We start from the raw sequence: 115,343 nt of genomic DNA, 5'->3' as shown, positions 1-115,343 counted from the left end.
TTCTGCGGACGTAGCCTCCCGGCTTTCCGATCGCGTCAAGATCATTGCCAACCACTCCGTAGGCGTCGACCACTGCGATCTTGCAGCGCTCAAAGCGCGTGGGATTGTCGTCACCAACACGCCCGACGTTCTCTCGCAAGCGACGGCTGAAATCGCCACTTTGCTGATGCTGGCCGCGGCACGGCGCGCAGGAGAAGGCGACCGGCTCGTGCGTTCCGGGCAATGGACGAGCTGGAGCCCGTCCTTCATGGTCGGAACCCAACTTACCGGCAAACGACTTGGGATCGTTGGCATGGGCCGCGTCGGACTTGCCTTTGCGCACATGGTCAAAGGCTTCGACATGGAGCTTCACTACTACAATCGGCGTCGTCTGCCGCCGGAAAAGGAAATGAATGGCGTCTATCATGAAACAGTCGAACAGCTGTTAGGACACTGCGACGTCGTTTCCCTTCACTGCCCCGCGAGTCCCGCAACGCTCAACCTGATGAACAGCGCACGGCTCTCGCTGCTGCCGGACGGCGCCATTCTCGTCAACACGGCCCGTGGTAGCCTTGTCAATGAGGCGGCCCTCATTGATGCATTGAAATCAGGGAAACTGGCAGCAGCTGGTCTCGATGTTTTTCAACGCGAGCCCGGAGGCAATCCAGAGCTGTCGAAACTCGACAACGTTTTCATGTTACCGCACATCGGCAGCGCGACGCGCGAAACGCGAGATGCGATGGGCTTTCGCGCCCTGGACAATCTGGATGCCTTTTTCTCAGGTCATGAGCCAAGTGACCGGCTTGTGTAACTCAGCTTAGTTAGCCAGTCGTAGTTCAACCCTTCGATCCAGCTGGTACAGGTCCTCTCGGGAGAAGTTCGAACGGTCGACACCGGTAAATGGCTCCGTTTTACCCTTCGGCAAAAGTAGCAATTCGCCCGTGAACCCACCGGCGCGGAGATAGTTCTCCACGGTTTTGAGTCTGTCCATAGAGAGCTCCATGTTCAGTTCGGGCGTCCCGCGTTCGTCGGCGTGACCCGAGAGCGTCACCGTGTCCAGTTTGCGGCGCTTGAGATACTCGAGCAGCAAATCGGCCGCCTTCTCACCATCGTGTGTGAATATCGCCTCGCGGTAGACGAACTGGATCGGAATTGGAATCTTCTTGTCTTCAGCGACGAGTGGCGTGCGCCCTGGCTGTTCGTCCGACATTGCTGCGAGCTTCATGACTTCGTCCGCGTCCGTTGCAGCTGAGGCAACAGATCCCGCATCTGCCGGCCCGGTTTCCGCTTGTTCGGCAGCCGAAGTATCGACACCTGCTGGTTCACGTTTTGGGCCGTTCTCGCTTTGGCGCGCATCATCGACGAGCCGTTGGAGATCGCTCAGCATCTTTTCGTTGACGTCGCGCGCGTTCTGACCGGGTTTTGACGTGCCCGGTGATTGCTTCGACGCGTCCGCGTTAGATGACGCGTCATCAACGGCCGCCATCCGCGCGGAGGAGTTTCCGTCAGCGGAAGTGGATGTCTCTGCCGGGGCCTCTCCGACTTCCAAGCTAAGTTTTGGATCGTTGCTCGCGAGCTTGCGTTCCGTAATTAGAACCCACTCACCATTGTCATCGACCTTCGCCGTGCCAACCAACTCACCGTCAGCAAGCACGCGAACAAATTGGCGGGGCTTACCCTGACCGGCAAAAACAGAAACGCCATCAGGTTGTATCCGCGCAATATCAAAGGCCAATCCGTCGGCTAACTTTCCTGCGCGCGGTGTTGAGTCGCCCTGTGCAGAAGCGCGCGAGGAAGGATCGACGGCCGCGACCTTCTCCGCTTCGGTCTTTGCTCTGGACGTAGTCTGAGAAGTCTTGGTCGACGCTGCCGGTGTTGGCGTCGCCGCAGAGGCGGCCGCAACCGTTTCCTTGGTGTTTGCCGGAGCCGAGGTGCCGGCGTTGTCGGTGAATCTCAGGTTATTCAGGTCATAGTAGCCTTGCTGGACGAGTACCGCGGCGCCGACCGCGGTCGCCAACAGCAAAACCACCACAACAACTACGAGCCTCTTCATAACACAACCCTGCACCTACCTGCGGATACGCACGCGTACCCATTGCTTTGCGAGATCGGGGAGACCTCGCCATAACAGGCCGCGCTGCCCCGTGGGGCCTATGCCCCCAGCGCTGACCCGTGGGCTTTAATAGGTGAATATGCCGTTGCTTGGTGCAACGCAATCATTGCCTATAAATTTGGGAAACATTCCGGGGTGCCACAGCGTGCGTTTGTGGCTTCTAGTCCACGCTCTCCGCACAGCGGCCAAGCGTTGCCGCTTCCATTTCAGGATCGGGAGAGATTTTCACGCAGCCTTTTAGCGTACACAGGCTCCAAGGTGCAGTCGCGCCTGACGCAGCCAAGTGGAGCTCCTTGATCGGAGCCAAGGGCGGCTTGTAGTGCCACCACCCTTTTGACAATACGGCACCTTCGGGCGGTTCCATTCCTGCACCGGAGCCCTTGACTCTGGCTTCGACGATTTCAAGACCACGCGGCGTTAGCTTCCAATCTTCTTCCCAGGCGATCCGCTCGACGGAATGTGTCCACGCGAGAGTGAACGCGCTGGCGGCGATCACGGTGAGCTTTCCACTCGCGAGCAGGCAAAGGCTCAACCTGATCCTCCCGGTTCAACGGATGTGTGGCCGGATGTCCTGCGCCAGTGCAAAAAGATGACCACAGCTGCAAGCGCAAAACCGACTTCATCAGTCACGGGAAGCGCCGCGATCATTGTGACGGCTGCTGCTGCTGCCAATATGCGTTCGAGAGCGGACATGCTCCCGCGCAGATAGCCAATGATGGCCGCGCCCCATAGGCCGACGGCAAGCACGGTCTTGCCGACAATGTAGGCGACAGCGGCGGGATAGCCGATGGCTTCGGCAAGCGGCCCACCGTCTTGCAGCATTAGTGCCGGGGTGTAGACCGCGATGAAGGGAATGACAAAGCCGGCGGCGGCGATCTTCACGGCTTCAATCGAGATCCTGAGACCGGACTCCCGCGCAATTGGAGCGGCTGCAAAACAGGCCAGCGCAACGGGAGGCGTCAAGTCAGCCAGAATACCGAAATAGAAAACGAACATATGACTGACGATCAGTGGCACGCCTAATTCCAGAAGCGCCGGACCGGCGAGCGATGAAGTGATGATGTAGTTTGGGATCGTGGGGATACCCATCCCTAAGATGATGCATGTGATCATCGTAAGCAGGAGCGAGAGGAACAGGTTGTGCTCCCCAACTGACACGATAAAGCCACCGAACGTTGTTGCGGCCCCCGTCAATGTCATCGTGCCGATGATGATACCGACGATCGCGCAGGCAACGCCGACGGACAGTGCCGTTTTTGCCCCTTCAGCAAGTCCGATCACAATGTCGCTGAGGGTTTCGCGACCACCTTTAGTTAGGAAGTTCCAAGCGATGAGCAGCGCGATGGCCGCGCCAACGATTTGCAAACCGTATTCAAGAAAGAGTGCCGCGATAATTCCCAAGCCGATCCAAAAGATCGAACGGATTACGATATTTGGAAGCCCTAGAGCGACCGAACTGCCAAGTATCAGCAATAGCGTCAGAACTAAGCCAACCGTTCCGGAATAAAGCGGCGTGTAGCCGGAAAAAAGCAAGTAGACGAGCGCGGCGAGCGGCAGGATTAGATACCACTGCTGTTTGATCGCATCGAGCGCTGATGGCACTTCGTGATCACCCAAGCCCATCAGGCCGCGCTTGCCAGCTTCCAGGTGCACCATCCAGAAGGCGGACGCGAAGTACAAGACGGCAGGGACAATTGCGGCTTTGACGACCTCCGCGTATGCGACGCCTAAAGTTTCAGCCATGATGAACGCGACGGCGCCCATAACTGGAGGCATGATCTGCCCGCCCATGGAAGCTGTCGCTTCGACCCCACCCGCGAAAGCCGCCTTGTAGCCAAAGCGTTTCATCAGGGGAATCGTGAACTGGCCTGTCGTTACGACGTTGGCCACGCCGGAGCCTGAGATCGTTCCCATAAGGCCAGACGAGAATACCGCGACTTTGGCGGGGCCCCCTCGACTGCGTCCGAACAGGCCCATCGACACATCGGTGAACAGCTGGATCATCCCTGCGCGCTCAAGAAATGCGCCAAACAGGATGAACAGAAAGATATATGTCGAGGAAACGAAGACCGGAATGCCATAAATGCCCTCGGTCCCGAAGGCCATGTGGTCGATCACCTGTGTGAGATCGTAGCCGCGATGATTGAGCGGCGCGGGCAGATATTGTCCAAACAAACAATAAAGAAGGAACAACCCCGCAAGGATAGGTAACGCCGGCCCCATGACGACAATGGTCGCGAGGAACACGACGGCCAGCGAGATGATGCCGACAATTAAGTCGATGTTGTTGGGATCGCCGGCGCGCAGGAGAAGGGGCTCGTATTCCCACCACTGGTAGATGGCGACTGCGAAGCCCGCGAGCCCGAGAAGCCATGCCAGACCCGTCAGCGGCCATTTTACCCGCGTAAGCGCGGCTCCTAACGGGAGCGACAGAAGTACGAGAAAGCCAACGTGGAAGCTGCGTACGAGTTGGCTCGGCAGATCAACAACGTGAGCGGCGGTCGCCAACTGGAAAAGTGAAAAGGCGACAGCGATAGCAAATAGCAGCCAGCCCACGGGGCCATGGGGAAAGGTATGGCTCAACGCTTCGCGCGGACCGGAGGCCGGGGACGCGGGGCTGGCGACACCTGCGGTATCGCGAGGCACGTGGCTGCTCACGCTCGTAACCCTCCAAGGTTTCCTGGCGGAGATCATTCAAGCAAAATGACCGACGCCCGCACAGTGGCGGGCGTCGGCAAATATTATCAGGGCAGCAAACCCTTTTCCTTATAGTAGCGCTCCGCGCCAGGGTGTAACGGCACGGGAACTCCCTTTGTTGCAGTGTCGAGCTTGATTGCGGCCGCAGCCTTATGCGCTGCGACCATGTCGGGAAGATTTTCGAAGAGCTGCTTTGTCATCTGGTAGGCAATTTCGTCGCTGACGCCGGAATGGGTCACCAGAATATTGCGAACTGCCAGGGTGGGGACGGCTTCCGTCTGGCCATCATAGGTGCCTGCCGGAATTTCCGCCGCAACATAAGGTGCTCCCAGTTTTTCAGCAACTTCTGCTGGGACCGCCACCATCTGAATAGGAACGGACGCAGCCAAATCGCGGATCGAGGCAACGCCCAGGCCCGCCGACTGCAAGGTCGCATCGAGCTGGCGGTTTTTAATCAGCTCAACGGACTCGGAAAATGGCAGGTATTCCGTCTTACCGAGATCATCATAGCTCATGTTCAGAGCGCCAAAGATTGCGCGTGCATTGAGTTCGGTCCCGGATTTTGGCGCGCCGACTGAAAGACCTTTACCCTTGAGGTCCTGGAACGATTTTACGCCGCTATCTTTAGAAGCAACGATCTGGATGTAGTTCGGGTAGATCGCCGCAATGGCGCGCAGCTTATCAAGCTTTTGAGGAAAGCCGGCCTCAGCATTGCCTTCCCAGGCCAACTTGACGGAGTCACCCAGGGCAAATCCGATCTCTCCGCGTCCCTTCTGCAGAAGGTTCAGGTTTTCGACGGATGCTTTCGTCGATTGAACCTGGGTGCGTACATCAGGAATCTTCTCGCCGTAGATCTTGGATAGTGCAACGCCCAAAGGATAATAGACGCCGCTTGTGCCTCCGGTAAGAACGTTAATAAACGTCTCCGCGCGCGCGGAGACGGCGGTTGAGGCTGCGAACAGTATTGCAGTTAGTGCGCACGTAGCTGTGCGACCCACCCTAAAACACATACGTATTCCTCCAACATCGTTCGTAATCGTTTTGCTTGTCCGCGCCGATTGAAGTGGCTTCTCTGGCCGCAACCGATGACGAACAGACGTCAGTTTGCCGACGTGAGCGGAAATTGCAATTGAACCTTGCGCCCAAACGCCCTTCAATTGTGACGTGCGGTGCTCCAGAAGGATCTCAAGATGCTCGAGCCGGATACCAAGAAGTCCAATCAGGAACAAACAACCCCGTTCCAATGGGCTGATCCCCTGTTGATCGAGGGTGCCCTGGAGGACGAAGAACGGGCAGTTCAGGATAGTGCCCGGGCGTTTGCACAAGACAAGCTGATGCCGCGGGTTCTGGATGACAACCGGAACGAGAATTTCGACCGCAGCGTCATGGCGGAGATGGGGGCAATGGGGTTGCTCGGCCCCACCATCCCCGAAACCTACGGTGGCGCCGGCGTTAACTCTGTCTGTTATGGGCTCATCGCCCGGGAAATCGAGCGGGTCGATAGCGGCTACCGTTCGGCCATGAGCGTGCAGTCCAGCCTCGTCATGTATCCGATTTATGCCTACGGCTCTGAGGCGCAGCGCCAAGCTTATCTGCCGGGCCTAGCAAAAGGTGAGATCGTCGGGTGCTTCGGGCTGACCGAGCCGGACCATGGCTCGGATGCTGGCGGGATGCGCACACGGGCGCGGGCGGTCAGCGGCGGGTATGAACTCTCCGGCGCGAAAATGTGGATCACCAATTCGCCACTCGCGGACATCTTCATCGTATGGGCGAAGACGGATGATGGCTCAATCGCGGGCTTCATCCTCGAGCGGGGTATGGCCGGGCTGACGTCTCCCAAGATCGAGGGAAAGTTTTCATTGCGCGCGTCGGCGACGGGCGAGATCGTCATGGATGGCGTCTTCGTGCCCGAAGCCAACATCCTTCCGAATGTGCGCGGATTAAAGGGCCCGTTTGGCTGCCTCAACAACGCCCGCTTTGGCATTGCCTGGGGCACTTTGGGCGCTGCTGAATTCTGCTGGCACGCTGCACGGCAATATACGCTCGACCGGCAACAATTTGGACGTCCTCTAGCGGCCAATCAGCTGATCCAAAAGAAGTTGGCGGACATGCAGACGGAGATCACGCTGGGGCTGACGGCCTGCCTCCATGCCGCACGTCTCAAGGATCAGGGGCGCCTCGCGCCGGAAGCTGTATCACTTCTGAAGCGCAACAACTGCGGCAAAGCGCTTGATATCGCTCGTACGGCGCGAGACATGCATGGCGGTAATGGCATTGCGGATGAGTTTCATGTGATCCGTCACGTCTTGAACCTTGAAGCGGTGAACACGTACGAAGGCACGCACGATATCCATGCGCTCATTCTTGGGCGTGCTCAAACCGGGATCCAGGCGTTTGGGTGAACTCATATACTCATCGTCAAAGTTCTGCCTTCCTAGGGGATGGAATTAATCAGCACTCGGTTCATGTCTGCAATTATCCGTCTAACGAGAGAAGAAGACATAGCGGCCCTCCCGGCCATTGAACGTTCATCGGGAGAGGCCTTTCGCGTGATCCCCGGTCTTGCCTGGATCGCCGATGACAATGGGCAATCCCCCGAGGAGCATCTGCATTTCCTCTGGAGTGGCACCTCATGGGTCGCTACTGATGAACAAAATCGTCTTCTCGGGTTCCTCAATGCGGAAGTGTACGGACAGGAGTTCCATATCTGGCAGCTCGCCGTGCGGCATCACCATCAGAGACGGGGGTGCGGAACGGCGTTGATCCGAGAAGTCATTGCCAGTGCAAAGGCGAGAAAACTGTTTGCTATAACGCTTACGACTTTCCGCAACGTCCCATGGAACATGCCCTTCTATCAATCATTAGGCTTCCAAACTCTTCGAGTTGATCAACTCGATGACCGCCTCATCGCGCTATTGCGAAAGGAAGTCGAGCACGGTCTTCCTGAGACGAAACGTTGTGCGATGCGCCTAGTCTTGGGCCACCCGCCCGTAAATGGCGACACGATTAGTTGAACCGCCTTCGTCCCATTAGTTGACCAATGTCAACGCGGCTGACGCCTCGGTTGCCGGACTGTTCATTAAATCCAGCAACACAGAGGATGTAACACCATGTGGAAACTAGCTTCTTCAACACTCGGCATCTGCGCTTTGAGCGCACTCCTTGTGGTGCCTGCACTTGCGCAGGACAATTCCGAAAACGCTCCCGAGATGGGCATGATGGGTGGGGACTGTCCCATGATGCGGATGATGGGCGGTGGCATGGGGCACGGCATGATGGGCGGCGGGATGATGGGACAAGGAATGGGCAAAGGCCAGATGGGTCAGGGCATGATGCGCGGGCACGGTATGGGGATGATGCGCGGCGCACGAATGGGCGCGATGGTCGAGGCGCGCCTTGCCTACTTGAAATTTGAACTCGGGATCACCGACGCTCAAAAGGATGCATGGGCGGCCTATGCCGACGCCGTGAGAGCACGCGTCGCCAACATGCAAGGCGTACATCAAGCCATGATGGAAACTATGCAGACCGGCAACGCGCTGAACCGCATGGACGCGCGCATCAAAGGCATGGAGACAATGCTCTCGTCCCTCAAAGAGGTGAAGCCTGCGGCAGAGAAACTTTACGCGTCTTTAAGCGACGACCAGAAGAAAGTTGCAGATCAACTTATCGGCAGAGCCTGCGGCGCCATGTAATAGGGCCCGCACTAAATGACGCCCAACTTGGCGAGCAAAGCCTTGCCAATGGGAACGCGTTTTTTCACATCATCTTTTTCGAGGATGTCCATGTTGAGCGCGAAAGTGAATATCCCATTGTCGCGCTCCACCCAGCCGACCCACCAACCAAGTTGCGGTGTCCGTGAAAACAGCCAGCCTGTTTTGCCGTAGAGTGCCGGCCCGTCTCCATTCTTCAGCCGAAGGATGTCGTGCACCGTCTTTTGCGCGCGCTCGGAGGTGTCGAGTTCGCGCTGGACCAGACGTGCAAGAAACTGGGCCTGCTCAACCGCACTGATTTTAAGCGGCCCGTCGAGCCAGAATCTATCAACCTCAGACCCTGGGTCGCCGTTACCGTAGCCGATCCTCCGGAGCCATTGGTTATAGCGCTCAAGCCCGATCCGGCGCGCCAGTTCCTGATAAACAGGAACATTCGATACGACGATGGCCTCGCGTATCGGCATATCCCGTTCCCACTGCTTGAACGGTTGCGGTTTGCCGCCGTACGGGATGACCTCGTTTTCGTCTTTCACCACTCCGGTCTCAAGCGCGATAAGACTGTTGGCGATCTTAAAGGTGGAGGCGGGAACGAAACGCGTTTGGGCGCGCTCGGCGTTCACGAGCGTCATGCGATCGGCCGACACGTCGTAAAGAACGAACGTGCCGGTCGTGCCGTGCTCTTTAAAGATGGCGGTGAGGTCATCACGTACGTTGCGCTCTGTCGCGCTAGTGGGTGTTCCAAGGCAAGCAAGACATAGGAACGCCAGCGTCGACAGCAACCGTTGCCGCACGAGTTGGCGTGTTCCGGACGGGATCATGAGAACCTCATTGAGAAGTGCTGGAAATTCGCTCGGAACAAATCATCGGCTCGCGGCGCAATTATGCCGCCTGAGTCCTCCGAATGGACATCGTAATGCTTTAGGCATCCGTTGGTTCGCTGCAGATCCGAAAATTGGAGCTTCTCTTTCATGTCGAACGCCCGTCTCTTTTCCGCGCTCGCACGCGAGGGCAGTCCGATCACCGGTGAATCGCGGGCCCTGTTTCCGTGGTGGAGCATCACGAAGACGGTGCTTGCGGCTGCGGCGCTGCGTCTTGTCGATGAGGGAAGGCTTTCTTTGGATTCCCCGTTCAAGAATCGCCGTTATACACTCCGGCACCTGCTCCAACATACCGCCGGGGTGAACACTTACGGCGGGCCTTCCTATCATGGAGCGGTTGCTGCTGGAGATCCGGTTTGGCCAGTCGAGGACCTGCTCGCTCGGCTGGATGCCGATACGTTGTTGTTTGAACCCGGTAACGGCTGGTCATACTCAAACGTCGGCTATCTCTTTGTCCGACAGTTGATTGAGGAGACGACAGGTACCCACATCGACGCGTCTCTCCGCAAGCTTGTCTTCGAGCCCATGGACTTGCAGCACACGCGGATTGCAACGACGTTGGATGATCTGGGCCTGACGCAATGGGGCAATGCCAAAGGCTACGATCCGGGATGGGTTTATCATAGCCTTCTCATCGGGCCACCCTCCGATGCAGTCTCTTTCCTTCGGCGGCTGTTCGCTCGTGGCTTTCTCTCAGCCAAATCCGCTCGCGCGATGCGCCAAGTTTATGCTCTCGGCGACGAGGTGCCCGGTCGTCCCTGGCGTAAAACCGGTTACGGCCTTGGGCTGATGATCGGTACTATGGTCAGCGGCGGACAGGTCTATGGTCACACCGGCGGCGGGCCAGGTAGCACGTCTGCCCTCTACTGCTTCGCGGATCTTCCCGACCGGCCGATCGTCGCCGTCTTTGCGCAAGGCAACGATGAAGGCATTGCAGAATACGAAGCCGAGCGGCTGGCTCTTAGCCGATAAGCGCGGCGTGACATCGGCTTGGCGACGATGTTCCTGCGGCTTTCGGAGGTTTCTTCGCAAGCCTCAATTTGCTCAGAAGGTCTTGCGGTAGCCTACGGTGACGGTACGGCCCAAACCGTTGACCGTGAGGTTGCGCACGGAGGTCGCCGTCGGATTTTCGTCATCAGTATCCAGCAGGTTCGTTGCACCGAGATAGAACTGGCCACCTTCGTAGGGGATCGCAAGGCTGGCATTCACGAGGAAGGCCGGTTCGATCGGGTAGATGTCACCCGCGATGTTGATGGGCTCTTCGCGTCCCGTCCACCATTCGCCTTCTAAGTGAAGGATCCAATCGTTCTCGAAGCGATAATCTCCGTAGATCGTGCCGCGGAAAGGCGTTGCGATGCGGTTGTTGAGCAAATGGCTATCCAGGCCGCCATCCCCATCATCGTCGTAGCGACCCTCGCGCCACGTGAACACTGTTCCGAGTGACAGGTTCTGTGTGACGGCTACCTCTCCCGCGAACTCGACACCGTAGATCATCTCCTTCTGCTGGGTGATCGTGTTGGTCGCCGGATCGAAGCTTACACCCTTTTCGCTGGTGCTGATGAAGCCGGTCAGACTGCTGCGCCATGTCGTATCGGCACCACGGATGCCAAGCTCATACGGCGTCTGCACCTCGCGGCCATCGACAAGTTCTTGCCCAGCGCTCTCGCGAATGAGATCACCACCCCAGAAAAGCAACGCACCCGGCATCAGTGCATCCAACGACGTTTCCATCGTGGCATTCACACCTCCGCGCTGCGACGTCATCACCGTCTGATTGTATGGCGATGTCGGATTGTTGATGTCGCCGGAGTAGTACACGATGAAGTTATAGGTCGGGTCGAATTTCGCCATGTAGCAAATCCGTGACAACGGATTTCAGAGCCGGGCTTGCGCTGCGCATGATGCCACCGGTCAGATGGGCTAACTGCCTGTTTGATTTGTGTAATATTGCACCCCCACGCGACGTCTAGCTTGAGCGCAACCATGTCTCGACGTCGTCTGATGTCAGAATGTGGACGCCGATGCCTTGCAGCTCGGCTAAGCCTCTTTCGTAAAGTTCGGACATCGCGTCGGCTATGACGCAGAGCCGGTAATCACGATTGCTCGCGTCGTAAATGCTTGCGCGCGGACAGTTGGGAAAATTGCATCCCGCGAACGCAAGTGTCGTCACGTCGAGATCATCCAGAACCGCTTTGAGCATCGTGTCATGGAACGCGCTCCATCGCGGCTTATAGAGAATCCATTCGTTCGGGCCGATGCTTTGGAGGCGTCCCGCGAGGAGCGTATCGGCATCAAGTTGTATAGCATCGTCCGGTTTTAATGCGTCGACCAGCTCTGCGCCTTCCGTGGCCGGTCGCGCGATTACCGCTCCGCGTTGGATCAAGTGTCGGCGACACAGGTCCACATTCGAGCCGTCGGCTTTGTACAAGCGAACGACGTGGATGATTGGCCGTCCGGCTTTGCGAAACGCTTCAAGCGATTTGCGTACGGCGGGCACGATGGCAGCGGTGCCTGCGATCATTGCCGGCGCACCCTCAAGTGTAAAATCGTTTTGAAGGTCGATCGTGATGAGCGCAGAAGCGGCAGGCTCAGGCGTTGTGTAAGGATCGGACATGGGTCGGCACTCCAGAGCTGGAAACGGCTCTGGGAGTGGCACTGTTTGGCTTCGATCGTCTGGAATGAAATCGACTACGCCGGTTCAGAGGAACGCGGATCTATAAGCAGCGGGTGTCGTTCCATACGCCCTTACAAATGAGCGGCCCAAATGGCTTTGATCGGCAAACGCCGCATCATATGCCGCGTCGACGGGAGCCTCTCCAGATCTCAAGCACTTTCTCGCTACCGTCAGCCGGTGCGCCAGCCGATAGGCGGCAGGGGTTATGCCGACGTTACTTCTGAATGCGCGAATGAAACCGTCGGTCGAATATTCTAGCTGGCTAGCGAGATCCGCGATCCTTGCGTCTGTGCCGGCAACGAGGTCGCGCATAGCCATCCATGTTTCATCGTGCTCATTGGGTGTGTCGCGAATTTTCAATGAACCGATTGCATCCAGAATGTCTTCCGGTTTGCGGGCATTGGGACTGCGGATCAGTTGAGGTCGTGCGCGCACGCATACCGCCGCATGGTCCGCGGGCAAATAAACGTTTGTGACGGATGATCTTGCACTTGCCGAAGATGCGTGTGGCATTCCCGCGGGTAGCATTAGGATCACGCCTTCGCAAACGTGGAACACCTCTGCCGGTGTTGAAAACCTGCGCCATCCCCGCCTCACGGAGACAAGCTGCACTTCGTTATGAAAGTGAGGGACAAGCGAACGGGCGGCGGTCGCCTGCAGACAACCGATCTCCACCGAAGTGTCCGGTTGCCAACGCGAATATTTCCATCGGGGTGCCATATGTCCCGCGAAGCTCATAGATCCCTTGCGAGACTAATACTAAGGCGTCCCGAAGGGCGTGCGCAATTGGCTCGAACACCTCTTTCCTTCCGCACTTCCTGAATGAGATACTTCCATTCGCCCAGCGCAATGAGGATCGGGATAAGACTTGGCTCGCGCCCTTTTAGCCCGTAGGGAAGCGTATGCGTATTGCCCCTCACCGCATCAGGTGAAACCCACGGAGCCTTCGATGTCTCAGGAAGCTGAATGGATTGATCAGTTCGCGGGGCTTAAGCGTCTGCCGCCAGATGTGGTCGATATCCTGATGCGTAACAGCGCCGTGGTCTCACTCCCGTCCGGCAGTCGCATCTATGGGCCGGGTCAGGCTCCTAAGAGTTACCTGCTTTTGCTGGATGGTAGCGTGCGCGTCCAGCAGGTCTCGGAAACCGGCCGGGAAATCGTACTTTATCGTGTCTCTGCGGGCGAGAGCTGCGCGCTCACAACTGCCTGCCTCATGGGGTATGAAGACTATCCAGCCGAGGCGATCGCGGAAACGGATATTCATGCCGTTGCCATTCCGCGCACCACATTTGAAGAGCTTATCGCCCGTTCGCACGAGTTTCGGCGCTTCGTTTTCACAGCCTTTAGTACGCGCGTGACAAACCTCTTCCGGATCATCGAAGAGATCGCATTTTCGCGCATGGACATTCGTCTCGCTCATAAGATTCTGGAATTGTCCCACGGCGCGGACGATGTCACGAGTACGCAGCAGCAGATCGCCTCGGAGCTTGGAACGGCGCGCGAGGTCGTTAGCCGGATATTTGCCGAGTTTCAGCGTCGAGGCTGGCTTGTGGTGACGCGAGGGCACATCAAAATCAACAATCGCCCCGCACTCGAACGACTCGCATCTGAGCACTAGTCAGACCTGCCAATTCCCTCACTCCGGCTTTGTGACTTAGTCACATACTTCCGCTTACGCTCCAACTAGCTTGACCTCCATCAAAGAAAAATGGAGGCGACCATGAAATGTAATGTGGGTGGCATCGACCGGGCCATACGCGCTCTTGTGGGCGTCGTTCTAATCAGCCTTGTGTTCGTCGGGCCGCAAACACCATGGGGATGGGTCGGTCTTTTACCGCTTGCAACAGCCATCATAGGCTGGTGCCCGCCTTATACCCTGCTCGGTATCAACACCTGCCAGCCGCGGGCATCGAAGGAAGGAGGTAAGACGTGATGCGCTTATTCTTCTTGCCGGGTGACTTGATCTGCGACGCGTTCGGTGTGCCGGCTGAGAGTGATCATCGCCAGGTGCTACGTAGCTTCTTCAACATGATGATCTGGGGCGCGTTGACCGTCGGCGTTGCCCTAAAGGTCGCTTTGTAAGTCCAGAAGAAGAGTCAAACCAAACGACATGGAGGGGTTAAATGCTTAACCTCACTGATAAGGCGTGGTCTCCCTACGTTGCTGGCGTGATCATCGGCCTTCTACAAATCCCGACCTTCCTGCTCATGTCGACGGCGCTTGGCGCGTCATCGTCCTTTGTAACGGTCGGCGCTCACATCGCCTCACTGTTCGACAGCCAAGTCTCCGATGTCAGTTATCTGGCCAAGCATTTGTGGGGCGCAAAGAACTGGTGGCAGGTTGCCGTTGTCGGCGGAATTGCCGTCGGCGCATTTCTATCGGTGCGCCTTTCCGGCGCCCGTCGGCAAACCATCTCTCCGGTGTGGGCGCGCGCAACCGGAACGTCGACGCTAAGTGCTCGCGCACCGGTCGCCTTCCTCGCCGGATTCATCATGCTGTTCGGCGCCCGCATTGCCGGCGGCTGCACGTCAGGTCACGGCATTTCGGGGATGGCGCAACTTTCCGTCGGATCGACGCTCGCCGTCGCCGCGATGTTCGCCGGTGGCATTCTGACCGCCGCCCTGTTCCGCCGTGCGTGAGCGAATTCACAAAGGAGAGATGACATGTCCGTGTTGAATGCCATTCTTATCGGATTGGCCACCGGCATTGTGTTCGGCTTCGTTTTGGAAAAGAGCCGCGTCTTTGAGCCCGGCGTCATTGTCGGTCAAATGCAGCTCAAGAATTTTCTGATGCTCAAAGTGTTCCTGTCTGCCGTGATTACAGGGCTCATTGTCCTTGCAGTCATGAACGGCATGTTCGGAGTGAAGCTCAGCCTCAAACCCTTATTGTATAAGGCCGACATGATCGGTGGGCTGATCCTTGGCATCGGCATCGCGCTTGCCGGAGCTTGTCCAGGTACGACGCTGGCCCAGATCGGTGCCGGCTACCGCGATGCAATCTTCACGCTCGTGGGTGGTATTGCCGGGGCCATCACGTACGGATATTTCGACGTCCCCATCAAGGCCTTCTTCAACGAGAAGGGTGAGAAAATCGGCTTTGATCAGCTCCTTGGCTTGCCCTTTTGGGCGACCGCAATCGGGCTCGCTGTAATTCTTGCCGGAGTGCTTTGGGCAGTCGAGCGTTGGCAGTCCTGGACTGTCGAAACAGGCACTGACTACGACGGGCTTATGGGCGGGACAGTCCAACGAGATAAGACCGCTGCTCACCTGCGTAAGATCTAAGAATAGATTCGCAGTCCCTCCGACCGAGGGATACCCGGCAAAGGCTCTTAGAGGTGGCGTTAGCCTGAACGCCGCCTCAACGCTTTTATGGATGCGCCAGAAAAACTTTGTGAAGGCCCCCTGCGGAAAGGTCTCGCCGTCGGACTTTGACGCAGGTCAAAGCAATCCAATTCCACAACAATGAACGTAGATCATTGGCACCTGCGAAACTCGGCAGAACGCATAGATCGTCCAACGATGGCTGCCGCGGATCACCTATGAACTCTCTCAGAAAAAGACCTCCGGCCGCTTCACTAAAAGCTTCACACGGAGATCATATATTTCCCGGAGGACGCGTGGTGACGCTGCCCTTTTTCTTGAGTGGTAGCGATCCAATTCGGGGCTGTGACGTTGTCTGGGATATGAAAGGATGCTGCGATGCCTAGAAAGGCTGTCGTCTCACCCATCCGTAAACATGAGAAATATGAGCACCTGATCGCGGCGACACAGGCTCTCGTCCCCCTTACCACTGCTGTGGCGCATCCGTGCGATGAGACGTCACTTCGGGGAGCTATTGACGCCGCAGAAGCCGGCATGATTGTCCCACTTTTGGTTGGCCCCGAACAGAAGATCCGTGCGGTGGCGCAATCGTGCGGTCTTGATATCAGTGGCGTGGAGCTCATCGATACTCCGCATAGCCATGCCGCTGCGGAAAGAGCGGTGGAGCTGGTTCGTGAGGGGAAGGCAGAACTCCTGATGAAGGGGAGCCTGCATTCGGACGAACTTCTCGCTGCAGTTACCAACAGAGAGAAAGGACTGCGAACTGGACGGCGGATAAGCCATGTGTTCGTCATGGACGTTCCGACACATGCGCAGACCCTGTTTATCACCGACGCGGCGGTCAACATAACGCCGGACCTGATGGCAAAACGGGATATCATACAAAATGCTATCGACCTGTTTGTCGCGCTCGGCATGGGCTCACCCAAAGTGGCCATTCTCTCCGCAGTCGAAACCGTGAACCCAAGCCTGCCGTCTACGATCGATGCGGCCGCCTTGTGCAAGATGGCGGACCGCGGCCAGATCACAGGGGGCGAACTGGACGGCCCGCTTGCCTTTGATAACGCCATCAGCCTTGAAGCCGCACGGATTAAGGGGATCAAATCCGCCGTTGCGGGACAGGCTCAAATCCTCGTTGTGCCCGATCTTGAGGCCGGGAACATGCTCGCCAAGAACCTCACCTTCCTCTCGAATGCAGACGCTGCCGGCATCGTGCTGGGCGCCCGCGTTCCGATTATCCTGACCTCACGAGCCGACAACCTGCGGACGCGTATGGCCTCCTGTGCCGTGGCCATGCTTCTTGCACATAGTCGGCGTGCACATGAGCCAATCCGAGCCTAAGCGATGAGCGAAACGATACTTGTGGTCAATGCCGGCAGTTCCAGCGTCAAGTTCCAAGTCTTTGCCGTTGGCCCGTATGACCAGCTCGAGCGGCGCATGAGAGGTCAACTCGAGGGGATCGGAACTCATCCCCGTCTGTTCGCCAGAGGGAGCGCGGGGGAGACGCTTGTCGATCAGAGATGGAGTGCTCAAGAGATCCCAGACGTGCCGACGGCGTTCGGGGAAGCTGTGTCCTTCCTGAGAGCCCATGGGAATGGCGAGTTGCCGATAGCCATCGGCCACCGTGTTGTGCACGGGGGACCTGATTTTACTGCCCCAACAATCGTGTCCGGCGAAGTGATTAAAAAGCTAGAGCCCTTTATTCCGCTTGCGCCTCTTCATCAGCCCAACAATCTTGCACCAATAAAGGTGATCCACGAGAAGCATCCGCATCTCTTGCAAGTTGCCTGTTTCGACACGTCCTTTCATCGAAAGCATCCTGCGGTTGCCGATTACTACGCCATACCTGATGAGCTTCATACGGAAGGCGTGCGCCGCTACGGCTTTCATGGCTTATCGTACGAATATATCGCGGGCCAACTTCCAGATATCGCACCAGAAATCACCAGTGGGCGTGTCATCGTTGCGCACCTGGGCAGCGGCGCTTCGATGTGCGCCATGGTTGATCGCAAGAGCATCGACAGCACGATGGGCTTTACCGCACTCGATGGCCTTCCAATGGGAACAAGGCCGGGGCAGCTCGATGCTGGTGTTGTCATCTACCTCATGCAGCAGAAGGGCATGAGCGCGGACGAGATTGAACGCTTCCTTTACAAGGATTGTGGTCTCAAGGGATTGTCCGGGATCAGCAATGATGTCCGCGATCTGCTCGCAAGTTCGGAGCCGCGCGCTAAGTTCGCGCTTGAATATTTCGTTTACCGGATCGCCACTCTCACAGGCATGTTGGCCGCGGCCATGGGTGGCATCGATGGCTTCGTGTTTACAGCCGGAATTGGCGAAAACGCAGCGCCCATTCGCGCTGCAGTCCTACAGAGACTTGCGTGGTTGGGCTTTGACCTTGACGCGGAGGCGAACGCCGCTGGTGCATCCCGCATCACCACAAAGAATTCTCCTGCTGCCTGCTTTGTGATCCCGACCAACGAGGGCCTGATGATTGCTCGGCACACGCTGAACGCTTTGCGGGCCCAGTCGATCCCTCTTCGTGAGGAGAAACTTGCATGATTGATCTTTCTTCATTGGCGCTGCTCAAGGAGAAGAAAGCTCTCGTCACGGGTATCGCCAACGAGCATTCAATTGCATGGGGCTGCGCCAAAGCTTTTCGCGCGTTCGGTGCGGACCTTGCCGTCACCTATCTCAACGACAAGACGAAGCAATATGTGACGCCGCTTGCCGAGGAGATGGAGGCCTCCATTTTCATGCCCCTCAATGTGCACAACGAAGGCGAGCTGGAAGCCGTCTTTGACGCCATCGAGAAAAAGTGGGGCAAACTCGACATCATGCTGCACTCGATTGCGTTTGCTCCTAAAGCCGACCTACAGGGCCGCGTCGTTGACTGCTCGAAGGAGGGTTTTCTTCTGGCAATGGAGCTATCGTGCTGGTCGTTCATCCGGATGGCGAAACTGGCAGAACCCTTGATGAAAGACGGCGGCAGCCTCTTCACGATGACCTACTACGGCTCTCACATGGTGGTCGAAAATTACAACATCATGGGGCCTGTGAAGGCTGCGCTGGAGTCCGCTACGCGTTACATGGCGGCGGAACTCGGGCCTAAAGGTATCAGAGTACACGCGATTTCTCCCGGTCCATTGAAGACGGGCTGCCTCTGGGATCAGCGATTTCGACAAGCTGCTCCACAAAGCGCAGATGAAAGCACCAAGTCGCAGTCTCGTTTCCATTGACGACGTCGGTGTCGCCGTAGCTTTCCTGGCAATGGACGGTGCCAAGCTCATTACAGGCGATACGCTTTATGTCGACGGTGGCTATCACATCATGGATTGATGCTCCGGTGACGGACGATCAGCATATCCAATATTGAAGGACGTACCTTGATACTTCTCGTAACGGATACGTTGCGGACGCACGACGTCCACTTTTTTAACCACGCCTTTTGATTGAATTGACAAGCGCCGATAGTGCGTAAAACTATCTTCCATCGTTTAGGCTCGCCAAGGCGTACGATCATGTTGATCGCGGAACAGCTCGGTATCATGCCTGCCTCAGTTGCCGTTCAGCGCACGTCTTTAAACAGCGGCCCCTTACGAACTTTCGGCATTTGTGGCTGTCAGACAATGCGCCCAGTGCTGTTCACACCTTCCTCCACAATCCGCATTCCCATTTGCGCTGACACAGTCGTCCTGGCGGGATTTTCCGATGACGTTGCCTGGGTCGATTAAGGAGAACGTGTTCCCTAGCATTCAGCCACGGCATCGACGCCACCGGGGGATGAGCACACCTCTAAGCATACATTTCAGTTGTTAGTTCCAAACAGTGTGAGGTCACCATGGACACGATCACGACCACCGACGGAACCAGAATTTATTTCAAGGACTGGGGTCCGCGCGATGCCCAACCCATCGTCTTTCATCACGGCTGGCCGCTCAGCGCGGACGACTGGGACGCGCAGATGATGTTCTTTCTCGCTAACGGCTATCGCGTTATCGCACATGATCGCAGAGGACATGGACGCTCGACGCAGACGTGGACGGGAAACGAGATGGATACCTACGCGGCAGATGTCATCGAGCTGGCAGACGCTCTCGACCTCAAGAACGCGGTGCACATCGGGCACTCAACGGGAGGCGGCGAAGTCGCACGCTATGTAGCCCGCTCGAAACCGGGGCGCGTTGCGAAAGCCGTGCTGATTGGCGCAGTACCTCCAATTATGTTGAAGACGGAAAATAATCCTGGCGGCCTGCCCATCGAGGTGTTCGATGGGTTTCGTGACGCTCTTGTCGCCAACCGCGCGCAATTCTTCCTCGATGTCCCTTCAGGACCGTTTTACGGCTTCAACCGCCCGGGTGCCAAAGTGAGCCAAGGGGTCATCGAGAACTGGTGGCGCCAAGGCATGATGGGTGGCGCGAAAGCCCATTACGACTGCATCAAGGCCTTTTCCGAAACGGATTTTACAGAGGATCTCCAGCAGATCGAGGTTCCGACGTTCGTCATGCACGGAGACGACGATCAAATCGTGCCTTACGCGGATTCAGCGCCGCTCTCAGCCAAGCTCTTGAAAAACGGAACCCTTAAAACCTACCCAGGCTTCCCGCACGGGATGTGCACAACGCACCCGGAAGTGATCAACCCGGACCTTCTGGCCTTCGTTCGCACGTAGCGGCAGTTGCCCCGCGGCTCTGCCGTGCGAGCCGAGCCCTCTTGGATCTGACTGCTTTATCAGGCGGTGCGCCTCTATTCCGCCGTCATATCCCGCATTGTCCTTTCTCTACCCTTTGACCGTGGTGGCATAAGCAGCGGTTACGATCGCAGCGTATGACTTTGCTATTTCTGGGTAGTCAGCATCCTGCTCGAAACTTGCGGTTAGGCGGAAGCCTTCGCACTGACCGATCGTATAAGCCAGCAGCTTGGCAAACCGATCCTCATCGAAATAGGACGTGTGGATCAGTTCCTGCCAGGTCAGGTAATCGGCAAGAACATCGGATGTGGCCTCCGGTGTTTCCGCCGCAGCCAAACTCTCAACGATATTCCTGAATTTAGGGATCGCACGTCCAATCGCGTGATCGCTCTCTCGCTCGATCCCATCTGCGATCTCGGGTGGCAGCGGCGGGAATCCTTTTGTCAGCCATACAGGCCATTCTGAGGCATCGATTGCGAGATCTTCACGAGCGTCACTTCCGTAGGCCAAAGCCTTTAATTGCGACAGTGTCATCGGGTTAAGGACATGACTGAGCCCGTGACTGACCACGCGCGCGAGGCCATTGAACGCCCAGGTCAAAAAGACTGCGCCAACGAGCAACACGGCGATACCTGCAGCAAGCAATCCGAGTTCTCCGCCCATCGACATATCCCGAAAGGCTTCGGGAGGAAGGATGAGGCTTGTCGGCAAAACGAGAAGGCCAATGAACAGAACAGCAGCGTTCTCAAAGATGTTGCTTCCGCCAGATGGATACAGCTCGTCCACCGCTGCCCCATCGATCCGCGCAAATACATGAGACGCAATGGCATCCATCATCGGCTCGGAGGTCAATGTCAGAAGACAGAGAAACGGTATGATCGCAATCGCCAGCAGGTTTAGACTTGATGCGGCGAACTCACGGGAGAAGATCTCGATGTCGAGGCTCTTGATGGCTTTCAAGCTTTGGACTGCTTCATCCTTAGCGTGCCAAAGTGAAAGCCAGCGATTGGCGTAGTGATCTGCCGCGAACCCCAGCAAGCCGCGGTTGAACCGCAATGAGCGACGAGATTCCATGTAGCGGAGGATGGCATAGAACACGGTGATTGGGCCGCCAAACGTCAATGCGGCCAGCGCCCACAGCATCGGCTCTCGGTCGTCGGCCCCGACAAAGACAGAGAGAATGCCGAGGATCAGGAACGTCAGCAGTGTGAGATAAATGGCTTTGCCGAAGATCCCGAGCCGCGAGAACAGGAAGCGCTGGCGTTCCGTTTTGATAAAGGGGGTGCCAACGGTGATCCATCGCTGCATGCCGCTGAGCGGCTCGCGTTGTTTTGCACTATGCAGGAGCGCCGCGCTGATTACAGAACCTCCGTGGCTGTGACCGACAACGACGAATGGCTCTCCCGCTGTTTCCAGCGCCGTCAGCTTTTCCATAAGTTGCTTGCCTGCCGCGCGCCGCGACGTCTCACTATTGAGACCGTCCCACACGCAGGGCTCGATTTTGAGCGTACCGTCGTCCCCCTCGACGCTGTTCTGCAATTGGGTTGTGAACCTGCTGCCGCGCTGCCACCACTTTGTGCCCTCCAGCGGCCCACTGGCGAACGTGCCGTGGACGGTGACGATGGTTGCCATACGCTTTTTCTCCCCCGTACTTAAAACTTACCGGCACGTGCTCTAGCACCCCTCGCAAATGCCGCTTGTCTTCGATAGCGCGCCAAAGGGCAGACGCCAACGGCCCGCTTCGTCAAAATCCGGCTTTGGGCGGTAGGAGGTTCTATCGTCACGCAGCGAACAAAATTGTCGACCTCTCAGACAAGCCCCGCATGCGAGTAACCGGCCCTCTCTGTGCGGGGGGCTCACATGACATGATCATCACAGGGTCGCGAGGTGTGTAACCCTTCCAGCTTCTATAGCGAAGTTAAGAACGTGTAGGCGGGAACCGCCACACGTCAGATAAAAAGGAGATGATCATGAGACGTATCCTCACTTCGCTTGTCGTCGCGCTCGCACTGGCGGCCGGCGTCTCTGCTGCGCAAGCAGACCCCATCACCGTGCACGGCTATCTCGGCACCAACTACGGCGGCAAGTAAGCTCACCAATCCATGGCGCGACATGGCCGTAGGGGAAATCTACTCTACGGCCATGTGCGTTGAGCCCTGACGGACGGCGTTCGTGACGTTTCTTTCACACCTTGGAGGCTGGCCAATATAAGGACCAAATGACCACTTTAGGGGGGTGACCTACGATCGAAGGTGATGACTACCGATGAGAAGATGAACCCCTTTCTCAGATCGTTGATTCGCCTTCGAACGGGACTCCAGCAATTGAAGCTTGGCGTTTTATGGCATTGATGAGTTCATCGAAGCTCACTTGAAGCGCGGCGGAAGGCGTCAGCATAAGAACAATCTGCTCTCCAGGTTGCCCCGCTCTAACGCCTCTGATCCAATTGGCCAGCTTCAACTGAATGGGGCCGGGCATCCAATCCATCTTCTCAGCATCCAGGAAGAAAATAACCCCACCCAACTTTCTGGAAACTCTCGTTTCCTTGATCCTCAGAATTGCTTGCCATGGGACCGTCGTACGCCCCCAGGATGCATCGCGTATGCCACTGTCACTTATTGTGATCGCTGGCGCCGGCTGCACGATTTTCAGAACCGCGCGGATCAATTTGAAAGCGTAGATCGGGATTGCCAGGACCACCACGTAATACAGCCATTGTGGAAACGAGGGGTCCTTCTCAATAAGGACGACGCTTACGGCTCCTGCCACCAGCAGCGCACTGATGATGATGGTGCGCCATATGATACGGTTGTCGTAGGCGAAGTGTATCGGATTCATTTTCCCCCCTTTATCGGTTGCCAATTTTCTGACCCTCATACGCAAGGGCGAGGTTGCAGCAAAGCTTTCTTCATCGATCACGCTAGTGGAGACCGAACGTCTATCGTCTCCATCCGCAATTTGTATGGAGCAAAAGGACCAATCAGTGACAGCGGAGAACGCTGCGCGCGCGGCAGCATCGGGCGGAGAGTACCAGATGGCACGAGCATCCGCCCACGCAGCGTCGCGGTCGGTGTAATCAAGTACCGTCCGTCAGCCGCGCGAGTGACAGGCCAGTTTCGAAAATACTCAAAGTGGTTGCTAGATGGGACTGATATTGCGCAACCCTGCTGCGAAATCCAGAATGGCCAGCTTATTTTGAGATCAAGAAGAGACGCTGCATAGTCCCCAATGCTGACTGAACCACCTGGACATCTGGCGCATCATCAGCCCGCTAGCCGCGTGCACCGGCAGGATGTTGCACGACCTCTCTCGCGTGAAAGCGAAGTCGCTACGCGCTAGAAGCGCGGTGGTCGGGGGTGCCGTCATCGGTATTACTCACTCTGTCCGGTGGACAGCAACGCGTGCGATGTATTCTGAGGTGCGGGGCTCACTTGCCCCGCTACAGAAGTCCTGTCGATTGCAGCTCGATTGACTGCCGCGATCGCTGCGTGTTCAGAAGGCAAAAGTTGTCACAACTTCGGCTTCGTCCTTTGGCGGCTGCGAGCGACCCGACATTGCCAGGGGATGATAGGACAAACCATGCTCCTGCATGAAGCCCTGCACCTGACTTTGGCTCCAGGACGCCAGCGGATCAATCCGGATCAGCCGGCCTTCCTGCACTACACGCGGGCCTGGCGTGTCAGGATACGGGCAATGGTATGCCGCGCGAATCCAGCAGTCGAAACCCGCAAGCGCCTCGTTCAGGTGGGCAATCATGTAGGCCCTGGTATGAGCATCCGGGTCCTCCGCCCACAGCCCTTCACTGTGATCGCAGTCACCGGGCAACACCCCATGGTCCTCGGCAGGTTCGCGGATGTCGCGCAAGCCAAGCTCACTGACAAGCTTGGCGAAATATTCCCGGCTTTCGGGAAAGAGGTTCGGCATGTGGCAAAATACGATGGGCGTGGCCGGGTCGATCTCCGAGATCAGCTTCAGCACAACGACACTGCGAGCTCTGAGCGAGCAAGTCACCACAGTTTTTTGCGGAAATCTTTCCCTGATCAAATATCGGAGGAAAGAGGATGTATCCATCTCCGCAGTTGTTCCGAGGATGTCATCAACTTGTGTCATAGCAATCTCCCTCAGGTTTGCTCACGTCATCGGAGGCGTTTTCTGGGGGTTAGTATTGCTTTTTCTTCACTGTACGCGCGATTTTCGTCCATCGTCAAGATGTTCTAGGCTTGTAGTACTTGTGCATTTTCAACAACGGTCTCGTTTTCACCGATCATCAAAAAACCGCCGAAAAGCCGAAGTCTTGGCCCGGCCTCTCAACGCAAATGCCTCACACTTTTCTGCGGAACTCGGCGATACTCCTTCCACCCCGCTGACGGTTGCGCACCATTCGGATTTTCTCCTCTGCAGAAAGCTAAGTGCCGTTTGGTGGCGCGGCTTGACGGTCTCTTCCTCGCTCTGCGGAGCCTGCTTGTCTCACCGTCTTATCGTTTCCCTCTTTGAGGTTGCGATCAGTTGCAAGTTCCCGTTTACGCAATCCCCCTGCAGCCTTCGTTGTGCGGGTTGTAGGTGAGGGCCTCTATTTATGAGCCAGCCCGTCACGCGTCGCCCGCGACTCTTGTTTCAGTGCTGAAGCCCCGGACCGGATCAATACGATGTACATAATACGTGGGCTTCTGCCGCATATGAGGCGGGTAGCTGCCATATCGCAGAGCCGTCGCGATGCTCGGTGCCACTATTGCGGGGATGCCCTCGAGCTCACTAGAAACTGAGCGGTGAACATGGCCACTACAGACCGCAACGATCCGACCTGATCGACGCAGTAACGTGCTGAGTTCAGACATGACTTCCAAACTTTCAAAGTGAACAGGCTCAGGCCCTTCTGACACCACGAAAGGCGGGTGGTGGGCGAACACGACGATGGGCTTTGTCGCCTCTGCTGCAACTAAGCCGGCCAGATGTCTGAGCCGCTCGGGACAGAAGTCGCCCTTGTTGCCAACACTCGAGGTATCAAGAGCAAGCAGTCGTACCGGATATCTTTCGATCGCGTACTGGATGAAGTCGAGGTTCGGCGCCAGATAGCCATCCGCCGCGAACGTTTCGCGTAGCGCTGTCCTGTTATCTTTGTTTCCAGCCAGTACATACACAGGCGCACGTGCGTTAGCCAGAATGGCCGCTGCCTGAGCGTATTCGTCCTGCCGGCCGTTGTGGACGATATCGCCCGTATGCACGATTACATCTGGAAGCGGATCGAGCGCGTTGATGTCGGCGATGCTGAGCGCAAGATCCGTCGCCCGCCGATCCGCATCAGGTATATCCAGGGCAATATGGGTATCGGAGATTTGCGCGATGATCATGGTAGTGGTCTTGCCTGTCGATTGCGCGCGCGCTCAACGCGTCCCAACGGTCGCCATCGCCACATCCAGCTACACCCAATACTCATGATATGTTTGTGTCAGCAGCAATGCGTGCAGCGCGGTGATCACGCTGCACGCATTCTCAGCTACGCTGCGGTACGGCGCCTACGGCCGCTTCGGAGTCTTGTATTCGGCTTCCTTCTGGAAGGGTTCCCACACGGTCTCATAGCCAACAAACCCTTTTTCATTGGGCTGCTTTTGGCGCGTTGTCAGATAGCGCGAGTGGCCGTCGGGAACTTTAGTGATGGGTTTTGGGTCGCTCATAGGGCACCTTTTGAATTGGATACCGAAATGTTGCTCAGACAGGTCGCATAAGTGACGGATCAATGCCCTCCAGAGGCGCGTTGATCGGTCCACCTGCTTTTGCTTCTTCTTCGGTCGGCTCACGCACTGCAAGAATCTCGAGCGTAAAAACGATCTCCCTGCCGCAAAGAGGATTGTTGCCATCGACGGTCACCGTCTCATCGTCGACCTTCGTCACGATAAAACTGCGGGTCTCGCCCTTGTCGTTCTCCATAAGGATCGAGGTGCCGACTTCTCGATACTCTTCCGGAACGTTCTCAACGAGATCCGTAAATACTAAACTCTCATCGCGCGCGCCAAAAATAAGACCGCCGTCGAGCGGCACCTCGATGATTTCGCCTTCGGATCTGCCCTCCAGTTGGGCATGAACAGAAGGGGACAAAATTTCATTTTGCCCGTGAATATAGGCCAACGGGAATTCAACCATGGTGAGAACCTGACGAGTTCTCTTGTCGGACACCTTATAGGTGAGCTCTACAAACTTGCCATCGCGGATTGTGTCGTTCATGTCGAAGCCAGACTTCTCAGAATAGGGAGGCGCCGAAAATTTTGATCTTTCCGTCCTCATAGCCGAGGACGAGTCGACCAAGCCATTCACCCTCCTTTTTCGAGCTACGCTGCCGGTAGAGAACGGTCACATGCTCGCCGCGGCGGATAATACCGAGATAGTCACTGTCGGTGGTAAGGTTTCTGGCAAGTTCGCTATTGGCGAACTGATGGCCAGCCGTGACTTGGTTCATCGCACGCGCCATCGAACTGGAGAAATTCTTGACGAACTCTCCATATTTTCCTTCGTTGGAATTCGTGATGAGTTCGAGCCACAGCGGATCGGCTATGGCCTTTATTTCCTCGTCAGTTTTATCGATGATATTTGCGCGCGCATCTCCGGCGCGCGCAATGACCGGACCATCAGAAGACATCAACATCGACATGCTCGCCTAATCCTTAGTGACCAAATTGGACGTTAAACACAGTTACGCCGTCCAAAGGTCATTGTTACTTGTCCTCGACTAGGTGATAGCAGGGCGCTTTCTCCATGGTGTATTCCCCGGTTTGCGGATCGCGGCGGGAAACTGTCAGCACGTGCCAGTTCTCATCGTCCAGCTTCATGGCGTCACCGCGGTAGTAGTAGCCCGGCCAGCGGGTCTCCTTGCGGAACAAGGTATGCTGCGTGACGCATTCTGCTGCGCGGTGCCGATGTTTCAACTCCCAAGCTCGCAGCAACTCGTGAATATCCTTTGCAGCCACGCTCTCGAGATCTTCTTCCATAACCTTGAGCTTTTTAAGAGCGATATTCAGGAGCTTCTCGTTGGTCATGTAGCTGACGGTTACGCCGCCACAGTACTCGTCCATGAGCTTCTGCAAGCGTTCCAGGCCCTGCTTGGGATTGATGTAGTGGGGATTGACATCTCCTGCCACGACCGCATTGCGGAATATCTTATAGTGCTCGAGCGGTTTGTAGATCTCTTTTTTGCGGCGTTCGATTTGCGCGTCCGACACGACAATGCCCTCGGCCTTGCCGTCGTCGATATACTTGCAGGCGGCCTTTGCCGCGAGCCGGCCCTCAGTAAACGAGCCAGACGAGAACGCATGTGGCGTGCCGCCGACCGCGTCGCCGGCGCCGAACAGGCCTTCGACCGTCGTCATACGGTTGTAGCCCCAGAAATACTCGGGCGGCGAAACGTCCTCGGGACCCGAGCACCAAGCGCCCGAGCATGTCGCATGCGACCCCATAACGTAGGGCTCGGATGTAGTTAGTTCGGGGTTCTCGTTCTTGGGGTCGACGTCGGTGGAGGCCCACAGCACGGCCTGGCCGATGGTCATGCCAAGAAAGTTTTCCCAGCCAACCTCTTCGAGATGGGGATCTTGGAATGCCTGCATCGTCACCATGTGGATGGGGCCGCGGCCCGCATTCACTTCACTGATCAGAGCATGGTTGCGCAGGCAGGTCGGGATCGGCCTGTGGGTCAAGTGCGAAGCTTCCGGATCCAGATATTCCTTACCCACCCTTTCTTGCAGCTCGGGGAACCACTTGGATTCATACTCCTCGCCCAAGCCGTTCTGAGTATAGGTCTTCAGATGCAGGAAGTAGGCACCGACTGGACCATAGCCGTCCTTGAAGCGCGCCAGGACGATACGGTTCTCCATCTGTGTCATCTTTGCGCCGGCTTCGATCATGAGGCCATAGGCGGATGCGGACGACCACGGCGCGTACCAAGTACGACCCGAACCTTCGCCGACCGAACGCGGCTTGAAGATATTGGACGCACCACCTGCGCCGCAGATCACGGTCTTGGACTTGAATACGTGGTAGTTGCCGGTGCGGACGTTGAAGCCGACGGCGCCGGCAACGCGGTTTGGTTTGCTCTCATCCATCAGCAGATGGGTGAGGCAGATGCGGTTGAAGACCTTGTCCGCGGATTTCTTGGCGGCCTCGGCAACGATGGGCTTGTAGGACTCGCCATGAATCATGATCTGCCATCGACCTTCCCGCAGATAGCGCCCGGTCTTCGGGTTCTTCATGATGGGCAGGCCCCACTCCTCGAACTGATGCACCGTCGAATCGACGTGACGGGCCATATCGAACAGCAGATCCTCACGCACCAATCCCATCAGGTCGATGCGCGCGTAACGGACGTGGTCTTCCGGATTATTCTCGCCCCACCGTGTACCCATGTAGCAGTTGATGGCGTACAGGCCTTGGGCAACTGCGCCAGAGCGATCGATATTGGCCTTCTCGGCGATAACGATCTTCTTATCCTGCCCCCAGAACCTGGCCTCCCAGGCCGCGCCGCTGCCACCAAGACCTGCACCGGCGACGAGAATGTCAATGTTGTCTTCGACGATTGTTTTGTAAGCCATCAGTAGTACACGCCTTTCTTCAAGACGAGACCGGCGTCCTTGAGGGTGCGCAAACCGTCGTCATCCATGCGAATCCACTTCGGCTCGTTGTACAGGAGCTCGCTATCGCGCATGTCCCTACTGGGCGCGGGAACGTCCGCGAGTTTCGGAATATGCTTTCCCCAGGGCTTGGTAGTGATCGGCGACAGAAATTCCTTCTCAGTGCCGTTGCGGTATTTAATTTTCCAAGCGATGGTGCCGCGCTCTTCGTCGCGCTGGACTCGAACACTGTGTCCCAATGGGGCGAAGTCGGCGTACCCACGCACGTCGATCGCATTCTGCGGGCAAGCCTTGACGCAGGAGTAGCACTCCCAGCACATATTTGGCTCGATGTTATAGGCGCGACGGTAGGTCGGATCGATGTGCATGATGTCGGACGGGCAGATGTCGACGCAGTGTCCGCACCCATCACACCTTGTCATGTAGACGAAGGTTGGCATAAGTCGACTCCTTAGCTCTGATTGTTCTTTTTAATGATGCTGGGGCCTAATAGTGCCTGGGCGCTTCGCGCTTGATGCCAAGTCCCATGTTCATCGGAGCATCTCGCAACAGCTCCATGGAGTGCCGTTGCTGTTGCTTGGGGTCGTCACGGGTTATTGTCGGCAAGTTCTGGGCTGTACCATTGGCTTTCGACATGCGCTTCTCGAACGCCGCGGCGGGCTTGAAGAACATGTGTGCCAGCTTCGACCAGGGCACCGATCCGAACAGCACAGTGGAAGCGATGATGTAGAGAACCAGGAATACCGTGGTCCAAACCGCGTTCCCGGACGCCTGCATGAATGCCCACAACAGAGCGAAGGTCGTGCTGGCGACCAGCGATACGACGAACAAATCCGCTTTCATCAGGCGGAAAGGAGACTGCCCCTCGGCGGAGACGTCAGCGCGAATAAAGAACCAAAACCAGTAGCCGCCGATGCAAACCATGAGCGCACCAAGCGACCAGAGTACGGGCAGGATAGCCGGCGCCGGAGTAGCATTGGTGGGGTACGCGAACACCATGATCGCGGTGGTGATGACATAGATGATAAATCCATACATCGTCAGCAGATGTGCAATCCTGCGTTTCGAATTGCAGAACTCGCCAGAGGTCAGGACGTCGACAACTGCAGTTTTGGCGGCGATCGACAGCATGTCTCCGCCGTCGAGCTGTTTCCGCGCTTTAGTTCGGCTCGCTCGCAAATTGTCGAAAAAGTACTTGGCGCTTTTTTTGTGAATGATGTCGAAGAGCGTACCCGCCACGACGAGAAGCGCCATCAGGACGACGTATGTCTGTATGATGCTAGGCGATATGGAAGTAGAAAGATCAGCGAAGGGATTGGTGGTGAACATAGCCCGACGTTCCCCCGAAACTTGTTGCCGCCACTTGATTTTTTTATGAACTATAGTGCAACGATAGCTCTCTGTGGCCGCGTTAGTCAATCATTGGAATAAATAAAAATTCTACGTTTGACGGCAGTTGTGCACGTCGATTGTCAAAGCCTGCATTCTGTTCGAATTTTTTTCATTTCGCTTCCGCGATCTGCGGCGCAGTCCCAGCCCAAGTTGCGCACCTGAAATCATGTAAAATAGGTCAGGCTCAACATTTTGGTGTGTTTGGGAGCTGCGCCGTTTACCCGGCAAGCGTGCCTGAACGCAGAGTGCTAGGTAGGCACGCATCAGTTTACGCTGAGACTCCTGCGTAGTACTCGCTGAGGATGGCTACGACCTCTGGACGGCTGAACTCGGGTGGCACCGGCTCGCCGTTCGCCAACATCTCGCGCTGGCGCGTGCCTGACACGGACAGATGCTCTTTCGGATCGTGCGGGCAGGTTTTACCAGTCGCCATTCCGCCGCAGCGGTAGCAGTAGAACGTTACATCGATCTTGAGGGGCTGGCACAGAAGCGCGCCTTCCCACAAGTCGTCGAAGATATGCTGGGCATCGTACGGTCCGTAGTAGCTTCCCACTCCCGCGTGATCGCGTCCGACCACGAGATGAGAGCAGCCGAAATTCTGCCGAATAAGCGCGTGGATGAGTGCCTCCCTCGGTCCTGCGTAACGCATCTCGATGGGATATCCAGCCTGGATCGCAATGTTTGGTTTGAAGTAGTTATCAATCATGGCTTGGATCGCGCGCGTTCTTACCTCCGCCGGTATATCGCCCGCTTTGAGCTTCCCGAGAACCTGGTGGATGAATACCCCGTCCGTCACCTCGGCTGCGATCTTGGCCAGATGCTCGTGGCTTCGGTGCATGGGATTGCGCGTCTGGAAAGCGGCGACCTTCGTCCAGCCGCGTTCGAGGAACTCCTGTCGTGCTTCCTCAGGCCGCAGATAAAGCCCTCGATATTTTTCGGGGTATTCGCCTTCGGAAAGGGCGATGACAGGACCGCCCACGTTGACATCGCCCTGGCCCATAACCTTCTGCACGCCTGGGTGCTGGGGGTCGGTCGTGCGAAATACATGCGCGCATTCGAGATTGCGATCGATGCGATACTTCTCTCGCACCATGAGCTGGCCGAGCACCTCTCCGGTCTCGGCATCGGCCAGCGCAACCTCCTCGCCAACAGCGATACCGTCGGCGACGCTGCTGTCCAGCGAAAGCGTGATTGGGATCGGCCAAAATACGCCGCTGGTGAGCTTCATTTCTGTAACCGAAGACTTCCAGTCGTCGTGGCCCATAAAGCCGTCAAGCGGCGTGTACGCGCCCATGCCGAGCATGAAAAGGTCAGAAACTTCGCGGGATGTGAGCGGGATCTTCTTCAGTCTCCCCGCGCGTCTGAGCGCTTCAGGACGCTCGTCGACTGGCACAAGTAGAGGCTTAAGAGACTGCGCCCCGTGCGGTGGTACAAGTTTCGACATGTAATTCTCCCTCCTGTGCACCCGGCTTCGGTGAAATTGTTCTACGCCTCGAGAAATTATTAAAACCACTTACCTCGCTTACTGTACATGCCGGAAGAGAACCCGTCTGCAGAACTGTACTCGAGGGGGAGAGGCAGTCGCCGCGCTCTTCGATAGCTCCGGCCACAAGAGGACGGTCGTGAAGCGACGTCTCGCAGTACGAATAGTAGCTAGCGGCGCAACCTTTTCAGGGCGGGATAGTGCGTTTTGTCTCGTGAGTAGAAGACTGCGTGGTCTCGTGACACAGTCGCGAAATTTGCCAACAAATGCGCTGATCGCTTGGAGCAGTTTGTGAGGCAAACCTGCAATTGCATACGCCCCCAAACGCTCGAACACCTCGGGGTGCACTGGTAAGTGAGACATCAATGCGAAGCGATGGATATCGCCGTGGTCTGCATGTCGACGCGTAGCCATCCACGCAGCCAGCCGCTCCACCACAAGTGTGCTTCTTTTAATTTTGTAGGGGGCTTCAACTCTCTGATGACGTCGACGGAAAGCCGCGCCCTGAGTTCGTGCTCGGATGCCGTGACGCTTTCGAAGAAATCAGCTTTCGTCCCGTGGACCAGATATGGGCCACGGCGGTTCCACCTATTTCATTGATTTAAGGTCGGAGCGGGGAGATTTGAGCTATGCGAAGACCGGCTATGGACGAGCACCGCCTAATCATTGTTTGGAAACGACGCTTCACTTACTGATCAGTCCTAGATACGGACCGACAATCAAGAACGCGCTCGACAAGATGATCCAAAGGGATGCGAAGGTCTTCAGCCAGAGCGGGCCGAGCCAGATGGCGAAATAGCGCGCGACGAACCCGCCGATCATTGCTCCGGGAATGGCTGTAAGCGCAATGGGCCAGATAATATTATTGTTGGCGATGTGATATCCGACGCCGAAAATGACAGTGACAACGGAGATGATTACCGCGATGGCAATCGCTGAAGGCGTCGGAAATTTCCGCAAGATGAGATAGACGGCGACCAATTCGCCCACGCCGACCGAGAAAAACGCGGTTATCACACCGCCAATCGCGCCAAGCCCGAGAAGCCAATAATAGTCCAACCTTTCGGGGTGAAAACGGTAAGGCTTCACACGTTTGAATGCCCACGTAAAAATCAGAAGGACTACGCCCAGGGCAAGCGAAAACCATTTGAATGCGACCAACAGGCCCCGGCCATCAACGTTGGAAAACAGTGCAAACTGCGTCACGAGCAGGGCTGGAAGCGTCGTCGCCAGAAGGGTAAAAATGATGAAGAGAAAGCTGTGGCCGTCTATTTTTTCCCGCGGCCCTGTCTGCCCGCCACCGTAGAACCTACGGATCCATACAGAAGCACCCACCGACATTCCGAAGCACTGAATCAGGAAACTGATACCAATCGTCTTGATGGGATCGATGGCAAGCTCCATAGGGATCGCGCCCATCTCGGAGGCGCCACTCAAGGTGTTGAACGCGGGAACAAAAACAACGCCCCCGCCTGTTCCCGTGGAGCTGGCGATAATGGCGCCGAAAACGCCAATCGGCCCAAAAATCCAGATAAACTCGAAGAAACGGGCTATGTCGCCGATATTGGTCAGCAGCAGCGTAATAAAGAGAGCAACCAACGCGCCAAGATACACACGTGTCGCAAACTCGACATGGGCTTCTACGGACTGCGGGGTCTTTGCGCTTGGAACACTTGTCATAGCAACAAACTCAATCCGTTCCAGATGATCGGCTAGTGCCGCCCAAGCTCACCACCTTTGAACCGCCATCGGATCAAGAAAATCTGGATTCCACCGAGGACGGCAAAGAAAGACGGGATGAAGATGAGCAGAAATTGCGTGGTGGCGATATCGGCAGGGATACGGTCAACCAGGAACGGATCCAGGAGACCAATGTTCATGAGGCCTAGAACAATAAGAAATTCCACGATGCTAAAGAAAAACTGAAACGCAAAAGGCCAGTCATTATCCCAACGAAAACGCTGAATTTGAATGTACGCGTAATCCAGCCCAAGCCCCACCAATAAAAGCGCAGTCAGAAAGACAAACGGATCGCCGTACCGTCCAATCTCATCTAGGCCAAGATAGCTGGCATAAAGTGCGGTAATCGGAAGTCCGAGAACAACATACAAAAGTATCCTCGTCTGCCAGCGACCGGAAAGCGTTGGTATCATTTTTTCCCCGTCCTACACGCGCTCTACTCTCAATTCGTTTGTCGAATGTCACCTTCTAGGGCGTCACACCCTTGCACCACTTCAACCACTGGCTTGCAGAACGCAGCGGTCCCATCGAACTAACATCGGCCGCCCGGCTTCGTGCCAAATCATCGACGGAACGCAACGCCGAGTATTGCAGCCCAAGGAAACTATCGACAGCGGCGTACGGACCATTCAGCGTCATGACGCCAGCGGCATACGCCCGACCTGATCCATTCCGTAGGCCCTCAACCTCAAAGGTGTTCGCAACCTTCAGGCCGCTTAATCGCTGCTCAGGGCCGCGTCCGCTGGCAGGATTGCGGGCAAGGGAATAGGTATCGATCATGTCCTTGAGCACGGTGTTGGCTTCGAGATCAGCAATAAGTCCGGTGCAATCGATCACGTAATCCGCATCAAGCCGGACCTCCTCTTTGAAACCCTGACTGGACTCCAGTTTGGTCTCGATTCGACCGTCCTTCAGCTTGATGCTTTCAACGTCTCCGAAAAATGCCCGATACCAGCCGCTTTCCTTGCCCTCCCTAAGGATCGCGTCCCAATCGGCCCGGTCGGCTGTCGTCGTCCCACCCCACGTTTTTAAAAGTGCCAACCGTTCGTCGGGCGTAGCCTTTTGCAAGCGCTCGCGTAGGGTGCCGCCCCAGCAGGCTTTAGGCCAGTTGAAGGGTTGATACTCTATGTCATGAGCCGCATACCGTCGCGCCAAGTCATATTTTTTTCCCTCGGCAATACGCGAACGCATAATGTGGAGGACGCGAATGTCCTTGTTCTTGGAGCGCGCTTCATTCACCCGCTGCAAAATACGTGACGCAACGATGCCGCGACCTCGGACCAGAACTATTCCGCCATTCTTTTCCAAGTCACCATAGATGGAATCGTGTTGCTCATACGCGTTTATGACTCGCTGAGAGGTCGGATATTCGCGTTTGAATGTTTGTAGATCGTCAAGATATCGAGACGCGGGGTATCCCATCGCGATATGGATGTAGCGCGCAACAACAAACTTGTTTCGCTGACCACCATCGGCAAATTCAGACGGCACGCGATAGGCAATCGCATACCGTCCATCATCGGTTTTGCGCACCTTGATGACACGGCCTGCAGTCCAAATCTTATCCCATGAAATTCGGCGCGCTTCTTTCTCTATGGACTCAAAAACGTCACCCGCCTGCGGGGTGTAGCTCTCAGCCAACGTTGGCTCGCCAAACACCTGCATGACGTACTTGAAGCCGCTCCAATTTCTTTTCTTCAAGGCCCTCCAAGTCTCACGGCTCGCATACCCGGGAAAGCCCCAAATATTATCAGGCGTCGAGATGGAGTTGGAACGCAATCGTTCATGCCGCGGAATTTGCGAATACCGGCAAAGCCGTTCATATTTTCCATGCGGCTCCGGGTCGACACCGATCGCCCTGATCTTGCTAGCGGGGACGCCGTAACAGCGCAGATGATCAACCCAAATAAAGCTGCCAAGTCCACCACCTATCGCGGCGTACTCGACCTCATCCACGACATGGCCAGTCGCTTTGAGAGCGCCGACGGACACGGCAACTTGGGAGAACTCAGGCGGTGGAAAATCACCCTGAGACGGTGCCACGCGAACAGATGTTCGCGCAGCCTCAACCGCACTCTCACCTTGGACGACCTCCAGAACGTAGTCGCCTATTTGGACTTTTGCGCCTTTTGGCCAGATCGCCTTCGTTATCTCGATGCCTTCAAGCAATGTTCCGTTGGCGCTTTCAGCATCGGTAATCTCGATCTCATTACCCTTTAGCTCGAGACGTGCATGGAGACGAGACGCCGCCGTATCGGCGATGGCAACGTCACAATCGCTGGCGCGGCCGACTGTGACCGGAGTTGATCCATTGAAGCTCTTGCTTTGACGTGCAGGTCCATGAGGTTCACTTTTAGGATACCAAGTGACTTCAAAGCTCATGGTGGAAATTCCCAGTTTCTAAGCACGGAGCGCAGACTTGCATTGATTTTGGGGAAGACGAGTTTGTGCACAGCATCACGGCAGCGTCACACGGGTAAAACTACCTGACGCCGCCAGATAATGACCACACCAGACGCAATTACCTTCAAAAGGAAGGTCGTTGAGCAAGTGACAAGATGGGTTTCCACAGACAATCTTCTTTTGATCCCGGCCTAACACCTCAAATCGCTCACCGCCGATTTCAACAACATCAGACATGCGCGCCGTCAAAGGCATGTCGCTGACGAGACGTTTGTTCACCGTTACAGGCATCGAAGCATCGTGCCCGTACAGGTCGAAGGTTACGGCAACACCATCGAAGTGAATGCGTCCCACAACGGAATGCTGATTTGATTCCGGCGTGTCCAGCATGACTTTAAGCGCATCGTCTGTCTTTACGATAACGAGCGCATCACCCGGCTCCGCCTCCTGCTCACCACGCACCTGCAATGTAGGGCCGGTTTGTTTGATCAAAGCAGATTTGGTCTCGAGAATTTTAATTTCGTAGTTTTCAATAATAATAATATCGGCGCTGCTTATTGCCTTGTTGCGCCCCTTGACAAAGGTGCCGGAAATCGTCGTCCCGTTCGAACTGCTGTCGATATAAATCAGTCCACTTTCAGCCTCTTCTACCTTTCCGTGAACACGCGAAATCGTCACGTAGCTCGGATCAAGGCGAATACAGCTTGCACTCTGTGGTTGTTTTCCGATCTCAAAAGGCAACTCGCACGCTTGAACGGTTCTTGTGCCTCTCGATCGGTCATAAATTTCGACGTGGAGTGTCCGCCCCATGAACCCTCGCCCGCGTTGCAAAATGGATTGATACTGACATTACTAGCACCAGCTTATCAGTCCGCAAACATTCATTCATTCACGGTGAATAACGCGAAGGCGTGTACTGTCATTCCCTTGAATTGGAAATCGCATTAGGATGATATTTTATGGGGCTGAGGTGTGATTGGGTCTGCGCTACGCAATCCCATTCGGTTGCACAATCTCCGTTATGGGTAGCGACAAGGCGACGTCCGAAATGAGCAACAGACAGGCGCTGGCACACGACACGATTGTCGGCGGTGACTACAAGATCGTACGCGTACTCGGCGCCGGTGGTTTCGGGATCACCTATCTCGCACGCGACACCAAGCTCAACACCGATGTTGCTATCAAGGAATATTTCCCTGCCTCTCTCGCTTACCGCGAAGACGGCTTGACCGTCTCAACCCTCCCCAGCCAGGGTGGTGCTGACTATCAGTGGGGCTTGGAACGATTTCTGGCTGAAGCCCAAACGCTAGCGCGTCTTCGGCACCCCAATATCGTACGCGTTTCCCGGTACTTTAAAGAAAACAACACGGCCTACATGGTGCTCGGTTTTGTCGAGGGTCAAGACCTTGAAGGCTGGCTGAACAATCTTGGCCGCAAACCAACCCAAGCTGAATTAGACAAGATCGTAGGTCCGTTACTCGACGCCCTGACAACCGTTCACAAAGCTGACGTTGTCCATCGTGATATTAAACCCCAGAACATTTACATTAGGGAGAATGATGGAAGCCCCATTCTTCTCGATTTCGGGGCGGCGCGCCAAGCGCTTGGAGAGCATTCTCGCGCCACGGCTGCGTTCGTATCGCCGGGATATTCTCCCCCTGAGTCTCATTTGAATGATCCCTCCGAACAAGGGCCGTGGACTGATATTTATGGCCTCGCAGCGACTCTTTATCGAGCTCTGGTTAGCAAGCCTCCTGCACAAGTCCTAAGCCGGGTTTCTCATGACAATTACGTGCCACTGGCAGCACAACTAGATAACGCGAGCGAGTACCGCGCTGAATTTCTCAGCGGCGTAGATACCGGCATGCGCGTTAAACGCGAGGAGCGCCCCAAATCGGTCGCGGCCTGGAAGGAGCTGTTGTTCAGCGCGAATGCAGATCAGGCCACGGTGCTAAAAAGTAGTCCTGCAACGGTATTAAACACGCCGTCACGAGCGGATGCGGCCGCGACAGTTGTGCGTAGGACTCCGTCAGATAGCACCGGAGCTACTACTGTCGGCGCACCACCCTCTGGCTCCGGCAGTTCCACAAAAAAATGGGCTATCGCGGCTTCCCTCGTGCTTGTGGCAGGAATCATCTTGTACCAAGTCTACTCCAGCTTCGAGAGTTCACCAGCACCATCGCGCCAACAACTGGCGGAACGCTTCCAACAACCTAACAGCACCCCGCCGATGCCGCAGTTCGACAATGATACGAACGCTCAGCAGGCGACCGCGGCCAATTCCCTTCTTCGGATGGCAGCGTTTGCGTGGATTGCCAACGGACGACAGAATGGATTTTGGACGGGCGGGGTTAACGGCTCAAACGGTACCGGGCTCAATATCGGCTGCGGGCCGGGAACAGATCAACGACGCGACAGCTTCGTAGAACTCGATTTCATTCCCACCGGCAACAACCCCATAACCGGACGACATCAAGTCAACGTTCAAATCGGAAACTATTCCGGTGGAGCAGAGCTTGATTTTGTTCAGGAGGGTAGCGTCTCACACGGCCGCGTGCAGGCGAGCGAGACTGATCAAGATGCGGGTCAATTTCTGAACTTCTTGCATGAAGTTTTCAGTGGCCAGACGATGACCTTGCAAATCCCGGATTTCAATTATCAAGAAACGTTCAATCTCGCCGGCGCGGAAGAGGCGCTTAGACCCTGTTTCGGAGGCTCCATCCAACGCCCTTGGGAGCCACAACCTCAATCCAACGGCGTGCGTGGTGCAACAGTACGTAATGCGCAGGGCGGTCGCTTTACGGTTCGCTGCGACGCGGCAACCGGATCTCGAGGGAACGCGGTCATTGCTTTCTCCGCGCAATCTCCGGTGCAAGTCCAGTCTGGCCAGAACGGAACTGTCACGCTGGCTGTGGACAGCCAAACCGTGAACTTAAATTTCACGCTCAACAGCAAACCTGATGTGGTAAGTGGATTTTTATTCCATGTGAACCAGAGTCCAGCTGACTTACAGGCACTCAATGATTTCGTGGCTCTATTAAGTAGTGGCAATCAACTCCAGCTATCCAGCAACCAGCTTCGAATCAACGAAACCTTTTCACTGACGGGATCCAGCCGGGCATTATCAGGTTGCGGCGGGCTCTGAGCTTATGATTTCATAGCCGAGTTTCTCAAAGCCCGACCAAGTTTGCCTCGGGTGCGTAGCGTTGTGTTCCAGCTCACACCAACGGGATTGAGAATGACAAGAAATTCTCCCGACGAGGCGCAAAACACATCAGCAAAAGATCTTGGTCCAACGCTCGTGGTCTCCCGGGCTGGCGGCACTGATCAAGACACCCAGGTTCCGCTCAAAGCCGGCACGATCCTATGCGACGATTATAGGATTCAATCCGTTCTTTTGCGGGATGACGCGAGCATTACCTACGAAGCCGATGACCTTCAACTTGGGGTTCCGGTTACCATCAAGGAGTATTTTCCCTCGGATGTCGCTCAACGCGACGGGGGCACGCAAGATATCGTCTTTGAAACTCACGGCACCCCGGAACATCAGTCGGCGTTGGATCGCTTTGTGCGGGAAGCACAAACGCTGGTGCGGTTGCACCACGCCAATGTTGTTCGCGCACATCGCGTGTTTGAAGCAAACGGTTCAGCCTATATCGTCCTAGACTATGAAGACAGCAAATCTCTCCAGCAATGGTCCGACGAACTAGGACGCAAACCATCTCAGACTGAACTCGACCGCATCGTCGGCCCCGTGCTCGATGCTCTTGCTGCAATTCACGCAGCGAGCGTCCTGCACCGTGATATTTGCCCAGACAACATATTGATCCGCGCATCGGGCACGCCTGTTATCACAGGTTTCGGATCGGCACGTATCGAGGAGGGAACCCCCTCAAATGTCAAAAGCATTGTCATCGCCTCCGATTTCACTGCCCCAGAAGTCATGACGATTGATCATGCTAAGCAAGGTCCCGCCACAGATATCTACGGACTGGCCGCAACACTGTATTATCTTGTGACAGGCAAACGGCCCATCAGTGGTGGCGCGCGTCTCATCAAGGACGGTCTTACCCCCGCGTCACTATTGGCGGGATCGGGTTACAGAGAAGAATTCCTCACCGCCTTGGACGCCGCTTTGTCCGTCGCCGTGCAAGCGCGGCCACAATCAATTGCGGCGTGGGAAGGCATCCGCGGGAGAGTAGACGACGCTCCGCCGATAGTCGGCGCAACGGTCTTGCATGAGCCGGTAAATTCCGAAGCGCAACGAACCCAGCCCCGAACCGCGTTCGCCAATGTGGCGACCCAAGTCGCAACGCAGCTGGAAAAATTGCCTGACCCGGAAAACCTTGGCTCCTCCGCCGAAAAACTCTTCCAGCCCGTCGCCTTAGCGAGCGCGTTTACGGGGCTCGCGCTGTACGCGATTGGCACAGGTTTTGGAGTTGCGGCAATGTTGGAGATTCTGGCGATTGCCATGATGTTTCTTCATGGCTTCCTCCCCATGCATCACTTCTTGAACAGCGAATCCAGTCAGCCTGCGGCCATCCTGGAAAATGTGGAAACAGCGACAAAGCGTGGCGCTTGGAGCATTTGCTCCATACTTTTCCTCATGGCTGTTCTGCCTTTGCTTGCCAGCCGTTATCTGCCACAGAACCCCGATGCACCTTTTGAACTTCTGACGCTTATCGTCGGCGTGCCTGCACTGCTTATGATGATGTTTGCCTTGACGTCCACCCCGGCCAAGCCTGGCTTGCGCAGTCGCGTGTTCGGCATCTTCAACATCCTCATCATATTATATGTGCTGTTGCTCTGGGTTCTCTTCCTCGTAGCCACCACGTTGACGACAAACCAACCGTCCACGGTCGGCGCCGTGGGACAATTCAACCGGTATATTTATTTTGTAGGGCCCTTAGCGGCCGCCACTCTCGGCATCTACGTATTTCTATGCCGAATGGCTGCGAAGCAACGTTTCCGTCACGGAGCGTGGACCTAGTGGGCACCGTTAGTCATAGCATGCGCAGACATACGTTCTGTGGCGAACGCACGTTGTCGCTCGACGACAACGCACTCTCGATCTCCGGTGATGGCGAAACGCATCTTATTTCCTATCAAGATATTCAGAGCATCAAGGTTGCCTATCACGGCTTTGGTTCAAGTCGGTCGGAGTTCTTATTCGCCACGAAACACCACGGCAAACACAAGGTCACATCGCACCACTACGTAAGTCTCGGTTTGTTCGAAGACCGCAGCAGTACGTTCTACCCATTCCTGTCCGCCCTATGCGAACGCGTCGCGCGCGCCAATCCCTCAGCACGTTTTAAAGAAGGCAGCGTTCTGTATATCGTTATTGCCCTGACCGTGTTTCTGCTAACAGCGGGTGTCACTGGCGTGTTGCTCTATCAAGTTATCTTCTTCGGTTCTGAGGGAACGGACATATCCATACTTTTCGGTATTCTTGGATCAGCTACTGCCGCCTACTTATCCGCGAAAACAATCGTGACGAACCGCGTGCGCAGCTTTGATCCAATGAACGTTCCTTTCGAAGCGATGTAGCGTCACAATTTGGATCGCAACCTTGATCGAGAAACTTTTGAGAGTTGCCGCCATTGGCATGTTTGTCGTGACTGCCGGCCCGATACTGCTCGTCGGTGGCTTATTCGCGTGGAAGCTCATCTCCTCCGACGACTATGAGCGCACCTTTAACGCTCCGCACCAAGATTGGAGCATCAGGCTTGAAGAGGACTGTCTCATCGGCCCGTGCCACAAATACGGACATCTCATTGTCCCTAATGGATTTTTGTCCACTCAAACGCTGCAGTGTGAGCTTCCTCAATTAGATACCTCCCGAATTATTTTCCGCGAAATTCAAGACGTTCATTGGTCGGAGGACGACACAAAGTTCTCGTGGACATCGGCTGACCCCGCAAACGACGGCAGGCTGGACATTGCTAAGCAGTGTTACGACACCGCTGTACATGATGATAGGTCCAAGCAAATCAGCATTCGATTCCGTGAAAATTGCGTAACGGGAACCTGCGTCCGCTCCGCACGCTGGGCGAGCTGGCGTGGCGGGTTTGTTTACACGACGCCTTGCAGCGTAACGGCCACGGGGACCTCTCTAGTATTCACACTGCCTGGAGATGTGACGGGCCAGATTGACGTAGAAGTCGATGCCGGTGCGCAGACCGCCGACTGGCGAAGCACGGGCACAGGACAATCCGGTCAGATTGTTTTTGCCAAAGATTGCGATCTAAGTCTCCAAACCAAAAAACCGGTCCCTCCTTAGGACCGACGTCTTTGCAAAGTGCCCGTAAACCAATGCGGCAATTAACCCGTCATGGATATGCCCAACACACTGCGAGCGCTTGCCACGCAATCTGTAATCTGAGAAAAAAACAAACTCGACCGAAGGCGATTTTTGCTGATGTTTTTAAAACTTGTTTGCCACGTTCAACTCATTGCGGCCTTGGCGCTTGGTATATTGTTCACTACCGCGCCATCAAGCCAGGCTGGCGATGATGGAAATAGTGGCCAGAACTATTACGCGGGACTGACCTGTCAGCAGCTCTGGCATGAGCGCAACGCCATTTTTGCCCGCCACGGATATTGCTTCGAAAACCCACGCGCAATTGCTGTCTTCGGTAAAGGCTGCCAGCCCCCCTTTGGCAAGCTTCCGAGCAACCTGCAATCGGTCGTCAATGAGATCAAAGCCTGGGAAAGCAAACGCGGCTGCTGAACCGATCATGTTATCGAATGAGTTCGGTCAATACGCCTACGTTTAACAGCTCCTGCTGCGTCGGGATCAGCAGGTCTGTGCTTGGTGTTGCGACGGCGCGCCGGACGAACTCAGGATCGAAGCCTGCTTCCAGATAATAATCTGAATTTAGACTGTCGTGACGCAGTGTGAAGGCATTCATCAGTCTCGTCATCATCTCGTCCATGAGAATAACCGATGTCGCATGAAAGCCAATTTGCGCTTGCGGCGCCGCGATGCGGCGAACTCCGGCCGCAAACATAATCGTACAGGCGCTGTGACAGAAATCAGCGACCGCTGTTGTCAGCTGCAACGGACGCAGGATGTCGTTTACGCGTCGACCGGCCACAACGTCACCACCCGGACTACGTAACACTACGGTGTTGATGTCAGGATTCTGCGCAAGCGTTTGCTGAAAGTCGGCAACAATCGGCCAGACGACTTGGCCATCAAACAACAACACGTTGTCATTCACACTGAGCTGATAGAGCGGGGTGCCATCCGAGGACGTTCCAATCTCGGTCTCACTGATTTGGCTAAGACCATTGATCCACGTCACCCCAAGCGCCAGCACACCCAATACCAGAAAGATGCACACGACCCATCCGAAGATGCGCGAGATCAGCCACGCTCCGCGCTTGTTTGCTCCGCGCAACGACCGATACAGGCCAACGGCTTGCCATATGCCGAGCACCATCATGCCAAGGAATTCGATCGAAAAAGCGATACGGCGCGCGTCTGGTGCAAGGTCTGCCATAAGCGGAGCAACAACGTTCGCCGCAATCAGCACCCAAATGACATCAATAACCAGGATATTGATGAAGATTGATCGGCCCAGGCTGTATCCGCCTTGCCAATGTCGCACGAAAAGGTTCTTGGAAAATTGCGTCTGGTCCGGCACGGCGCCAGTCTTAGCAGGGTTAATTCTCGTATCGTCGCTCGTGCTCTTAGGCCGCGTTACCATCGTAGCCTGCTCGGCGACCGAGACTTCCAACGCAAATTCACAGGGCCCAACCATTAGAATTTGCCCTGGAGTCCAGGTTGTAGAGGTTATCGTATTGCCATCAAGCTGAGTACCGTTGCTGCTTTGCAGGTCAGTGACCTGCACCCTTCCCTGCGAACAGACTAGTTCTGCATGTCGCCTCGACGCTCGGTCTGAAGCAACGACGATGTCGGCCTCTGACGAACGGCCAATCACAGCCGTTGAACCATTTGTCAGTTCAAAGCGCTGCGGAGCAGCCTGCCCTGCACGTGCAATGACCGTAGCCACAGATCCAATCCTCAATACGAAAGCTCTATCGCCCTACGGCAACGTGCAGGTCTCGATCAGCAGCGTCCACATATCGTCGCCGACGAAAGAAACTTTGCCGCTGTCGCGCATCTGCCGGATGTAGTCCCGACCTGTCGCAGCTGTTGTTGCTCCATCAGCTCGAATCTGGTGCAGGCCAAGCACAAAATAGTAGTGCGCGCGTTGCTCCTCCGTCGTCAGTTTAGGCCCAATATCCTTCACCAGAGTCCGGCCCTCCTCGCCCGCGAACCACAGGAGCATCATGTAGCCGTGCGCTTGAAAATCTGGGCGTTCCGCTGTCAGAAATTGCTTGCCCGCCTTCTTAACCAGATCGCTTTCGCTCAAACTTTTGAGGCTTGGGTTTTCTTCGACGACCTGCTGAAGAATGTCACGGGTTGTACCTATCACGATGTCGTTCGCCACCGCCTTGCACGTCGGCGCAGCTTGCGCAGATGACATAAACACCGCCATGAAGAACAAAAATATCAATGACCGGACAAAAGACATCGCCGTCACCCCTGAAAATATAAAATTTTCCAGAGTATTGTGACGTGTGCCCCATAAATCAAGAAAACATCGGTGAACGGGATTAACGGACCAAGAAACGGGTTTGAATTGCAAGTGTGCGATCTATGAACCTTTAGAAGCCTAGGCAGGATAGCTGAATATCAGTATGCTTAGAGTATCGGCTGACCAAGGCGGAGAATATCTCATGATGACACAACGAATTTGCTCCCTTGTCTGCGCCATGCTGTTTGCTGCCACCGCGACAGCTGCAATTGCCTACGACGGCCTGGAGGCGGACTACGCAACCTGTACGCAAGGTGACGCCAGCACTCAAGCCGAGGCGATGGTTGGGGCATGTAGCCGCCTCATCAAGAATTCGAGTGCGGAGAATGAGCTTGTCGGAATGTTCTACGCATTGCGTGCTACGGTGAATACGGACAAGAGTGCCAACTGCCAAGACGCACGCAAAGCAATATCACTCATCAAGGACCCTGGTCTGCGCGAAAGCGCTCGAGAACTTGAGAAAATCAACTGCTGATCGAGGGTTGGCATTTTCTCAAATCTTCTTCTTGCTTAGCAGGCTTTGCGTAGACCAAGAGCCGGTAGATAGGCCATTTGACAGAACGGATCTCAATGTTCTTGCAGTACAGGATGTGGGAAATTGCACAGCCCGGGATCTGCCTCGTATCGAGCAGCGATCTCAGCTAGTGACACGCTGGAAATTTATGGCAGATCGGATGAACGCCCAAGCTTCATTCGACACCCACCAAAATACTGAATCGGCAGAACCTGCTCTGCATTTAACGCAAAACGCGTCTCAGTCAGCTCGATCTGTTCGATTCGACTGAGATGTGACGTTCGAAATAACCTTCCCTCAATCGGACGTCCGCTGCGATCACAATTCTCCGTCCGAAAAACTCCTTTGCGAGCCGTGCAGGCCGAGGGAAGGCTGACAAACGCCGAACTCGCCGTGCGGGTGAACGTTAGCGCTGCGACCTGCCACAGGCGGACACAGCGTCTGTTCGACGAGGGATTCATCACGGCGGTTCGAGCGCAGCTGGCGCCGGCAATGGTGGGCTTGGGCGCACTCGTGATGGTTGGCGTTGTGCTCGACAGGTCGACTCCTGAGAGTTTCGCGGCCTTCGAGGGAGCTGTGCTCAAGGTGAAAGACATTCTGGACTGCAGCTTGGTGGCGGGAGACTTCGACTACCTGTTGAAAGTCCGTGTGCGAGACATGGAGGACTTCAACAAACTTCATGGACAGATGCTGATCGCTCTTCCCGGTGTCAGACAAACCCGGACCTTCTTCGTCATGAAGGAGGTAAAGGAGAACGCTCTCCTGGCGTTCTGACAGCGCGTTTATCCAGAGCAGCAGCAGCATCACCTCACCAGGACCAGGCTCAATTCGAACGTCAACGGACGCTCCGACGGAGCGGCCCGGCTTCGCCTAGACCGTCGGAACGGTTCCTCCGTCGATGACGTACTCGGTGCCCGTAATTGTCGCCGCACGGTCGGAGGCAAGGAAGGCGACGAGACTTGCGATCTCAGAGGGCTTCGATGGACGGCCGATCGGAATTCCGCCGAGGGACTCCATGATGATCTTCTTGCCACCCTCGACGTCCGTTCCCGCTTCTTTTGCGAGGCGCTTCGCGAGTTCGATAGAAGATTCCGTTTCAATCCAGCCAGGCGAGACCCGAACGACCCGGACACCTTGAGGAGCGACTTCCTTGGACAAGCTTTTGCTGTAGGTGGACAGTGCAGCCTTGGCCGCGGCATAGGCGGTGGTTGCATCCGGCAGGGGAAGTTGCCGCTGAATGGAGGAGACGTGTATTACGGTTCCGCTTCCTTGTGAGATCAGGTGCGGGATAAGTAGTCGGTCTAGCCGAACGGCAGGCAACAGATTTAATTGGAGCTCCTTATTCCATTCGGTATCACTCAGCGCCGCGAAACCTCCTCCCGGAGCCGATGAGCCGCCCAGCATATGCACGATGATATCGACGCCCCCTAGCCGTTCGTGCGTAGCCTGTGCCACCAGTTCGCAGCCCTCCTTCGTGGTGAGGTCGGCGGCGACGAAAAGCTCCTCCGACATTGACTCCGGCCGAGAGCGAGCAGTCGTCAGTACCTTTGCTCCGAGTTCCCGGAAAAGGTTGACGGTCGCGGCCCCCGCTCCTTTTGTGCCGGAGGTGATAAGGGCTCGCTTTCGCTCCAGCGTAACGAACCCGGTCATGCGCCTATCTCCAGATCGACGACCCGATCGCCTTCAATCCGAAACGCGAATTTGAGCGTCGCAGGGCTTCCCGGGAATTGGCCTATCACCCTTGCGTGAACTTCGGTGACATCATTTTTCCGGTCCATATTTATCGGTTCGGCCGTGTGCTGATATTTCGCCTTTGCATGCCGCCACCACGCGACAATGGCTTTGTGGCCGGCATAAAGCTGGCCTTCATCTCTCACAACCGCATCCGGTGCGAAGGCCTGAATCAGGCTCTCGCCGTCGTGGGCTTTGTCCGCGTCGAAGTAGGCTTGGATCGCTCGAGGTAAATGCACGCCGCTGCTCCTTTCGTTCGATGACCGTCTCTGTCCCATTCAATCTAAGTGTAGACCTTCATTTCGAATAGCGGGACAAATGCGGATGAGGCATTGCGGAGAGCAGGACAATGTATCGACCTGGGCTGAACGACCTTGACGCGGTCATCGCCATTGCGCGCAGGGGCTCGTTTCGCTCCGCCGCGTTGGAACTCGGCATGTCGACGACCGCGCTGAGCAACGCTATCGCCAAGTTGGAGGCGAGCATTGGGGTTCGCCTGTTCAATCGCACGACGCGCAGCGTTTCGCTGACCGACGCCGGCCGGCTGTTCGTCGAACAGGTGAGCCCGGCGCTGCAGGCCATCCACGGCGCCATGGAAACAGTGCGCTCGCAGCAGACAACGCCCTCGGGGACGCTCCGCATCAACGCGTTCGCCACGGCGGCGCGCGAGATCCTTTCGCCACTGGTGCTCGAATATCTTCGCCGCTATCCGGAGGTACATATCGACATCGTCACGGAAGGCCGATTGATTGACATCGTGGCCGAAGGGTTCGATCTCGGCGTTCGGATGGCCGGCCTTATACCCACCGACATGATCTCGGTATCGCTGGGACGTCCACAGAGATACGCCGTCGTCGGTTCGCCGGACTATTTCGAGAGGCATGCCATACCGCGCGTTCCTCCGGACCTACTCAATCACCGTTGTATTCGTGTCCGCCTGCCCAACGGCGCCCTATATCGTTGGCAATTCGCGAAAGGCGGACAGACCGCGCAGATCGATGTCGGCGGACCGATTACTTTGGATGAGGTGGCTGTAGCGCGGACCGCGGTGCTGGAAGGCATTGGTCTCGGCTTTTTTCTGGAACAGGACGTGCGCGCCGACATAGAGGCAGGACGCCTCGTCCGTGTGTTGGAGGATTGGACGGAGCCCTTTGACGGGCTCTGCCTTTATTATCCGGGACGCCGCAATCCTTCGGCAGCCTTCAAGGCCTTCGTCGACTTGGCCCGCGAACTTAGCGCCAACTCGAGATCGTGACCGGCTCGGCTCGCACGTGCCGGGATCACTTGTTTCGCGGATCGTCTTCCGGGTTCACGTAAATCAGGTCGAATGGACCGATGGCTGTAACCTGGATGATCGTCTCCTGCTCTTCGGACCACACGTAGTGTGGGTGATCGGCGGGCAATAGCAGGAGGGAGCCTGGGCCGAGCAACTTGCCCTTTGACTTTTCAACTGTATTTCCCATGCCGCTTCCCATGGTGCCGCTAAGCACGGTCACAGATTCGAAAACGGGATGAATGTGCGGTGGCACGAGGTAATTCGGGGCATCTTCAGGCGCAGAATGAACATTCCGGGTTTCGACGGATCGCCGTACACCACCACAGTTTGCGCGCCTTTTGGGAAGGCCGGATTGTCCTCGAATTTCATGTCGGCCGGAACCAGTTCTTTTGCGGCGTGCGCAGTGTTCTCGGCGTAGGCTGGACCTGCGAGTGCGATCAGAATGGCTGCGACTAGGCGCTTATTATGTTGGCTCCTTGTTTGTTCAATTTGGGGTGATGCTTTGCGTGAGTTGAGCCGAGCAGCGGACGTTCGAGTCTTTCGGTAGGGCGTTCGACGCGCCCGCCCAACCGCCGAAGAAGGAAACCGACGAATTCCCGCACTTTTGTGCCTATGCCGGCATCTGGGATCGAACACCGCAGGACGTTCGGACGATTACGCTGCGCGTGGACGCCAGTTCGCTGGAGGTCCACGAAATCAAGGCGGTCAAATTCACGACGAGAAACAACAAGGTCCGAAGTCATCGAACGCAGCGTGTGCTCGACGAAAGCGATGACTTCTGATGAACGGCGTCGTCCCTTTTCGCTTCTGTGCGCCAGCGACCTGCGCATCGCAGTCTATGCCGCAATCGAGATAGCGGAGGAGATCGACTTCTCTCGACCGGTTCACCTCCACAAGCGGAGCTGGTCGGTGATCATTCACGAGGCCCTGACCGCAGAGAACGAAATGACTGCTATTGGGACGAACCCGCCGAAGCGGCGATGTCAGCGACCGGGCCAAAAGCTGTCGCCGCAGTTTGTTCAGCTCATTGCGAAAGCAGGCGAACTCGCACTTGGCGTTATTCGCCTGAGTTAGCAAAAGTTAATCATGGAGCTGACTTTTGACGCACGATCACGATTGAATTCGCGCAAGTTTTAAAAACGACGCTAGACTGACGCGCTCACCATATTTCCTTTAGACCGAGGGGTCGAAATGAAACGCAATATTATTTTTGTCTTGATTTCAGCGTCTGTGATTGCTCTGGCGCCAGCGGCTTGGGCGGACAAACCGACTCCAGGTTATAATTACAAGATCCCCGACAAAATCATGACTCCCGACACCGTGGAAACCCGGCTCGGCACGCTGAAGTTCTTCGATGGCATGCCGGACAAAGAGACGGTTGACACGCTCTATGACGGGCTCGATATCATCCGGGGCGTTGAAACTTTCCTGAACGGTATCCCGGCCACATCCATTGAGGGACTCCGGCTCGGGTTCATCGACGCCGGCGCAGATGCCTCCCATAAAGTTATCGTCATGGACAAGCTGCTAGATTCAGCGCCACTGTTCCTAACGGGCAATACGGATACGGTTTACGCCATGACCGCGCTCGACCTAAAGCGCGACGGCCCTACAGTGATCGAAGTCCCGCCCGGATCCGGTCCCGGCACTGTTGACGATGCCTATTTCCGCTTCGTGATTGACATGGGAATCCCCGGTCCTGATCGCGGTAAGGGCGGCAAATACCTGATCCTTCCTCCCGACTACAAGGGCGATCTCGCCCCCCCGGAGGGCGGCGCGGAAGCTGAGGTCGACGGCGAGAAATACTTCGTCGCCAAGTCCACAAGTTACGTGAACCTGCTTATTCTGCGTGGATTTCTTGTGGATGGAAAGCCCGACGCGGCCACCGCAATGTTCAAATCAGGCCTGAAGGTCTATCCGCTGGCAAAGCGCAACGCCCCGCCGCCGATGGAGTTCATCAATGGATCGGGCAAACCCTTCAACACGATTCATGCCAACAATTTTGAGTTCTACGACGAGCTTCATACGGTCATCGAGCGCGAGCCCGTCGAAATGCTTGAGCCGGAGCTGCGCGGTATTTTCGCCTCGATCGGTATCGAGAAGGGCAAGGCCTTCGCGCCCAACGCGCGCATGAAGCAGCTTCTGACCGAGGCAGTGGCAATCGGCAATGCCATGGCGCGGGCCATCGTGTTCCGGCCGAGGCTCGAGGGCTTCGCCTATTACCCTGGCAGCGCCTGGGGCACTGGCTTCGTTGGCGGCAACTACCAGTGGCTCAAGGACGGCGGTACGGGCGGACGTAATCTCGATGCCCGCACCATGTTCTTCTACCAGGCGACAGTGAATACGCCGGCGATGGTGTTGAAGATGGTCGGCAAGGGCTCCCAGTATGCCATTGCGACCGTGGATAAACATGGCGAGTATTTGGACGGCTCCAAAGCCTACAAGCTGCATATCCCGGCAAACGCGCCAGCCAAGGACTTCTGGTCTGTGGTGGTCTATGATCCCCAAACCCGCTCAGAATTGCAAACAGGCCAGCCATTCCCAAGCAAGAATAACAAGCGTGACAAGCTGATGATGAACGAGGATGGGTCCGTCGATCTCCACTTCGCGCCAGAGGCACCCAAGGGCAAGGAGTCGAACTGGATACAAACCGTTGCAGGAAAGGGATGGTACCCGATCCTTCGCCTTTACGGCCCACTTCAGCCCTGGTTTGATAAAACTTGGCGTCCCAGCGAGATCGAGCCAATTAAGTAAACGAAAAGCCGCGTTTTGACGCCCCGTGGCGTGAGGGGTGGAGGTCAGTGTTCTGCGCAGCAGAATTGTTCGCTTTGGGTCATCGGCGACAGTTCGCTGACGCTGTTGGATGTCCGGTCTTCACCTGAAACCGGACATGGATCGGCGATTGCCTCCACGCGCGATCTCGGTAACAGCGATGTCAGCAATTGGGACAAATTGCTCATCGCGTTCCTGCGCACGGTGCCCGACGCGCACCGTTCCCTTTTCCAACGCAAACCCTCGGGCGGCAACGCCGCGAGGCCGTCGGCGCACAAATGCGCTACAGTCGGACGCGACCGCCGCAACGGAGCCGACCCGTGACCCAATTCGCAACGTCCGCACCCCCGCCGCGCCCTCCCTCCCTCATCAGCGCGGCGAGCGTGTTCGCGCTGGTCGGACCTGCCACAGGGCCCTTCCTGTTCGCCCTCTTTCTCGCCATCGCCGGATTATGGAACATCGGGCCTGCCTCGCTCGTGGTGGGCGCGGGCTATTTCATCTGGTTCCTGCCGTTCTTCTACGTCCCGCTCGCAGTGCCGTTCGGGTTGACTGGCATCGCCTACGCACGCGCGGCCCGGCGCTTAGCGCGCCCGTCGCTGCTGGTGGCGCTCATCGCCGGCGCCGTCGTGTTCGTCGGCTGTATCGCCTTGCTCTATTTTGCCGGGTGGCTCACCGCCGTTGCCGGATACGAGCTGCGGAACACGGACGAGGATATTTACGCTCTGCCCACGGCCTTCTCCAATCTCGGCGTCCTCACCGGCGTAATGGCGATCGGCGTCGTCCCGTCGTGGTGGCTGACGCGCGATCGCAGCACGCGGACGATGTGGATCTGACGAGCTGCGACGCGGCGCGTTTGCGTGCTAGATGCGTTCGTCCCGCGTGCTGCCCCGCCCACCTTCTCAGCACCTCGGAAGACAGCTCGAAGCGGGGTGACGCTTCGAACGTCTGCTCCGGGTCATAAGCCCGCAAAAAGGTATCGGCGAATTCGGACGGTCTCAGCCACATAGCCGACGTGGTCGTGATGAGCTCAACCGTGCCGGCCGCACGTCGGCCGACTTCCGCTTTTGGGACCGAGCGCCTGCGCTCCCCTTCGCTGGTTGCTGAATGTCGCAATGATCCGATAGCTTCCTTCGACCGGCCGACACTAAGGGCCAAAAGCGGACGCGCCACGAGCATATTCGTCCGCATGCACGAAATCGCAGAGGCAGCCCCACTGTGGCGCGCCCAACACTATGCAACGTTGGAAGTTTCTCCCTGATTGCCAAAGCCAGGTTCCCCTGCTTAGCTTGCTCGCCTTGGGGGGACCTTCTGTGCGCAGACGCACGACCGTTAACGTGATCTTGCTGCTGGTGCTGGCTGTTCGCAGCCTGTTGCCGGCTGGGTTCATGCTGGAGGCTTCAAACGCCTCGGCAGGATCGTTCGAGATCGTTATCTGTACGAGCACAGGGGCGAAGCTCCTGACCGTCGATGCCGATGGCAAGCCGTCTAAGACAGAGCCGCAACACGACGGCAAGGGGCTTTGCCCGTTCGCTGCCTCAGGTGCTGCTGCTCTCGTATCGGCCGAGCCCCAATCCCTCGTCCACGAAGCCGAATATGCCGCCGTCACCTACACGACAGCGGTGGCACTCTTTGCCGTGAGACCCAAGCCTGGGGCAGCATCCGCCAGGGGGCCGCCGTCCTCTGCGTTGATCTGATTCAAACTCCTAATCAGTGACCGTGCGTCGCGTTCCCCGAGTGGAAGTGCGCCCGTCGCTCGCTTCAGACTCAATGCGGATTCTTGCCATGTACGTTTTACACTGGCCCCCCATCTCGGCGCGGCCTAATCCTGTTTCCATTCGCGCAGATGTGTTCGGGGTCGTATTCGTTTTCACGCTCTTAGCGGCGGCCTTGCCGTCGCACGCGCAGCAGAACACAGTCGAACTCCCCCCCGTGACTGTCGTCACAACGACGCCCAAGGCTAAAGTTAAGCCCAAGGCCACAACAGCGAAACAAGCTGCACCCTCGATCATGCCGCAGCAGGCAGCAATTGGAGTTCCGGACAATGCAGGTCCGCCGGCTCCTGACACACGCGCCGGCAGCCTCACCGTTCCAGATACCGCCGAAGCAACCGTGGATATCAACCTCACACCCGGCGGCGTCGAGGTCGTGCCCGATACTCAATTCAAGAGCACGCCCGCAAATACGATCAAGGACGCTCTCGGCTGGGTGCCTGGCGTCACTATCCAGCAGAAGTGGGGCCCCGACGCCCGCGTATCGATCCGAGGTTCGGGGCTGACGCGGAACTACGGCAATCGCGGAATTAACGCCTTCATCGACGGCATCCCGATCAACACTTCTGATGGACTGTTCGATCTCTTCGAGGTCGATCCATCGGCCTATCGTTACGTCGAGGTGTTCAAGGGCGCGAATGCCTTGCGCTTCGGTGCCAACTCTCTTGGCGGCGCGATCAACTTCGTGACGCCCACAGGTTATGATTCCGATCTGTTTGGCGTGCGTGTCGACGTCGGCAGCTTCGGGTTCGTGAAGTCCGCCGTAAACTCCGGTGGCGTGTCAGGTCCAGTTGACTATTTCATCAACGTCTCGGCCTACCGCGAGGACGGGTACCGCGAGCATAGTAATCAGGACATGGTGCGCATCAATGCCAACCTTGGCTATCGCCTGTCGGAGAATGCCGAGACGCGCTTTTATGTGAATGCCAATACCTGGGACGGGGAGTTGCCCGGCGAGGTGACGAAGGAGGCAGCGCTGAAATCTCCGAAGGCAGCCAATCCCGAATGGCTACGCTTGGATCAGCAGCGCAACATCGATTCAGTTCGCATCGCGAACAAGACAACGCTGCGCCTTGATGGCACCATGCTGGAGTTCGGTGTTTTCACGCATCAGCGTCACGTGGATCATCCGATCTACGAGTACCTTGATTACGACGTTTCCGATTATGGGGGGTTCTTCCGAGCGACTGATGATCGGATGGTCGGAAGTTTCCGTAACCGTTTCATCATCGGCGCCAACATTCTCAACGGTACCACCGACTACTATCAGTACGTGAACGAGGGGGGTTCGAAAGGTGCGCTGACGACATCTCAAGTATGGGATGCCGAAAACTATTCGGCATACGCCGAGAACAGCTTTTACATATTGCCGAACGTTGCGCTCATTGCCGGGACGCAGTTCATGCATGCCGTCCGGGAGCAGCGAGATCGCTTCTTCGATGATCCTGTCTGGGACACCCAACCCGACGACTCCGGCCGTCGCGAGTTTGATCTGTGGAGCCCGAAATTCGGCGTGCTATGGGATGTCGATCCGGGATGGCAGATATTCGCAAACATCTCGCGAAGTGCCGAAGTGCCAACCTTCGATGTGAACTCGTTCACATCGCCGGCGAACTCGAACGTCGATGCTCAGAGGGCGACAACCTACGAGATTGGCACGCGCGGCCGCAGGCCCGACTTTACGTGGGACCTCGCGCTCTATCGCGCCGAGCTTCGAGACGAGTTGCAGTGTCTGACTACGGCCGCGTGGGCTCCCTGCACCGTTGTCAATGCCGATCGTACAGTGCACCAAGGCATCGAAGCTGGTTTTGGACTAGCCTTTCTCAGGTCGACGTTCGACCTGGAAGATCGCCTCTGGCTTAACGTCGCCTACACCTACAACGATTTCTTTTTCGACAACGACGCGGTGTGGGGCAACAATCGTCTGCCCGGTGTGCCGCCCCACTATCTCCGCGCTGAGGTGCTCTATAAACATCCGAGTGGCTTCTATGCCGGTCCGAACGTTGAATGGATGCCGCAGGAGTTCTATGCGGACAATGCGAACAGCGTGGATGTCGATCCTTACGCACTCTTGAACTTCCGGGTGGGATTTGAGCAAGACAAGGGCTGGTCAGGCTACCTCGAAGGCCGCAACCTCACCGACGAGCGCTACATCGCAACGACGATCACTGCCGGAACCGCCACAGCCGCATCAGAGCTGTTCAACCCAGGCCTCGGCCTCGCGGTCTACGGCGGCATTCAATACAAATGGTGAAAACAATGCGGACTTTGTCTTTCACGCTCGGCTTTCGATTTTCCACGACGCTGTGTGTATACGCGTATATGGCGTTCTTGTGCGCCATCCAATCTCCCGCCCGCGCCGTCAATGACGCGAATGAGATCCGTGCGCTCATCGGCGCGACCTGGGACAAGCCGGACAGCAAGGTCGAGATCGGCCCAGTGGTCATTTCAGGCTCCTATGCCGTCGCGAGCTGGACCCAGGGCGCTCACGGTGGACGTGCGCTTATGCGGCGCGGTGACAAAGGCTGGTCCGTCATGCTTTGCAGTGGCGATCCGCTCAAGGAATCCCGGTGGCTGGCGGAGGCTGGAGTTCCTTTGAGCGACGCCGAGCGGATCGCCAAAGATCTTGCTTCGGCCGAGGCGCTGATCCCTGCCGATCGGCGCGAAAAATTCTCACTCTTTGAGGGGGTGGTTTCAATGACTGGCGGACATCATTCTCCCTAACTCAAGTTCTCCTTCGGGTCAGACTCGACAGGCGTTAACCGTCACGCGGAAGATCTGGTCCGAAACCGGTCGTGATATCAGCAAGTAAGGTCCTCCAAAGTGCATACTCGTCTGTCTCTTAAACAAGGAGACAGATCATGGAAGACGCCACCACTATCCCCACCGTGGTTGAACCAGCTGCTAAGCCGAGCCGCGTGCCCTGGAACAGCCTCATCACGGGATTCGTCCTCGACGAGAGACTTTTCCGAGACGGAAGCCGCAGCAGCGACTTGGACTTCATCCTGGTTCATCTCGACTTCCATCCTTTGCTCAGCCGGCTACACGGTGATGCTAGTATGGAAGATCTGAATTGGTCTGCGATACGGTGAGAATTGACTGCCTAGGAGCTATATTCCCCCCGCCTGTCGGCTACGTCGGTATTGAGTAAGCCAGTCCTTGATGGTTTCGTCGGGCAGATGGCGGGGTTCAGCGTCTGAAGGTAAAACCACTAGAAACACGCGGAGGAAGCGGTGAAATCGACCGGATCGATCGATTGGAGGCGGCTCGCCAGTTACTTCGCGCCATATGTCGGCGATGATGAAAACAAGATCCTTATCCTGAGGTCTGCCGAGTGCCCCGCGTCTTACCGTGATGTCCTCTAATGTCGTTTCAATGCGTTCAAAATCGTCAATCCAGCTGTCTAGCTCGTCCAGCTTGTCCTCCACGCTACTCAGCAAACGTGCCTCCCTTACCTCTTCCAAAACCCCTTTTAGTTGCAATGCGTGATGACGGAGAAGCGGCAAGAGTTTTATGCCGGCCTTCCGTCTTTGCTGCCAGTAGTGATGGATATCGCCGCCTGCGTATCGGCGCGCGGCCACCCACACGGCGAGCCGCTCCAACAACAGCGTGATTCTCGTAATTTTGTAGGGGGCGCTCTGCTTGTTCAACTCTCTGATGACGTCGACCGAAAGCCGTGCCCTGAGTTCGTGCTCGGATGCCGTGACGCTTTCGAAGAAATCAGCTTTCGTCCCGTGGACCAGATATGGGCCACGGCGGTTCCACCTATTTCATTGATTTAATGGTCGGAGCGGGGAGATTTGAACTCCCGACCCCCAGTCCCCCAGACTGGTGCGCTAACCAGGCTGCGCTACGCTCCGTATTCAGCTGTTCGTAAGCGAGGTATTTGACCTCGGATCAGCTTGTGTCGCTAATTTCACGTTGAGCATATCAGGCGAGTGAAGTCTTCAAAAACGCTTGTTAGGGGAAACAAGCAACTGCCTTGTGCGAACGCTCACCGCGCCTGCCCACACGGTTCGATAACCGTGCCATGGGCTGGCTAAAATAGCGAGAGCGACTGCTAGCGCGAAACGGTTCGGCTTTCAAGGTTGTTCGACGCGTCCAGCGCGATTTGAGGCGACAAAAAAGAGGCCGCCTGAGTTGGAGCTTCGTTCTGAAGCTCAACCAACGGCGGCCTAACCCTATATCGTCGCAGAGACAATGCGGGGGTGCGACGCATCTTTTTCTGGTTAAAGGAGGTTAACCGGGATAGGGGTGCGCCTCTTGCAAGCACATTCAATCTAGCTGCGCCCGTGGATTTCCAGCGATGGGATATCTTCCCGATATGTCGGGAACTTCCTCACGATTTTGAGCCAAGAGATTTGGTTAGCTGCATTTACCGTGTGCGGTTTTCTACCGATATCCTAATAAGATCGGCGGTGCGATCGAGACCTAATTTTTCTTTCAGGCGGCTACAGGCATTCGCGACCGTCTTGTAGGCAATTCCAAACGTGCTCGCGATCTCCGACAAGCTCTTACCTTCGCCAAGCAGACGAAGAATTTCAGTTTCCCGGTTCGTTAGCTGTTGCATGGGATCGGTTTGATCGATGGCCGTAAAGGCTAGCTCCTTGGCCAGCTCCTGCTCGACGTATTTCTCCCCCGCCGCAACCTTCTTGATGGCTGTCACGAGTTCATCGATGGATGCACTCTTGCTCACGTAGGCCGAAGCGCCCGCGCGCAATGCCCGCATGGCGTAATGCGGGTCGGAATACATCGAGAACATGACGACCGCCGCCGAATGCCCCTCAGCCTTGATCCTCTGAAGCAACTCCAATCCGCTGCTACCACCGAGATTGATGTCGAGAACAACGACGTCAGGTTCCTCCGTGCGCAGAACGGCAAGGGCGTCAGCCGACGTTTCGGCTTCGAAAGTCACAACATCCGGAATTTGAGAAATAAGGCGCGTCACACCCTGCCGAACGACGGCATGATCATCGACGATGAGAACCTTCATACCGATGTTCCTGCTTCCATGCTTTTGCTATCTGACAGATACTCGGCGCCGTCGAGCGGCAAAATTGCTTTGACGCGTACACCATGCTCATCTTTGCGATCGATGACCTCAAGTGTCCCTCCGAGCAAGGCTGCACGTTCCTGCATTCCTATGATGCCATAACCGCTCGTCAATGTTGGCGCTAGTCCTATACCGTCGTCAATGATCTCAACACTGAGCAAATTTCCCGATTCAATGTCTATCGAAATATCTATCCCACGGGGGCTCGCGTGACGGATGGCATTTGCAATCCCTTCCCGGACAATATTTTGAATTGCCGCGTCCATCCGCACCCCGAAACTGCGCGGTGGAACATTCACGCTAAAGGCGATGTCGGGGTGACGTTTTTTCCAGAAGGCGACAAGATTCTCGATGGAGTTTGCCAGCCCCAGCGCGTGTAGTCCTGAGGGTCTCAGTTGCCCGAGGATGCCCTTGACGTTGCGCTTCATCTTCAGGACCGCATCGAGAATAGCCGCCGCACGTTTCTCCACATCCGGATCCCTGCTTGTCTCTTCCTGCTGTCGCAAAGCGGTTGCATCAACGTCGACTGACAAAAGCAGCGGGCTCATTTCGTCATGAAGAGCTCGCGCCAATTCTGCGCGCTCTTCTTCCTGGACGGTTTCAAGTTGTTCGCGCAGCCGCCTGTTGCGGTGCTCCATCTCGCTTAGTCGTTCGCTCATAGCGTTGAAGCCACTGCCCAGTTCGACCAATTCGCGCGGCCCGCCGATATCGACCCGACGGTCATAGCGACCAGCGCCGATTTCGGCGAACGCGCCTGTGAGATCATTGAGCGGCCGTAATGCCCGGCCCAGGGCAACCCATAAAATCAGAAGCACGACGCCGCAGAACGCAGTCAAGATCAACAGGTACAGCTTCGCGTCGCTCCAGACCTCCGCCACTTCGTTGTGAGAATCTGTTTCAAGAACGACGGTTCCGAATTTATGAAAGGCGTCTGGCAATTCGAGACGCACTACTTTGGGTTTGCCCGCGAGAAGCTCATAAAGCCATTCGGGGACGGCAGCTGATGGCGGCTGCAGAATTGACTGCCGGATAACGACGTTATCTGGATCGCGCAACGACGCTCGCAAATGCCGGTCATCGTCGAAATCAGCGACAGTCAGTTCAAGCCGACGTCGTGTGGCGGAAATCTCATCGACATCGTCAAGAGCATTGTGAGCAATGCGGCTCCCCACGACTATCGCTGCGCGCATCTCCGCTTCAATCCTCTGGACAGCATGCCAGTAGATTAAAACACCGCCCAAAATTAACGTGACGATCAATGCAAGCGTGATCGTACGGATTAGTTGAAGGCTTAGCGACTTCGGCGTTGGTGCTTGTTTAGCCATCCAAAGGAGTTTGGTCCAACCATGCGCGGAACTGTGTCAGTCCGCACACCTTAGTCTATCAGCGGCCCAAAGTGTGAATGGCTAATTTGTCGAAACCGTTTTGAGTGCCTTCAAGCTTGACGCCGTGCGCGGCGCGCCGGGGCCGGCTTTGCGGCATTCTCATTTGCGCTCTCTGGCGACTGGCTTAGCAGGGCGCGGCAGGCTTTTAACTCTGCGATGGCCTGTTCAACGGCTTTCGCGGCACCGGGTGGCATCGCGATAGGTTCAATGCCCCGCGCCTTACCGGCAGACGTCGCGACTTTAGCGGTAGCCGATCCGCGCGCAGCCACGCGCCCTTTCGCAGTTTTCCCGCGCGGCACAGTTTCATCTGACTTTATCGCAGTTCCTTCGGGCGCGGCCTTTACGGCATCGACCCCCTTCTCGCGCAAGATCTTCTGCACGCCTTTAATTGTGTAGGCCTCAGCATGAAGCAAATGGCGAATTCCACTAAGAAGCTCAAGATCTTCGGGACGATAGTAGCGTCGTCCACCACCACGCTTCATCGGCTTGATCTGGGGAAACTTCAATTCCCAGAAGCGGAGCACGTGCTTCGGCACATCGAGTTCATCCGATACTTCACTGATGGTACGGAATGCCTGTGCGGTCTTGCTCATTGTCTTACCCCGCTTGTTGGGTCAATCCACCGGGATTGCCCTAAGCTAAGGAGTTGCGATTTCCGTCAATTCGCTCGCTGATACGTCGTTAGCGGCTCTTGGCGCGTGAACTGGCCCTCATTTCACGCCGACGTCATGTAGCTTCAGAATCCGCCGCCTGTATGGCTTCAATCGGCGCGAACCCAGACACAAATCATGCAACCCCTTTACTCAATGTAGTGAAGGAATTTTCGCCCAATATTAATAAGACGGATATGGCTGGCTTGCGCTTTTGCACTGCTGAGCAGTGTCAATTGTCCAGTCAGCAAGGGTGTGTGTCTTTACGGAAACGCCCGGCTAGGTTGCCGTTTGGCTCTTTATGTGACTAGCGTACGGACGTCGCGTAAGCAGGTATCTGCGCGTTTTCATAAGAAAAGCCCGGATCTCATGCCATCCGGGCTTTAACAAGCTCGCAAATGCTTCGGGTTACTCCGCCGCGCGGCGCCGCCCCTTTTGACCGCCATTGATACGGTCCTTCATGATATTGCTGGGCCGGAATATCAAAACTCTACGCGGGGTGATCGGGACTTCTTCACCCGTCTTTGGGTTCCGCCCGACCCGTTCGCCTTTCTGGCGAATTCCAAAAGATCCAAACGATGATAATTTTACTGGCTCACCATCAGCCAAACAATTCGAGATCTCGCTCAGAACAAGTTCAACAAGTTCCTGAGATTCGTTTCTAGGTAAACCTACATTGCGCACAACGGCTTCCGCCAGATCGGCGCGCGTCAATGTCTTACCTCCCATACTGTCCTGCCTCCCCACTGCAACGGAGATTAATAATGCTAGTGGGGTTGTCAGCATCGGTCAACGAGATACTGTAACAAGCCGCTGAAATTGCGGACGATTTCTTGTTCCCCGGCGAGATATGGCAAATGGCGTGTTAGCAAAGCCACAGAATGCTTTAGCGCAGGGCGTGCTACCAGCGCACGAGGATGGCGCCCCAAGTGAAGCCACCGCCCATGGCTTCCAGCAATACAAGCTTGTTTTCTCCGAGCAAATGGTGCTCGAAGGCATGGTTCAGAGCTAGGGGTATCGATGCTGCTGATGTGTTGCCATGGCGATCGAGGGTCATGACGATCCTCTCAGGTGGAACGTTTAGCTTCTTGGCAATGCCATCCAAGATTCGCTTGTTGGCCTGATGCGGAACGAACAAATCAATTTCGTCGCTCGCATAGCCAGCCTGCAGAAGTGTCTCTTCGATTACTCCAGATATTTTCTGGATCGCGTGTCGAAATACTTCGCGGCCGTTCATACGCAAATGGCCAACCGTGCCCGTGGAGCCCGGCCCGCCATCGACGTAGAGAAGATCCTCAAACCGGCCATCGGAGCGGATGCGCGTTGAGAGGATACCGCGATCATTGCGATCACCGTGCTGTGGCAGAGCTTCAAGCACGACGGCTCCGGCTCCATCGCCAAATAAAACGCAGGTGCTTCGGTCTTCCCAATCGAGAATACGAGAGAATGTCTCCGCGCCAATAACCAGCGCGCGGCGGGATTGACCTGCCTTGAGGAAATTGTCTGCAATACTCATGGCATAAATGAAGCCAGAGCAGACGGCCTGAACGTCAAAAGCGGCGCCCTTGGTGATGCCCAGCGCGGCCTGTATGCGTACCGCTGTCGAGGGAAACGTGCGATCCGGCGTCGCGGTGGCACAAATCACGAGATCGATGTCGACGGGATCGATTGCGGAGCGCACGAGAGCCTGGCGCGCGGCTGCCAATCCCAAATCGGACGTTGTCTCGTCTTTCGCTGCGATGTGGCGCTGACGTATTCCTGAGCGTTCGACGATCCATTCGTCGCTGGTATCAATACGTTCGGCGAGTTCAGCGTTGGTCACTACGCGGCTCGGGACATAGGCACCGACGCCACGGACGATCGACCGGATTACTGCCACAGGATTCCTCTACGCCTTATTGTTGGGGCACGTGCCGCTCGTCTCAGCGACTGCGCAAACGTCTTTCCGCACCGTGCCTGATTGTTTCCCTTTATCCGGCAATGGACTCACCAATTCTACGGTGAAATGCCTCAAGGTCAGCGGCCAGTCGTTCGATCAAGCCGCTCCCCGCCATCTCGTAGCCAAGATCGATGGCGCTGGCAAAGCCCAGTGCATCGGTCCCTCCATGACTCTTGATGGTGATGCCGTTCAGCCCGAGGAAGGTTCCGCCGTTAACTCTGCGGGGATCCATTCGCTCGCGCAAAATTTTAAAGCCGCCTCTCGCAAGTAGCGCGCCGAGGCGGGAAGTCCAAGTCCGACGCATCGCATCACGGAGATATTGGCCCATCTGACGCGCCGTACCTTCTGCCGTCTTCAGCGCGATATTTCCGGCAAACCCCTCCACGACGACAATATCGACGATACCCTGGCCGATCTGATCGCCTTCTACAAAGCCATGGTAGCGGAAAGGCAGCCCTTCCGTCTCCTTAAGCCAAGCATGAGCTTTCTTAACCTCGTCCATTCCTTTGACCTCCTCAACACCGACGTTGAGCAGGCCGACGCTGGGGCGTTCAATCTGGAACAGAGCGCGCGCCATAGCTGCGCCCATGACGGCAAAATCAGAAAGTTGGCGCGCATCCGCTCCGATGTTCGCTCCGACGTCCAGCACAATGCATTCGGATTTCACGGTCGGCCATAATGCCGCAATCGCCGGGCGTTCAATCGCTGCCATCGGTCTGAGAATGAGCTTGGACATCGCCATAAGCGCGCCTGTATTCCCTGCAGACACGACGACGTGAGCCTCACCGTTGGCCACTGCGTCGATCGACAGCCACATGCTTGAGCCTTTACCGCGGCGCAGGGCCTGGCTCGGCTTGTCGTGCATCGCAACCACGGAATCCGTATGGACTACCCGCGAACGCGCAGCCAGATCCGGATAGCTTCTTAGTTGCTCCTTGATCGCGGCTTGATCGCCAAACAGCACGAAATCCAAGGCTGGATAGCGGATAAGCGACTGCGCCGCGCCGGAGACTACAACGCTTGGCCCGTGATCGCCGCCCATGGCGTCGAGCGCTATCGTACGTGGCGCTTGCATGGCCGGAATGTCGCCTCGTTTGTCGTATCGTCAGCCCGTCAGGATGGCGAGCGTTACCTCTGAAGTGCCGGGCACCAATAATTGTTGCCCTGAGACGCCGGAACATACGCCTTTGCAGTCGGGAAACAACCGATTTTTGGTGTTATGAGCCGTCTCACGCGTGCAACTCAACGTTGTCTGGAGCTTATTCACCGCACCTCAATGCCTATAACATTTAGGATTTCTTCTTCAATTCGGCGAGAGCAGCAAACGGCCCTGTCGCGATTTCTCGCGCCGATGCCACATCGGACCATTGTGCGTCTTCGCGCCGCGGATAAGGATCAAGCCCTGTCGATATGACCTCAAAGACGATGCGGCCGACATTGATCCAACCGTTTTCGATCGGCTCTAGATCATCGATGCTCAGCACTTCTTGTTCATCTTCCCGGCTCTCTGGAAGAAGGTCCGACGGGATAAACGCGCAATCCAGCGTTTCGTCCTGGCTTGCGCGCACCGGCTCAAGAGACACGATGCAGCTCTGGATCACGCCGACCGTAACGTGACCGGTCAACTCATAACGATCGCGATTCTTGGCTTTGATCTGATAGGTTGCCGAGAGGTTCTCACAGGAAACGATCGAGAGGCTTGCCGCAATCTCCGCGCACTCCTCCGGCGTGGCCTTCCGCGTTACACGTAACCCGTTGGCGGGAATTTCATTCAGCCTATGTCGCCAGTCTGCCAGGGCCGTCACGAAAGTTCCTTTCTCTCCACGAAGCCGTTCGGGTCCGGCAATTTCAATATGCCGGCAAGCATATCCTCCGGATCGATCTCTTTCAGAACCCGCGCGGCTTCCAGAACATATGCTGCGAGCTCTTGTGCGCGAAACTCAGGTGTCGGCTCCGCGCAAATGAACTCAGACAGCGCCACGGCCAGTGCGTCCTGACCGAGACCACTCGCTTCGCGATATCTTTGCGCGCGCCCGTACAGCCCGGCGGCCGCCCCTTTGACCCTCTTAGGGACGGTCATATCGCCGACGCCGAGTTCGCGCATACAGTCATCCATGTCAGTCACGAAGCGTTCTATGAGGATCCGTGACCATCGCGTGTCGCCCGGAAAAGCCTCCCGCAACTTCTCCAGCACCAAAAACATGTGCAAGACGATGAGTTCGTAGCGACCTTCAAGTGTGTCGTTGATGCCAAAGTCGACGTAAAATGCCGGTTCGCGCGCCTGCGCCACGACGGCGCCATAAAGGTTCTCTGCCTTACGCGAAGCGTCTGCTCGTTTTGCTAACCATTTCAACATGCACTCTTCTCCCCTTTCCCGGCGTGGCGAGTACGGCAAGCAGTGTATGAGGGGGGGCTGAGCATTGCGTTCATATATACGACAGGTTAAGCGGGCCCAAGGGGGCGTCCGGACGTGATTCTCTATGGCGTGGTGCGGGCGCCGTGATTTGGCAAGGGTAATAGCAGATAATGCGTATAGCTGGGCTTATTCGCCAGTCCTCTAAAGGTGCCGTCGGTATTGGCTCTATCAGGCGTGTGCGCCGCCGCACGACTGGATTGTTGCTCACCATGGCGCTACTGGGAGGTTGTGTTGCCTTAGCCGGATGCAGCCAGCAGTTACTCAAGCATGGTCAACACTTCACGGAAGGTGATCTGCAGCAGATCCAGACTGGCATGAGCAAGGATCAAGTGCGCTTGACGCTGGGCACACCGTCAACGACGACAACCGCCACTGCAACCGGCGGCGAGACTTACTATTACATTTCGAGTACGGCAACCCAGACTGCGTTCTTCAAACCGACCGAAACCGACCGAAGAGTCGTCGCCGTTTACTTCAATCCGCTCGGCTCTGTCGATCGACTTGCGCACTATGGCATGAAGGACGGCAAGGTCTTCGATTTCATCTCGCGCACGACGCCTGCCCCTGGCGGTAATGACGAAGGCCTGCTGAAGCAGCTGTTCCGCAACCTGGGCACAAAGCAAATCTTCGGCGATTAAGCGCGTCCTCTACACAGCAACTTTCGATATCCCAACGCTCAAATTCAAAGGCCCCACCAAACTGGTGGGGCCTTAGCTTTTTATCGTCCTGTAGATCACTAGCCTTAGCCGTGCGAGAGAACGGCCAGGAGCAACAGCGCAACGATGTTGGTGATCTTGATGGCGGGGTTCACGGCAGGGCCTGCCGTATCCTTGTATGGATCGCCTACGGTATCACCTGTGACGGACGCCTTATGCGCTTCGGAACCCTTCTGGTGTTTCGTTCCGTCCTTATCCACGAAACCATCCTCGAAGGACTTTTTGGCGTTGTCCCAGGCGCCGCCGCCTGACGTCATAGAAATGGCGACGAACAGGCCGGTGACGATAACGCCAAGTAGCATTGCGCCAACGGCTGAAAACGCCGCGGACTTCCCGACGGCACCGCCGCCGGCCACCAGATAGATGACGAAGAACAGGACGATTGGCGACAGCACAGGAAGCAGCGAGGGTACGATCATCTCCCTGATCGCGGCGCGCGTCAGCAAGTCGACAGCGGCGGCATAGTCGGGGCGATCCTTACCTTCCATGATGCCGGGCTTTTCGCGGAACTGGCGGCGAACTTCCTCGACGATTTGTCCGCCTGCACGTCCCACCGCAGTCATCGCGATGCCGCCGAACAGATACGGGATCAGCCCCCCCAACAGCAGACCAACAACGACGTAGGGGTTAGAGAGCGAGAAGTCCGGGGTTACGCCTTGGAAGTACTGATAGCTAGTAGATCCAGCTGCGTTGGCTTGCGAGATGAAGTACTGCAGGTCGTAGTTGTAAGCCGCAAAGAGGACCAGCGCGCCAAGGCCCGCGGAGCCGATCGCATAGCCCTTCGTTACGGCCTTGGTCGTATTGCCCACGGCATCGAGCGCGTCGGTCGAGCGGCGAACCTCTTTAGGCAAACCAGCCATTTCAGCAATGCCACCGGCGTTGTCCGTCACGGGACCGAATGCATCAAGCGCGACGACCATGCCAGCGAGGCCGAGCATCGTCGTTGTCGCGATGGCAGTGCCGAACAGTCCGGCCAGGTTGTAGGTCGTCAAGATCCCCGTCACGATGACCAGCGTGGGGAGAGCGGTTGCCTCCAAGGAGACCGCAAGACCCTGAATGACGTTAGTGCCGTGGCCTGTGACAGAGGCTTGCGAGATCGCGCGCACGGGGCGGAAACCAATACCGGTGTAGTACTCCGTGATCCAAACGATCAGTCCGGTCACGGCCAAACCCACAAGCCCGCAGAGGAAGAGGTTCATGCCCGTGATTTCGACACCCGACGTCGTCGTGCCGATCATGCCGAAGCCACTCTCTTTGTCTCCGAACACGAGATAGTTGGCTGCTGCTAGACCAGCGACAGACAAGATGGCGGTAACAATGAAGCCGCGATAGAGCGCGCCCATGATCGAGTTATTAGATCCGAGCTTCACGAAGAAGCTGCCGATCACGGACGTGACGATGCATGCTGCGCAGATTGCCAGAGGATAGACCATCATCTGGGTGAGTTCGGGCTGGCCAACAAAGAAGATCGCGGCGAGCACCATCGTCGCGACGACCGTCACGGCATAGGTTTCGAAGAGGTCCGCCGCCATACCGGCGCAGTCACCGACGTTGTCACCAACGTTATCGGCAATCGTCGCCGGGTTGCGCGGATCATCTTCCGGAATTCCAGCTTCCACTTTACCGACGAGGTCCCCCCCGACGTCAGCGCCTTTCGTGAAAATACCGCCGCCCAGTCGTGCAAAGATCGAAATCAGCGAAGCGCCGAAGCCGAGTGCAACCAGCGCATCGATCACGGTCCGGTCAGCCGTCGCAAAACCCAGTCCGCTGGTCAGGAAGAAGTAGTAGGACGCGACGCCCAACAGTGCGAGGCCAGCAACAAGCATTCCGGTCACAGCACCCGACTTAAAGGCGACGTCAAGACCCGCAGCGAGCGATTGAGATGCCGCCTGCGCGGTTCTTACGTTGGCGCGAACGGATACGTGCATGCCAATGAAGCCAGCGGCGGCCGACAAAACGGCGCCGATCAGGAAGCCAATGGCAACAAGGCCGCCCAGCAGAACCCAAGCGAGAGCGAAGATGGCGACACCAACAATGGCGATGGTCTTATATTGGCGGCTTAAATACGCCTGCGCGCCTTCACGAATTGCGCCAGCAATCTCTTGCATCCGAGCGTTGCCGGCATCCAAGGCCATCACCGACCGGATTGTGTAGATGGCGTAAACGATCGAGAGGGCACCGCAGGCGATGATCCCCCAAAGTAGTTCGTTCATGTGCTTGTCCCCTCCCGGGCGGGATTATTTCAGCTTCGGCGCGACGTTACGGCGCTCCGAACTCTTTTGTCGCACCAAACAGCGACTTAAGCGCGCAGACCATGCCAAAACCACCGATCCGTGGCAATACGGGCACAACGCATTCCATAGAAAGTCTGATGTTTTCTGCTTGTTTATTCCGCGGGCCGGACAGCACCGGATCAATCCGTTGTATCGGCTAACTCAAAGACTATCGGCCGGAGCGTGGGCATCGCTCCGGCCGATATTGCTTAGAGAAGAGAGAGAGAAACTAATACGATTTAGAACGGCTTAGCGTGGACGGCACGGAATTGCTTCCACTTCACACTTCCAACCGCCGCTTCCTTGAGAACAACCACCAGATTTCGAAATAGCATACTTATAATATGCCCAGTCTGTGCCGTACTCAAAGGCCGTGAACCCCTGCCAGTCCGAGATTGCTGCCCGCTGGGCGGCCTTCTTAGAGCTGTGGCCGGCGCTGCTGCCGTAATGCTTGTGCTCCGTGAAGCACGTCTTGCGACCAACTTTTCTCCAATCGTGAATGCTGGCCAAACCTGTATCGTCTGCCATCACATGCGACGTGGAGAACACTCCAGTAACGCACACGGCCAATGCCAGGGCCAGAAACGCTCTGAGCGACATCGAGGTCTTCCTTGTTAACGTTTGTGGACGAACGGTGGAAAAGTGACAGATTCCTGCGCTCGAAACGATAATAACTGGGTTAGCGCAGGCAATTTCCGACGGGCAGCGGCAAAACCGACACATGTAGCGGTTTTGTCTTGGGTTGCCCTTGCACCCACACACATGCGCCGGTTCGAGATATTTTGACGTTCTTCGTCATGTTTTGATCTATAGAAGCGGTTCGTCGTAGACGCGGCGCCCCGCAATCTCCAAACCTTTGATCGCGCTTTCGCCGGATTCTCCAACGGCCACGATGACCTTCATCTCGCCAGCGCGAATGGTCTTTTCCAATTCCAGCCCTTCACCCTCCGGCACGAAGTAGCTCTCTATGCCGTAGTGCATACGGATTCTGGTTGGTTGATCGGCATGCGGCCGCCAAACGTGATCGACTCGGCCCTTCAGGACGACGTCTTCCGCATTCACGCGGGCCGGCTTGGTGACGGACGCCGCGACAGGCGCCCAGCCTTGCTCGGCAGAGCGCTGTAGGGTGACGTAGAGGTTCTGATCCTCGATAGGTGTCTCTTGCAATAGCGCCCCATCGAGTTGAGCGATGGTCCGATAATTCAGGATTACATAGTCCCCCCGAAAGAGACTGCGCGGGTCAATCGGCGCGACATCGAGAAGGATTTCTCGACCATTCGCGAGGAGGTTCGTACGCTCCCAAACCATGTAGCCGAGCGCTAACGTCTGGAGCCCTGCCACGATGATTACAGCGGTCAACGGACCGATGCGGTTCAGCATCCCTATGCCCTCCCCTGGACTTGCGCACTGAGATGCAGGCGATACGCGACGTAGGCCAACGCGATTACCACGATGCCGGCGGTGAGGAAGAATACGGAGGAGCCAAGCAATGTGCCGACACTCTTGAAGTAGAGCCCCATAACCTCGATCGAGAATGCGGTGTAAGCGACCCAAAGCGCCCCGCGATTGTCCGTCCGTAGCGCAAGGATAATCGCGCCAATGAGGAGGGCGAGCGTCCCGACTGCCGTTGCGATCAGTGTGTTTGTCGTCGGATCTTCAATGAACTGTAACGCGAACAAAGCTGCATAACTGACGGCTATCGCGTACCCAAAGCTGGTGCGGGCCGGCTCTATGAGAGCCGGGATCGCGTACAAGGTCGTAATGAGAATGCCGACAGTCGCGACGGCCAAACCGATAATCAGAACAAGGCCGTGAGCATGACCCTCGTTCAGCAGATAGCCGAGCAACACGACGAAGATGGAAATGGCCAGGGCGGATACGTGCATGCCCGGATGCCACTTGTGCCATACGAAGCCGAGACTGATGAGAGCCCATGCAATAAGGAACGGCCAGTGGACGTGTTCTGTGATGGACGTTTCCCAGCCGCTCCACAGTCCGGCTAAGAGCATGGCAAGCACGAGTGAAGGGTTAGACCGCAACAAAATTCCGGCCAGAACCGCGCCCGCACACCAAAGCAGAACCGCGTCCGGTGGGCGGCCTTCGATGTGATACATCTGCGCGATAAGCATGATGGCCGCGCCAAACATGCCTACTCCGCCAAGGATAGCGGCGTGTGCAAAGGCTTCGAGATTTCGTGAAAACAACCAGCCGGCCAGTCCATAAAAACCCCAAAGGGCTGCGCCTAGCAGCCCCAGACGTGCGATCTTGGGCATTTCCTGCCAATTGGCAGCAACGAAGCTCATCGCCGCGAACCCCAGCAGGACGGCCCCCAATATCGCCAACACGGCGGGCAGCCGGAAGGCAGGGGTCTGGGCACGCAGCTCCTCTGCGATGGCCTTGGCCCCATCGGGCGTGACCCAGCCCGCCTCCTGCCAACGCTGAACGTCGGCTTCCAATTGACGACTATGGCGCCACATCACGGGAAAGATCCTCGAGGGACGGTGGGGAGGCTTGGCGTTCTTGGCATTATGATCTCCGGTCGGGTCGCCCCCGTTCAGCCCGGTCATGGTCGCGTTTTTCGGGCGTATTGGGTTTAACGCAAATGTAGCTTGGCAATTTTGTTTTTTGTGTAGAAAGCCTGTGGTGAGAGGGTGACCGACGCGGGCCCTTTGTCGCGATTGTGCGACGCCCGGCAAATGACTAGCGTGAGTTTATGAGCGACATCAAACCAATCCACATCATCGGCGGCGGGCTTGCAGGTTCGGAGGCCACTTGGCAGGCCGTTTCACGCGGCGTGCCTGTGGTTCTGCACGAGATGCGACCGGTGCGGGGCACAGACGCACATAAAGGCGACGGGTTGGCGGAACTTGTCTGTTCGAATTCATTCCGGTCCGACGAATGGCGAACCAACGCGGTTGGCCTCTTGCATGAGGAAATGCGCCGCGCCGGTTCGATAATCATGGCCGCAGCCGATGCTCACAAGTTACCGGCTGGCGGAGCGTTAGCTGTCGATCGCGATGGTTTTTCCGATGAGGTGACCAAGCGCCTTTCAACACATCCGCTCGTCAGGCTGAAACGCGAGGAGATTTCAGGTCTTCCACCAGCCGATTGGGACAGCGTCATCATCGCCACCGGCCCGCTCACCTCCCCAGCTCTGAGTGCCGTGGTCTTGGAGCTGACGGGGGAGAATGCGCTTGCCTTCTTTGACGCCATCGCTCCGATCGTTCACTTCGAGAGCATCGATCTTGACATCGCATGGCGCCAATCCCGCTACGATAAAGCAGGGCCTGGGGGAACGGGTGCTGATTACATCAATTGCCCACTCGACAAGGTGCAATATGAGGCTTTCATCGATGCGCTGATTGGCGGCGAGAAGACAGAATTCAAGGAGTGGGAAGCCAATACGCCCTACTTCGACGGCTGCCTGCCTATCGAGGTGATGGCCGAACGAGGCCGCGATACGCTGCGGTTCGGCCCAATGAAGCCCGTGGGTCTATCCAATCCGCATCGGGGCGGAGAACGTCCGCATGCTGTCGTGCAGCTCAGGCAGGACAATGCGCTCGGCTCGCTGTGGAACATGGTCGGGTTTCAGACCAAACTTAAATACGGCGCGCAGGCGGATATCTTTCGCATGATCCCAGGGCTCGGAGATGCGCAGTTTGCGCGGCTCGGAGGTTTGCATCGCAACACCTTCCTCAATTCTCCCCGACTGATTGATCCGCTTTTACGCCTCAAGGCTGATCCCAGACTGCGTTTCGCCGGCCAAATCACGGGCGTCGAGGGCTACGTTGAGAGTGCTGCCATTGGGCTGCTGGCGGGCCGCTTTGCCGCTCAGGAACGCTTGGGGCACAGCCCCCCGCGGCCCCCAGAGACGACCGCTCTGGGGGCACTGATCGGGCACATCACCGGCGGTCACCTAAGTGCCGATGACGAAGGGCGGCGATCGTTCCAGCCGATGAACATTAACTATGGCCTGTTGCCAGAAGCCACGACCTTTGAGACAACCGATGCCGATGGGCGCCGGCTCAAGGGTAAAGATAAGGGCTTTGCCAAAAAGCGAGCGGTGTCCGAGCGTGCCTTGCGGGATCTTGACGCTTGGCTTGGCCAAGAGCTTGGCGCGGCCGCCGAATAAGAACTTTTCCTCAATCACCTTTTTTGGGCCCTGTCGCGCAGGGAACAGCGCACCTTCCGTGATCGCCGCATATTCGTCTCATCGCTGGAGAGCAAGCCCGGTTGAAACCGCGCACGCCACGGAAAAAGGGACGAAGGCTATGCAGAAGTCATTCATCATCATCGGGACTGCTCTTTTCATTGCAACGAGCGCATTCTCGTCCGCGGCCACGGCTGACGGTTGCGGCAAAGGTTTTGGCGGTTACCGCGGCTTCTCGCATCACTCTTACAACCAGAGCGTCTATGCGCAGCGCAATCGGCAGTTGGCCAAGAAGCGCGCTATTGCAAAGCAGCGCGAACTTGCCCGCATCAAAGCTGAAAAGCGCCGCGTGGCTCTTGCCGCAGCGAAGGCCCGTAAAGCTAAGCTCGCAGCTGCCGCTCAGGAGCGCCGTGCAAAGCTTACCAAAGCAGCGCTCGCCCAGACAAAGGCTGAGGTAGCAAGCAAGAATACACTGGCATCAACTAGCGTCGCAGCACTGGCCGGCCTTGAACGTTCTCTTCCCACCGTTCCGGTTACGCAGGTTGCTGAAGAAGTGGCGAACACTGCCGCTCAGATCACGACTGTTGAATCTTCCCACGTCGCATTGGGATGCAAACGGTATATTGCTTCTGCTGGGCTGACCGTGAACGTTCCCTGTGAAAACTAATTTCCACTGCAAGTTTATTCCGTAGAGAAGATAAAAGCCGGTGCGGTTTTCCGCTGCCGGCTTTTTTGCGCTTGCTCGCCTCGCGGCGCTTAAAAAATTCTGCGCCGGCGGAACTGTTGCCTTCCGACTGCGTTACGGAAACTCGTCGGGGCTTTGGATTGAACAGAAAAATTCCGGAACGTCTGTGTACGCAGGCTGCAGGTCACAATGAATTGACCGCATGCGTTTTTTCATTCGCTTTCGGGCTAACGTCGGATCTTGCTGGGGAACTGCGCAAGGCAACAGCTCAGGAGAGATACAGTGAAACGTTCCCAAGGATGGCGGCTCGTCGCACTCATCGCTGCGGTGTGTGCATTCGGGACAGTCGACAAGGCTTCCGCAGCGGCCGTTCCCGCTGCTGGGCAACTCGCTTCGACCACTAACGCTATGAGAGACAACGCCCGCAGCGGTGATGTCATTCTAGTTAGACGGCGCGGCTATCGTGGACATCGCGGCTTCCGAGGCCATCGCGGATTTCATCCCCGCGCTGGACGCCACTGGCGAGGAAATCGTCGTTGGCGTGGTCATCGTCGTTGGCGCGGACGGGGATGGCGCGGGTTCTACTACTCGGCTCCCTTCATTGGCTATGGGTACTATGGTTACTCACGTTCGTGCTACCGGAATTGCCGTTGGCGCGGCAATTCCCGGTACTTCTGTCGGCGCGTCTGCCGCTAATAAAGCGTATTCAAGGTCAGCGGATTGAGTGGGCTTGAGTCGATCCCGCCGGTTTTAAGACCAACGCATAAAATCAAAGCGGATCCGTCTTCGGGTCTGCTTTGATCGTTTCCACGCATCGATAGTTTATTGTTTGCTCGCGCAAGGTCCGACACCGTTATAACGGCGCGGAGAGATCCGCCCGGTGATTGCGGCGGTGATAGCGATCAAGCACTGGTCGCGCGATTTCCAGTAGGGAATCCGCCATTGCCGCTTGCCCTTCCGCGGTTGGATGAAAGGCTCCCGAATAGGTCGATGCGAGCAGCAATTGGAACCAAGAAAAGGTATCGAATTTTAGTACTTTTTGCAGGAGCGACGGAGTGACGTGGAAATTTCCCGTCAAAAACGCGTCGTTCGGTGTACGGAACCACCTCTGTCGCGAGGCATATGAGCGATAATCCGCAGGGTTATACGGCACCCACTTGTTCTCGACTTTGCGCGGAAGGCGAAGATCGTCGGCGATAGAGAATGCGCTTTGAGTGAAGCCCGCGCAGATGCCGCGTCCGATGAATGCCGCGCGATGCCGCTGGGCAAAAGACCAGCCGTAGCGCCGCGCGCTATCTTCCATCACATGATGCAACTTATCAGCGATCCAGATACCTTCCCGGGCACGCGCACTGCTGAGAGCGAAATCGCTGACGATTTCCATCCCGGCACGTCCATCCGGACAAACAGCGCTGCCGTCACCCATCAGAGCTAATCCGGGATACGCGGTTAGAATGATGCGATCGGACTCGTCCCACGGGATATGCAAAATGTTGTGCAGGGCGCGGTTGAGGGATTTGTAGCGATCATCCAGTGCGCGCAGGGCAATAGTGGCTTCCGCCGTTCCGTAGACGCCTCCAATCCAACCGCTCAATTTTCGCAGCAACGACTCGTTGGCTAATATCGCGTTGGCCAGCAACCGCGCGAAGCCGATGTCGTTGCCCCCCACCGACAGGAAGAGCAAATCGATTTTGCGAGAAAACTGGGCATCACATTTGCGCAGAACCAGGCCGCCCTCTAGTTCTTTCAGTCGCCCGCGCATGTGGTAGGCTTCGGGAAGATCGTGAGGCTCGGCGTCATGCTTTCCGCACATGACCTCTGCTGCGGCGGAGATCTGCGATAGCTCCGGTGGATTCTCGACCCATTCATTGCCCTTGTAGCGCAAAAACAGCCCGAAGATTGTTTCGGCGCCAGAGCAGGCAAGCCCGACGTAAGTCACTGCCCGGTGAGGCTCTTCGATCGCCAATTGGAGCGCGGCTCTCGCCTGGTGCGAATACAGCGAGCGATGACAGGCCTGATCCAGCCAACGCGCATTTCCCTTAATGAAGGCTTTGTCGCCAATCTCATTCCAGTTACCGACGCGAGCCGGGAAACCAGCCAGGCTGAATTCTCCATCGCTCCCGTAGTCCGCGCTCCGCTCCCGGGAAAACTCCACGGGAATGTCTGGATTGCCATCGCCCGCCGCGAAGCTATCTCCCATACCGACAATGAACAAATCCGTGACGCTGGCGTCTGTCGTGGCGATGCGCCGTGATCCGATCTCAACTTCGATCGTCGCGCCGGCAGGATAGGGAATGGATAATTCCACGGGACGATGACACGGTGCGGTGATCGCGTCACCGCGTAAGCGGTCGCCACCATGGGGTGCGGTGAGCCACGTGCAATCCACCAAGCCGGCCTCAGGAATATTCTTGAGCGAAGCAATGATCGTGTGGCTCGTGGGCGTCGCGTAAGCCTCTTTTTTCCCGGGACAACGATAGCGATTGCGTTTTGTGTCCCAGCAAACGTCATCCACCATGGTGGCGGCCCAGCCATCTTCATGACGCGACGACAATGCGCGCTCTGCGGAAAGGACGGGCGTGCGCCGCTCGGCAGGCGACAAGGCCAACCATGTTGCGCGGTGAACCTCGGTATCACGTGGATTGCTGAAGAAGCGGAACGGATTTGCAACGCGCCACTCGATGGCGGGCAAATCGGGCATGGCTGCAGGGGGCAGCCCCGTAAAACCTTCAGGCTGCTCTATGGCAGGCAACGGCGCCTGCGTCACGTCGGGAGCGACATCAAACGTCTGCGCCTCAACAACGTGTGCCGAAAGCAAAAGAGCTGAAAGCAAAAGGAACGGATAGCGCAGTATTCGCGTTAGCAGCATGGCTCGGCGTCTACTCCGTCGGAGTTCAGTTCGATGGCAGCGCAAGCGAACCGCTGCCTGATTGCGTTGAGCGTTACAATTTCGCCCGCTGCCATGCACGCCACAGCCGCCATACGCGTGTCAGCGGCGAAATTTCGACTGGCGTTTGCAGCCAGTTGTCCTCTCTCTGCAAAGCCTGCAAATAGGGCTCGATGAGGGCAGCCGGCAAAAGAGCTGACAACAAGTCGCGGGAAAGCCTTGTATTATCAGCGCGAACATGAGCGAGTTCATCTCTGGCGATTTCTATCGCGACGTTACGCGTTCGTGCCGCCGCCAGCTTATTGTCCGCCTCTCCCAGCCGCGTAACGTCAATGTCGAGATATTCGGCTGGCAGGGGCCAACGGCCGCGGCTGATGGCGAATGGCAAATGGAGCAGGCATCGAACGGTGCCATACGCGCGCGCCGCTGCACATAACTTTGCGTCATCGGCCGGACTGAGATGCGCCCCGGTGATGCCGGTCGCTAGACGGAAGGGGCCTGTCTCCGAACGATCAACATAATGCATGAATGCTTTCGGGCCTGACACTGGGTCCGCGTAGAAGTCCTCGGTGCGCGCGTCGAAGAGATCGGCAAAAAACTTTCGCGGCAAGTTGTGGCGCCCGATGAGCTCGCCCATGGCATCAGCCAAGGGATTGCCAGTTGTGGGCCGTGTTTCGAGGTTTTCGAGCCAATCACGCCACCATTGCAGACGGATTTCACCCAGCGCCGGTTCTCGCACAATCTTCGGGATACGTTCCATCTCACCGAGAAAAGCGGCAAGTATGATGAGGTCATCGCGGTAGGACTTGGGGGCCAAAAGGGCCGCCAGGTAGCGATCTGGCGCATATGTGCGGGCTGTGTCACGAACGTGCTGCAGCAGATCACTTTCCATCCTGATATCCCTACCACCCGGTATCCAGACCGGGCATGATCTCAGGGAACCGCGATCATCGCCGCGGCAACCGCTCGACCTTCTGCTAGCAACACATTGTAGGTGCGTGCAGCCGCGCCCGTTGCCATGGGTTCCAGCGACATGCCGCTTTCAGCAAACCGAGCGCGCAACTCTGGCGTGGCGAACACCTGCGTCGGCCCCGTCCCCAGTAGAAGGATCTCTATACGTTCGGCCTCGTCAAGTACGGGCTGTAGTGTCTCTACGCTGACCGATACCGGATCGTCCACGCCCCAAGCGTAAATTCCGCTCGGCAAACAAAGCAGCGATCCTCTGTGGCTCATTTCGGCGAAGCGAAAGCCTCCACCGCCATATGCAGTTATGGCGGTGGGATAGGGATAGCGAGCCAGGTCGGTCTGCGTCATCGCGGTTCCTGCCCATCCGGCTAAGCACGCCTGCGCATGCGCCGTGGCAATCCGAGTTTACGCTTTGGCCGCAGCCGCCGCTCCTCGGCCGGCGACCGCTGTGTCCGTACCGGACCAATCGCGCTTCACACCAACCCAAACAAGGAACGGTGCCGCGATTACGATCGTCGACCACGTACCGGCCACGATGCCGAACAGCATGGCGAACGCGAAGTTATGGATGACCTCGCCACCGAACACGTAGATCGCAAAAACAGCCAGGAACGTCGACAACGACGTAATGATCGTGCGCGACAGCGTTTCGTTGACCGACAGGTTCACGAGCTGGGCGAGCGGCATCTTCTTGTACCGCCGCAAGTTTTCGCGAATGCGGTCAAATATGACCACGGTGTCGTTAATCGAATAGCCCGCCAGCGTGAGCAAGGCCGCGACCTCGTTCAACCCGAAGTCCAGATTCAGAAGACTGAAGGCTCCGAGCGTCAGAGAGATATCATGAACGGTGGCGATGATCGCAGCGACACCGAACTGCCATTCGAAGCGGAACCAAACATAAAGCAGGATCCCAATACTGGCCAAACAGACTGCGATCATACCAGCTTGTTTCAGTTCACCCGAAACACCAGGCCCCACGACTTCGACGCGTCGGATCTCAATGTTATCGCCAAGCGCCGCGCGAACTTTATCGGCCGCCGCCTGCTGGGCCTGCTCGACTGACAAATCTGCACTCGCCGCCTGCTGTTCCACACGGATCAAAGCGTCTTCCGGACGATCCAACCCCTGAATCTGGACGTCGCCCAGCCCCAGGCTAGACAACTTTCCACGCAAGTCCGCGATGTCTACGGGACCGGATTTGGATTGGATTTCGAGGAGCGAACCGCCCTTGAAGTCGATGCCGAAATTGAGCCCTTTGCTGAACAGCGAGCTCATCGCGACGAACAGCAAGAAGGCCGTGAGAATGACGAGCGGCCTGCGCAGGCGCAAGAGGTCGAACTGTCGACGGTGGGGCCAGAAATCAACGCCTTTGAACATGGTGCGTGGCGCCTCCAGATTAAAGCGGTGCAGGGATTTTGCGGGTCTTCTGGCTCGCAATCCACAGCGATACCATGAGGCGCGTGACAGTGAAGGCAGTGAACATCGTGGCCAAAATTCCGAGACACAAGGTGACGGCAAAGCCGCGAACCGGTCCGGCTCCGAGCCAGAACATAACTAGGCCCGCAATCATCGTGGTGAGGTTACTGTCGACAATGGTTCCCAACGCACGTTGGAATCCACTGTCGATCGCGGAAATTGGCTGCTTACCGTTTCGCATCTCTTCACGAATGCGCTCATAAATCAGCACGTTAGAATCGACGGCCATGCCGACGGTCAAGACGAGGCCAGCAATACCGGGAAGCGTCAACGTGGATCCGATTGTCGACATCAAGCCGACGATCAAACACAGGTTTATCGCGACCGCCAGGATCGCAAATAGCCCGAAGAGCCCATAGGCGAAAATGATGAAGCCCGAAACGGCGATACTTCCAATGATGCCCGCCAGGATTCCGGCCTCAATGGAGTCCGCGCCAAGCGAGGGGCCAACGGTCCGTTCTTCGATCACAGACAGTGTTGCCGGCAATGCGCCGGAGCGAAGCTGAATCGCCAGATTATTCGCTTGGTCCACCGTGAAACTACCGGAAATCTGACCCGTGCCGCCGAGGATCGGCTCACGAATAACCGGCGCTGACAGCACCTTCACATCGCGCTTGCCGTTGATCACACCATTGTCGAGGACGATGGCGAACGGCCGGCCAACGTGGCGAGAACTGTATTCGCCAAAGATGCGCGCCGCTCTTTGATTAAATCTGAAGGTAATGATCGGTTCGTTGGTACGGCTATCGAACCCAGGTTGTGCATCGGTCAGGTCTTCGCCGTAAACGACCGGTGTTTCCTGCACCAGGTATTCATGGTTCGGATCGTCCTGATCAGGATAGATCACATAGCCTGGAGGGACGCGCGTTTGCCGAGCCTCTTCGGCGCTCATCTGCTGATGCACGTCGTGGAAGCTCAAACGCGCTGTCTGTCCGATCAGGTCTTTCAGCTTTTTGGTATCGTCGAAACCAGGCACCTGAACGAGAATGCGATCGGTGCCCTGCCGTACGATATCGGGCTCGGTCGTGCCGATGGCGTCAATACGGCGGCGAACGACTTCGATAGCAGCTGCTGCGGCGTTCGTTGAGCGTTGGTGGATGCCCGCTTCGGTAGGGGCGACAGTAATGAAGCCATCCCCCGACTCGCTGACGGCGATATCGTTATCCGCTCCGGCAATCATGCCGCCGCCAACCGGCTGCGCCAACTTACGAAGTTGTGATAACGCCTCGTTTGTCTGCGCGGGATCGACCAATTTTACCCGAACAGCATCTGCCGTCTGCCCTAGCCCTGTGTAGCGGATCTTGGCGTCCCGCAGGATCTTGCGGACTTCGCCGCGCAGGTTATCGAGCCAGTCCTTTTTCAACTCCTTGGTGTCCATCTGCAAAAGCAGATGCGCACCGCCACGAAGATCCAAGCCCAAATTCAGCTGCTTCTTAGGCAGAAAGTCTGGCACCCAGGCCAGCGTTTCTTTGCTCAGGAAATTGGGCAGTGCGGTCAAAACGCCCGCCAAGCAAACGGCCGCGATGACGGAGATCTTCCAGCGAGAGAAGTGCATAGGGCTATGGCTTTCTACTTGCCGTGTTCTGAAGCCCTGTCCGGGCTCATGGCGATTAGGTCGATCGGCTGCGCCTAGTCCGCGGCCGGCATCCGAAAACGTAGGTCATGCCAAGTCAGCAGACGAATTCAGGCCGCGCCGCTTAAGGGAATGCGCTCAGCTCGCATCCTTCTCCTTGACCGGTTCGCCCTTATTGCGCACGTCCAGGAGTGAAGACTTGAGCACACGCACACGCATCGTCTCGTTCAACTCTACCTCGATCTCATCGACTCCGTCCGGCGCTTTGGTAACGCGCCCGATGAATCCAGCCGATGTCACAACAGTGTCACCGCGCCGCACCTTCGTAACCATTTCCTGATGCTGCTTCGCGCGCTGCTGTTGAGGGCGGATCAGCAGGAAATAAAAGATAACGATCATGAGGAGCATTGGGAAAAGAATCCCAAGGCCGCCGAATGGGTCGCTACCGCCGGCGCCCTGTGCAAGAGCGGGTGTGATGAACATGTAATATCTCGCGTTTCTGAGGGCGACGATGGCCCGATAGAGGCAAAGTCTCGAATACAGACAAGCCGACGGTGGCCCTCCCGCAAGCCCCTTATGGGTCAAGCACGATCGCCCGGTCGTCGTCGTTGAAGCGCGAATATATAGGCGCGCGGCTCGTTTGCAACCGCCCCGCACTGAGCCGAGGCGGCCTCCTCCCTTCTAAAGTGTCGCTGGCTGCGGTCTTGACGGACTGGGAAGGCTTAGCGCATGTCTCGATCAAGCCCACAAAATCACAGCGAACGCGTCGCGATCCGCAAGCGTCCGCCTGCGTTCTCAAGGACTTGCCTTATGACGAAGCTGAATGATGACGCCGCTATCCTCGAGCGGATCGCGGCAGCGTTGGAGCGATTGAGCCCTCCGCCACCTAAGGCTCCCGACTTCGATGCTGCAGATGCGTTCGTCTGGCAGTCAGAGCCGGAAGGTTTCCAGCCGGTTGCACACGTGAACCGGGTCCCCTTATCCCTGCTTAAGGGTGTCGACCGCACGGCGGAAGAGCTTCTCGCTAATACTGAACGATTTGCGCGTGGCTTACCGGCCAATAACGCTCTTTTGTGGGGCGCACGCGGCATGGGTAAGTCCTCGCTCGTGAAAGCGGCGCACGCAGAGGTCGGACTGCGGCTGAAGGCTGAGAGCAATGGTGGGACTTCGAGTGGCGCGCTCAAACTTGTCGAAATTCATCGGGAAGACATCGCAACGCTGCCTCGCTGCCTTCACCATATGAAGGCCGCCGCTGACTGCCGCTTTATCGTCTTTTGCGACGATCTCTCATTTGATCACGATGACACGTCCTACAAGTCTTTGAAGGCTGTTCTCGACGGTGGCATCGAAGGCCGCCCGGTGAACGTGATCTTTTACGCCACATCCAATCGCCGGCATCTCATGCCACGCGACATGATGGAAAATGAGCGTTCTACAGCAATCAATCCTTCTGAAGCGGTGGAAGAGAAGGTCTCCCTCTCGGACCGTTTCGGCCTTTGGCTCGGCTTCCATAATGGCTCGCAGGACCAGTATTTGGACATGGTCCGGGGGTACGCGAAATACTTCGATCTCGGCATCGAAGACAATGAATTGCGCCGCCAAGCGCTGGAGTGGAGCATGACCCGCGGAGGACGCTCAGGCCGCGTCGCATGGCAGTTCATTCAGGATCTCGCAGGCCGCCTCGGTAAGGATACCCGCGTCGAATAGCAATAAATTCATTACTTTTGACCGAAAATGGGATCGGAAAACACGAAACCGCAACTATTGTAGCGGAGTTTGCGTATTAGAGGCCCGCTTTGACTTAAAGGTTAAAAAGCGGGGGTGGTTCACGAGGAGGGTGAGGCCCATGCGGCTGGCCGTTTTGTTCGTTTCTAGTCTGGTTCTGGTGGCGGGGAGCCCTTTGGTAGATGCTCGCGAGAGCAGCTCCGTTGATCCAGCGATAGACGTTACGGTCGGTGAGCAGGACGATCTTAAGACCGCCATTCTGCGTGACATCACAGAGCGTAAGCCGCGCGCCGATGAGACGATGACCCGGTGGCTCGATGAATTGGGCACGCTTTATGCGACCGAGTTCGATGCACCTCTATGGGTCAGCTATGATGGGCTGACAGCTGCTGGAAAGTCCGTTATAGCCGAACTCAAGCGCGCCGATGAATGGGGGCTCGACCCAAATGCGTTCACCGCCAACATTCCTGTCAGCATCGCAAAGTCCTCGGAAGAGATGGCTCTCGCCGAGGTTGAGATTACCCTTGCGGCCCTGACTTACGCTGTCCAGGCACAGGGTGGCCGGCTCGATCCCACCGAATTGAGTTTGTGGTACGAGCGCGCGAAGGTGTCGGTGGACGCCGCCGCTCTCATGCGCGGCATGAAAGAGGCGAGTGATCCGGCCACGGTTCTCGTCGCGCAGCAACCTCAGCACCCGCAGTTCCTTTTGCTCCGTCAAGCCTACCTGAAACGCAAGTTTCCAGAACGTTTCGCGTCGGCTGAAGAGAAACCCACCGAGGCCGAACCGGAACCTATCAAATTCAGCTACGGTAAGCGGGTAGCGCGTGGCCAGCGGAATGAGCAAATTCCGCAATTACGTGAACGTCTCGAAGTACCGGCCGCCGATCCGGAAGATGAGGACCTGTATGATCAGGAACTTGTCGACGCCGTTACGAAGTTTATGCGAACCCAAGGCTGGCGCCGGAAGACGGTATTCGACGATAAGGTACGTAAAGCGCTCAACAATCCCAAGGACGGCGATTCAGAGGAGACGGAAACGGTTTCTCTACAGCAGATCTTGGTCAACATGGAGAAATGGCGGTGGTTGCCGCGCGATCTTGGCGAGTTGCGCATCTGGAACAATTTGCCCGCCTATACGACCGAGCTGATACGTGGAGACCAAGTCCTTTTCTCCGAGCGGATCATCGTCGGTAAGGAGAGCACTCAGACGCCCGTCTTCTCCGATAAGATGTCTCACGTCATCTTCAAGCCAGAATGGGGCGTCCCGAGTTCGATCAAGATCAAGAGCCTGCTTCCAAGCTTAGCTTCCGGCGATTACGACGTCTTGGCCCGCCGCGGCATGCGTATTCAGCATGAAGGTCGGCCAATCAGCCCGGCACGCTACAATTGGGCGAAAACCGACATTCGATCCATCCCGATTGTGATGGGCGCCGGTGCGAGCAATCCGCTCGGACGGGTGAAGTTCATGTTTCCCAACCATCATGCGGTCTACATGCACGACACGCCGGACAAGCACCTGTTCGATAACTCAAAGCGCAACTTCAGCCATGGTTGCATCCGCGTACGAGACCCCCTGCAGTTTGCTGAATTGCTCTTGCGTGAAACCGCTGGCTGGTCGCGTGATGACGTGGCCGCCCAGTTGAGCCGGGGCGCCGAAGAAAACCATCGCGTCGACCTGCCAACCCCGGTGCCGGTTCACAATGTCTACTTCACGGTGATTGCCGAGGAAGACGGCACTCTGAGTACGTTGAAAGACGTCTATGGTCACGACAAGCGGATAACCCAAGCGCTCCAAGGGAAGTCGCTATCAGCTATCGCTGCATCTGACCCAGCCCGGGCGCAGAAGCGTGAAATGGAACAGCTTGCGAAGTCGGGGGCCGCCTATGCCATGGCTCGTGAGGATTACGAGTTCTACGATTATCAAGGTTATAATAATGGCGGCGGCTACGGTGGCGGTTATTACTTGTTCTCCTCGAGCTCCGGCTCCTCTTACGGTGGTCCACCGCAAGGAGCGAAGCCAAAGAAAAAGAAGTCCGTTCACACTTGGTCTCTTAATCCGTATCAGCACGGCTTTAACAGCGACTGATCCGTCAATCCAGATGACCTGAACCCAACATGAGCGCCCGATAGTGTCTTTCACTATCGGGCGCTTACTTTTTTGAGGTGTCTTTCGTTTTCACGTTTAGTTGGGTGACGTGAACGCTTTTGGTTTTGGGTTGCTCAGAGCGAACGCATCAGCAGCAACGCACGGATCCGATCTCGGACAAAAACCTGCTTGTCCTCGAGGGTGTTTTGTTTGGTTCGTTCTGTTTTCCGAAAACTGCAAAAAAAGCAAAGGGCTCGCAGCCATCACATGCCGCAAGCCCTTTTTAAAAAGGTTCGTTTTGTGTATTAGAAGCCGCTCGCTTCCGCGACTACAACGTTTCCAAGTACGGAAGCGGATCTACCGGCTTTGAGCCCATACGCAATTCAAAGTGAAGCTGTGGCTGGTCGACTTGGCCAGTCTTGCCCGCCTTAGCGATAACCTGGCCACGCGTGACCTTATCGCCGCGCTTCACATTCATCGCATCGTTATGGGCGTACGCGGTCACCCAGCCATTGCTGTGGCGCAGCAAAATCAGGTTTCCATATCCACGCAGCTCAGATCCAGCGTAGGCGACCACGCCCTCTTCAGCCGCATGCACGTCCGTACCTGCAGGAACGGCGAGGTTCACGCCATCGTTGTGAGTTCCATCGCTACGCGGCCCGAAGTTATCGATCACGCGACCACGCACCGGCCACCGCAGCTTACTCGCAGACGAACTCGTATCTGCGCTTTGGGTCTGCGTATGAGTGGGTGGCGCGATAGATACCGTGCGAACCCCCCGCGGCTGCGTTACCTGCCTGGATTGACTGGCCGATGGTGCTGCTGGGCTCGCTGAAGGTGTCGCGTCGGTGCGCGTGTAGTTGTTGTCGAGCGATGCGACACGCTGCGGCCGCGGCTCAGAACGCGTTTGCGCCACCGTCGACGTGTCCGAACCATAGCCAGGCACCCTCAAAACCGTGCCAGGCATCACGCGGCGCGGATCGGAGATACCGTTGTGACGCTGTAGCTCTCTCGTGGTTGTGCCGTGGCGACGTGCGATATTGTAAAGGGAGTCGCCGGACACAACCGTATAGCTCCCACCCCAATCGGACTGCGTTGCGGTCCGTGTCGTCGTCGGAGCACTGTAGGTTGATGGCTGTTGAACTGACGCCGTTTGTGATGGCGAATTATAGGAGCGCGGTGCAGCTGATGCGCCGCCGGGTCCGCCGGGTAATGTCAAACGCTGGCCTGGATGCAGCTGCGAACTGGTCAATCCATTAACGGACATCAACTCCGCAAGTTCAACACCGTGACGCCGCGAAAGCCCATAAAGCGTATCGCCGGATTGAACGACAATGGTCTGGCCCGATGATGAACGCCCGGAGTCGTACTGGCGTTGCGGAGACGGTGCGCGGTATCCACTGTCGGCATAGTTGTTGTTGCGGCCGCCGGAATAGGGAGAGCGCTGGTTACCGTAGCTATTATCGGAGTTCTCTGCGACGTCCGGCAATCTTGATGAGCGAACGTTCGGTTCCGTGCTCGTTACGGGCCCGGTGTAAGAACGACCGTAATCGGCACCCGGCGACTGGTCGGACAGGTTCGTTGCACCGTAACCAGACGACCGATCTACAGAACCGGTACTGTCATTAAATGCGAAGCTGGGGCTGTCGAAGCGGGTAATGTCGGCGCTGCAGCCTGCGAGAAGGGGGCCACTCAATGCCAAGGCAACCGGCGTAACGACGCGGAGAATGTGGCGTCGGCCGGCTCGCAAATATAGCAACTCATTCATGATACGCACCTCTATACCAGCCTATTTGTTAACCCTTAATCAGTTAACGAGCGATTAACGCTTGGCTGGTCCCGCTTAATAAACCGCCTCGATTCGCGCTTGTGCCGGCTCGGCTGCGACCAACTTCGCCGCCACAGCGAAGCCGGGGTGCAAGATATCGGCACGTCTGATCGTCAGACATACGATTTGATTGTGAGGGGGACTTGGCGTGCGTGCGACGCGGATTTGTCAAATGCGTGACTACTCTGCGTCTTGGTACGTGTGTCGGGGGATGTTCCCCCGACAAAAATAATTCAGCCGAGTTTGCGAGGTTTGCTACGCGTATCCGAGAAAATTCCCGTGAGCGCCGCATGCGCGGCCGCATGGGTCAAATCGGCATGCAACGGCGTGACGGAAATCAATCCATTGGCGATCGCCCACAAATCACTTCCCTCGACGGGGTGAGAGAGACGCCGCTCAAAGCCAAACCAGAAATAAGACCGCCCCCAAGGATCAAGCCGCTCGTCGATGTTGAGTAGGTTTTGATCTCGATGTCCCTGGGTCGTGATCATCATGCCGGAAACCTCATCCGGCGGGAGATCGGGGTAATTAACATTGATCAAGACGCCCGCAGGCAGCTGGTTCTTCAGCAGCCTTCTGATGAGTTCCGGGCCATGGGAGCGCGGAGTGTCCCAATGGATGTCACCGTTCTTGTCGAAGCCGCATGTAAGGCTCATGGCGATCGAGGGGATACCGAGCATCGCGCCTTCCATGGCGCCGGCAACAGTGCCGGAGTACGTCACGTCTTCCGCGAGATTCGAACCATGGTTCACTCCCGACAGGACTAAGTCCGGCGGAGTGTTCAGGAGGATATGGCGCACACCCATAATGACGCAGTCCGTGGGTGTCCCGCGGATGGCAAATTTGCGCTCGGCAACCTCGCGGCATCGCAATGGCTCATGGATCGTCAGGGAGTGTGCCGAGCCAGACTGATTTGTCTCAGGAGCGACAACCCAGACATCATCGGACAGCTCATGTGCGATCTCCTCCAGGACCGTGAGCCCCTGAGCATTGATGCCGTCGTCGTTGGTTACAAGTATGCGCATATCACCTCATGCAGCCGCATCAGGCGGCCGGTTCGATCCGTTCCATTCCTCCCATATAGGGACGCAACTCCTTCGGGACGATGACAGTCCCATCGGCCTGCTGGAAGTTTTCAAGGATCGCGACCATCGTGCGACCTACGGCGAGCCCGGAACCGTTGAGCGTATGGACAAAGCGTACGTCCTTATCTCCGGCACGGTAACGCGCATTCATACGGCGCGCCTGGAAGTCACCACACACGGAGCAGCTTGAAATCTCACGGTAGGCATTCTGACCTGGCAGCCACACCTCAATGTCGTAGGTTTTACGCGACGCAAAGCCCACATCCCCTGTGCACAGCAACATGGTGCGATACGGGAGTTCGAGACGCTGCAGCACCTTTTCGGCGCTTGCCGTCATGCGCTCATGCTCATCAAGTGATGCTTCCGGCGTCGTGATGGAGACCAATTCGACCTTAGAGAATTGGTGCTGACGGATCATTCCGCGCGTATCCCGGCCGGCTGAACCCGCTTCCGAGCGGAAGCACGGTGTCCATGCCGTACAACGCATCGGCAGTTGATCTGCCGGTATGATTTCATCGCGGACCATGTTGGTCAGCGAAACTTCCGCTGTTGGAATGAGCCAGAAACCTTCCGTCGTACGGAATAAGTCTTCGGCGAACTTGGGCAAGTTGCCGGTACCATACGCAGCCGCATCCTTCACCAGCAGAGGCGGATTGTATTCCGTGTAACCGTTCTCGCCGGTATGCAGATCGATCATGAAGGACGCGATCGCGCGTTCGAGCCGCGACAACGCTCCCTTCAGCACAACAAAACGTGCGCCAGAGATCTTTGCCGCTGTTTCGAAATCCATAAGGCCGAGGGATTCCCCCACCTCAAAATGCTGTTTGGGCTCAAAATCAAATTTCGGAGGTTCGCCCCAACGGCGCACTTCAACGTTGTCGTTCTCATCGGCTCCGAGTGGCACATCGTCGAGCGGCAGGTTGGGGATGGCCGAGAGCACCTCATTAAGCTGCATCTCGAGCTCGCGCGCTTTCTCCTCGCCGGTCTGGATGCGCTCCTTCAAATCCGCGACTTCAGCCTTGAGTTTGTCGGCCGCCGCCTGATCCTTGGCAGCCATTGCCTTGCCGATCTCTTTGGAGGCTGCGTTTCGGCGGCTTTGCGCGTCTTGAAGAGCTGTCAGATGGCTGCGTCGCGCCTCATCAATTTCGATGAGCTTGCCAGCTGCGGACTCCAGACCGCGCTTTTTTAAGCCTGCATCAAAGGCGTCGGGATTTTCGCGAATCCACTTGATATCGAACACGTGAGGCCTCGTAGTATCGTTCGGAAAGTAGGGCGAGCTATAAAACGGGTAGAGCTGCCGGTCCAGCGGCGTACTCCGGACCGGCAATCGCAGCAGCATCAAGCCGCGTCAGGATGACGATTCAGACTTCGCCTCTGCCTTTTGCTTTTTCTCGACATGCCGGACGGCGATGATCGAAGCTTCATAGAGAAGGCACGTAGGCAAGGCCATTATGATCATTGAAATAGCGTCCGGTGGGGTCAAGATCGCTGCTGCAGCAAAAATGCCGACGAACGCATACCGCCGCGCAGCTTCCAGTGCTTTGGAATCCACAACGCCAGCACGTGCCAGCAGCGTCAGTACGACGGGAAGCTGAAAGCAAATCCCGAACCCCATGATCAACGTCATGACCAGAGACAGGTACTCGCTGACCTTCGGAAGCAGCGCGATTTCGGCATGGGTGGCATCGCCCAGCTGTTCGAAACCAACGGAGAAGCGCACCAGAAGCGGCATCGCGATGAAATAAACGATCGAGGCGCCGAGCAAGAACAGAAGCGGCGTAGCGATCAAGTAGGGACGGAAAGCCGCTCGCTCGTTCTTGTAGAGACCGGGCGCAACAAATTTGTAGACTTGCCACGCGACGACCGGGAACGACAGAAAGGCGGCGCCGAACATGGCGACTTTGATGTCGACAAAAAACTTTTCGAGCAGGTGCGTATAGATTGTTTTAGCGTTGCCGGCGCCGACAACGCTCACAAACGGCCAGAGCAAAATATTGTAGATCTGCTTGGAAACCGTAAAGCACAGCAGGAACATGACAAAAAAGGCGCCGACCGCGTAGATCAACCGGGTGCGTAGCTCAATCAAATGTTCGAGCAGCGGCGCCTTCGATGCGTTGATTTCTTCCTGGCCGTCCCGGGTGCCGGTGTCCTCGACACTCATAATCGGCTCTTCTCTTCTTGCTGGGTCGGTACGGCTGTGCCGGCAGGCACAGCAACAGGAACTGGCTCAGCCACCGCTTCCGGTGCCTTCTGAGGTGCGTCCACGGTTTCAGTCTGCACCGCGCTCGCCGCCTCTGTCGACCCTGCCTTCGGAAGGGCGGGGGTCTGCGCGCTTTTGGCTACGATATCCGCCTCTCGGGTAGCTTCCGCCAACTCGCTTTCGACGGAACTCTTCGCCTGCCGCACCGTGCTGGAGACTTCATCGCGTAGCCCCGCCACATCCTTGCGGATCTGGTCCAGTTCGGTGTCTCGCATCGCCTCGTCAAACTGGGCGCGGAATTCGGCCGCCTGTTTGCGGACGACGCTTGTAAAGCGTCCGATGGTGCGCAGAAAAACGGGCAACTCTTTAGGCCCCACAAAAAGCAGGGTGATGATGCCCAGGATCAGCAGCTCGCTCCAACCAATGTCGAACATGGAATGCGTACTCGCCAGACCGCGGTGTCAAAGCGTCCCGGCAGCTCAGATAGCTACCGGTTACGCCCTTCTCCGCGCGCGGCCCATTAACCGACCTTGGTGCTCTGCGTCTCAGACTTCTCAGACACGGTCGAGGCGTGATCGATGGTCTTAGGAGCGTCGGACTTAGCCTTGGCGGTATCTTCTTCGTCCGCCATGCCCTTCTTAAAGCTCTTTATACCCTTGGCGACGTCGCCCATTACTTCCGAGATCTTGCCGCGGCCAAATAATAGCACCACGATCAAAAGTAGGATGACCCAGTGCCAAATGCTAGTTGCACCCATAGGTTGCTAGCTCCTGCGACGGTTGTCGTCGCGTTATGTTGGATTACTCGAAGGGAGACTATCGCAGAAAGGTTGCGAGCGAGCAAGCAAGTGGCGGTTCATCCATCACAAACCGACTAACTCGCTGGCAATGTTCCATTATTGCTGCCGTTCGAGGGGAAAACAAGCACGCCTTCCGGATCAATCGAGACGCCCACTTCTGCGCCTTTGTGCCAACTTCCATTGCCCGCTGGAAGGCGCGCGTGCAGCGGCACATCGAAGCCGCTCACGCCAATTTCAACAAGTATGATGTCTCCGAGAAAGCGAACGTGCAAAATACGGCCAGCCAGGCCTTCGCCCGCAGACCTTAATTCAATGCCGCGCTGGCGGATACACAACGTCGCTTTGGTGCCCTCTGACATGCCCAATGCGGGGATGCGTCCGATAGGGCTCGCGATTTCGCCGCCCGTCACCGTCTGGGGGACTTCATTAATTTCCGAGAACATGCGCGCGATGAACAGCTCGGATGGGCGGCTGTACATATCCTCAGCTTTACCGACCTGAACGACGCGCCCCGCACGCATGACGGCGATGCGATCACCCAGCCGCATGGCTTCCTCGGGGTGATGCGTCACGATGATCGATGTGGAGCGCGTTTCGCGTAACAAGGCCAGGGTTTCCTCCTGCATTGTTTCACGAAGTTGTACATCAAGGCCGGAGAACGGCTCGTCCATCAGCATGACAGACGGACGAGGGACAATGGCACGGGCAAGAGCCACGCGCTGTTGCTGGCCGCCCGATAGGATGTGCGGATAGCTGCTCGCATATCGCTCGAGGCCGACGCGTGCCAGGATCGCCATGGCCTCGCGATGTGCCTCTTCCCGCGGCAGGGCTCTCAGACCGAACGCGACATTGTCTAGGATCGTCAAATGTGGGAAGAGCGCGAAGTCTTGGAACATCAAACCGACGTTTCGGCGCTCTGGCGGTTCGAAGCGATCTGGACCGGCGACTTCCCGGTCGTTGATTAGCAAGCGGCCTGCAGACGGTTTCTCGATTCCAGACGTAATGCGCAGCAGCGTTGTCTTTCCGCAGCCCGATGGCCCCAACAAGCAAACAACCTCGCCTGGAGCAATGTCGAGGTTAAAATCCCGCAGCGCATAGATGTCGCCATAGCGGCGAGAAACGTCTTCGAATGTCACACGTGCTGCGAAGGATGCGGCCGCCCGCCCACGCGAACTCGCAGCCGGCGCTTCTGCGGTGGCTGACGCCCCAGACCAGCGCGGTATCCATTCATTCAGCCGCACCGTGTACGCCCCATGCTCTGCTCTGTCCTCGGCTATGTTGATTTGTCCGCTCAAGAAACGAGCATATAAGGGCTATGATGATTTGTGCAATCGTGATGGCCGTTACGACTTCTGGGTTAAACCGTGGAAGCACCGGATTCGTCGGTAGAATCCGGCTCCTCCGCATCGCGAATAGGTAGATCCATTTCGCTTTGCTCTTCGGGCTCCTCGTCTTCGGCATCCAATGGTAATTCATCCGGCATCAACGCGGCCACGTCCTTGGGTTCGGGCATGTTGAAGCCCGTCGGCAGTGATGAGTCCAGGAGCCCGGCACCTTTCAACTCGGAAAGGCCCGGTAAATCCCTTATGCTATCAAGGTTGAAGTGCTCCAAAAACCGCTCGGTCGTCCCATAGGTTACGGGGCGCCCGGGAGCACGACGGCGTCCCCGCGGCCGTATCCATCCTGTTTCCAGCAGGATGTCGAGTGTGCCTGCCGATGTCGAGACACCCCGGACATCTTCAATCTCAGCCCGCGTGACGGGCTGGTGATAGGCAACAATCGCCAACGTCTCGAGTGCTGCTTTCGATAGCCGCCGCTCGGTAACAGAGTGGCGCTCCAAGAGATACGACAAGTCGGTCGCTGTCCGAAAAGCCCATTTGCCCGATATGCGTACGAGGTTGATACCTCGATTAGCGTAAAACGCCTGCAGTTCCCTCAAGATGCCAGCGACATCAGCATCTGCTTCTAAGTGTTCCGCAAGCTGCGCTTCTGCCATTGGCGCGGTAGCCTGAAACAATAAGGCTTCAACGATGCGCAACTTGTTGTTCTGATCGGCCAGAGGCAACGTCGCGACATTATCTGTGTGCGTCGCCTGGGTATCGTCGGGCTGCGAAGCCTCAGGTCCCGTTGGCACCAATGTCAGCTTCGGCCCGTTGGCAGGAGGCCTGTTAAAAGGATTCATCCGTCACCTTTCACAGCGTCGCGCAACGTTGCCGCCTCAGGCGGCAGGATCGCGTCGACGCATAAAAATTGCAGCGAAGGGCGCTTCCTGACGTAGTTCGACAAGTCCTTCACGAGCCATCTCCAGGGTCGCACCGAAAGAGCTGGCACGCACAGTTCGTTCCTCCTCGTCGAGAGGCAAATACTCAGCGATGAAACTATCAAGCTGAACCCAGACGCCTGTCGTATCGCCGACGAGTCTTTCCAGACGGCGACGCGCATCCTTGATGGACCAGACCTTCCGCGCCGCAACCCGGTGCACGACCTTGACGGTCCGCTGCCGTTGTATAGCGTAGGCCTTAAGCAGCTCATATAGATCCGCCGTCCACGCCGTTTCCCGCACAGCCTTGATCGTTTCAGGCATCCCGCGCGCAAAGACGTCGCGGCCGAGGCGCGGCCGCGTCATAAGCTCCGCCGCCGCCTTGCGCATCGCTTCAAGCCGCATAAGGCGGAATGCCAGCCGTTGTGCCATCTCTTCGGCGCTTATCTGATCGTCCGGCGTATCCTCGCGCGGCAGCAACAATCTGGACTTAAGATACGCCAGCCACGCCGCCATCACGAGATAGTCGCCAGCGAGCTCAAGACGCAGCCGCCGTGCTTCAGCAATGAACGTGAGATACTGCTCGGCGAGCGACAGGATCGAAATTTTGGAAATGTCGACCTTCTGCGTGCGCGCCAATGCCAACAACAGGTCGAGCGGTCCCTCAAACCCCGCGACGTCGACAACAAGGGCCTCCTCGTCGCCGGCCACAGCCTGTTCTATCGGGCTGTTCCAATCGGAAGTCTCAACAGTCGGGCCTTTGTCATCATCGTCCATAGCGATGGTTCTTTACGTCCTGATTTCAGGGTTTGCGCGCAGTGGTCTTGTTTGCGGCTCTTGCAGTTTATACCGATTCAGCTGCGGAGCCTTGATCCAGGATCTGCGCTAAGGCAGCTTCGGCCTCGGCCTTATCATAGGGTTCTACGGCGGTCGTTGTCCGCCACGCCACGTCAAATCGCCGGGCCGCCTCCCCGTCCAAAGACGGAACACCGCTGGCAACCAATTGCATCTCGTCGAGGCGGCCGTTGCAATGCAACGCCACGTCGCAGCCCGCTGCCAGTGCGCGTTCCGCCCGAGAGCGCAGAGATCCTGTCAGGGCCTGCATGGACACGTCGTCGCTCATCAGTAGGCCGTCGAAGCCGATCGCCCCACGGATAACTTCAGAAATGACTTTGCTAGACGTTGTCGCAGGCTCGTCTGGATCGATGCTAGAATAAACGACATGCGCCGTCATCGCTGCGGGCAGGTGGGCAGCCGCTTTGAACGGCGCAAAGTCACTGGCCGCTAATTCGTCGGCGGACGCATCAACCGTGGGTAGCTCGATATGGCTATCGCACACGGCGCGTCCGTGGCCAGGTATGTGTTTGATTACGGGCAAAACGCCGCCAGCGGCGAGCCCCTTCGCAACTGAGAGCCCCAATTCGGCCACCGGTGCCGCTGCTGTTGCATAAGCGCGATCGCCAATAATGTTGTGGGATCCCATGACGGGGACATCAAGGACTGGCGCGCAATCAGTATTGAGCCCGAGCGCTCGAAGATCGTCGGCCAAAAGCCTGTAGACGAGTTCTGCGGATTTTGCTGCCGGCGCGACATCGCCACCTGCCGCCGTGAGATAGGCACGTCCGGGTGGAAGCGCGCGGCCAAGCGGTGGTCGCAGACGCTGTACGCGCCCGCCTTCCTGATCGATGAGTGTGAGAACCTCATCGCTACCGATGGCTTGCAGCGCATCGTTGACAAGTCGCCGGATCTGCTCATGGGAGACGCAGTTCCGCGCGAATAGGATGATGCCAACCGGCTCTGTTTCGCGCAGAAAAAGCGCTTCATCCGGACCAAGTTCGGGCCCCGCAAGCCCGGTGATGAATGCGTGACGCATGTGGGGTGCGCGACTAGTACGTCGTAATCCAGCAACCGGAATATCCGGCGACCTTAAGCTGGCTGCAGAGCTGCGCGGCGCTTTCCTTGGAACCCGGCGGCCCAACCATCAAGCGATGATAGCGTCCCCGAGAGCCGAGGTTTGCCTCACGGACGTCCGGCGTACGCGACCCTAGGACACTCGAGTAATTCTGCTGCAGGTCTGCGTATTGAGCCAGAGCATCCACTCGACTTGTCGTAGAGACCGGAACGGAAGCCAGAACAGCAACGTACCCGGCAGATGCTGCTGCTGAAGTACTCGGACCGGTCGAAGCCGTTGTGACAGGTGCGGTATTCTTCGGCGCTGCAGCGGCGACGCGCGCACTCGTGACACGCTCAGACGTATCGGCCGGCTTTGCTGCAGGTGGAGGCGCAGCGCTCGACGAACCCGACGTTCCCTGATCGCGTGTAATTACGACAGGGCGTGCCGGAGAGCGAGGCCCGGTAGAAGCCGGCGGCTGTACGACAATCGGTTGCTGAGGCGTATTGGTGGCCGCAGTCGGAGTAACTGGCGGGCGCGTTGCAGCCCCGCCAAACCCATCGACCAGCGTCAAACCGGGGACTGCCACAACGGGGTTGTTCGGCGGTGTCTCCGAAGGAGTTGGTGCGGAGCGCGGGGTAACGATGTCGCCGTTGCGGCCGATCATCACTGTCGAAACACGGCGCGAGCCATCGTCGGCAGCACCGGAGTTACGCGGCTCGCTCAGACGGCCGAGAATTTTCGAATCAGTGTGATCGAAGCTGCGTCCGCCCGGGTCTTCAGGACGCACCTTGGGTGGCTGGGACGCCCCCTTTACGACAGGTGTGCTTGCGACTTGCGTCGCACTCGGGCCAACGACAATCTTGTAGCCATAGGCCATAGCGCCGCCGATCATCACGGTACCGACCAACGCCATTACGATCCAACCGATGCGAGAGCGCGGGCGCTCTGCCGGTTCGTCGTCTTCATATTCTTCTTCGTCGTCATACTCCGCATGCAGCGCTAAATCCTGCGTCGCATCGTAGCCAGCGCTGGCGAAGATCGGGCCAGAATCGAGGGCAAAGTTGCTACCAGCCTCCTGCTGTCCCCAACCACCATCGGCATACTCACCGTGCGCGGCAGCTGCCGGAGTGAATTGGGACGACGGATCGTAGCCGCCAAAATCGTGATTGCCCTGCTCTTCGTTGCGAGGCCAATCCTCGAATTCCGAACCGCGTAGTCCTGGGCGCTCAGTATCGAACGCATTGCGCGAGCCCAAATCGGGATATCCCGGCACAACAGGTTCTTCCGGCATAGAAGGCGCGGTCGGTTGCAGATAATCTTGGAATTGACCGTGCATATCCCCCGCAGCGGGGTAGCCCCGTCCCGGATCGAGATGGGGTTCGCGCGTAGGCTGATACTGCTGAGGTTCATATGGCGGCGCATACCCACCAAGCGCCGGCTCAGGGTAGGACGGGAACTCCGGTGGCGCGCCATATCCCGCTCCGGGATTTCCTTGATTTGGAATCCCTAGGCTTGGCTGCGATGCGGAGTCGTAAGGCTCGAAGCCCGGCGCTTGCGGGTAGTGATAGCCATCTTGGCCGCCCCCATACGGATTGTGCTGGGGGGCTGAGGGATATCGCGGATCAGGAGGCGGCACTGGCTCGATTGGTTGGCCGTATCCGCCAGGGGCGACGGGTTCATACCGACCTTGCGGCGGAACAGGCTGCTGCCAATAGGGGTCCTGCGGGTACTGCCCACCATAGTCCTGGCCATTCGGCCAACCGCTGTTTTGCTGACCATGTTGCGGCGCTGCGGACTGGTCCAACGGGTGACCATGTTGCTGTTGCGGAGCCGGATGGCCGGGGCGCGTACCATATCCATCTGAACGTGCCATCTCGGGTAACCCTCTTTCTAACCGCCTGCGCTAAACCCTCTTTACGAATCGTGAGTCTAACGCATTGCGTTCGGGGCCTCGACACCGAGCACACCCAGTCCAGAGGATATTACCTGCCGAGTGGCTGATATGATGGCGAGCCGAGCTGCGGTTACGCCCATGTCGTTGCTGTCGATAAAGCGCAAATGTGGCGAATCATTGCCACGATTGTATTGAGAATGAAGGGCTTGCGCCAAATCATAGAGGTAAAAGGCAAGGCGATGCGGCTCGTGGGCAGCGACCGCGCCCGAAATGACCCGAGGGAAGCTTCCGAGCAGCTTAACCAATTGAATTTCCCCAGGATCTGTCAGCTTGGACAGGTCGGCCGCCGCTAAAGCTTCATTTGACGTGCTCAAGCTGGGGAAAGCCTGTGTAGCGTTGCGGAAAACCGACGCGATACGAGCATGCGCGTACTGAACGTAGAACACCGGATTGTCTTTTGACTGCTCCGTCACCTTGGCAAAGTCGAAGTCCAGGGGCGCGTCGTTCTTCCTGTAAAGCATCATGAAGCGAACAGGGTCACGGCCCACTTCATCGACGACATCACGCAGCGTTACGAAAGTGCCGGCACGCTTTGACATCCGGACAGGCTCGCCCGCGCGAAATAGTTTAACGAGCTGGCAGATCTTTATGTCCAGGCTCGCTTTGCGGTCGGACAGGGCCGCAACAGTAGCCTTCATGCGCGATATATAGCCGATGTGATCCGCACCGAAGACGTTGATCAGCTGTTCGAAGCCGCGCTGCAGTTTGTTGTAATGGTAGGCGATGTCGGACGCGAAATACGTGTATCCGCCGTCAGATTTTACCAAGGCCCGGTCAACGTCATCGCCAAACTCCGTAGAGCGGAACAAGATCTGCTCACGATCTTCCCACTCGTCATCGTCGTGTCCTTTCGGCTTCGGGAGCCGGCCCTCATAGATCAACCCCTTCTGCTTTAAGAGGTCTATAGCCGCGGCTACCTGGTCCGTGCCGTCCTGGATGAGGGAGGCCTCCGAGAAGAAGACGTCGTGACGAATGTTGAGTGCGGCCAGATCCTCTCGGATCATCGCCATCATCATTTCGATGGCGGTCTGGCGTACGACGGGTAGCCAGTCTTCGTTCGCTTGAAGCAGTTCGCGGCCATGCTTTTTGGCCAGTGCCTCTCCTACCGGCTTGAGATAATCGCCGGGGTACAACCCTTCCGGAATTTCGCCGATGTCCTCGCCCAGCGCTTCCCGATAACGCAGGAAAGCCGAGCGCGCGAGGACGTCCACCTGATTCCCGGCATCGTTGACGTAGTACTCACGCGTCACGTCATAGCCCGCAAATGCCAAAAGATTGGCGAGGGCATCACCGAACACTGCGCCACGACAATGGCCGACATGCATTGGCCCTGTGGGGTTGGCGGAGACATATTCGACGTTGATCTTCGTGCCCTTGCCGATAGGCAGGCGGCCGTAGGTCTCACCTTCAGCAAGAATGGCGCCGACCAAGCGCTGCCAGAACGACGCCTTGAACCTGATGTTCAGGAAGCCCGGCCCGGCAACTTCCGCCCCCTCAATGTCAGGGTCGGCCTCAAGTCGGGCTTTTAGCTTCTCGGCGATGTCGCGCGGTTTCTGCCGGGCTTTTTTTGCCAGGACCATGGCTGCGTTGGTCGCGAAGTCCCCGTGTGACGGATCGCGCGGCGTTTCAGCCTCGATTGCCGACACTTCCAAATCGGACGGCAGTTCGCCGTCGGCTTTCATGGCTTCCAGCGCGGCGCGGATCAGCCCTTCAACGTGTTCGAACACGTTCATGCGGTGTGAGACCTCAATTTAAGAAGTTAGAAACGGCGCCCGCAAACGCGAAAGCTCGCGCAGCAGCAACCGGCATGCCCGGCTATCGCAATTCCGGCGTGGCGTCAAACAACCGCCGATGCTCGGCGATGGCCAAGCGGTCGGTCATTCCTGATACAAAATCACCGACGAGGCGCGCATAGCGCCGGTCACTCAGGCCCTGCGCGGCGGACCGCCATGCCTCTGGTAATTCATCGGGTTCATTCAGATAGCGCTGAAATAGGTCGCAAACGATGGTTTCCGCCCGCGTCATCACCCGCATCACCCGCGGGTGGCGGTAAACGCGGTCGAACATGAAGCGCTTGAGATCCTTTATCTGAGCTTCCAATTCGGGAGAAAACGCAACGACGGACATCGTTGCTCGCCGGATGTCGTCTGGTGAGCGCGGTGCCAGCGCTCTAAGGCATTGCCGGGAGTGGTCAACGCAGTCACTAATCATGATTGTGATCATCCTGCGCGTGATTTCGTAAATGACGCGGGGATCATCATGTTCTCGGATCGTGGTCTGCACATTGCGCGCCACTTCTCCGGCGAGAGGGGCCTCGGCAATATCGGCGATAGAGAGAAGCCCCGCACGCAGGGCATCATCGATGTCGTGGTTGACGTAAGCGATATCATCGGAGAGTGCAGCTACCTGAGCTTCGGCGCTTGCATACTGATCCAATTCAAGGCTCCGCCAGCGCTCCAGCACCCGCAGCACCTTCGCAACCGGGTGGTCGGGTCCGTGGGCGACGGGCCCATTATGCTTAGCCAAGCCTTCCAACGTCTCCCAGGTGAGATTGAGGCCGTCAAACCCCAGATATTTGCGTTCCAGGCGCATAACGACACGCAGTGACTGAGCGTTATGGTCAAAGCCGCCGTAGTCGGTCATGGCATGGTCCAGAGCGCGCTCACCGGCATGTCCGAAAGGGGAATGTCCAAGGTCATGGGCCAGCGCCAGGGCCTCGGCCAGGTCCTCATCAAGCCGAAGCTGCCGGGCCACGGTGCGGGCAATCTGTGCGACTTCCAAACTATGTGTCAGGCGCGTACGATAGTGGTCACCCTCGTGAAAAACGAAGACCTGCGTCTTATATGTAAGACGGCGGAAGGGCGTCGAATGCAGAATGCGGTCACGGTCGCGCTGAAAAGGACTACGTGTTGTACACTCCTGTTCAGCATGCTCGCGACCGCGACTGGGAACGCTGCTAGCCGCATAATCCGCCATACTGCGCGCTCCGGGCGGCAGTGTTTCGCCGTAATCGTCCCTATCGGGCGATGAATCTAATTGGCGCCGGCCGATTGTCATGAAGCGCGTCTTTCTCATTAGGCCGCTTGCCGTTTGACAGGGTGGCGCGGCGCCCTATCTTCATGAGCGAGTCCCCTATACGAGAGCAAGCCTTGTTGGCAAACCTCTCGGAAGACCGCCATTAATGATGGATGCGATGGATCATAAAGTCACCGTCACCGAACGCGCCGCCAAGCGCATTGCGGAAATTGTTGCTACCGAAAAGGACAACTCGATGCTGCGTGTCAGCGTCGATGGTGGCGGCTGTTCAGGCTTTCAGTACAAATTCGATCTCGTGGCGCAACGCGAAGATGACGATACCGTACTAGAGCGGGATGGCGCGACAGTCTTAATTGATCCCGTCTCTCTTGGCTTTTTGGTCGGCTCCGAAATCGACTTCGTCGACGAATTGATCGGCGCCTCGTTCCAGATCAGGAACCCCAACGCAACCGCTTCCTGCGGCTGCGGCACAAGCTTTTCGATCTGACCTCCGATCGGCGCCATTGCATGAAAATCGCGACTTGGAACATCAACGGGGTCAAAGCCCGGATCGAAACAACTTTGACCTGGTTGCGTGAAGCGAACCCGGACGTCGTCTGCCTGCAGGAAATAAAGAGTATCGACTCCAACTTTCCCGCTGAGCCGTTTCAGGATCTTGGCTATCAGGTCACAACGCATGGCCAGAAGGGCTTCAATGGCGTTGCCATCCTCTCCAAATCCAGTGTCGAAGACGTCATGATCGGACTGCCGGGCGATGATGATGATGTGCAGGCCCGCTATCTCGAAGCAACGGTTTCTACAGCGAACGGAGCGGTTCGCGTCGTGTCGCTCTACCTGCCAAACGGCAACCCCATCGGGTCGGAGAAGTTCTCTTACAAGCTTTCCTGGATGATGCGACTGGAAGCGCGCATGAAGGCTTTACTGGCAGAAGAGATGCCCGTTGCCGTTGCGGGCGATTACAACGTTATTCCGACGTCGGAGGATGCGAAGAGACCTCAGGCCTGGACCAATGATGCGCTTTTTCAGCCCGAAAGCCGGACGGCTTTTCGCAGGCTGATCAACCTCGGATATTACGACGCTGTCCGCGCAACGGCACCGGGACCTGATCAGTATACGTTTTGGGACTATCAGGCTGGAGCCTGGCAAAAGAACGATGGCATTCGCATCGATCATATTCTGCTGTCACCGCAGGCGGCAGATCGACTAGATTCGGCCGGAATCGACCGTGAAACGCGCGGCTGGGAAAAGCCTTCGGACCATGTCCCTGTGTGGGTCGAATTGACGATATAAGGAGGGTCGGCTGCCGTCAATCGTGTGGCCGGTCCGAAAATCAACGATAAAAAAACTGAGGCCTGCGTTAGCGACCGCCTTCTGTCGACGCACCGACGTTGCGGAACTCACCCGTCCCAGGTGCTGTCGTTCCCGTCATAAAGCGGGTCGACGATGTGCTGCTCGGGCGACTTGAAGCTTCGATTTGATTGGAGGATCCCGGCGCTTGCTGGTCCAATCGCAATGGCACGACTTCGCCGTTAGAACATGTGCGCTCTGGGCTCTGGTCCAGCAAGCCCAAGGAACTCTGGTCGCGGACTTCGGGCTTGCGGCCATAACGCGTGTCCCACTCAGCGACCATGCCAGTCACTTGACTGCGGACCCCCTTCGAAGCGCCACAATAGATGTTCTGATATGTGTCCTCGATCCAGACGCGATCTTGCGGCGGGGCATTCTTTACGGCAACCGAAATCAGCGCCAAAGCGCGTACCGGATCGTTAGGCATGAACTTGCCGCGCCAGTAGAGATCAGCCAGGAACGCCTGCGCTCCGGCATGCCCTTTCTGGGCTATGATTGCCAGCAGATGCTTGGCGCGTGCAATGTCTGGTGCGACGCCGTCACCATGCAACTGCAGCTTTGCCAACTCGAATTGCGCGTCTTCATCATTGAAGAACAGAGCCGCGTGATTGAGATATTCAGCGGCCAGCGCCGGGTCTGCTCGCAGTCCGATTTCGGGGAGACCAAGCCGAACGTATCCGGCAAGCGCAGTCAGGGCACGGGCGACATAAGGTGCGCGGGTATCATCATCGGGATCGGCGTCGGCATACTCGTTCGCAATCTTCTGATAGAGCATGTACGCCTTAGCATGATCCGTATGCGCACTGTTATTGTCAGCGTAAAGTCGCGCGAGATAGTATTGCGCGAGGAACAGGTCCTTAGCTGCCGCGTGCTCCAACGCAGGAATCGCGATTTCGTAATAGCCGCCGTTGTAAGCGCTGACACCTTGGCGCAGCGCTTCTTCCGCCGACACGAACTGCGGTACGGCAGCGTGGCCCGTCACCGGACCCGCCATCGTCACAGCCGCCAAACAGGCTGCGGCAATCAACCCATTCTTGCGCTTATATGTCCGCATAGCAGTGAACTTCCGCCTTTCCACCAGCGTGGGTGACCGCACCGTACCGCGCGGGCCCAACCTGATTTGCGTACTTCCTCAACACACCGCTCTGATAGGCGTTGGCAGGTTCCTGCCATTGCGCCCGACGAGCTTCGAGTTCAGCTTCGGAAACTTCGAGGTCGAGCGTGCCCTTGTCGGCATCGATCGAAATCATGTCACCATTGCGGACGAGCCCAATGGGACCACCTACGGCCGCCTCAGGCCCAACGTGCCCGATGCAGAAACCACGGGTCGCGCCAGAGAACCGGCCATCTGTGATGAGAGCGACTTTGTCGCCTACGCCTTGTCCATAGAGAGCCGCTGTCGTCGAGAGCATTTCACGCATACCGGGCCCACCCTTCGGTCCCTCATAGCGGATGATGAAGACGTCGCCCTCGTTGTATTCACGGCGATCGACGGCTTCGAATGCATCCTCTTCACAGTCGAACACACGCGCAGGTCCACGGAAGGTCAGCTTCTTCATGCCGGCCACCTTCACGATTGCTCCATCGGGAGCCAACGTGCCGCGCAGTCCCACAACACCGCCAGTCGGCGATATGGGATTTGAAACCGGGTAGACAACCTTTTGTTCCGTATTGAATTTCACGTTTTCGAGATTCTGCGCCATCGTTTTACCGCTGACCGTCATACAGTCACCGTGGAGATAACCGCCCTCCAACAGCGCTTTCAGGATCTGCGGTACGCCGCCGATATCGTAGACGTCCTTCGCAACGTATTTGCCGCCGGGCTTGAGGTCGGCGATGTACGGCGTACGCTTAAAGATCTCTGCTACTTCGAAGATATCGAGATCAATTCCTGCCTCGTGCGCCATGGCTGGAAGATGCAATGCGGCGTTGGTGGAACCACCCGTCGCAGCGACGATGACAGCCGCGTTCTCGAATGCTTCACGCGTGCAGATGTCTCGCGGGCGGAGCCCATCAGCAACGAGACGCATAACGGCACGGCCGCTCTCGGCAGCATATGCGTCACGGCTTTCATATGGCGCGGGCGCGCCGGCCGAGCCGGGCAGCGCCAAACCTATAGCTTCGGACACACAGGCCATCGTATTGGCCGTGAACTGTCCGCCGCACGAGCCTGCGGAGGGGCAAGCAACGCATTCCAGTTCATGCAAATCGGAATCCGACATCCGGCCCGCCGAGTGCATGCCAACGCCCTCGAACACGTCGACAACGGTGACGTCCTTGCCCTTATAGGTGCCGGGAAGGATTGAGCCGCCGTACATGAAGACAGATGGGACGTTGAGGCGAAGCATCGCCATCATGATGCCCGGCAGCGATTTATCGCAGCCGGCAATGCCGACCATGGCGTCGTAGCAGTGGCCGCGCATCGTCAATTCGATTGAGTCCGCAATCACCTCACGGGACACAAGCGAGGACTTCATCCCCTGATGGCCCATCGCGATGCCGTCTGTGACGGTGATCGTGCAGAATTCGCGCGGCGTTCCGCCACCTTCATCAACCCCGGTCTTCACCGACTGGGCTTGGCGCATGAGAGAGATGTTGCAAGGCGCTGCTTCGTTCCAGCAGCTGACGACGCCGACAAACGGATTATGAATCTGCTCTTCCGTCAGACCCATCGCGTAATAATAAGAGCGATGCGGCGCGCGCGTCGGCCCTTCGGTCACGTGTCTGCTGGGCAATTTCGCCTTGTCGAACTTCTTGGCGCTCATCTCTCTCCCTTTAACCTTCAAATACGCGCAGTGAGAGGAAGCAAAACGCCCCGGGGCCACATTGCGCACCCCCGTGGATCATTCCGACCCGACAATGGATAAGGCTGACGCCGGGCCCGCAAACCCGCTCGCGTCGAACGCCTTAGACCCCGCCCACTCTGCGACTGTTCAACCGTGGTGGACATTGATCGGGGTTTGTGGCCCAAACGTGGCGTGGACGCCGCATAGTGGCGACACAGACACAGTGAAGGAGTCGCAAACAAATTTCCTCCAATCCAATCCTGCCCCGTGGATAACTCGCGGGACTGGCGGATACGCAGCCAAGAATTGAGCAACGGAAGTTTGACCGTGCAATTCGTGTAGCGCCCGACTCCGGCGATCAAAGGGCTATCGGTGGGCGGAAGTTTTGTTTTGGGACGACCAAATCATGTCCAACCGGCTTGCTACATGGGCGCTTGATGCGGCACCAGCAAGGCGGGAAAACGGAAAAGGCCCGCGAAATGAAGTCGCGGGCCCATCTTTTTAAGAATTGAAGTTAACTTAAGAGGCTTCGAGACGCCTCAAGGCTGCGGTCAACCGCTTGATGATGCCTTCCAGCTCCGCCTTACGCTCCCGGGTCTCTTCAACAGCTTCCGGCTTTGCCTTGGCTACGAAGTTTGGATTTGCGAGCTTGGCATCCATCTTGTCGAGATTGCCTTGCGCTTCGCCAATCTCTTTGGCCAGACGACGGCGCTCGGCCTCCATGTCAATGACGCCTTCCAACGGGATTGCTGCCGTCGTCTCGCCAACGACGATCATCGCAGCTCCCTTAGGCGCAGTCGCATCAAAGCTGATCGAGTCGAGACGGGCCAAGCGGCCGATCGTGTCCTCGTGGCGATCCGCCCGCTCGCGCGCCGCCTTATCAGCGCCGGTGATCACAAGCGGTATTTTGGCGCCTGCCGGAATATTCATTTCGCTGCGAACCGAGCGAATTTCCGAGATCAGGGCTACGACCCAACCAATTTCGGCATCGGCCTCCGCGTTCTGCAATTCGGACAGTTTAGGCCACTGAGACAGCGTCAAAAGACTGGTACGTTTTTCTCCGTGCTCCACCATGTGTGCCCAAAGCTCTTCCGTGATGAAGGGCATGAACGGATGCAGCATTTTCAGAATCTGATCGAGCACCCAGGCGACGCAGGCGCGTGTTTCCGCCTTTGCCTCTTCGTCATCCCCATTGAGGATCGGTTTGATGAGTTCGAGATACCAATCGCAGAATATACCCCAAACGAACTCATAGGCAGCCGTCGCCGCTTCGTTGAATTTGTAGGCTTCAAGGCCGGTTGTTACTGCTGCAGAGGCGCGTTCGGTTTCGCCAACAATCCACTTGTTGAGAGTTTCATCGAGCGCGGCAGGATCGAAATCGAACTTGCGGACACACTCGTTCATCTCTGCGAAGCGTGCCGCGTTCCAGAGTTTGGTGGCGAAGTTCCGATAGCCTTCAACACGCTGGGTCGACAGTTTGATGTCGCGTCCCTGAGCGGCCATCGCCGACAAGGTGAAGCGCAACGCATCGGCGCCATAGGAGTCGATGACGCCTAAGGGATCCATGACGTTGCCCTTCGACTTCGACATCTTCTGTCCCTTCTCGTCGCGGACAAGGGCATGGATGTAGACGTCGTGGAAGGGCACCTCCTTCATGAAGTGAAGGCCCATCATCATCATGCGAGCGACCCAGAAGAAGATGATGTCGAAGCCCGTGACGAGAACATTCGTCGGGTAGTAGCGCTGCAATTCCGGCGTTTCGTCCGGCCAGCCAAGGGTCGAGAACGGCCAGAGCCCGGATGAAAACCACGTGTCGAGCACGTCTTCATCGCGTTTCAGCAGAGCGTCTGCCGTCCCGGCACGGGCGATTTCGTCGGCGCGCTCTGTCGTTAGAGTTCCGTTCTGAACGTAATGCGTTAGGGCTTCGGCCAACGCCTCACCCTCGTCAGTGGCGACAAATACCTGACCATCCGGCCCATACCATGCCGGGATCTGGTGCCCCCACCAAAGCTGTCGTGAAATGCACCACGGCTGGATATTGCGCATCCATTCGAAATACGTCTTTTCCCAATTCTTGGGCACAAAACGCGTACGACCGTCCTCGACCGCCTTGACGGCGTCCTTGGCAAGTTCAGCGGCATTTACGTACCACTGGTCGGTCAACCAGGGCTCGATAACGACATTCGAGCGGTCACCGTGCGGGACGGTATGGGAAGTCGGCTCGATCTTCTCAAGCAATCCGGCGGCGTCCATATCGGCGACGATCCGCTTTCTCGCAATGAAGCGATCAAGCCCGCGATAGGCTTCCGGCGCGTTTTCATTGAGCTGGGCGATCTCGTCGAGAATGTTGATCTGCTCAAGATTGTGACGCTTGCCGACTTCGAAGTCGTTGAAGTCATGCGCCGGTGTGATCTTCACTGCGCCCGTTCCCTTTTCGGGATCGGAATATTCGTCAGCTACGATCGGTATTTCGCGCCCGACAAGCGGCAATGTCACGGTCGCCTTGGCTGCAAGCAAAGCCGCGTACCGTTCGTCTTCTGGGTGCACGGCAACACCGCTGTCGCCCAACATCGTTTCAGGCCGCGTCGTGGCGACAACGATATAGTCCTTGTCGTAACCATCGACCTTTTGCGTGAGCGGATAGCGGAAGTGGTACATGTGTCCACTCGGATCGCGCGCAAGGGCTTTGTCCAGAGCGGCGGCGTCGAAAGCCTCTTCTGAATCCCGGTCCCATTTAAACGAACCTTGCGAGTCCACCTGCACGACTTCCAGATCGGAAATCGCTGTCTGGAATTTCGGATCCCAGTTGACCAGGCGCTTATCCTTGTAGATCAGCCCCGCGCGATATAGCTCGACGAATATCCTGAGAACGGCGCGCGAGAGCCCTTCATCCATCGTGAAGCGTTCGCGCGACCAATCGCAGGAAGCGCCGAGCCGCTTCAGCTGATTGATGATGACGCCGCCAGACTCTTCCTTCCAGGTCCAGACCTTCTCGACGAACTTATCGCGCCCAATCGCGCGGCGGTCAGGCTCCTGGCGCTCCATCATCTGCCGTTCGACGACCATCTGCGTGGCAATCCCGGCGTGATCCGTACCCGGTTGCCAGAGGACGTCCTTGCCGCGCATACGCTCGAAACGGCACAGCACATCCTGCAACGTGTTGTTGAGGGCGTGCCCCATGTGCAGAGATCCCGTCACGTTCGGTGGCGGAATGACGATCGTGAATGGTTCGGCAGCATCACCTTGACGATCAGGGCGGCCAGCTTTGAAGGCTTCAGCCTTCTCCCACTCGCCGTGGATGCGCGGCTCGATTTCAGCCGGCTGATAGGTCTTTTCGAGCATACGGGGTTTTCGCGTTCACTTCGGTCAATAACAGAGTTGGGCGACCCTTGCGCACCGCACATGGGCCAACACTTCAATTGATTTCGTTGGTCAACGGCAGGAAGCGGTTTGTAGCCGCCCCAATCTGCCGAGTTCACCGGTGTTCGTTAGCACAAAGGCGCCCCGAAGGTGAACTCTTGTGGAGAATGATGACGTTGCTTTGGCCGCAAGACCTGTTCTTCAGGCTTTCGAACCGGGGTCGGTCCTTACCTTGACGGCGTTTGAAACCTCACGCCGCACCGTATCCTCGATGATCCGCGGCAGGTTATCGTCCAGCCATTCACGCAACATCGGCCGTAGAAGCTCCATGACAGCGTCCTCAAGCGAGCGCCCCGCTGCGGCACCTGTCTTTGCTGCTGCCTCTCTACCCGACACAGACACCAATGGTGCGCCAAGATTGGTTGCGCCGCTTACTGGTTTTACGGATGCGCCAACGACCTTTTCCGCTTCCACCTTCTTTGTGTCAGACGGTCCCGCAGCAGCTTCCGCCGTTTTTGAGTCAATTTTCTCGAAGGCCTTCAAAACAGGCTCAATGCTGGGAAAGTTGGGTGAGGCCTTATTGTCGCTTTGGCCGTCCTTCGCGGGCGTTGTCGGTCGGGAATTGAAGAACGACGGGAAGGATGAGGCTCCTTCACCTTTACTTACCGGCGCGGCAGGCTTGGATTGAGGCGGCGTCGGCAGGGCCGATGACTTTTCCTCGGAACGTGTGCTGTGTACTGGACCGGCGTCCATCCGATCCGGCAACGGTTTGCCGGTTAACGGCCCAGGGAAGAATCTTCCGGGAGTTTCTTGGGCAGGCTGATCCCCGCCACGTGGATCGGCGTGCGAAGTCACGGACTTTTCGGAGGCCAAGCCCGCAAATCCATTCGCACTGCTTCCTACTGGCGGCGATGCCGCCGATTGAGGTTCTGACGGTGCTGGGGCGGCAGACTCGTTATGCGCCGCCTCATTGCTACGCATGGAGTCTGCCCAGCTTAGGGGCTGACTGTCGTTTGGCGCTTTCGCGTGCGGAGGCGGTGTAAAATCGCTTTTGCTTGTTGCTTCGCCCGGCCGGCTCAGTCCAGGCGTTGGTGGGCCGCTTCCATTCGACGGTTCATGATCTCGACGCGGCACGAGAGAGCCAAAATCGAAACCAAGGGACGCAGCTTTCGTATTTGGGGGGCTCGGTGCTGGACCATTTATGGGTGCGGCCTGCTCCTCAGCCGAGAACGGACCCGGTGCAATGGCAGCTGGTGGCAACGGTTCTTCCAGAAGATCGGCGAGGTCGTCGTCGTCCTGCTGGCCTAATGGGCGCTGCTTCCCTAACTGGTCTGGCTGACTATTGAATGCCGGGCCGGAATGTGGCGGCAAATGCTGCGCAGGGGCCGCACCGTTCAGTTCGCCGCCCGTGCTTTGTTGTTGTGTCGGCGTGGGATTCGGAAGTTCCGGGGCGGCCGTGCCTGCTTCTCCGGGAGAGGGATCTTGAGAGACCATGTTGCGGATGGAGGCCAGAATTTCCTCCATGCTGGGCTCACGGCCGTTGCCAGGTACGCTCATTGCCATTCTCCGCCATTTCAACTGCCTTACCCGGCCGCGATCGGCGCGTCGCAGTTGTTACCCTTAGGCTTGGTACAATGGCTGGGCCTGGACTTCAATGCATGGCGGTCTTCTTGTCCCGGATCAGCAGGGGAATACACGCCGGTTTTCGCCTTAAACGCCCGAACCCTCTAGGTGGCCAGAGTTATTTCGGCGACGTTGGAGGGGGTCAGCTTCAAACCCAAAATTAAACTGGCGCCGGTCAAGAATGACACGGCGCCAGATAAAATTGCGCAACCAGATTACTTGTAAGACTGGCGGCTCCCGTGAGAGTCCCACAGATCTAGATTTTCTCTGCGTCCGTCGGCGTGGGTGATGGAGATGCCCCACCACTTGCGACGCACCTCAAAGTAATGCGCTTCCGGATCATAAACCTCTGACGCGACACCAAGGGTGGCCGCGTCAAGCCGCCCAACGGACGACAATAATCCGTAAGCCGCCACAATTAAGTTGCGTCGTGACGTCTCCAGCTGCACCTGAGAATTCAAAAGTTCTTGCTCGGCATTAAGGACGTCCAAGAGCGTTCGCTGGCCGACCTTCTCTTCTTCGCGCACGCCGGCCAAAGCTGTCTGGTTGGCTGTCACCTGAACTTTATCGGATTCGATCTGAGCGACGGCGGCTTGATACTGCGACCATGCCGTCACAGTGACTTCGCGCACCTGCGTGCGAACATCTTCAATGTCCTGAAGGCGGCTGACATGCGTATGCTTGGCGGCACGTACGCGTGCCGAAACCTCACCGCCCTGATAGATGGGGACGTTGATGCGGCCGGTGACCGTAGTCGTCTCGGATTCAGCAATCGAGTCGCTTGACTCAAACCGGTCCTGGTAGCGGGCTTCAAGCGTGACCGTCGGCAACAGTTCACCGCGGATCGTGTCCACGTTGTAGCTGGCAGCTTGTTCCAAGTAGAGAGCCGTGATGATCAGCGGGTTCTCGTGCTCCGCTCGCGCGATCGCCGCCTCAAGCGTCTTCGGCATTAGCCTGTAGGGAACAGTTGGCTCGCGCAGATTGCTTGGCGGCGAGCCGATGACGCGTTCATAACGTGCGCGGCTGGATTTCAGATTGGCCCGCGCCAAATCCAGGTCCGACACGGCGCCCGCACGACGCGCTTGAGCTTGCGCGACATCGGTTCTCGTGACTTCGCCAACTTCGAAACGATCCTGCGTGGCGCTTAGCTCACGGCTCAGAACGTTGACGTTGTTCTCCTGCAAACCAACGATAGCCTGGTCCCGGACCACATCCATATACGCGGTGACGCCGTCGAAAAGGACCTGGCGCTCAATTTCGCGCAGATTTTCGCGGCCAGCGCGGACGTTGGCTTCTGCCTGATTTACCAGGTTCGTGGTGCGAAACCCGTTAAACAGGTTCTGCTGAACGGATACGTCGTACCCGCGAGGCGTGCTGCGGCGGCCACTGCGTCCACCACCGACTTCATCATCGAACCGTACGCGGCTGTCCTGAACACCCAGGTCGGCATTACCTTCGACAAACGGCAAGTAGCCCGAACGTGCTTGAGGCACGCTTTCGTCCGTGGCGCGCAACCGGGCCCGCTCGGCATCGATGCGTGGGTTATAAGTATAGGCCGCTGAGAGCGCCTGATTGAGAGTTTCGGCAGTCGCCGTATCCGAAAATGCTGAACTGGCCGCTATCAGCGCCGCCATGGCGGCGGATCTGAAGAGCGCACCCAGTCGCATCTGGACAGGACTGTTCGTCATCATCGCGACTCGCTTCCGTTGTGAAATCTGGCACTGCGGCGAGACTGGTACGCTGTCTCTTGGGCATCGACGCCTACACCCAACGGCATATCCGATTCCAAGACCACACTGGATGTAGCCCCCAAGCTGTCCACATGCGATGCACCGGTTTTGCATTACCCGTGCACACACCCGACGCGCTGCCAAAGCTAGCTGCTAGTTCAATAATATCCGCTGAGTGCTCGGCAAAGCCCCGTTACTCGTTCCGAGCCCCCTCCGTTGTGCTGCGTTGCACTTCGCACACAGTTTAGGCAGAAGCCGACTAATGCATGTTTACGCTAGCGTAAGCTTTTCATCGTAGGCGGAGGGCAGAATCAACGACACGCAACGACTAGCCTAACCAACAGACTTTATTTGTTTTTTTGCCATGCCTGCAACGAGCGATAGGCCCCGCATGACTCGCGTGTGCTTTCATTCATTTTACGCGATTCTGTCCGTGCGGAAATCACGACACGCGCGCGAGTCAACGATCGTGTTTAAATCGGCCGATCACGATTTCTCGCGCCAGAAAATCTGCTGATAGCGTCCGAGGCCGGATGATTCGCGAATCACTGCGCGGCCGCCACCTTTTCGTTTGCTCATCCGCAGCCAACAAACGGGCCGAACTCTAGAGTGAAAGACGGACGCGTCCTTGACTCACAACGTGAAAACTGCGGGCTTTGCAAAACCCGGGAGAGGGGAAGCCGCTGCCTCAAAAGCTTCGCGCTCATCGAACGTCGCACCAAGGCGGCGCCACAACACAGCCCGGGAAAGTGGTCCCTTCTGATAGATTGCCACCAGTCGGCCACCGTCCTTTAGCTGATCCAAGAGGCCGAAGGGGACTTCTTCAACCTGTCCTTCCAGAACGATCGCATCGTACGGTCCTTCATCAGGGTAACCCGACGCCAATTCGCCAGAGACGACAGCCACGTTGTCATAGGACGTCTCAGACAAGAGGTTCCCTGCCGTTTCCGCAAGCTCAGGATCCACTTCCAACGCGACGACTGTCTCCGCTAAGCGCCCGAGCACAGCGGCGGAATATCCCGTGGCGCACCCAACGTCGAGAACAACGTCGCTCTCAGAAATTTCTGCGAGTTGTACGAGCCGTGCAAAGTCACGCGGCGCCATCAGGGATCGGGTCGCCCGATTCGCACCATTCGGTGGCATCATTACAGGCACTTCGTCATCGATGTAGGCCAAAGGCTTCATCGCGGTCGGGACGAACTGCTCACGCGGGATTTCCAGCATTGCCCGAATAATGCGCCGGTCGGTCACGTCACTCGGACGGATCTGCGAATCCACCATGTTCGTGCGTTGCACAGCGGCATCTACAGAAACCATGTCATATCCTTCATCGCGTTGTGGCCTGACGCCTGTTTTGAAGGGCGCCATCAGGGCCGAGCAGGCGCTGCTTGTCCGTTGCAATGGAGCGAAAATTTTACTTCGAGCCCACTTAGCAGGCCCGCGCCATCTCGCCAACGCTCCTCTTGACCGATTTTGCTTGGCCCAAGCTTGGCTGAGCTTCATGCCGCAGCGGCAAAGGGACGATTGCACAAGGATAGATCATTGTGATAATCGCTTATCTCCCGCGGTCAGGAGACCTCCAATCGCGATGCCCTTCGGGGCCGGCCGTTCGCCACCACCGGCGGTCGCAGGTACTTTGGCCACGTGGCGGAGTGGTGACGCAGCGGACTGCAAATCCGTATACGCCGGTTCGATTCCGGCCGTGGCCTCCAGCTTCTTTTGCTGGGACTTTCCTTGCCGTATCGGGCTTCTGAAGCAGGCTCGTTGCGGTTAAGGGTGCGCCATTGAGGCACATCCTTGTTTTTGCTTCTTTGGGGCTTCTAATCTCTGCGCACTTCATGCTATCAAGCGCGCTCTGATTTGGTTCCCGAATATTCCGCGGTAGCTCAGCGGTAGAGCATCCGACTGTTAATCGGACGGTCGTAGGTTCGAATCCTACCCGCGGAGCCATTCATCTGTACGTCTAACGGTGCAGCCCCTGGGTAACATCGGAGATATCGGCGACTATTTGCGTGCCTATGCCGAACGGCAGCTTTTGGTGGTCCTGACACCGCGCCTGATGCAGCTTCGTCGCCTTGTGATTGGCGAAGCCGGTCGATTTCCGGAACTGGGGCAAGCTCTTTACGAGGGTGGAGCCGCACGTGCCATCGCCGCCCTGGCGGCGGAGTTCGAGCAATTTGTCGAGCGTGGTTGGCTCGTGCTCGAAGATGCGCACTCCGCTGCTACGCATTTCAATTGGCTGATCATGGGCGAGCCCGTGAATAAGGCCATGTTGTTGGGCGACGAGGCGATCCCGAGCCCTGCAGCACTCCGTCAGCATGCCGCTGATGCGGTGAGGGTCTTTCTTGCAGCTTACGCGCCGCGCCGTCCGAAGTGACGAGTTGTATCTGGCTCAAACGCCATAATACGCTCAATGCCTCGCAATCCACTGAGCTATGTGTGGCCAATGATCGGACAGAGTTCGCGCGCCCATGAACAATCCGATGTGGCCTCCAGGCACTGTCTCTTGGACAATATCGCGCCTTGGCGTACCAATCAGTTTTACAGCGCCCAGGACCTGCTCGGGCGCGGTGATGTCATCCTTCTCGCCCGCTAACAGGTACACGGGGCATTTGATGTTCCGTAGATCGAGCGTCCGCCCCAGGGCCACGAACGTTCCCTTCGCAAGACGGTTTTCCATGAACAACTGCGTGATGACCTGGAGATACCAACGACCGGGCAAATCAATTGGGTTTTCATACCAACTTTCAAACGTCTCCTCCTTCTTGAGGTACGCAGGGTCATCAATGTGTTCGTAGAGATCGATGAGATTCTCGAAATAGTGCTGCTCGGGGTGCATGTTTTTCCAGCCCTGGAGCATGAACTTTCCGCGCATCAGGCCGCCACCCAGCGCGACCAATTCCTCATAGAATGAGCGTGGCGAGGCATGGACCATATGCTTCAATGGTCCTGAGCCCGCATCGGTGTCGATCGGGGCGCCTGCAAGAACAAGGGAATTCACCTTTTCGGGGAAACGTGCTGCGATCATCGCGCAGACCCAGCCCCCCTGACAAAGCCCCACGAGGTTCACGCGGCCGCCCAGATCATCGATCGCAATCACCATTTCCTCAAGATAGTTGTCGATCTCCAGGTCCTTCATATCTTCGGTCGCCGACTTCCAGTCGGTCAGAAGGACGTGGCCAAGTCCGTTGGCTAACAGCGTTTCTATAAGGCTCTGGCCGCGATGATAGTCGGCGATCACAGCGGTGTGGCCCGCGTGCGGAGCATCGACGAGCGTCGGGATTCCATCGTCGGGATTTCCGTATTCCCGCAAACGCATGGTGCGCAAATCCAACCTCGTGCAATGCGGTGTTGCGAGAACGGGACGCAGTTCGTCGTAGATTTTGATCTCTTCTTCTACAAACTTGAGGTTCTTCACATAGAGTTCGGTTCCCGCTTCGATCATCGTGGCCGCCATGTTCATAGGCCAGAACGCAGGAACGCTCATTGGGATGAGTTTTTCTACGCCTGCATGTTTTCGGGCCATCTATCCATCTCCTTCAAGACCGTGGTCCCGGTGCCGCCGCGTGCATTTCGATACGATTGAGATGTCGCGACTGGAGTGCCGAGCGGTGATCCAGCAGTCGGTAGACTGAGATTTTGATGAGACTTCCGAGCAGGAAGAACACCAACGCATACCCCCAAACCATGAGCACAAGAGGCCAGCCGGTCGGTGCCATGAACCATCCGTAGACGACGGCGAGCGTCCCGACGATCTGCGTCGTTTCACAGGGGACGACAAGCTTCCAACTCGGCCATGGCCGTTCCCAGATCGGCCCCTTGTTGCGCGTCAGATAAATCGTCATGTGCCCGGCGACGAGCAATTTGAGAAATACGAGGGATTGAACAACGGCGGGCTCGAGCTGAAGATAATCACGCGCAATCCAGAACATGCCGAAACTACTGAACACGCCGAAGATGCCCAGCGCGGAGGCTACCGTTAGAACGCGTGTCATATCCCAACGCACCGGCTTCAAGGCAACAGGTGCGTTGTCGTAAGCGATCATCATGATGGGAAGATCGTTCAACAATGCGAGCAGCACGACCATGATCGCTGTGACGGGATAGAAGTTGAAGATCAGGATGCTGGCCGTCATGAACAGGAGAACCCGCGTCGTCTCCGCGATGCGATAGATGGCATAGCCAGTCATACGCTCGAAGATCTGGCGCGCTTCTTCAATAGCGCGGGTGATTACCGAAAGGCCCGGCGCCGTCAGCACCAAATCAGCCGCTGCTCGTGCAGCGTCCGTTGCACCGCTTACGGCAATTCCAACATCGGCCTGCTTCAGCGCAGGCGCATCGTTAACGCCGTCTCCCGTCATTCCGACGATGTGACCCGCCCCTTCCAGGACCTTCACAATTTCGAACTTGTGTTCGGGAAAAACGCGGGCAAATCCATCCGCTGCACGGATGGCAGGAAGACGATCCTGCGCGGCGCCATCACCAAAGACCTTCTCCGCCACGACGATATTTTTCCCGAGGCCCAACTCTCCCGCGATTTGGCGAGCAATCGCTTCGTGGTCTCCAGTGACCATTTTGATATCGAGCCCCATCGACTTGGTCGTGGCGATCGTACGCGCGCTGTCATCCCAAGGGGGGTCAAACATCGGAAGGAGGCCGAGGAACCGCCAGCTTCCCGTGTCGTCTTTGCGTGCTACGCCGAGTGTCCGATATCCGCGACTGGCATCTCTGTCGATTTTCTCTGTTACGTCTTTGCTCTGTCCCGCATCCAACTTACACAGATCCAGAATGACTTGGGGGGCGCCCTTCGCGACACTGAAGCGTTTTGCATCTTTCTCGACGTCAGCGCTCGCGTGTTTGATTACGGGATCGAAGGGGTGAAAGGCGAGGATGCGATAGCCTTCGAGTGAGGCGGTGGTTTCTTTCAAAGCCGCGAGGATGGCACTGTCGATCGCATCAGGCGCATCACTGCGTGAGGCCAAAGCCGCCGCCAACACGAGTTCCTCCGCCCGCACACCGTCGGCTGGCTGCACTTCACCTAGTTTCAGTTTGTTCTGGGTCAGTGTGCCTGTCTTGTCGGTGCACAGAATATCCATGCCCGCCATCTCTTCGATCGATACAAGACGCGTAACGATCGCTCGCATCCGGGCCAAGTGCTCGGCACCGACCGCCATAGTCACGGACAATACGGCAGGTAACGCAACGGGGATTGAGGCGACCGCGAGAATGAGCGCGAATTGCGCGGTTTCGATCAGCGGATCCTGGCGGAATAAAGCGGCAAGGCCGATCAATACGACCAATCCGATAGTCACTAAGATCAGAAAATTACCGATCCGCAGAACTGCGCGCTGAAAGTGCGAGACGGTCTTGGCCTCTTCAACGAGATGCGCTGTCTTGCCGAAATAGGTGTCCATTCCCGTCTCGGTAACGAGCGCTGTCATTTCTCCGAGTTTGGCAATTGAGCCTGAATATGCGACGTCGCCAGGCTTTTTGTCGACCGGCAGAGACTCTCCCGTCAGTGCCGACTGATCAACGCTGAGATAGGCACCTTCGATGAGCTTAACGTCAGCGGGGACGATACTACCGAGCGTAATCTTCACCACATCGCCAGGCACGAGCAGGCGCGCGACAATCTCCTGCCACTTGCCGTCTCGCAAGACATGAGCCTTTGGGGCGAGCCGCTGTTTCAAGAGCGCAATGGCGTTGTCGGCCTTATATTCCTGCCAGAAGCCTACGCCCGCATTCACAAACAACATGGTGAGAATTACGGCGAAGTCAGCCCAGTGACCGACGACGGCGGAGAGAACCGCTGCAATCTCAATCATCCATGGAATAGGTCCCCAGAAGAATCCCGCTAATTTCTGAAGGAGGCTTACAGCGTGTTCTGCTAGCGCATTTTCCCCGTATTGGGCGAGACGCCGGGCTGCTTCTTCTCGGGACAAACCGGCTGCTTCCGCACCGCTCAATTTCGATTGAAGCGGTTCGTCCGGCGACTTGGCGGCGGCAAAATCATTCCGCATGCATATCGCGTCCCGCCCTCAAAAAAGGGCCTGGGCTACGCAATCAGGACAATGCGTCGCCGTCACCCCATAAAGGCAGGCGTCGGACGACACCGCCTTTCATGTAGGAGGCCACCGCGTGATATGCGATGGGACAGACCTGCGGCGGGTCGTCGTCCGTGGTCAAGGAGCCAGTGCGTTAACCGGTTGCGCAGGCGGCGCGTCTTCTGGATCGATATCACCAGCCAGTTCGCGAGCCCCGTCGCGGTCATAAATGTCGGGACGGAACTGCACTTCGCCGTTCGTTTCACCCCAAGCGGTGATGTAGACAAAGTAAACGGGTATTGGACGCGATAAGGTCAAATCCAATGGATCACCCTGGTCGAGCACTGCCTGAACGCGTTCCGGCTGTTCCCAGCCAGCCTCCTGCTGCGCGATCCAACTCACGAGATCCATGACATCCTGAACACGAACGCACCCTGCGCTATAGCTTCGGGCAGGCTGCTTGAAGAGCTGCTTCATCGGCGTGTCGTGCATGTAAACAATATGCTCGTTGGGCATATCGATCCGGACAAGACCCAACGCGTTCCAGGGGCCGGGATCCTGACGGAAAAACGTCTGGGAGAGATCGACGTTGTGCCAATCGATGGTGGCGAGATCAATCTCCGGGCCGTCGAAGCTGCCGCGGAAAGCGCGAATGTGTTCTTTCTCCAAATAATCCGGCTCCCGCTGCATGCGCGGCACGAGATCGAGGCGCGCAATACTTCCAGGCACGCGCCAGTAAGGGTAGAAATTCAACCCGCGGATCGTCGATTTTATGGACGGTGTTTCGCGTCCCGGCCGTCCGGCGATTACCCGGTGCCGCTGCTGGACTTCGTGACGGTTGACGGCTTCGAGCTGATAAGCCGGCACGTTTACGAGCACGTATCTATCTTCGACGCCGGAGGTCCATAGCTGCTGGATGCGGTTCAGATTAAGCCGCAGCTGATTGAGGCGCATTTCCGCGGTAACGTTGAGCGCGGCGAAGGTCGGCCGATCGACGCGGCCTCTCATGCGCAAACCGTGACGGGCCTGGAAACGCATTACCGCTTGTTCAA

Annotated in this window: 107 protein-coding genes, 3 tRNA genes and 1 pseudogene (2 of these 111 running past the window's edge); 42 read left to right on the top strand and 69 right to left on the bottom strand. The window is 57.1% G+C overall.

The window, feature by feature from the left end; translation table 11 throughout:
* Positions 1-790, top strand: the 3' portion of a protein-coding gene (locus YBN1229_RS12350; RefSeq protein WP_046479055.1) for a 2-hydroxyacid dehydrogenase. It extends 176 nt beyond the left edge of the window; only the last 790 of its 966 coding nucleotides appear in the window; its start codon lies beyond the left edge, outside the window; its stop codon occupies positions 788-790.
* A gap of 6 nt (positions 791-796) precedes the next feature.
* On the opposite strand, the gene YBN1229_RS12345 is transcribed toward YBN1229_RS12350, so the two are convergent.
* The 4 genes from YBN1229_RS12345 to YBN1229_RS12330 all read right to left on the bottom strand — a co-directional run bounded on the left by YBN1229_RS12345 (position 797) and on the right by YBN1229_RS12330 (position 5,799).
* A complete protein-coding gene (locus tag YBN1229_RS12345; protein ID WP_046479056.1) occupies positions 797-2,032 on the bottom strand; it encodes an OmpA family protein in 1,236 nt (411 codons plus the stop codon).
* A 220-nt stretch (positions 2,033-2,252) separates the two neighbouring features.
* Positions 2,253-2,624 carry a DUF1850 domain-containing protein gene (locus YBN1229_RS12340; protein ID WP_046479057.1) on the bottom strand — a complete coding sequence of 124 codons (372 nt, stop codon included), beginning with the start codon at positions 2,622-2,624 and terminating at the stop codon, positions 2,253-2,255.
* On the bottom strand, positions 2,621-4,786 hold the full coding sequence (locus YBN1229_RS12335; RefSeq protein WP_082101124.1) for a TRAP transporter permease: 2,166 nt from the start codon (positions 4,784-4,786) through the stop codon (positions 2,621-2,623). The genes YBN1229_RS12340 and YBN1229_RS12335 overlap by 4 nt, the downstream gene beginning before the upstream one ends.
* Positions 4,787-4,836: 50 nt before the next feature.
* Complete coding sequence (locus YBN1229_RS12330; RefSeq protein WP_090229429.1) at positions 4,837-5,799, bottom strand: TAXI family TRAP transporter solute-binding subunit; 963 nt, start codon at positions 5,797-5,799, stop codon at positions 4,837-4,839.
* Between the two features lie 180 nt (positions 5,800-5,979).
* On the opposite strand from YBN1229_RS12330, the gene YBN1229_RS12325 reads away from it, so the two are divergent.
* From YBN1229_RS12325 to YBN1229_RS12315, 3 genes are all read left to right on the top strand, one after another.
* Positions 5,980-7,191 (top strand): acyl-CoA dehydrogenase, encoded by a 1,212-nt coding sequence (locus tag YBN1229_RS12325; protein ID WP_046480623.1) that lies wholly within the window; start codon positions 5,980-5,982, stop codon positions 7,189-7,191.
* Positions 7,192-7,254: 63 nt separating this feature from the next.
* Positions 7,255-7,803, top strand: a complete 549-nt coding sequence (locus YBN1229_RS12320) for a GNAT family N-acetyltransferase (RefSeq protein ID WP_046480624.1) — start codon at positions 7,255-7,257, stop codon at positions 7,801-7,803.
* A 96-nt stretch (positions 7,804-7,899) separates the two neighbouring features.
* On the top strand, positions 7,900-8,484 hold the full coding sequence (locus YBN1229_RS12315) for a Spy/CpxP family protein refolding chaperone (protein WP_046479059.1): 585 nt from the start codon (positions 7,900-7,902) through the stop codon (positions 8,482-8,484).
* An 11-nt stretch (positions 8,485-8,495) separates the two neighbouring features.
* Here YBN1229_RS12315 and blaOXA read toward each other — a convergent pair whose 3' ends face one another.
* Positions 8,496-9,278, bottom strand: a complete 783-nt coding sequence (gene blaOXA / locus YBN1229_RS12310) for a class D beta-lactamase (protein ID WP_052744124.1) — start codon at positions 9,276-9,278, stop codon at positions 8,496-8,498.
* Between the two features lie 192 nt (positions 9,279-9,470).
* Here blaOXA and YBN1229_RS12305 point away from each other — a divergent pair, with 192 nt between their 5' ends.
* Positions 9,471-10,352 (top strand): serine hydrolase domain-containing protein, encoded by an 882-nt coding sequence (locus YBN1229_RS12305; protein WP_046479060.1) that lies wholly within the window; start codon positions 9,471-9,473, stop codon positions 10,350-10,352.
* Positions 10,353-10,424: 72 nt separating this feature from the next.
* Here the strand turns inward: YBN1229_RS12305 and YBN1229_RS12300 are convergent, their stop codons facing one another.
* From YBN1229_RS12300 to YBN1229_RS19300, 3 genes are all read right to left on the bottom strand, one after another.
* Positions 10,425-11,231, bottom strand: coding sequence for a TonB-dependent receptor (locus YBN1229_RS12300; RefSeq protein ID WP_046479061.1), 807 nt, complete (start codon positions 11,229-11,231; stop codon positions 10,425-10,427).
* Positions 11,232-11,346: 115 nt separating this feature from the next.
* Positions 11,347-11,994: a cysteine hydrolase family protein gene (locus YBN1229_RS12295; protein WP_046479062.1), complete on the bottom strand. Its 648-nt coding sequence runs from the start codon at positions 11,992-11,994 to the stop codon at positions 11,347-11,349.
* A gap of 84 nt (positions 11,995-12,078) precedes the next feature.
* Positions 12,079-12,774 carry a helix-turn-helix domain-containing protein gene (locus tag YBN1229_RS19300; RefSeq protein WP_348519227.1) on the bottom strand — a complete coding sequence of 232 codons (696 nt, stop codon included), beginning with the start codon at positions 12,772-12,774 and terminating at the stop codon, positions 12,079-12,081.
* A 229-nt stretch (positions 12,775-13,003) separates the two neighbouring features.
* On the opposite strand from YBN1229_RS19300, the gene YBN1229_RS12285 reads away from it, so the two are divergent.
* The 9 genes and pseudogenes from YBN1229_RS12285 to YBN1229_RS12245 all read left to right on the top strand — a co-directional run bounded on the left by YBN1229_RS12285 (position 13,004) and on the right by YBN1229_RS12245 (position 20,046).
* Positions 13,004-13,672: a Crp/Fnr family transcriptional regulator gene (locus YBN1229_RS12285; protein ID WP_046479064.1), complete on the top strand. Its 669-nt coding sequence runs from the start codon at positions 13,004-13,006 to the stop codon at positions 13,670-13,672.
* A gap of 102 nt (positions 13,673-13,774) precedes the next feature.
* Positions 13,775-13,987 carry a YgaP family membrane protein gene (locus YBN1229_RS12280; RefSeq protein ID WP_082101266.1) on the top strand — a complete coding sequence of 71 codons (213 nt, stop codon included), beginning with the start codon at positions 13,775-13,777 and terminating at the stop codon, positions 13,985-13,987.
* Positions 13,984-14,136: a hypothetical protein gene (locus tag YBN1229_RS18905; protein WP_160298708.1), complete on the top strand. Its 153-nt coding sequence runs from the start codon at positions 13,984-13,986 to the stop codon at positions 14,134-14,136. The genes YBN1229_RS12280 and YBN1229_RS18905 overlap by 4 nt, the downstream gene beginning before the upstream one ends.
* Positions 14,137-14,177: 41 nt before the next feature.
* Positions 14,178-14,693, top strand: a complete 516-nt coding sequence (locus tag YBN1229_RS12275) for a YeeE/YedE thiosulfate transporter family protein (RefSeq protein WP_046479066.1) — start codon at positions 14,178-14,180, stop codon at positions 14,691-14,693.
* A 24-nt stretch (positions 14,694-14,717) separates the two neighbouring features.
* Positions 14,718-15,335, top strand: a complete 618-nt coding sequence (locus tag YBN1229_RS12270) for a YeeE/YedE thiosulfate transporter family protein (protein WP_046479067.1) — start codon at positions 14,718-14,720, stop codon at positions 15,333-15,335.
* Between the two features lie 417 nt (positions 15,336-15,752).
* The gene (locus tag YBN1229_RS12265; RefSeq protein ID WP_046479068.1) at positions 15,753-16,715 is read left to right on the top strand and encodes a bifunctional enoyl-CoA hydratase/phosphate acetyltransferase; all 963 of its coding nucleotides are present in this window, start codon (positions 15,753-15,755) and stop codon (positions 16,713-16,715) included.
* Between the two features lie 3 nt (positions 16,716-16,718).
* Positions 16,719-17,936, top strand: a complete 1,218-nt coding sequence (locus YBN1229_RS12260; RefSeq protein ID WP_046479069.1) for an acetate/propionate family kinase — start codon at positions 16,719-16,721, stop codon at positions 17,934-17,936.
* Positions 17,933-18,713, top strand: a pseudogene (fabI, locus tag YBN1229_RS12255) (enoyl-ACP reductase FabI). Before YBN1229_RS12260 ends, fabI begins: the two are co-directional and overlap by 4 nt.
* 502 nt (positions 18,714-19,215) lie before the next feature.
* Positions 19,216-20,046 carry an alpha/beta fold hydrolase gene (locus YBN1229_RS12245; RefSeq protein ID WP_046479071.1) on the top strand — a complete coding sequence of 277 codons (831 nt, stop codon included), beginning with the start codon at positions 19,216-19,218 and terminating at the stop codon, positions 20,044-20,046.
* A 108-nt stretch (positions 20,047-20,154) separates the two neighbouring features.
* Here YBN1229_RS12245 and YBN1229_RS12240 read toward each other — a convergent pair whose 3' ends face one another.
* The 15 genes from YBN1229_RS12240 to YBN1229_RS12175 all read right to left on the bottom strand — a co-directional run bounded on the left by YBN1229_RS12240 (position 20,155) and on the right by YBN1229_RS12175 (position 36,504).
* The gene (locus YBN1229_RS12240) at positions 20,155-21,696 is read right to left on the bottom strand and encodes a hypothetical protein (protein WP_046479072.1); all 1,542 of its coding nucleotides are present in this window, start codon (positions 21,694-21,696) and stop codon (positions 20,155-20,157) included.
* Positions 21,697-22,350: 654 nt separating this feature from the next.
* Positions 22,351-22,902, bottom strand: coding sequence for a hypothetical protein (locus tag YBN1229_RS12235; protein ID WP_139165339.1), 552 nt, complete (start codon positions 22,900-22,902; stop codon positions 22,351-22,353).
* Positions 22,903-23,556: 654 nt separating this feature from the next.
* Entirely contained in the window at positions 23,557-24,174 is a 618-nt protein-coding gene (locus YBN1229_RS12230; protein WP_046479074.1) for a phosphoadenosine phosphosulfate reductase family protein, read from the bottom strand.
* A gap of 479 nt (positions 24,175-24,653) precedes the next feature.
* Positions 24,654-25,412 carry a metallophosphoesterase family protein gene (locus YBN1229_RS12225; protein WP_052743911.1) on the bottom strand — a complete coding sequence of 253 codons (759 nt, stop codon included), beginning with the start codon at positions 25,410-25,412 and terminating at the stop codon, positions 24,654-24,656.
* Between the two features lie 165 nt (positions 25,413-25,577).
* Positions 25,578-25,736, bottom strand: coding sequence for a hypothetical protein (locus tag YBN1229_RS19000; RefSeq protein WP_170832461.1), 159 nt, complete (start codon positions 25,734-25,736; stop codon positions 25,578-25,580).
* Positions 25,737-25,770: 34 nt separating this feature from the next.
* Complete coding sequence (locus YBN1229_RS12220; protein ID WP_046479075.1) at positions 25,771-26,283, bottom strand: FKBP-type peptidyl-prolyl cis-trans isomerase; 513 nt, start codon at positions 26,281-26,283, stop codon at positions 25,771-25,773.
* Between the two features lie 16 nt (positions 26,284-26,299).
* Positions 26,300-26,707 carry a hypothetical protein gene (locus tag YBN1229_RS12215; protein ID WP_197540862.1) on the bottom strand — a complete coding sequence of 136 codons (408 nt, stop codon included), beginning with the start codon at positions 26,705-26,707 and terminating at the stop codon, positions 26,300-26,302.
* A 64-nt stretch (positions 26,708-26,771) separates the two neighbouring features.
* Positions 26,772-28,637, bottom strand: coding sequence for an adenylyl-sulfate reductase subunit alpha (gene aprA, locus YBN1229_RS12210; RefSeq protein ID WP_046479076.1), 1,866 nt, complete (start codon positions 28,635-28,637; stop codon positions 26,772-26,774).
* Complete coding sequence (gene aprB / locus YBN1229_RS12205; RefSeq protein WP_046479077.1) at positions 28,637-29,116, bottom strand: adenylyl-sulfate reductase subunit beta; 480 nt, start codon at positions 29,114-29,116, stop codon at positions 28,637-28,639. The genes aprA and aprB overlap by 1 nt, the downstream gene beginning before the upstream one ends.
* Positions 29,117-29,162: 46 nt before the next feature.
* Positions 29,163-30,005, bottom strand: coding sequence for a hypothetical protein (locus YBN1229_RS12200; protein WP_046479078.1), 843 nt, complete (start codon positions 30,003-30,005; stop codon positions 29,163-29,165).
* A gap of 331 nt (positions 30,006-30,336) precedes the next feature.
* A complete protein-coding gene (gene sat, locus YBN1229_RS12195) occupies positions 30,337-31,512 on the bottom strand; it encodes a sulfate adenylyltransferase (protein WP_046479079.1) in 1,176 nt (391 codons plus the stop codon).
* A gap of 723 nt (positions 31,513-32,235) precedes the next feature.
* Positions 32,236-33,231, bottom strand: a complete 996-nt coding sequence (locus YBN1229_RS12190) for a sulfite exporter TauE/SafE family protein (protein WP_046479080.1) — start codon at positions 33,229-33,231, stop codon at positions 32,236-32,238.
* 32 nt (positions 33,232-33,263) lie between these two features.
* Positions 33,264-33,704: a hypothetical protein gene (locus YBN1229_RS12185; protein ID WP_052743910.1), complete on the bottom strand. Its 441-nt coding sequence runs from the start codon at positions 33,702-33,704 to the stop codon at positions 33,264-33,266.
* A gap of 55 nt (positions 33,705-33,759) precedes the next feature.
* Positions 33,760-35,673 (bottom strand): FHA domain-containing protein, encoded by a 1,914-nt coding sequence (locus YBN1229_RS12180; RefSeq protein WP_052743909.1) that lies wholly within the window; start codon positions 35,671-35,673, stop codon positions 33,760-33,762.
* Positions 35,674-35,748: 75 nt separating this feature from the next.
* Positions 35,749-36,504, bottom strand: coding sequence for an FHA domain-containing protein (locus tag YBN1229_RS12175; RefSeq protein ID WP_046479081.1), 756 nt, complete (start codon positions 36,502-36,504; stop codon positions 35,749-35,751).
* Positions 36,505-36,742: 238 nt separating this feature from the next.
* Here YBN1229_RS12175 and YBN1229_RS12170 point away from each other — a divergent pair, with 238 nt between their 5' ends.
* The 5 genes from YBN1229_RS12170 (at position 36,743) to YBN1229_RS19360 (ending at position 42,427) form a co-directional block, all read left to right on the top strand.
* On the top strand, positions 36,743-38,839 hold the full coding sequence (locus tag YBN1229_RS12170) for a serine/threonine protein kinase (RefSeq protein WP_160298707.1): 2,097 nt from the start codon (positions 36,743-36,745) through the stop codon (positions 38,837-38,839).
* A gap of 93 nt (positions 38,840-38,932) precedes the next feature.
* Positions 38,933-40,684, top strand: a complete 1,752-nt coding sequence (locus tag YBN1229_RS12165) for a serine/threonine protein kinase (protein ID WP_052743907.1) — start codon at positions 38,933-38,935, stop codon at positions 40,682-40,684.
* Positions 40,684-41,244 (top strand): hypothetical protein, encoded by a 561-nt coding sequence (locus tag YBN1229_RS12160; RefSeq protein WP_152025014.1) that lies wholly within the window; start codon positions 40,684-40,686, stop codon positions 41,242-41,244. The genes YBN1229_RS12165 and YBN1229_RS12160 overlap by 1 nt, the downstream gene beginning before the upstream one ends.
* 22 nt (positions 41,245-41,266) lie before the next feature.
* Entirely contained in the window at positions 41,267-41,977 is a 711-nt protein-coding gene (locus tag YBN1229_RS12155) for a hypothetical protein (protein WP_152025015.1), read from the top strand.
* Between the two features lie 138 nt (positions 41,978-42,115).
* The gene (locus YBN1229_RS19360; protein WP_076605344.1) at positions 42,116-42,427 is read left to right on the top strand and encodes a YARHG domain-containing protein; all 312 of its coding nucleotides are present in this window, start codon (positions 42,116-42,118) and stop codon (positions 42,425-42,427) included.
* 10 nt (positions 42,428-42,437) lie between these two features.
* Here the strand turns inward: YBN1229_RS19360 and YBN1229_RS12145 are convergent, their stop codons facing one another.
* The gene (locus tag YBN1229_RS12145; RefSeq protein WP_046479085.1) at positions 42,438-43,715 is read right to left on the bottom strand and encodes an FHA domain-containing protein; all 1,278 of its coding nucleotides are present in this window, start codon (positions 43,713-43,715) and stop codon (positions 42,438-42,440) included.
* Between the two features lie 33 nt (positions 43,716-43,748).
* Positions 43,749-44,354, bottom strand: a complete 606-nt coding sequence (locus tag YBN1229_RS12140; RefSeq protein ID WP_152025016.1) for a hypothetical protein — start codon at positions 44,352-44,354, stop codon at positions 43,749-43,751.
* Positions 44,355-44,445: 91 nt separating this feature from the next.
* Here YBN1229_RS12140 and YBN1229_RS12135 point away from each other — a divergent pair, with 91 nt between their 5' ends.
* Both YBN1229_RS12135 and YBN1229_RS12130 read left to right on the top strand, forming a co-directional pair.
* Positions 44,446-44,778 (top strand): hypothetical protein, encoded by a 333-nt coding sequence (locus YBN1229_RS12135; RefSeq protein ID WP_046479087.1) that lies wholly within the window; start codon positions 44,446-44,448, stop codon positions 44,776-44,778.
* 384 nt (positions 44,779-45,162) lie between these two features.
* Positions 45,163-45,591 carry an Lrp/AsnC ligand binding domain-containing protein gene (locus tag YBN1229_RS12130; protein WP_244466769.1) on the top strand — a complete coding sequence of 143 codons (429 nt, stop codon included), beginning with the start codon at positions 45,163-45,165 and terminating at the stop codon, positions 45,589-45,591.
* A 96-nt stretch (positions 45,592-45,687) separates the two neighbouring features.
* Here YBN1229_RS12130 and YBN1229_RS12125 read toward each other — a convergent pair whose 3' ends face one another.
* Together YBN1229_RS12125 and YBN1229_RS12120 are read right to left on the bottom strand one after the other, a co-directional pair.
* Positions 45,688-46,467 (bottom strand): SDR family oxidoreductase, encoded by a 780-nt coding sequence (locus YBN1229_RS12125; RefSeq protein ID WP_046479089.1) that lies wholly within the window; start codon positions 46,465-46,467, stop codon positions 45,688-45,690.
* On the bottom strand, positions 46,464-46,787 hold the full coding sequence (locus tag YBN1229_RS12120) for a nuclear transport factor 2 family protein (RefSeq protein WP_046479090.1): 324 nt from the start codon (positions 46,785-46,787) through the stop codon (positions 46,464-46,466). The genes YBN1229_RS12125 and YBN1229_RS12120 overlap by 4 nt, the downstream gene beginning before the upstream one ends.
* A gap of 110 nt (positions 46,788-46,897) precedes the next feature.
* On the opposite strand from YBN1229_RS12120, the gene YBN1229_RS12115 reads away from it, so the two are divergent.
* On the top strand, positions 46,898-47,803 hold the full coding sequence (locus YBN1229_RS12115) for a LysR family transcriptional regulator (protein WP_046479091.1): 906 nt from the start codon (positions 46,898-46,900) through the stop codon (positions 47,801-47,803).
* A gap of 25 nt (positions 47,804-47,828) precedes the next feature.
* Here the strand turns inward: YBN1229_RS12115 and YBN1229_RS19165 are convergent, their stop codons facing one another.
* On the bottom strand, positions 47,829-48,038 hold the full coding sequence (locus tag YBN1229_RS19165; RefSeq protein WP_244465075.1) for a hypothetical protein: 210 nt from the start codon (positions 48,036-48,038) through the stop codon (positions 47,829-47,831).
* Between the two features lie 32 nt (positions 48,039-48,070).
* On the opposite strand from YBN1229_RS19165, the gene YBN1229_RS19160 reads away from it, so the two are divergent.
* The 9 genes from YBN1229_RS19160 (at position 48,071) to YBN1229_RS12070 (ending at position 55,457) form a co-directional block, all read left to right on the top strand.
* Complete coding sequence (locus tag YBN1229_RS19160; RefSeq protein WP_244466768.1) at positions 48,071-48,280, top strand: hypothetical protein; 210 nt, start codon at positions 48,071-48,073, stop codon at positions 48,278-48,280.
* 315 nt (positions 48,281-48,595) lie between these two features.
* Entirely contained in the window at positions 48,596-48,898 is a 303-nt protein-coding gene (locus YBN1229_RS12105; protein ID WP_046479092.1) for a hypothetical protein, read from the top strand.
* 117 nt (positions 48,899-49,015) lie between these two features.
* A complete protein-coding gene (locus YBN1229_RS12100; RefSeq protein WP_046479093.1) occupies positions 49,016-50,578 on the top strand; it encodes a DUF1254 domain-containing protein in 1,563 nt (520 codons plus the stop codon).
* Between the two features lie 15 nt (positions 50,579-50,593).
* On the top strand, positions 50,594-50,920 hold the full coding sequence (locus YBN1229_RS12095) for a hypothetical protein (protein ID WP_046479094.1): 327 nt from the start codon (positions 50,594-50,596) through the stop codon (positions 50,918-50,920).
* Positions 50,917-51,429 carry a hypothetical protein gene (locus tag YBN1229_RS12090; protein WP_046479095.1) on the top strand — a complete coding sequence of 171 codons (513 nt, stop codon included), beginning with the start codon at positions 50,917-50,919 and terminating at the stop codon, positions 51,427-51,429. Before YBN1229_RS12095 ends, YBN1229_RS12090 begins: the two co-directional genes overlap by 4 nt.
* A 477-nt stretch (positions 51,430-51,906) precedes the next feature.
* Positions 51,907-52,290 carry a DUF2946 family protein gene (locus tag YBN1229_RS12085; protein ID WP_046480632.1) on the top strand — a complete coding sequence of 128 codons (384 nt, stop codon included), beginning with the start codon at positions 51,907-51,909 and terminating at the stop codon, positions 52,288-52,290.
* An 88-nt stretch (positions 52,291-52,378) separates the two neighbouring features.
* Positions 52,379-54,619, top strand: coding sequence for a TonB-dependent receptor family protein (locus tag YBN1229_RS12080; protein ID WP_172655246.1), 2,241 nt, complete (start codon positions 52,379-52,381; stop codon positions 54,617-54,619).
* A gap of 5 nt (positions 54,620-54,624) precedes the next feature.
* Positions 54,625-55,089, top strand: a complete 465-nt coding sequence (locus YBN1229_RS12075) for a copper uptake system-associated protein (RefSeq protein WP_076605415.1) — start codon at positions 54,625-54,627, stop codon at positions 55,087-55,089.
* Between the two features lie 137 nt (positions 55,090-55,226).
* Positions 55,227-55,457, top strand: coding sequence for a hypothetical protein (locus YBN1229_RS12070; protein ID WP_046479096.1), 231 nt, complete (start codon positions 55,227-55,229; stop codon positions 55,455-55,457).
* An 18-nt stretch (positions 55,458-55,475) separates the two neighbouring features.
* Here YBN1229_RS12070 and YBN1229_RS18715 read toward each other — a convergent pair whose 3' ends face one another.
* The 10 genes from YBN1229_RS18715 to YBN1229_RS12020 form a co-directional block, all read right to left on the bottom strand.
* Positions 55,476-55,805 (bottom strand): hypothetical protein, encoded by a 330-nt coding sequence (locus tag YBN1229_RS18715; RefSeq protein WP_152025017.1) that lies wholly within the window; start codon positions 55,803-55,805, stop codon positions 55,476-55,478.
* Between the two features lie 342 nt (positions 55,806-56,147).
* Positions 56,148-56,225, bottom strand: a tRNA-Pro gene (locus YBN1229_RS12060).
* A gap of 515 nt (positions 56,226-56,740) precedes the next feature.
* On the bottom strand, positions 56,741-57,358 hold the full coding sequence (locus tag YBN1229_RS12055) for a response regulator transcription factor (RefSeq protein ID WP_046479098.1): 618 nt from the start codon (positions 57,356-57,358) through the stop codon (positions 56,741-56,743).
* Entirely contained in the window at positions 57,355-58,743 is a 1,389-nt protein-coding gene (locus YBN1229_RS12050) for a HAMP domain-containing sensor histidine kinase (protein ID WP_046479099.1), read from the bottom strand. The genes YBN1229_RS12055 and YBN1229_RS12050 overlap by 4 nt, the downstream gene beginning before the upstream one ends.
* Positions 58,744-58,853: 110 nt before the next feature.
* Positions 58,854-59,396, bottom strand: coding sequence for a MerR family transcriptional regulator (locus tag YBN1229_RS12045; RefSeq protein WP_046479100.1), 543 nt, complete (start codon positions 59,394-59,396; stop codon positions 58,854-58,856).
* 465 nt (positions 59,397-59,861) lie between these two features.
* A complete protein-coding gene (locus tag YBN1229_RS12040; protein WP_046479101.1) occupies positions 59,862-60,182 on the bottom strand; it encodes an integration host factor subunit alpha in 321 nt (106 codons plus the stop codon).
* 172 nt (positions 60,183-60,354) lie between these two features.
* Positions 60,355-61,332, bottom strand: a complete 978-nt coding sequence (locus YBN1229_RS12035) for a beta-ketoacyl-ACP synthase III (protein WP_046479102.1) — start codon at positions 61,330-61,332, stop codon at positions 60,355-60,357.
* Positions 61,333-61,423: 91 nt separating this feature from the next.
* Positions 61,424-62,467: a phosphate acyltransferase PlsX gene (plsX, locus tag YBN1229_RS12030; RefSeq protein WP_046479103.1), complete on the bottom strand. Its 1,044-nt coding sequence runs from the start codon at positions 62,465-62,467 to the stop codon at positions 61,424-61,426.
* Positions 62,468-62,681: 214 nt separating this feature from the next.
* The gene (locus YBN1229_RS12025; RefSeq protein WP_046479104.1) at positions 62,682-63,197 is read right to left on the bottom strand and encodes a YceD family protein; all 516 of its coding nucleotides are present in this window, start codon (positions 63,195-63,197) and stop codon (positions 62,682-62,684) included.
* Entirely contained in the window at positions 63,194-63,748 is a 555-nt protein-coding gene (locus YBN1229_RS12020) for a ubiquinol-cytochrome C chaperone family protein (protein ID WP_046479105.1), read from the bottom strand. Before YBN1229_RS12020 ends, YBN1229_RS12025 begins: the two co-directional genes overlap by 4 nt.
* Positions 63,749-63,918: 170 nt before the next feature.
* On the opposite strand from YBN1229_RS12020, the gene bamE reads away from it, so the two are divergent.
* Complete coding sequence (bamE, locus tag YBN1229_RS12015) at positions 63,919-64,446, top strand: outer membrane protein assembly factor BamE domain-containing protein (RefSeq protein WP_046479106.1); 528 nt, start codon at positions 63,919-63,921, stop codon at positions 64,444-64,446.
* Positions 64,447-64,550: 104 nt separating this feature from the next.
* Here bamE and YBN1229_RS12010 read toward each other — a convergent pair whose 3' ends face one another.
* The 3 genes from YBN1229_RS12010 to YBN1229_RS11995 form a co-directional block, all read right to left on the bottom strand.
* Positions 64,551-66,737 carry a sodium-translocating pyrophosphatase gene (locus tag YBN1229_RS12010; protein ID WP_046479107.1) on the bottom strand — a complete coding sequence of 729 codons (2,187 nt, stop codon included), beginning with the start codon at positions 66,735-66,737 and terminating at the stop codon, positions 64,551-64,553.
* Positions 66,738-67,604: 867 nt separating this feature from the next.
* Positions 67,605-68,177, bottom strand: a complete 573-nt coding sequence (locus YBN1229_RS12000) for a GDYXXLXY domain-containing protein (RefSeq protein WP_046479109.1) — start codon at positions 68,175-68,177, stop codon at positions 67,605-67,607.
* Between the two features lie 2 nt (positions 68,178-68,179).
* Positions 68,180-69,364 carry a DUF2157 domain-containing protein gene (locus YBN1229_RS11995; RefSeq protein WP_244464937.1) on the bottom strand — a complete coding sequence of 395 codons (1,185 nt, stop codon included), beginning with the start codon at positions 69,362-69,364 and terminating at the stop codon, positions 68,180-68,182.
* 146 nt (positions 69,365-69,510) lie between these two features.
* Here YBN1229_RS11995 and trmFO point away from each other — a divergent pair, with 146 nt between their 5' ends.
* The 3 genes from trmFO (at position 69,511) to YBN1229_RS18900 (ending at position 72,356) form a co-directional block, all read left to right on the top strand.
* Positions 69,511-70,929, top strand: coding sequence for a methylenetetrahydrofolate--tRNA-(uracil(54)-C(5))-methyltransferase (FADH(2)-oxidizing) TrmFO (gene trmFO, locus YBN1229_RS11990; RefSeq protein WP_046479110.1), 1,419 nt, complete (start codon positions 69,511-69,513; stop codon positions 70,927-70,929).
* Between the two features lie 139 nt (positions 70,930-71,068).
* Positions 71,069-71,614, top strand: coding sequence for a hypothetical protein (locus YBN1229_RS11985; protein ID WP_046479111.1), 546 nt, complete (start codon positions 71,069-71,071; stop codon positions 71,612-71,614).
* Positions 71,615-72,095: 481 nt separating this feature from the next.
* Positions 72,096-72,356: a hypothetical protein gene (locus YBN1229_RS18900; protein WP_046479112.1), complete on the top strand. Its 261-nt coding sequence runs from the start codon at positions 72,096-72,098 to the stop codon at positions 72,354-72,356.
* 129 nt (positions 72,357-72,485) lie between these two features.
* Here the strand turns inward: YBN1229_RS18900 and YBN1229_RS11975 are convergent, their stop codons facing one another.
* The 6 genes from YBN1229_RS11975 to yajC all read right to left on the bottom strand — a co-directional run bounded on the left by YBN1229_RS11975 (position 72,486) and on the right by yajC (position 79,017).
* Entirely contained in the window at positions 72,486-74,501 is a 2,016-nt protein-coding gene (locus tag YBN1229_RS11975) for a hypothetical protein (protein ID WP_052743902.1), read from the bottom strand.
* A gap of 73 nt (positions 74,502-74,574) precedes the next feature.
* Positions 74,575-75,411 carry a phytoene/squalene synthase family protein gene (locus YBN1229_RS11970; RefSeq protein WP_046479113.1) on the bottom strand — a complete coding sequence of 279 codons (837 nt, stop codon included), beginning with the start codon at positions 75,409-75,411 and terminating at the stop codon, positions 74,575-74,577.
* 41 nt (positions 75,412-75,452) lie between these two features.
* Complete coding sequence (locus YBN1229_RS11965) at positions 75,453-75,833, bottom strand: Mth938-like domain-containing protein (RefSeq protein WP_046479114.1); 381 nt, start codon at positions 75,831-75,833, stop codon at positions 75,453-75,455.
* 57 nt (positions 75,834-75,890) lie between these two features.
* The gene (gene secF / locus YBN1229_RS11960; protein WP_046479115.1) at positions 75,891-76,862 is read right to left on the bottom strand and encodes a protein translocase subunit SecF; all 972 of its coding nucleotides are present in this window, start codon (positions 76,860-76,862) and stop codon (positions 75,891-75,893) included.
* Between the two features lie 19 nt (positions 76,863-76,881).
* Positions 76,882-78,516: a protein translocase subunit SecD gene (secD, locus tag YBN1229_RS11955; RefSeq protein WP_046479116.1), complete on the bottom strand. Its 1,635-nt coding sequence runs from the start codon at positions 78,514-78,516 to the stop codon at positions 76,882-76,884.
* A gap of 156 nt (positions 78,517-78,672) precedes the next feature.
* Entirely contained in the window at positions 78,673-79,017 is a 345-nt protein-coding gene (gene yajC, locus YBN1229_RS11950) for a preprotein translocase subunit YajC (protein ID WP_046479117.1), read from the bottom strand.
* Between the two features lie 327 nt (positions 79,018-79,344).
* On the opposite strand from yajC, the gene YBN1229_RS11940 reads away from it, so the two are divergent.
* A complete protein-coding gene (locus YBN1229_RS11940) occupies positions 79,345-80,241 on the top strand; it encodes an ATP-binding protein (protein ID WP_046479118.1) in 897 nt (298 codons plus the stop codon).
* A 139-nt stretch (positions 80,242-80,380) separates the two neighbouring features.
* A complete protein-coding gene (locus YBN1229_RS11935) occupies positions 80,381-82,345 on the top strand; it encodes a L,D-transpeptidase family protein (protein WP_052743901.1) in 1,965 nt (654 codons plus the stop codon).
* A gap of 328 nt (positions 82,346-82,673) precedes the next feature.
* Here the strand turns inward: YBN1229_RS11935 and YBN1229_RS11930 are convergent, their stop codons facing one another.
* From YBN1229_RS11930 to YBN1229_RS11865, 13 genes are all read right to left on the bottom strand, one after another.
* Positions 82,674-84,113: a peptidoglycan DD-metalloendopeptidase family protein gene (locus tag YBN1229_RS11930; RefSeq protein WP_046479119.1), complete on the bottom strand. Its 1,440-nt coding sequence runs from the start codon at positions 84,111-84,113 to the stop codon at positions 82,674-82,676.
* A gap of 293 nt (positions 84,114-84,406) precedes the next feature.
* Entirely contained in the window at positions 84,407-85,198 is a 792-nt protein-coding gene (gene surE, locus YBN1229_RS11925; protein ID WP_046479120.1) for a 5'/3'-nucleotidase SurE, read from the bottom strand.
* A gap of 19 nt (positions 85,199-85,217) precedes the next feature.
* Positions 85,218-86,498, bottom strand: coding sequence for a serine--tRNA ligase (gene serS, locus YBN1229_RS11920; protein WP_046479121.1), 1,281 nt, complete (start codon positions 86,496-86,498; stop codon positions 85,218-85,220).
* 108 nt (positions 86,499-86,606) lie between these two features.
* Complete coding sequence (gene tatC / locus YBN1229_RS11915; RefSeq protein WP_046479122.1) at positions 86,607-87,419, bottom strand: twin-arginine translocase subunit TatC; 813 nt, start codon at positions 87,417-87,419, stop codon at positions 86,607-86,609.
* Positions 87,416-87,892 carry a Sec-independent protein translocase protein TatB gene (gene tatB / locus YBN1229_RS11910; protein WP_052743900.1) on the bottom strand — a complete coding sequence of 159 codons (477 nt, stop codon included), beginning with the start codon at positions 87,890-87,892 and terminating at the stop codon, positions 87,416-87,418. Before tatB ends, tatC begins: the two co-directional genes overlap by 4 nt.
* Positions 87,893-87,978: 86 nt before the next feature.
* On the bottom strand, positions 87,979-88,215 hold the full coding sequence (locus YBN1229_RS11905; protein ID WP_046479123.1) for a twin-arginine translocase TatA/TatE family subunit: 237 nt from the start codon (positions 88,213-88,215) through the stop codon (positions 87,979-87,981).
* Positions 88,216-88,331: 116 nt separating this feature from the next.
* Positions 88,332-89,498, bottom strand: a complete 1,167-nt coding sequence (locus YBN1229_RS11900; protein WP_244464938.1) for an ABC transporter ATP-binding protein — start codon at positions 89,496-89,498, stop codon at positions 88,332-88,334.
* Between the two features lie 116 nt (positions 89,499-89,614).
* Positions 89,615-90,439: an SMC-Scp complex subunit ScpB gene (gene scpB / locus YBN1229_RS11895; RefSeq protein WP_082101119.1), complete on the bottom strand. Its 825-nt coding sequence runs from the start codon at positions 90,437-90,439 to the stop codon at positions 89,615-89,617.
* A gap of 36 nt (positions 90,440-90,475) precedes the next feature.
* Complete coding sequence (locus YBN1229_RS11890) at positions 90,476-91,294, bottom strand: segregation and condensation protein A (RefSeq protein WP_046479124.1); 819 nt, start codon at positions 91,292-91,294, stop codon at positions 90,476-90,478.
* A 67-nt stretch (positions 91,295-91,361) separates the two neighbouring features.
* A complete protein-coding gene (gene nagZ / locus YBN1229_RS11885) occupies positions 91,362-92,390 on the bottom strand; it encodes a beta-N-acetylhexosaminidase (RefSeq protein WP_046479125.1) in 1,029 nt (342 codons plus the stop codon).
* A gap of 13 nt (positions 92,391-92,403) precedes the next feature.
* Positions 92,404-94,284, bottom strand: a complete 1,881-nt coding sequence (locus YBN1229_RS11880) for an SPOR domain-containing protein (protein ID WP_082101118.1) — start codon at positions 94,282-94,284, stop codon at positions 92,404-92,406.
* 56 nt (positions 94,285-94,340) lie between these two features.
* On the bottom strand, positions 94,341-96,098 hold the full coding sequence (gene argS, locus YBN1229_RS11870; protein WP_046479128.1) for an arginine--tRNA ligase: 1,758 nt from the start codon (positions 96,096-96,098) through the stop codon (positions 94,341-94,343).
* A gap of 82 nt (positions 96,099-96,180) precedes the next feature.
* Positions 96,181-97,422: a deoxyguanosinetriphosphate triphosphohydrolase gene (locus YBN1229_RS11865; protein WP_046479129.1), complete on the bottom strand. Its 1,242-nt coding sequence runs from the start codon at positions 97,420-97,422 to the stop codon at positions 96,181-96,183.
* A gap of 124 nt (positions 97,423-97,546) precedes the next feature.
* On the opposite strand from YBN1229_RS11865, the gene erpA reads away from it, so the two are divergent.
* Positions 97,547-97,888, top strand: coding sequence for an iron-sulfur cluster insertion protein ErpA (gene erpA, locus YBN1229_RS11860; RefSeq protein WP_046479130.1), 342 nt, complete (start codon positions 97,547-97,549; stop codon positions 97,886-97,888).
* 20 nt (positions 97,889-97,908) lie between these two features.
* Positions 97,909-98,691, top strand: coding sequence for an exodeoxyribonuclease III (gene xth, locus YBN1229_RS11855; RefSeq protein ID WP_046479131.1), 783 nt, complete (start codon positions 97,909-97,911; stop codon positions 98,689-98,691).
* 67 nt (positions 98,692-98,758) lie between these two features.
* Here xth and YBN1229_RS11850 read toward each other — a convergent pair whose 3' ends face one another.
* The 6 genes from YBN1229_RS11850 to YBN1229_RS11825 all read right to left on the bottom strand — a co-directional run bounded on the left by YBN1229_RS11850 (position 98,759) and on the right by YBN1229_RS11825 (position 109,564).
* Entirely contained in the window at positions 98,759-99,802 is a 1,044-nt protein-coding gene (locus tag YBN1229_RS11850; RefSeq protein WP_052743899.1) for a tetratricopeptide repeat protein, read from the bottom strand.
* Positions 99,789-101,513, bottom strand: a complete 1,725-nt coding sequence (gene ilvD / locus YBN1229_RS11845) for a dihydroxy-acid dehydratase (RefSeq protein ID WP_046479132.1) — start codon at positions 101,511-101,513, stop codon at positions 99,789-99,791. Before ilvD ends, YBN1229_RS11850 begins: the two co-directional genes overlap by 14 nt.
* Before the next feature lie 540 nt (positions 101,514-102,053).
* Complete coding sequence (locus tag YBN1229_RS11840) at positions 102,054-104,876, bottom strand: valine--tRNA ligase (protein WP_046479133.1); 2,823 nt, start codon at positions 104,874-104,876, stop codon at positions 102,054-102,056.
* A 219-nt stretch (positions 104,877-105,095) separates the two neighbouring features.
* Entirely contained in the window at positions 105,096-106,451 is a 1,356-nt protein-coding gene (locus YBN1229_RS19275) for a DUF2497 domain-containing protein (RefSeq protein ID WP_280136709.1), read from the bottom strand.
* Between the two features lie 281 nt (positions 106,452-106,732).
* Entirely contained in the window at positions 106,733-108,208 is a 1,476-nt protein-coding gene (locus tag YBN1229_RS11830) for a TolC family outer membrane protein (RefSeq protein WP_076605345.1), read from the bottom strand.
* Positions 108,209-108,880: 672 nt separating this feature from the next.
* The gene (locus tag YBN1229_RS11825; protein WP_046480644.1) at positions 108,881-109,564 is read right to left on the bottom strand and encodes a protein-L-isoaspartate O-methyltransferase family protein; all 684 of its coding nucleotides are present in this window, start codon (positions 109,562-109,564) and stop codon (positions 108,881-108,883) included.
* Between the two features lie 321 nt (positions 109,565-109,885).
* Between YBN1229_RS11825 and YBN1229_RS11820 the strand changes: the two genes are divergently transcribed.
* The 3 genes from YBN1229_RS11820 (at position 109,886) to YBN1229_RS11810 (ending at position 110,624) form a co-directional block, all read left to right on the top strand.
* Positions 109,886-109,959 (top strand) — tRNA-Cys (locus YBN1229_RS11820).
* Between the two features lie 163 nt (positions 109,960-110,122).
* Positions 110,123-110,197, top strand: a tRNA-Asn gene (locus YBN1229_RS11815).
* 19 nt (positions 110,198-110,216) lie between these two features.
* Positions 110,217-110,624 carry a TetR/AcrR family transcriptional regulator C-terminal domain-containing protein gene (locus YBN1229_RS11810; RefSeq protein ID WP_052743897.1) on the top strand — a complete coding sequence of 136 codons (408 nt, stop codon included), beginning with the start codon at positions 110,217-110,219 and terminating at the stop codon, positions 110,622-110,624.
* A gap of 33 nt (positions 110,625-110,657) precedes the next feature.
* Here the strand turns inward: YBN1229_RS11810 and YBN1229_RS11805 are convergent, their stop codons facing one another.
* The 3 genes from YBN1229_RS11805 to YBN1229_RS11795 all read right to left on the bottom strand — a co-directional run.
* Entirely contained in the window at positions 110,658-111,773 is a 1,116-nt protein-coding gene (locus tag YBN1229_RS11805; protein WP_046479134.1) for an alpha/beta fold hydrolase, read from the bottom strand.
* A 13-nt stretch (positions 111,774-111,786) separates the two neighbouring features.
* The gene (locus tag YBN1229_RS11800; protein ID WP_052743896.1) at positions 111,787-114,267 is read right to left on the bottom strand and encodes a plasma-membrane proton-efflux P-type ATPase; all 2,481 of its coding nucleotides are present in this window, start codon (positions 114,265-114,267) and stop codon (positions 111,787-111,789) included.
* A gap of 162 nt (positions 114,268-114,429) precedes the next feature.
* On the bottom strand, positions 114,430-115,343 hold the 3' portion of the coding sequence (locus tag YBN1229_RS11795) for a L,D-transpeptidase family protein (RefSeq protein WP_052743895.1). It continues 523 nt past the right edge of the window; 914 of the gene's 1,437 nt are visible here — the last part of the coding sequence; the start codon falls outside the window, past its right edge; it ends in the stop codon at positions 114,430-114,432.

The sequence above is a fragment of the Candidatus Filomicrobium marinum genome, assembly GCF_000981545.1.
Classification (GTDB): domain Bacteria; phylum Pseudomonadota; class Alphaproteobacteria; order Rhizobiales; family Hyphomicrobiaceae; genus Filomicrobium; species Filomicrobium insigne.
This window is presented reverse-complemented; position numbering and strand designations above follow the sequence as displayed.

Coding starts and splice junctions, on each gene's coding strand:
- YBN1229_RS12345 (WP_046479056.1), bottom strand. CDS start 2,032: ATGAAGAGGCTCGTAGTTGTTGTGGTGGTTTTGCTGTTGGCGACCGCG.
- YBN1229_RS12335 (WP_082101124.1), bottom strand. CDS start 4,786: ATGATCTCCGCCAGGAAACCTTGGAGGGTTACGAGCGTGAGCAGCCAC.
- YBN1229_RS12330 (WP_090229429.1), bottom strand. CDS start 5,799: ATGTGTTTTAGGGTGGGTCGCACAGCTACGTGCGCACTAACTGCAATA.
- YBN1229_RS12325 (WP_046480623.1), top strand. CDS start 5,980: ATGCTCGAGCCGGATACCAAGAAGTCCAATCAGGAACAAACAACCCCG.
- YBN1229_RS12320 (WP_046480624.1), top strand. CDS start 7,255: ATGTCTGCAATTATCCGTCTAACGAGAGAAGAAGACATAGCGGCCCTC.
- YBN1229_RS12315 (WP_046479059.1), top strand. CDS start 7,900: ATGTGGAAACTAGCTTCTTCAACACTCGGCATCTGCGCTTTGAGCGCA.
- YBN1229_RS12305 (WP_046479060.1), top strand. CDS start 9,471: ATGTCGAACGCCCGTCTCTTTTCCGCGCTCGCACGCGAGGGCAGTCCG.
- YBN1229_RS12300 (WP_046479061.1), bottom strand. CDS start 11,231: ATGGCGAAATTCGACCCGACCTATAACTTCATCGTGTACTACTCCGGC.
- YBN1229_RS12295 (WP_046479062.1), bottom strand. CDS start 11,994: ATGTCCGATCCTTACACAACGCCTGAGCCTGCCGCTTCTGCGCTCATC.
- YBN1229_RS19300 (WP_348519227.1), bottom strand. CDS start 12,774: ATGGCACCCCGATGGAAATATTCGCGTTGGCAACCGGACACTTCGGTG.
- YBN1229_RS12285 (WP_046479064.1), top strand. CDS start 13,004: ATGTCTCAGGAAGCTGAATGGATTGATCAGTTCGCGGGGCTTAAGCGT.
- YBN1229_RS12280 (WP_082101266.1), top strand. CDS start 13,775: ATGAAATGTAATGTGGGTGGCATCGACCGGGCCATACGCGCTCTTGTG.
- YBN1229_RS12275 (WP_046479066.1), top strand. CDS start 14,178: ATGCTTAACCTCACTGATAAGGCGTGGTCTCCCTACGTTGCTGGCGTG.
- YBN1229_RS12270 (WP_046479067.1), top strand. CDS start 14,718: ATGTCCGTGTTGAATGCCATTCTTATCGGATTGGCCACCGGCATTGTG.
- YBN1229_RS12265 (WP_046479068.1), top strand. CDS start 15,753: ATGCCTAGAAAGGCTGTCGTCTCACCCATCCGTAAACATGAGAAATAT.
- YBN1229_RS12260 (WP_046479069.1), top strand. CDS start 16,719: ATGAGCGAAACGATACTTGTGGTCAATGCCGGCAGTTCCAGCGTCAAG.
- YBN1229_RS12245 (WP_046479071.1), top strand. CDS start 19,216: ATGGACACGATCACGACCACCGACGGAACCAGAATTTATTTCAAGGAC.
- YBN1229_RS12240 (WP_046479072.1), bottom strand. CDS start 21,696: ATGGCAACCATCGTCACCGTCCACGGCACGTTCGCCAGTGGGCCGCTG.
- YBN1229_RS12235 (WP_139165339.1), bottom strand. CDS start 22,902: ATGAATCCGATACACTTCGCCTACGACAACCGTATCATATGGCGCACC.
- YBN1229_RS12230 (WP_046479074.1), bottom strand. CDS start 24,174: ATGACACAAGTTGATGACATCCTCGGAACAACTGCGGAGATGGATACA.
- YBN1229_RS12225 (WP_052743911.1), bottom strand. CDS start 25,412: ATGATCATCGCGCAAATCTCCGATACCCATATTGCCCTGGATATACCT.
- YBN1229_RS19000 (WP_170832461.1), bottom strand. CDS start 25,736: ATGAGCGACCCAAAACCCATCACTAAAGTTCCCGACGGCCACTCGCGC.
- YBN1229_RS12220 (WP_046479075.1), bottom strand. CDS start 26,283: ATGAACGACACAATCCGCGATGGCAAGTTTGTAGAGCTCACCTATAAG.
- YBN1229_RS12215 (WP_197540862.1), bottom strand. CDS start 26,707: ATGTCGATGTTGATGTCTTCTGATGGTCCGGTCATTGCGCGCGCCGGA.
- aprA (WP_046479076.1), bottom strand. CDS start 28,637: ATGGCTTACAAAACAATCGTCGAAGACAACATTGACATTCTCGTCGCC.
- aprB (WP_046479077.1), bottom strand. CDS start 29,116: ATGCCAACCTTCGTCTACATGACAAGGTGTGATGGGTGCGGACACTGC.
- YBN1229_RS12200 (WP_046479078.1), bottom strand. CDS start 30,005: ATGTTCACCACCAATCCCTTCGCTGATCTTTCTACTTCCATATCGCCT.
- sat (WP_046479079.1), bottom strand. CDS start 31,512: ATGTCGAAACTTGTACCACCGCACGGGGCGCAGTCTCTTAAGCCTCTA.
- YBN1229_RS12190 (WP_046479080.1), bottom strand. CDS start 33,231: ATGACAAGTGTTCCAAGCGCAAAGACCCCGCAGTCCGTAGAAGCCCAT.
- YBN1229_RS12185 (WP_052743910.1), bottom strand. CDS start 33,704: ATGATACCAACGCTTTCCGGTCGCTGGCAGACGAGGATACTTTTGTAT.
- YBN1229_RS12180 (WP_052743909.1), bottom strand. CDS start 35,673: ATGAGCTTTGAAGTCACTTGGTATCCTAAAAGTGAACCTCATGGACCT.
- YBN1229_RS12175 (WP_046479081.1), bottom strand. CDS start 36,504: ATGGGGCGGACACTCCACGTCGAAATTTATGACCGATCGAGAGGCACA.
- YBN1229_RS12170 (WP_160298707.1), top strand. CDS start 36,743: ATGAGCAACAGACAGGCGCTGGCACACGACACGATTGTCGGCGGTGAC.
- YBN1229_RS12165 (WP_052743907.1), top strand. CDS start 38,933: ATGACAAGAAATTCTCCCGACGAGGCGCAAAACACATCAGCAAAAGAT.
- YBN1229_RS19360 (WP_076605344.1), top strand. CDS start 42,116: ATGTTTTTAAAACTTGTTTGCCACGTTCAACTCATTGCGGCCTTGGCG.
- YBN1229_RS12135 (WP_046479087.1), top strand. CDS start 44,446: ATGATGACACAACGAATTTGCTCCCTTGTCTGCGCCATGCTGTTTGCT.
- YBN1229_RS12125 (WP_046479089.1), bottom strand. CDS start 46,467: ATGACCGGGTTCGTTACGCTGGAGCGAAAGCGAGCCCTTATCACCTCC.
- YBN1229_RS12115 (WP_046479091.1), top strand. CDS start 46,898: ATGTATCGACCTGGGCTGAACGACCTTGACGCGGTCATCGCCATTGCG.
- YBN1229_RS12105 (WP_046479092.1), top strand. CDS start 48,596: ATGACTTCTGATGAACGGCGTCGTCCCTTTTCGCTTCTGTGCGCCAGC.
- YBN1229_RS12100 (WP_046479093.1), top strand. CDS start 49,016: ATGAAACGCAATATTATTTTTGTCTTGATTTCAGCGTCTGTGATTGCT.
- YBN1229_RS12080 (WP_172655246.1), top strand. CDS start 52,379: ATGTACGTTTTACACTGGCCCCCCATCTCGGCGCGGCCTAATCCTGTT.
- YBN1229_RS12075 (WP_076605415.1), top strand. CDS start 54,625: ATGCGGACTTTGTCTTTCACGCTCGGCTTTCGATTTTCCACGACGCTG.
- YBN1229_RS12070 (WP_046479096.1), top strand. CDS start 55,227: ATGGAAGACGCCACCACTATCCCCACCGTGGTTGAACCAGCTGCTAAG.
- YBN1229_RS12055 (WP_046479098.1), bottom strand. CDS start 57,358: ATGAAGGTTCTCATCGTCGATGATCATGCCGTCGTTCGGCAGGGTGTG.
- YBN1229_RS12050 (WP_046479099.1), bottom strand. CDS start 58,743: ATGGCTAAACAAGCACCAACGCCGAAGTCGCTAAGCCTTCAACTAATC.
- YBN1229_RS12045 (WP_046479100.1), bottom strand. CDS start 59,396: ATGAGCAAGACCGCACAGGCATTCCGTACCATCAGTGAAGTATCGGAT.
- YBN1229_RS12040 (WP_046479101.1), bottom strand. CDS start 60,182: ATGGGAGGTAAGACATTGACGCGCGCCGATCTGGCGGAAGCCGTTGTG.
- plsX (WP_046479103.1), bottom strand. CDS start 62,467: ATGCAAGCGCCACGTACGATAGCGCTCGACGCCATGGGCGGCGATCAC.
- YBN1229_RS12020 (WP_046479105.1), bottom strand. CDS start 63,748: ATGTTGAAATGGTTAGCAAAACGAGCAGACGCTTCGCGTAAGGCAGAG.
- bamE (WP_046479106.1), top strand. CDS start 63,919: ATGCGTATAGCTGGGCTTATTCGCCAGTCCTCTAAAGGTGCCGTCGGT.
- YBN1229_RS12010 (WP_046479107.1), bottom strand. CDS start 66,737: ATGAACGAACTACTTTGGGGGATCATCGCCTGCGGTGCCCTCTCGATC.
- YBN1229_RS12000 (WP_046479109.1), bottom strand. CDS start 68,177: ATGCTGAACCGCATCGGTCCGTTGACCGCTGTAATCATCGTGGCAGGG.
- YBN1229_RS11995 (WP_244464937.1), bottom strand. CDS start 69,364: ATGACCGGGCTGAACGGGGGCGACCCGACCGGAGATCATAATGCCAAG.
- trmFO (WP_046479110.1), top strand. CDS start 69,511: ATGAGCGACATCAAACCAATCCACATCATCGGCGGCGGGCTTGCAGGT.
- YBN1229_RS11985 (WP_046479111.1), top strand. CDS start 71,069: ATGCAGAAGTCATTCATCATCATCGGGACTGCTCTTTTCATTGCAACG.
- YBN1229_RS11975 (WP_052743902.1), bottom strand. CDS start 74,501: ATGCTGCTAACGCGAATACTGCGCTATCCGTTCCTTTTGCTTTCAGCT.
- YBN1229_RS11970 (WP_046479113.1), bottom strand. CDS start 75,411: ATGGAAAGTGATCTGCTGCAGCACGTTCGTGACACAGCCCGCACATAT.
- YBN1229_RS11965 (WP_046479114.1), bottom strand. CDS start 75,833: ATGACGCAGACCGACCTGGCTCGCTATCCCTATCCCACCGCCATAACT.
- secF (WP_046479115.1), bottom strand. CDS start 76,862: ATGTTCAAAGGCGTTGATTTCTGGCCCCACCGTCGACAGTTCGACCTC.
- secD (WP_046479116.1), bottom strand. CDS start 78,516: ATGCACTTCTCTCGCTGGAAGATCTCCGTCATCGCGGCCGTTTGCTTG.
- yajC (WP_046479117.1), bottom strand. CDS start 79,017: ATGTTCATCACACCCGCTCTTGCACAGGGCGCCGGCGGTAGCGACCCA.
- YBN1229_RS11940 (WP_046479118.1), top strand. CDS start 79,345: ATGACGAAGCTGAATGATGACGCCGCTATCCTCGAGCGGATCGCGGCA.
- YBN1229_RS11935 (WP_052743901.1), top strand. CDS start 80,381: ATGCGGCTGGCCGTTTTGTTCGTTTCTAGTCTGGTTCTGGTGGCGGGG.
- YBN1229_RS11930 (WP_046479119.1), bottom strand. CDS start 84,113: ATGAATGAGTTGCTATATTTGCGAGCCGGCCGACGCCACATTCTCCGC.
- surE (WP_046479120.1), bottom strand. CDS start 85,198: ATGCGCATACTTGTAACCAACGACGACGGCATCAATGCTCAGGGGCTC.
- tatC (WP_046479122.1), bottom strand. CDS start 87,419: ATGAGTGTCGAGGACACCGGCACCCGGGACGGCCAGGAAGAAATCAAC.
- tatB (WP_052743900.1), bottom strand. CDS start 87,892: ATGTTCGACATTGGTTGGAGCGAGCTGCTGATCCTGGGCATCATCACC.
- YBN1229_RS11905 (WP_046479123.1), bottom strand. CDS start 88,215: ATGGGTGCAACTAGCATTTGGCACTGGGTCATCCTACTTTTGATCGTG.
- scpB (WP_082101119.1), bottom strand. CDS start 90,439: ATGAATCCTTTTAACAGGCCTCCTGCCAACGGGCCGAAGCTGACATTG.
- YBN1229_RS11890 (WP_046479124.1), bottom strand. CDS start 91,294: ATGGACGATGATGACAAAGGCCCGACTGTTGAGACTTCCGATTGGAAC.
- nagZ (WP_046479125.1), bottom strand. CDS start 92,390: ATGCGTCACGCATTCATCACCGGGCTTGCGGGGCCCGAACTTGGTCCG.
- YBN1229_RS11880 (WP_082101118.1), bottom strand. CDS start 94,284: ATGGCACGTTCAGATGGATATGGTACGCGCCCCGGCCATCCGGCTCCG.
- argS (WP_046479128.1), bottom strand. CDS start 96,098: ATGAACGTGTTCGAACACGTTGAAGGGCTGATCCGCGCCGCGCTGGAA.
- YBN1229_RS11865 (WP_046479129.1), bottom strand. CDS start 97,422: ATGACAATCGGCCGGCGCCAATTAGATTCATCGCCCGATAGGGACGAT.
- erpA (WP_046479130.1), top strand. CDS start 97,547: ATGATGGATGCGATGGATCATAAAGTCACCGTCACCGAACGCGCCGCC.
- xth (WP_046479131.1), top strand. CDS start 97,909: ATGAAAATCGCGACTTGGAACATCAACGGGGTCAAAGCCCGGATCGAA.
- YBN1229_RS11850 (WP_052743899.1), bottom strand. CDS start 99,802: ATGCGGACATATAAGCGCAAGAATGGGTTGATTGCCGCAGCCTGTTTG.
- ilvD (WP_046479132.1), bottom strand. CDS start 101,513: ATGAGCGCCAAGAAGTTCGACAAGGCGAAATTGCCCAGCAGACACGTG.
- YBN1229_RS11840 (WP_046479133.1), bottom strand. CDS start 104,876: ATGCTCGAAAAGACCTATCAGCCGGCTGAAATCGAGCCGCGCATCCAC.
- YBN1229_RS19275 (WP_280136709.1), bottom strand. CDS start 106,451: ATGAGCGTACCTGGCAACGGCCGTGAGCCCAGCATGGAGGAAATTCTG.
- YBN1229_RS11830 (WP_076605345.1), bottom strand. CDS start 108,208: ATGATGACGAACAGTCCTGTCCAGATGCGACTGGGTGCGCTCTTCAGA.
- YBN1229_RS11825 (WP_046480644.1), bottom strand. CDS start 109,564: ATGGTTTCTGTAGATGCCGCTGTGCAACGCACGAACATGGTGGATTCG.
- YBN1229_RS11805 (WP_046479134.1), bottom strand. CDS start 111,773: ATGGCCCGAAAACATGCAGGCGTAGAAAAACTCATCCCAATGAGCGTT.
- YBN1229_RS11800 (WP_052743896.1), bottom strand. CDS start 114,267: ATGCGGAATGATTTTGCCGCCGCCAAGTCGCCGGACGAACCGCTTCAA.